At 64.7% G+C, this 115,343-nt stretch carries 98 protein-coding genes (2 of these 98 only partly in view); 38 read left to right on the top strand and 60 right to left on the bottom strand.

The features are described 5' to 3' along the window. The 6 genes in view from EN869_RS11565 to EN869_RS11590 are tightly spaced (each overlapping or abutting the next) and all read left to right on the top strand, a layout consistent with a single transcriptional unit that may run on beyond the window. Positions 1–812 carry the 3' portion of a xanthine dehydrogenase family protein subunit M gene (locus tag EN869_RS11565; RefSeq protein WP_127226649.1) on the top strand. The gene continues 46 nt to the left of window position 1, outside the view, so 812 of the gene's 858 nt are visible here — the last part of the coding sequence; the start codon falls outside the window, past its left edge; the stop codon is at positions 810–812. Continuing rightward, positions 809–3,577 (top strand): molybdopterin-dependent oxidoreductase, encoded by a 2,769-nt coding sequence (locus EN869_RS11570; RefSeq protein ID WP_127226648.1) that lies wholly within the window; start codon positions 809–811, stop codon positions 3,575–3,577. Before EN869_RS11565 ends, EN869_RS11570 begins: the two co-directional genes overlap by 4 nt. Beyond that, positions 3,574–5,115 carry a 6-hydroxynicotinate reductase gene (locus EN869_RS11575; RefSeq protein ID WP_127226647.1) on the top strand — a complete coding sequence of 514 codons (1,542 nt, stop codon included), beginning with the start codon at positions 3,574–3,576 and terminating at the stop codon, positions 5,113–5,115. The genes EN869_RS11570 and EN869_RS11575 overlap by 4 nt, the downstream gene beginning before the upstream one ends. Then, positions 5,115–5,999, top strand: a complete 885-nt coding sequence (locus EN869_RS11580) for a UPF0280 family protein (RefSeq protein WP_127226646.1) — start codon at positions 5,115–5,117, stop codon at positions 5,997–5,999. Before EN869_RS11575 ends, EN869_RS11580 begins: the two co-directional genes overlap by 1 nt. Continuing rightward, positions 5,992–6,576, top strand: a complete 585-nt coding sequence (locus tag EN869_RS11585) for an amino acid synthesis family protein (RefSeq protein ID WP_127226645.1) — start codon at positions 5,992–5,994, stop codon at positions 6,574–6,576. The genes EN869_RS11580 and EN869_RS11585 overlap by 8 nt, the downstream gene beginning before the upstream one ends. Beyond that, a complete protein-coding gene (locus EN869_RS11590) occupies positions 6,573–7,034 on the top strand; it encodes a MarR family transcriptional regulator (RefSeq protein WP_127226644.1) in 462 nt (153 codons plus the stop codon). The genes EN869_RS11585 and EN869_RS11590 overlap by 4 nt, the downstream gene beginning before the upstream one ends. 223 nt (positions 7,035–7,257) lie before the next feature. Here the strand turns inward: EN869_RS11590 and EN869_RS11595 are convergent, their stop codons facing one another. After that, complete coding sequence (locus tag EN869_RS11595; protein WP_127226643.1) at positions 7,258–8,982, bottom strand: hydantoinase B/oxoprolinase family protein; 1,725 nt, start codon at positions 8,980–8,982, stop codon at positions 7,258–7,260. A gap of 1 nt (position 8,983) precedes the next feature. Continuing rightward, positions 8,984–11,056, bottom strand: a complete 2,073-nt coding sequence (locus tag EN869_RS11600) for a hydantoinase/oxoprolinase family protein (RefSeq protein ID WP_127226642.1) — start codon at positions 11,054–11,056, stop codon at positions 8,984–8,986. A 220-nt stretch (positions 11,057–11,276) separates the two neighbouring features. On the opposite strand from EN869_RS11600, the gene EN869_RS11605 reads away from it, so the two are divergent. The 5 genes from EN869_RS11605 to EN869_RS11625 all read left to right on the top strand — a co-directional run bounded on the left by EN869_RS11605 (position 11,277) and on the right by EN869_RS11625 (position 18,040). Next, a complete protein-coding gene (locus EN869_RS11605; protein WP_127226641.1) occupies positions 11,277–12,104 on the top strand; it encodes a ferredoxin--NADP reductase in 828 nt (275 codons plus the stop codon). 192 nt (positions 12,105–12,296) lie between these two features. Further along, entirely contained in the window at positions 12,297–13,346 is a 1,050-nt protein-coding gene (gene deoC / locus EN869_RS11610; protein WP_127226640.1) for a deoxyribose-phosphate aldolase, read from the top strand. 167 nt (positions 13,347–13,513) lie between these two features. Further along, entirely contained in the window at positions 13,514–15,889 is a 2,376-nt protein-coding gene (locus tag EN869_RS11615; protein ID WP_127226639.1) for an aldehyde dehydrogenase family protein, read from the top strand. A 371-nt stretch (positions 15,890–16,260) separates the two neighbouring features. Next, positions 16,261–16,992 (top strand): SDR family oxidoreductase, encoded by a 732-nt coding sequence (locus tag EN869_RS11620; RefSeq protein WP_127226638.1) that lies wholly within the window; start codon positions 16,261–16,263, stop codon positions 16,990–16,992. Positions 16,993–17,194: 202 nt separating this feature from the next. Continuing rightward, positions 17,195–18,040, top strand: coding sequence for a fumarylacetoacetate hydrolase family protein (locus EN869_RS11625; RefSeq protein WP_127226637.1), 846 nt, complete (start codon positions 17,195–17,197; stop codon positions 18,038–18,040). A 206-nt stretch (positions 18,041–18,246) separates the two neighbouring features. Here the strand turns inward: EN869_RS11625 and EN869_RS11630 are convergent, their stop codons facing one another. From EN869_RS11630 to EN869_RS11655, 6 genes are all read right to left on the bottom strand, one after another. Then, a complete protein-coding gene (locus EN869_RS11630) occupies positions 18,247–19,245 on the bottom strand; it encodes an ABC transporter ATP-binding protein (RefSeq protein WP_127226636.1) in 999 nt (332 codons plus the stop codon). A gap of 15 nt (positions 19,246–19,260) precedes the next feature. Continuing rightward, positions 19,261–20,319 carry a Gfo/Idh/MocA family oxidoreductase gene (locus tag EN869_RS11635; RefSeq protein ID WP_127226635.1) on the bottom strand — a complete coding sequence of 353 codons (1,059 nt, stop codon included), beginning with the start codon at positions 20,317–20,319 and terminating at the stop codon, positions 19,261–19,263. Between the two features lie 240 nt (positions 20,320–20,559). After that, positions 20,560–21,399, bottom strand: coding sequence for a carbohydrate ABC transporter permease (locus EN869_RS11640; protein WP_127226634.1), 840 nt, complete (start codon positions 21,397–21,399; stop codon positions 20,560–20,562). A gap of 8 nt (positions 21,400–21,407) precedes the next feature. Continuing rightward, entirely contained in the window at positions 21,408–22,337 is a 930-nt protein-coding gene (locus EN869_RS11645) for a sugar ABC transporter permease (RefSeq protein ID WP_127226893.1), read from the bottom strand. Between the two features lie 241 nt (positions 22,338–22,578). Continuing rightward, positions 22,579–23,838 carry an ABC transporter substrate-binding protein gene (locus EN869_RS11650; RefSeq protein ID WP_127226633.1) on the bottom strand — a complete coding sequence of 420 codons (1,260 nt, stop codon included), beginning with the start codon at positions 23,836–23,838 and terminating at the stop codon, positions 22,579–22,581. A 117-nt stretch (positions 23,839–23,955) separates the two neighbouring features. Then, on the bottom strand, positions 23,956–24,906 hold the full coding sequence (locus EN869_RS11655) for an N-acetylmuramic acid 6-phosphate etherase (protein WP_127226632.1): 951 nt from the start codon (positions 24,904–24,906) through the stop codon (positions 23,956–23,958). 200 nt (positions 24,907–25,106) lie between these two features. Here EN869_RS11655 and EN869_RS11660 point away from each other — a divergent pair, with 200 nt between their 5' ends. Genes EN869_RS11660 through nagA form a run of 4 tightly spaced genes read left to right on the top strand, consistent with a single transcriptional unit; the run spans position 25,107 to position 28,949 of the window. Beyond that, entirely contained in the window at positions 25,107–25,988 is an 882-nt protein-coding gene (locus EN869_RS11660; RefSeq protein ID WP_127226631.1) for an N-acetylglucosamine kinase, read from the top strand. Next, complete coding sequence (locus EN869_RS11665; protein WP_127226630.1) at positions 25,985–26,764, top strand: GntR family transcriptional regulator; 780 nt, start codon at positions 25,985–25,987, stop codon at positions 26,762–26,764. Before EN869_RS11660 ends, EN869_RS11665 begins: the two co-directional genes overlap by 4 nt. After that, positions 26,761–27,792, top strand: coding sequence for an SIS domain-containing protein (locus EN869_RS11670; RefSeq protein ID WP_127226629.1), 1,032 nt, complete (start codon positions 26,761–26,763; stop codon positions 27,790–27,792). Before EN869_RS11665 ends, EN869_RS11670 begins: the two co-directional genes overlap by 4 nt. After that, positions 27,789–28,949 carry an N-acetylglucosamine-6-phosphate deacetylase gene (gene nagA / locus EN869_RS11675; protein WP_127226628.1) on the top strand — a complete coding sequence of 387 codons (1,161 nt, stop codon included), beginning with the start codon at positions 27,789–27,791 and terminating at the stop codon, positions 28,947–28,949. The genes EN869_RS11670 and nagA overlap by 4 nt, the downstream gene beginning before the upstream one ends. Before the next feature lie 266 nt (positions 28,950–29,215). Here nagA and EN869_RS11685 read toward each other — a convergent pair whose 3' ends face one another. The 12 genes from EN869_RS11685 to EN869_RS11740 all read right to left on the bottom strand — a co-directional run bounded on the left by EN869_RS11685 (position 29,216) and on the right by EN869_RS11740 (position 46,685). Further along, positions 29,216–30,736, bottom strand: a complete 1,521-nt coding sequence (locus tag EN869_RS11685) for a malonyl-CoA synthase (RefSeq protein WP_127226627.1) — start codon at positions 30,734–30,736, stop codon at positions 29,216–29,218. A 108-nt stretch (positions 30,737–30,844) separates the two neighbouring features. Continuing rightward, the gene (locus EN869_RS11690) at positions 30,845–31,582 is read right to left on the bottom strand and encodes a GntR family transcriptional regulator (RefSeq protein ID WP_167498604.1); all 738 of its coding nucleotides are present in this window, start codon (positions 31,580–31,582) and stop codon (positions 30,845–30,847) included. Between the two features lie 265 nt (positions 31,583–31,847). Further along, positions 31,848–32,525: a ribulose-phosphate 3-epimerase gene (rpe, locus tag EN869_RS11695; RefSeq protein ID WP_127226626.1), complete on the bottom strand. Its 678-nt coding sequence runs from the start codon at positions 32,523–32,525 to the stop codon at positions 31,848–31,850. Between the two features lie 121 nt (positions 32,526–32,646). Next, positions 32,647–36,495 (bottom strand): DUF11 domain-containing protein, encoded by a 3,849-nt coding sequence (locus tag EN869_RS11700; protein ID WP_127226625.1) that lies wholly within the window; start codon positions 36,493–36,495, stop codon positions 32,647–32,649. Further along, the gene (locus EN869_RS11705) at positions 36,492–38,468 is read right to left on the bottom strand and encodes a hypothetical protein (protein WP_127226624.1); all 1,977 of its coding nucleotides are present in this window, start codon (positions 38,466–38,468) and stop codon (positions 36,492–36,494) included. Before EN869_RS11705 ends, EN869_RS11700 begins: the two co-directional genes overlap by 4 nt. 462 nt (positions 38,469–38,930) lie before the next feature. Beyond that, positions 38,931–39,863: an alpha/beta hydrolase gene (locus EN869_RS11710; protein ID WP_127226623.1), complete on the bottom strand. Its 933-nt coding sequence runs from the start codon at positions 39,861–39,863 to the stop codon at positions 38,931–38,933. Between the two features lie 28 nt (positions 39,864–39,891). Beyond that, positions 39,892–40,674, bottom strand: coding sequence for a carnitinyl-CoA dehydratase (locus EN869_RS11715; protein ID WP_127226622.1), 783 nt, complete (start codon positions 40,672–40,674; stop codon positions 39,892–39,894). After that, positions 40,667–42,745, bottom strand: coding sequence for an acetate--CoA ligase family protein (locus EN869_RS11720; RefSeq protein ID WP_127226891.1), 2,079 nt, complete (start codon positions 42,743–42,745; stop codon positions 40,667–40,669). The genes EN869_RS11715 and EN869_RS11720 overlap by 8 nt, the downstream gene beginning before the upstream one ends. 64 nt (positions 42,746–42,809) lie before the next feature. Next, positions 42,810–43,973, bottom strand: coding sequence for an acyl-CoA dehydrogenase (locus EN869_RS11725; RefSeq protein WP_127226621.1), 1,164 nt, complete (start codon positions 43,971–43,973; stop codon positions 42,810–42,812). A 3-nt stretch (positions 43,974–43,976) separates the two neighbouring features. Further along, positions 43,977–45,122 carry a carnitine 3-dehydrogenase gene (locus EN869_RS11730; RefSeq protein ID WP_127226620.1) on the bottom strand — a complete coding sequence of 382 codons (1,146 nt, stop codon included), beginning with the start codon at positions 45,120–45,122 and terminating at the stop codon, positions 43,977–43,979. A 2-nt stretch (positions 45,123–45,124) separates the two neighbouring features. Further along, the gene (locus EN869_RS11735; RefSeq protein ID WP_127226619.1) at positions 45,125–45,748 is read right to left on the bottom strand and encodes an HD domain-containing protein; all 624 of its coding nucleotides are present in this window, start codon (positions 45,746–45,748) and stop codon (positions 45,125–45,127) included. A gap of 13 nt (positions 45,749–45,761) precedes the next feature. Then, positions 45,762–46,685 carry a 3-keto-5-aminohexanoate cleavage protein gene (locus EN869_RS11740; RefSeq protein WP_127226618.1) on the bottom strand — a complete coding sequence of 308 codons (924 nt, stop codon included), beginning with the start codon at positions 46,683–46,685 and terminating at the stop codon, positions 45,762–45,764. Positions 46,686–46,809: 124 nt separating this feature from the next. Here EN869_RS11740 and EN869_RS11745 point away from each other — a divergent pair, with 124 nt between their 5' ends. Beyond that, a complete protein-coding gene (locus EN869_RS11745; RefSeq protein ID WP_127226617.1) occupies positions 46,810–47,790 on the top strand; it encodes a GlxA family transcriptional regulator in 981 nt (326 codons plus the stop codon). A gap of 58 nt (positions 47,791–47,848) precedes the next feature. Here the strand turns inward: EN869_RS11745 and EN869_RS11750 are convergent, their stop codons facing one another. The 3 genes from EN869_RS11750 to xylA form a co-directional block, all read right to left on the bottom strand. Continuing rightward, complete coding sequence (locus EN869_RS11750; protein ID WP_348630836.1) at positions 47,849–48,634, bottom strand: TIGR01458 family HAD-type hydrolase; 786 nt, start codon at positions 48,632–48,634, stop codon at positions 47,849–47,851. Positions 48,635–48,740: 106 nt separating this feature from the next. Then, positions 48,741–48,944, bottom strand: a complete 204-nt coding sequence (locus tag EN869_RS11755) for a hypothetical protein (protein WP_127226615.1) — start codon at positions 48,942–48,944, stop codon at positions 48,741–48,743. Positions 48,945–49,174: 230 nt separating this feature from the next. Further along, positions 49,175–50,500 carry a xylose isomerase gene (xylA, locus tag EN869_RS11760; protein WP_127226614.1) on the bottom strand — a complete coding sequence of 442 codons (1,326 nt, stop codon included), beginning with the start codon at positions 50,498–50,500 and terminating at the stop codon, positions 49,175–49,177. A gap of 113 nt (positions 50,501–50,613) precedes the next feature. Here xylA and EN869_RS11765 point away from each other — a divergent pair, with 113 nt between their 5' ends. Continuing rightward, the gene (locus tag EN869_RS11765) at positions 50,614–50,982 is read left to right on the top strand and encodes a nuclear transport factor 2 family protein (RefSeq protein ID WP_127226613.1); all 369 of its coding nucleotides are present in this window, start codon (positions 50,614–50,616) and stop codon (positions 50,980–50,982) included. Positions 50,983–51,254: 272 nt separating this feature from the next. Here EN869_RS11765 and xylB read toward each other — a convergent pair whose 3' ends face one another. The 3 genes from xylB to EN869_RS11785 all read right to left on the bottom strand — a co-directional run bounded on the left by xylB (position 51,255) and on the right by EN869_RS11785 (position 54,835). After that, positions 51,255–52,709 carry a xylulokinase gene (gene xylB, locus EN869_RS11775; RefSeq protein ID WP_127226611.1) on the bottom strand — a complete coding sequence of 485 codons (1,455 nt, stop codon included), beginning with the start codon at positions 52,707–52,709 and terminating at the stop codon, positions 51,255–51,257. A gap of 82 nt (positions 52,710–52,791) precedes the next feature. Then, positions 52,792–54,117: a tetratricopeptide repeat protein gene (locus EN869_RS11780; RefSeq protein ID WP_127226890.1), complete on the bottom strand. Its 1,326-nt coding sequence runs from the start codon at positions 54,115–54,117 to the stop codon at positions 52,792–52,794. A 94-nt stretch (positions 54,118–54,211) separates the two neighbouring features. After that, complete coding sequence (locus EN869_RS11785; protein WP_127226610.1) at positions 54,212–54,835, bottom strand: LysE family translocator; 624 nt, start codon at positions 54,833–54,835, stop codon at positions 54,212–54,214. 230 nt (positions 54,836–55,065) lie between these two features. On the opposite strand from EN869_RS11785, the gene EN869_RS11790 reads away from it, so the two are divergent. The 6 genes from EN869_RS11790 (at position 55,066) to EN869_RS11815 (ending at position 61,078) form a co-directional block, all read left to right on the top strand. Continuing rightward, positions 55,066–55,836: a L,D-transpeptidase gene (locus EN869_RS11790; RefSeq protein ID WP_127226609.1), complete on the top strand. Its 771-nt coding sequence runs from the start codon at positions 55,066–55,068 to the stop codon at positions 55,834–55,836. A gap of 114 nt (positions 55,837–55,950) precedes the next feature. Beyond that, positions 55,951–57,117 carry a diphosphate--fructose-6-phosphate 1-phosphotransferase gene (locus EN869_RS11795; RefSeq protein WP_127226608.1) on the top strand — a complete coding sequence of 389 codons (1,167 nt, stop codon included), beginning with the start codon at positions 55,951–55,953 and terminating at the stop codon, positions 57,115–57,117. Continuing rightward, positions 57,117–57,863: an MBL fold metallo-hydrolase gene (locus EN869_RS11800; protein WP_127226607.1), complete on the top strand. Its 747-nt coding sequence runs from the start codon at positions 57,117–57,119 to the stop codon at positions 57,861–57,863. Before EN869_RS11795 ends, EN869_RS11800 begins: the two co-directional genes overlap by 1 nt. Before the next feature lie 187 nt (positions 57,864–58,050). Beyond that, positions 58,051–59,586, top strand: coding sequence for a DegQ family serine endoprotease (locus EN869_RS11805; RefSeq protein WP_127226606.1), 1,536 nt, complete (start codon positions 58,051–58,053; stop codon positions 59,584–59,586). A gap of 108 nt (positions 59,587–59,694) precedes the next feature. Then, positions 59,695–60,306: a sulfite oxidase-like oxidoreductase gene (locus EN869_RS11810; protein WP_127226605.1), complete on the top strand. Its 612-nt coding sequence runs from the start codon at positions 59,695–59,697 to the stop codon at positions 60,304–60,306. 25 nt (positions 60,307–60,331) lie between these two features. Then, positions 60,332–61,078 carry an FAD-binding oxidoreductase gene (locus tag EN869_RS11815; RefSeq protein WP_127226604.1) on the top strand — a complete coding sequence of 249 codons (747 nt, stop codon included), beginning with the start codon at positions 60,332–60,334 and terminating at the stop codon, positions 61,076–61,078. 25 nt (positions 61,079–61,103) lie between these two features. Here the strand turns inward: EN869_RS11815 and EN869_RS11820 are convergent, their stop codons facing one another. Genes EN869_RS11820 through EN869_RS11845 form a run of 6 tightly spaced genes read right to left on the bottom strand, consistent with a single transcriptional unit; the run spans position 61,104 to position 66,314 of the window. After that, on the bottom strand, positions 61,104–62,576 hold the full coding sequence (locus EN869_RS11820; protein WP_127226603.1) for a nucleotidyltransferase family protein: 1,473 nt from the start codon (positions 62,574–62,576) through the stop codon (positions 61,104–61,106). Continuing rightward, positions 62,576–63,253 (bottom strand): glycosyltransferase family A protein, encoded by a 678-nt coding sequence (locus tag EN869_RS11825; RefSeq protein ID WP_127226602.1) that lies wholly within the window; start codon positions 63,251–63,253, stop codon positions 62,576–62,578. Before EN869_RS11825 ends, EN869_RS11820 begins: the two co-directional genes overlap by 1 nt. Beyond that, positions 63,253–64,005: a glycosyltransferase family A protein gene (locus EN869_RS11830; protein ID WP_127226601.1), complete on the bottom strand. Its 753-nt coding sequence runs from the start codon at positions 64,003–64,005 to the stop codon at positions 63,253–63,255. The genes EN869_RS11825 and EN869_RS11830 overlap by 1 nt, the downstream gene beginning before the upstream one ends. 44 nt (positions 64,006–64,049) lie before the next feature. Continuing rightward, a complete protein-coding gene (locus EN869_RS11835) occupies positions 64,050–64,802 on the bottom strand; it encodes a glycosyltransferase family A protein (RefSeq protein ID WP_167507013.1) in 753 nt (250 codons plus the stop codon). Next, positions 64,802–65,848 carry a serine kinase gene (locus EN869_RS11840; RefSeq protein ID WP_127226600.1) on the bottom strand — a complete coding sequence of 349 codons (1,047 nt, stop codon included), beginning with the start codon at positions 65,846–65,848 and terminating at the stop codon, positions 64,802–64,804. Before EN869_RS11840 ends, EN869_RS11835 begins: the two co-directional genes overlap by 1 nt. A 37-nt stretch (positions 65,849–65,885) precedes the next feature. After that, the gene (locus EN869_RS11845) at positions 65,886–66,314 is read right to left on the bottom strand and encodes a PqqD family peptide modification chaperone (RefSeq protein WP_127226888.1); all 429 of its coding nucleotides are present in this window, start codon (positions 66,312–66,314) and stop codon (positions 65,886–65,888) included. A 594-nt stretch (positions 66,315–66,908) separates the two neighbouring features. On the opposite strand from EN869_RS11845, the gene EN869_RS11850 reads away from it, so the two are divergent. Together EN869_RS11850 and EN869_RS11855 are read left to right on the top strand one after the other, a co-directional pair. After that, positions 66,909–67,115, top strand: a complete 207-nt coding sequence (locus EN869_RS11850) for a DUF680 domain-containing protein (protein WP_127226599.1) — start codon at positions 66,909–66,911, stop codon at positions 67,113–67,115. Positions 67,116–67,185: 70 nt separating this feature from the next. Next, positions 67,186–67,416 carry a DUF680 domain-containing protein gene (locus EN869_RS11855; RefSeq protein WP_127226598.1) on the top strand — a complete coding sequence of 77 codons (231 nt, stop codon included), beginning with the start codon at positions 67,186–67,188 and terminating at the stop codon, positions 67,414–67,416. Positions 67,417–67,492: 76 nt separating this feature from the next. On the opposite strand, the gene ugpC is transcribed toward EN869_RS11855, so the two are convergent. The 5 genes from ugpC to EN869_RS11880 all read right to left on the bottom strand — a co-directional run bounded on the left by ugpC (position 67,493) and on the right by EN869_RS11880 (position 74,028). After that, a complete protein-coding gene (gene ugpC / locus EN869_RS11860; RefSeq protein WP_127226597.1) occupies positions 67,493–68,605 on the bottom strand; it encodes a sn-glycerol-3-phosphate ABC transporter ATP-binding protein UgpC in 1,113 nt (370 codons plus the stop codon). A gap of 35 nt (positions 68,606–68,640) precedes the next feature. Further along, the gene (locus EN869_RS11865; RefSeq protein ID WP_127226596.1) at positions 68,641–70,305 is read right to left on the bottom strand and encodes an alpha-glucosidase; all 1,665 of its coding nucleotides are present in this window, start codon (positions 70,303–70,305) and stop codon (positions 68,641–68,643) included. Positions 70,306–70,309: 4 nt separating this feature from the next. Next, positions 70,310–71,464 carry a carbohydrate ABC transporter permease gene (locus EN869_RS11870; RefSeq protein WP_127226595.1) on the bottom strand — a complete coding sequence of 385 codons (1,155 nt, stop codon included), beginning with the start codon at positions 71,462–71,464 and terminating at the stop codon, positions 70,310–70,312. Position 71,465: 1 nt separating this feature from the next. Beyond that, a complete protein-coding gene (locus EN869_RS11875; RefSeq protein ID WP_127226594.1) occupies positions 71,466–72,479 on the bottom strand; it encodes a sugar ABC transporter permease in 1,014 nt (337 codons plus the stop codon). Between the two features lie 193 nt (positions 72,480–72,672). Continuing rightward, a complete protein-coding gene (locus EN869_RS11880) occupies positions 72,673–74,028 on the bottom strand; it encodes an ABC transporter substrate-binding protein (protein ID WP_127226593.1) in 1,356 nt (451 codons plus the stop codon). Positions 74,029–74,387: 359 nt separating this feature from the next. Here EN869_RS11880 and EN869_RS11885 point away from each other — a divergent pair, with 359 nt between their 5' ends. The 3 genes from EN869_RS11885 (at position 74,388) to EN869_RS11895 (ending at position 77,468) form a co-directional block, all read left to right on the top strand. Beyond that, the gene (locus EN869_RS11885) at positions 74,388–75,410 is read left to right on the top strand and encodes a substrate-binding domain-containing protein (protein WP_127226592.1); all 1,023 of its coding nucleotides are present in this window, start codon (positions 74,388–74,390) and stop codon (positions 75,408–75,410) included. A gap of 240 nt (positions 75,411–75,650) precedes the next feature. After that, positions 75,651–75,938, top strand: coding sequence for a hypothetical protein (locus tag EN869_RS11890; protein ID WP_127226591.1), 288 nt, complete (start codon positions 75,651–75,653; stop codon positions 75,936–75,938). Between the two features lie 183 nt (positions 75,939–76,121). Then, positions 76,122–77,468 (top strand): FAD-binding oxidoreductase, encoded by a 1,347-nt coding sequence (locus EN869_RS11895; protein WP_127226590.1) that lies wholly within the window; start codon positions 76,122–76,124, stop codon positions 77,466–77,468. A gap of 88 nt (positions 77,469–77,556) precedes the next feature. On the opposite strand, the gene EN869_RS11900 is transcribed toward EN869_RS11895, so the two are convergent. The 13 genes from EN869_RS11900 to puuE form a co-directional block, all read right to left on the bottom strand. After that, positions 77,557–79,011 (bottom strand): S8 family serine peptidase, encoded by a 1,455-nt coding sequence (locus tag EN869_RS11900; protein WP_127226589.1) that lies wholly within the window; start codon positions 79,009–79,011, stop codon positions 77,557–77,559. Next, a complete protein-coding gene (locus tag EN869_RS11905; protein WP_127226588.1) occupies positions 79,001–79,669 on the bottom strand; it encodes an anti-sigma factor in 669 nt (222 codons plus the stop codon). The genes EN869_RS11900 and EN869_RS11905 overlap by 11 nt, the downstream gene beginning before the upstream one ends. Next, positions 79,666–80,232: a sigma-70 family RNA polymerase sigma factor gene (locus tag EN869_RS11910; protein WP_127226587.1), complete on the bottom strand. Its 567-nt coding sequence runs from the start codon at positions 80,230–80,232 to the stop codon at positions 79,666–79,668. The genes EN869_RS11905 and EN869_RS11910 overlap by 4 nt, the downstream gene beginning before the upstream one ends. Before the next feature lie 280 nt (positions 80,233–80,512). Beyond that, positions 80,513–81,352 (bottom strand): alkaline phosphatase family protein, encoded by an 840-nt coding sequence (locus tag EN869_RS11915; RefSeq protein ID WP_127226586.1) that lies wholly within the window; start codon positions 81,350–81,352, stop codon positions 80,513–80,515. A 121-nt stretch (positions 81,353–81,473) separates the two neighbouring features. Then, positions 81,474–83,129 carry an ABC transporter ATP-binding protein gene (locus EN869_RS11920; protein WP_127226585.1) on the bottom strand — a complete coding sequence of 552 codons (1,656 nt, stop codon included), beginning with the start codon at positions 83,127–83,129 and terminating at the stop codon, positions 81,474–81,476. After that, positions 83,129–83,956 (bottom strand): ABC transporter permease, encoded by an 828-nt coding sequence (locus tag EN869_RS11925; protein WP_127226584.1) that lies wholly within the window; start codon positions 83,954–83,956, stop codon positions 83,129–83,131. The genes EN869_RS11920 and EN869_RS11925 overlap by 1 nt, the downstream gene beginning before the upstream one ends. 13 nt (positions 83,957–83,969) lie before the next feature. Further along, positions 83,970–84,929 (bottom strand): ABC transporter permease, encoded by a 960-nt coding sequence (locus tag EN869_RS11930; protein WP_127226583.1) that lies wholly within the window; start codon positions 84,927–84,929, stop codon positions 83,970–83,972. A 16-nt stretch (positions 84,930–84,945) separates the two neighbouring features. Continuing rightward, positions 84,946–86,532 carry an ABC transporter substrate-binding protein gene (locus EN869_RS11935; protein WP_127226582.1) on the bottom strand — a complete coding sequence of 529 codons (1,587 nt, stop codon included), beginning with the start codon at positions 86,530–86,532 and terminating at the stop codon, positions 84,946–84,948. 150 nt (positions 86,533–86,682) lie between these two features. Then, a complete protein-coding gene (locus tag EN869_RS11940) occupies positions 86,683–88,668 on the bottom strand; it encodes a CocE/NonD family hydrolase (RefSeq protein ID WP_127226581.1) in 1,986 nt (661 codons plus the stop codon). A 70-nt stretch (positions 88,669–88,738) separates the two neighbouring features. Continuing rightward, entirely contained in the window at positions 88,739–89,332 is a 594-nt protein-coding gene (locus tag EN869_RS11945; RefSeq protein WP_127226580.1) for a nucleoside deaminase, read from the bottom strand. Between the two features lie 11 nt (positions 89,333–89,343). Then, a complete protein-coding gene (locus tag EN869_RS11950) occupies positions 89,344–89,835 on the bottom strand; it encodes an ureidoglycolate lyase (protein WP_127226579.1) in 492 nt (163 codons plus the stop codon). Further along, entirely contained in the window at positions 89,832–90,692 is an 861-nt protein-coding gene (locus EN869_RS11955) for a bifunctional allantoicase/(S)-ureidoglycine aminohydrolase (RefSeq protein ID WP_127226578.1), read from the bottom strand. Before EN869_RS11955 ends, EN869_RS11950 begins: the two co-directional genes overlap by 4 nt. A 97-nt stretch (positions 90,693–90,789) precedes the next feature. Further along, on the bottom strand, positions 90,790–92,214 hold the full coding sequence (puuE, locus tag EN869_RS11960) for an allantoinase PuuE (protein ID WP_127226577.1): 1,425 nt from the start codon (positions 92,212–92,214) through the stop codon (positions 90,790–90,792). Between the two features lie 177 nt (positions 92,215–92,391). Here puuE and uraH point away from each other — a divergent pair, with 177 nt between their 5' ends. From uraH to EN869_RS11985, 5 genes are all read left to right on the top strand, one after another. Continuing rightward, the gene (gene uraH / locus EN869_RS11965; protein ID WP_127226576.1) at positions 92,392–92,766 is read left to right on the top strand and encodes a hydroxyisourate hydrolase; all 375 of its coding nucleotides are present in this window, start codon (positions 92,392–92,394) and stop codon (positions 92,764–92,766) included. A 3-nt stretch (positions 92,767–92,769) separates the two neighbouring features. Further along, positions 92,770–94,251 carry a xanthine dehydrogenase small subunit gene (gene xdhA, locus EN869_RS11970; protein ID WP_127226575.1) on the top strand — a complete coding sequence of 494 codons (1,482 nt, stop codon included), beginning with the start codon at positions 92,770–92,772 and terminating at the stop codon, positions 94,249–94,251. Further along, positions 94,251–96,599 (top strand): xanthine dehydrogenase molybdopterin binding subunit, encoded by a 2,349-nt coding sequence (gene xdhB, locus EN869_RS11975; protein ID WP_127226574.1) that lies wholly within the window; start codon positions 94,251–94,253, stop codon positions 96,597–96,599. The genes xdhA and xdhB overlap by 1 nt, the downstream gene beginning before the upstream one ends. A 62-nt stretch (positions 96,600–96,661) precedes the next feature. Next, on the top strand, positions 96,662–97,744 hold the full coding sequence (xdhC, locus tag EN869_RS11980; protein WP_127226573.1) for a xanthine dehydrogenase accessory protein XdhC: 1,083 nt from the start codon (positions 96,662–96,664) through the stop codon (positions 97,742–97,744). Positions 97,745–97,950: 206 nt separating this feature from the next. Beyond that, positions 97,951–98,799 carry a PhzF family phenazine biosynthesis protein gene (locus EN869_RS11985; RefSeq protein WP_127226572.1) on the top strand — a complete coding sequence of 283 codons (849 nt, stop codon included), beginning with the start codon at positions 97,951–97,953 and terminating at the stop codon, positions 98,797–98,799. Here EN869_RS11985 and EN869_RS11990 read toward each other — a convergent pair. The 4 genes from EN869_RS11990 to EN869_RS12005 all read right to left on the bottom strand — a co-directional run bounded on the left by EN869_RS11990 (position 98,796) and on the right by EN869_RS12005 (position 103,454). Continuing rightward, positions 98,796–100,046 carry an LLM class flavin-dependent oxidoreductase gene (locus EN869_RS11990; RefSeq protein ID WP_127226571.1) on the bottom strand — a complete coding sequence of 417 codons (1,251 nt, stop codon included), beginning with the start codon at positions 100,044–100,046 and terminating at the stop codon, positions 98,796–98,798. The two genes, EN869_RS11985 and EN869_RS11990, sit on opposite strands and share 4 nt — an antisense overlap. Further along, positions 100,043–101,017 carry an LLM class flavin-dependent oxidoreductase gene (locus EN869_RS11995; RefSeq protein ID WP_127226570.1) on the bottom strand — a complete coding sequence of 325 codons (975 nt, stop codon included), beginning with the start codon at positions 101,015–101,017 and terminating at the stop codon, positions 100,043–100,045. Before EN869_RS11995 ends, EN869_RS11990 begins: the two co-directional genes overlap by 4 nt. 332 nt (positions 101,018–101,349) lie before the next feature. After that, a complete protein-coding gene (locus EN869_RS12000; RefSeq protein ID WP_127226569.1) occupies positions 101,350–102,369 on the bottom strand; it encodes an IS110 family transposase in 1,020 nt (339 codons plus the stop codon). A 164-nt stretch (positions 102,370–102,533) separates the two neighbouring features. Further along, on the bottom strand, positions 102,534–103,454 hold the full coding sequence (locus EN869_RS12005; RefSeq protein WP_127226568.1) for a LysR family transcriptional regulator: 921 nt from the start codon (positions 103,452–103,454) through the stop codon (positions 102,534–102,536). Positions 103,455–103,595: 141 nt separating this feature from the next. On the opposite strand from EN869_RS12005, the gene EN869_RS12010 reads away from it, so the two are divergent. The 4 genes from EN869_RS12010 to EN869_RS12025 all read left to right on the top strand — a co-directional run bounded on the left by EN869_RS12010 (position 103,596) and on the right by EN869_RS12025 (position 107,973). Next, positions 103,596–104,822, top strand: coding sequence for a urate hydroxylase PuuD (locus tag EN869_RS12010; RefSeq protein WP_127226567.1), 1,227 nt, complete (start codon positions 103,596–103,598; stop codon positions 104,820–104,822). 2 nt (positions 104,823–104,824) lie between these two features. Next, complete coding sequence (gene guaD / locus EN869_RS12015) at positions 104,825–106,138, top strand: guanine deaminase (protein ID WP_127226566.1); 1,314 nt, start codon at positions 104,825–104,827, stop codon at positions 106,136–106,138. Between the two features lie 75 nt (positions 106,139–106,213). Next, positions 106,214–106,717, top strand: coding sequence for a heme-degrading domain-containing protein (locus EN869_RS12020; protein ID WP_127226565.1), 504 nt, complete (start codon positions 106,214–106,216; stop codon positions 106,715–106,717). After that, the gene (locus EN869_RS12025; protein WP_127226564.1) at positions 106,714–107,973 is read left to right on the top strand and encodes a glycerate kinase; all 1,260 of its coding nucleotides are present in this window, start codon (positions 106,714–106,716) and stop codon (positions 107,971–107,973) included. Before EN869_RS12020 ends, EN869_RS12025 begins: the two co-directional genes overlap by 4 nt. Before the next feature lie 285 nt (positions 107,974–108,258). Here EN869_RS12025 and EN869_RS12035 read toward each other — a convergent pair whose 3' ends face one another. The 5 genes from EN869_RS12035 to EN869_RS12055 form a co-directional block, all read right to left on the bottom strand. Beyond that, a complete protein-coding gene (locus EN869_RS12035) occupies positions 108,259–108,948 on the bottom strand; it encodes a UdgX family uracil-DNA binding protein (protein ID WP_127226563.1) in 690 nt (229 codons plus the stop codon). Between the two features lie 55 nt (positions 108,949–109,003). Next, positions 109,004–110,410: a glutamine synthetase family protein gene (locus tag EN869_RS12040; protein ID WP_127226887.1), complete on the bottom strand. Its 1,407-nt coding sequence runs from the start codon at positions 110,408–110,410 to the stop codon at positions 109,004–109,006. Between the two features lie 11 nt (positions 110,411–110,421). Continuing rightward, entirely contained in the window at positions 110,422–111,804 is a 1,383-nt protein-coding gene (locus EN869_RS12045; protein WP_127226886.1) for an aspartate aminotransferase family protein, read from the bottom strand. A 223-nt stretch (positions 111,805–112,027) separates the two neighbouring features. Beyond that, positions 112,028–113,002, bottom strand: coding sequence for a WD40 repeat domain-containing protein (locus EN869_RS12050; protein ID WP_127229714.1), 975 nt, complete (start codon positions 113,000–113,002; stop codon positions 112,028–112,030). A gap of 233 nt (positions 113,003–113,235) precedes the next feature. After that, on the bottom strand, positions 113,236–114,282 hold the full coding sequence (locus tag EN869_RS12055; protein WP_127229715.1) for a GTP-binding protein: 1,047 nt from the start codon (positions 114,280–114,282) through the stop codon (positions 113,236–113,238). A gap of 370 nt (positions 114,283–114,652) precedes the next feature. Here EN869_RS12055 and EN869_RS12060 point away from each other — a divergent pair, with 370 nt between their 5' ends. Then, positions 114,653–115,126, top strand: coding sequence for a MarR family transcriptional regulator (locus EN869_RS12060; RefSeq protein ID WP_112097283.1), 474 nt, complete (start codon positions 114,653–114,655; stop codon positions 115,124–115,126). Between the two features lie 99 nt (positions 115,127–115,225). Here the strand turns inward: EN869_RS12060 and EN869_RS12065 are convergent, their stop codons facing one another. Next, on the bottom strand, positions 115,226–115,343 hold the end of the coding sequence (locus EN869_RS12065; protein WP_127229807.1) for an AraC family transcriptional regulator. It continues 767 nt past the right edge of the window; the window shows 118 of its 885 coding nt (coding positions 768–885); the start codon falls outside the window, past its right edge — the gene reads right to left on this strand; its stop codon occupies positions 115,226–115,228.

Raw genomic sequence — 115,343 nt, forward strand, 5'->3', positions numbered from 1 at the left:
TGCTTGGCGAGGACCGCTGGCGCATTCTCGCCGGCGGCACGGATTTCTATCCGGCGCAGGGCGCGAAACCTTTTCGCGACAACATCCTCGACATCAATGGTCTCGCGGCGCTGCGCGGCATCGAAGAGACGGACGAATACTGGCGCATCGGCGCCCGCACCACCTGGACTGACATTGTCCACCAAAAACTACCGGCGGCCTTCGACGCGCTGAAAGCGGCCGCGCGCGAGGTTGGCTCGGTCCAGATCCAGAACGTCGCCTCGGTCGCCGGCAACCTCTGCAACGCCTCACCCGCGGCCGATGGCGTGCCGGCGTTGCTGGCGCTCGACGCCGATGTCGAGTTGCGGTCGGTGAAAGCCGTTCGCTATCCACCGCTCGGCGCGTTCATCCTCGGCAATCGACGCACGGCGCTGGAGCCAGGCGAGTTGGTCACCGCCATCCGCGTGCCGAAGCGTTCCGCGACTGGCACGTCGGCCTTCGTCAAGCTTGGCGCGCGACGCTACCTCGTCATCTCGATCGCCATGGCGGCGGCGCGGCTCGTGATCGAGGACGGGGTGGTCGCCGATGCGGCGATTGCTGTCGGCGCGTGCTCCGCCGTCGCCCGCCGCCTTACCGGCGTTGAGGCGGCTCTGCGCGGCCAGCCGGTCAGCGCGGCGCTTGCCGATGCGGTTCTGGCTGCGCCGATCGATGAGCTGTCGCCGATTGCCGATGTGCGCGGCAGCGCCGAATACCGAGGGCATGCAGCGCGCGAGATCGTAGTGCGCGCGGTGCGTGCCGCAGTCGGCCTGGACGAAGGCAAGGTGGCGGCATGAGCATGGCCCAGTCCGGCATGGAACGCGCCGACATTGCCTTCGAGGTCAACGGTGCCGCCGTCCGAGTCTCGGTGCCGCCGGTGCGGCGGCTGTCGCAGGTGTTGCGCGACGAGTTGCGGCTGACCGGCACCAAGGTCGGCTGCGACGCCGGCGATTGTGGCGCCTGCACGGTGTTGGTCGACGGCGATCCGGTCTGCGCCTGCCTGGTGCCGGCGGCATCCGTCACCGGCGCTTCCGTCACCACCGTCGAAGGCCTTGCCAGCGGCAGGCTTTCGGCCCTCCAAGCCTCGTTCCTCGAACATGGCGCCGCGCAATGCGGCATCTGCACGCCCGGCCTGCTGGTCGCGGCCACCGCGCTTCTGGAGCGCAACCCGACACCAAGCGAGGCCGAGACGCAGGACGCACTGGGCGGCGTGCTCTGCCGCTGCACCGGCTACAGGAAAATCGTCGCGGCAGTGATGCAGGCCTCGCGGCACATGAACGGCATTGACCTTCGCCTGCCGGAAGTGGGCCACGCTGTCGGCGCCTCGCCGATCCGCCTCGACGGCCTGCCGAAGGTCAATGGCACCGAAAAGTTTGGCGGCGATTCCTTTCCGGCCGACGCGCTGGCGGTGCTGGTGGTCCGCTCGCCGTATTATCATGCCGGCTTCAACTTCGGCGATCTCGACGCCTGGACAAGCGCGCACCCCGGAATTGTCGGTGTTTTCACCGCCAGGGACATTCCCGGCAAGAACTGCTTCGGCGTCATCGGCCCGTTTGCCGACCAGCCGGCTTTGGCTGAAGGCTTTGTCCGTCTGCGCGGCGAGGCGGTGGCGCTTGTGGCGGGGGAGCGCGAGGCGATCCTCGATCTCGACCTGACGGATTTTCCGATCACCTGGACCGAGTTGCCGCATGTGTTGCAGCCGGGCGAGGCGAAGGCTGAAGGTGCCGCGCTGATCCACAGCCATCGCCCGGCCAACCTGCTCACCTCCGGCTATGTCGAGCGCGGCGATCCCGAGGGCGCGCTTGCCCGCGCAGCCGTCACAGCGTCCGGTTCCATCGAAACCTCCTTTGTCGAGCATGCCTATATCGAGCCGGAAGCCGGCTACGCCTATATGGACGGCGACACGCTGGTCGTCGTTGCCTGCACCCAGGCGCCCTATATGGACCGCGACGATACGGCCAAGGTGCTCGGCCTTCCTGTCGAGAAAGTCCGCATCGTGCCGACGGCCACGGGCGGCGGCTTCGGCTCGAAGCTTGATGTCTCACTGCAGCCGCTCATTGGCCTTGTGGCGATGAAGACGGGCCGCCCGGCAGCGCTCGCCTACACCCGCAATGAATCGATGATGTCGACCACCAAGCGCCATCCGGCCGAGATGAAGGCGACCATCGGCACCGATGCCGAAGGCCGCATCACCGGCATGGTCTTCGAGGGCGACTTCAACACCGGCGCCTATGCCAGCTGGGGGCCGACGGTGGCCAATCGCGTACCGGTGCACGCCTCCGGCCCCTATGCCACGCCGAACTACCGCGCGATCGGCTACGCCATTCACACCAACGGCCCGATCGCCGGCGCCTTCCGCGGCTTCGGCGTGCCGCAGGCGACGATCATGCAGGAGACGCTCTATGACGAGCTCGCCGGCAAGCTCGGTATGGACCGTCTGGATTTCCGCCTGAAGAACTGCCTGCGCGACGGCTGCGAAACGGTCACCGGCCAGCGCCTGGAATCGGGCGTCGGCATCGGCGAATGCCTGGAGCAGCTTCAGCCGCACTGGGCGCGCGCACTGGCCGACGCGGAAGTTTTTAACGCCACCAACACGGCTAGCAGGCGCGGCGTCGGCGTTGCCTCCTGCTGGTATGGCTGCGGCAACACCTCGCTGCCCAATCCCTCCACCATTAAGGTCGGCATCTCGGCCTCGGGCGACGTGATCCTGCATCAGGGCGCGGTCGATATCGGCCAGGGCTCCAACACGGTCATCACCCAAATCTGCGCCGACGCGCTCGGCTTGCCGCTGGACAGATTCCGGCTGAAGAGCGCCGACACCGCCATCACACCCGACGCCGGCAAAACATCCGCCTCGCGCCAGACTTTTGTAACGGGCAAGGCTGCGGAAAAGGCTGGCCGGGCTTTGCGCGAGAAAATCCTGCGCTTTGCCAACGTCTCCGATCAAGCGACGATCGTGCTCGACGGTGCGAACCTATCCATCCGCGAAGGTGACGCGGCGCGGCGCATCGATCTGTCCGAGCTGAAGGCCGATGCCGACGGCCTGGTCTTCGTCGCCGTGGAAACCTACGACCCGCCGACGCTGCCGCTCGACGCCAAGGGCCAGGGCAAGCCCTACGCCGTCTATGGCTACGGCGCGCAGATCGCCGAGCTCGAAGTCGATCTCAAGCTTGGCACCGTGAAGCTGATCAAGATCACTGCCGCGCATGATGTCGGCAAAGCGATCAACCCGGTGCTGGTCGAAGGCCAGATCGAGGGTGGCATCGCGCAGGGCATCGGCATGGCGCTGATGGAGGAATACATCCCCGGCCGCACCGAGAACCTGCACGACTATCTCATCCCGACCATCGGCGATGTGCCGCCGGTCGAGCATATTCTGGTCGAGGTTCCGGATCCGGAAGGACCCTTCGGCGCCAAGGGCCTGGGCGAGCATGTGCTGATCCCGACGGCGCCGGCGATCCTCAACGCCATACGCCACGCCACTGGCGTCCTTGTCACCAAGGTGCCGGCGACGCCGAGCCGCATCCTGGCGGCGATCCGTGAAAAGGAGGCGCGCCGATGAGCGAGCTTGCCGAACGTTTCGAAACCCATGATCCCGGCGAGAAGCAGGTGGCGGAAAAGATCCGCTGCGATGCCTGTCCGGTCATGTGCTACATCGCCGACGGCCGCACCGGCGCCTGCGACCGCTACGGCAATGTCGGCGGCCGCATCGTGCGCATGGACCCGCTGACCATCCTCGACCACGCGGCCGAGACCGGAGGCGCGGTGGTGCCTTTCGTCGCCGAGGGCGAAGCCTGGAATGGCGAGCTGGTCAACACCGGCCGCCGCTTCGTGACGGCGATCGGCGCCGGCACGACGTATCCGGATTACAAGCCGGCGCCCTTCATTGTCAGCCAGGAGGTCGAGGGTGTCGATCTCGTCACCGTCGTCACCGAGGGCATCTTCTCCTACTGCGGCGTCAAGGTGAAGATCGACACCGATCGCCATATCGGCGACGAGACGGCGACCGTGCGCTCGCAAGGCGAGGCGATCGGCCATGTGACGACCGGCGAATATGGCTCGCAGATGCTGTCGCTCGGCGGCGTCCATCACCTGACCGGCGGCTCCAAGCAGGAAGGCCGCGCCACTTGCGACGCGCTGCTCAATCTGTGCAATCGCAAGCCGGTCGAGCTCGCCATCGACGGCGGCGCGACGGTCATCGTCGAAGCCGGCAAACCGCCGGTTATCGACGGCAAGGTCGAGCATCGCATGCGCGTCGGCTGCGGCTCGGCCACCATCGGCATGTTCGCGACGCAATGGCGCGGTCTCGTCGACGAGGTGGTGGTGGTCGATGATCACATCACCGGCGTCGTCTCCGAGCACCAGGCCGGCAAGGTGCTGGGCTGGGAAGACACCGGCATAAAGATCATCGGCCGCCGCTCGACGCCGGGCCGCTACTTCAAGGTGTCGGAGCCCGGCCTCGGCTGGGGCGGCACCACGATCTCAGACCCGCTGTCGATCCTCGGTGACTGGAACGCCAAGAAGGGGGCGCGTCCCGGCCTGTCGCTGCTGATGGTTTCGACCACCGGCGAGCAGTTCGCTTATTACGAGCTCGACGACGAGCTGAAGCCGGTCCAGAAGCCATTTCCCGAGCGGCTTCAAAAGTCCGTCGGCCTGATCGAGGACAATTGCGAGCCGGCGCTCTGCACGGTTCTGTTCATCGGCGGCGCCGGCGGTTCACTGCGCGCCGGCGTTACCGAAAACCCCGTCAATCTCACCCGCTCGGTGCAGGGCCTGAAAACCTACGTGACGGTGGGAGGCGCGCCGGTCTATGTCTGGCCGGGCGGCGGCATCACGCTGATGGTCGACGTGACCCGCGTGCCGGAAGGCGCCTTCGGCTATGTGCCGACGCCGGCGCTGGTCGCGCCGATCGAATTCACCATGCGCCGCGACGACTATGTCCGGCTGGGCGGCTATGAAAACGAGATCCGCAGCGTCGCGGACATCCTCGCCAAGGGCGGCGAGTATCTCAACGCGCGCCGCGGCACCGGCGCGCCGGTCAACAACCCCTGGCCGCCGCTGGCGCAGTTGCGGCGTGCGGCGGCGAACGGGGCCGGGTGATGAACGGCCCACAGGCGCATTGGCTTGCCGACGGCAGGCGGCTCCATCTCAACCACGGGCCGATCGACCTCATCGTCGAAGCCTTTGGCTCTGACGACGAGCGTCGCGCCGCCTACGGGCAGGCGGTCACGCGCTTCCAGACGATCCTGATCGAGCTGGTCAAGGAGTTGCCCGAGTTGCGCCTGCCCGCCTTCTTCCTGGCGCCGCGCGATTTCGCCGGCCCGACGGCGCGCCGCATGGAAGCAGCCGTCATGCCGCTGGCGGAGTGCTTCATCACGCCGATGGCCGCCGTCGCCGGTTCGGTAGCCGACGAAATTCTTGCCGCGATGCTCTCCGGCCGCCGGCTCGACCGCGCCTACGTCAACAATGGCGGCGATTGCGCCCTCTATCTCGACGGGGACCAGTCGATGACGGTGGCGATTGCCGGCACCGGCAATGGCATGGCCGATCGCGTCGGCATCCGCGCCGAGGATGGCGTGCGCGGTGTTGCCACCAGCGGCTGGCGCGGCCGGTCGTTTTCGCTGGGCATCGCCGATGCCGTCACCGTTCTCGCGCCGACCGGCGCCGAGGCCGATGCGGCGGCAACGCTGATTGCCAACGCGGTCGACCTGCCCGGTCACCCTGCCATCGAGCGCGCTCCGGCGCGCGACCTGGCGCCCGACAGCGATCTCGGAGAGCAACTGGTGACGCAGAGCGTCGGCACGCTTTCGCCGGGCGAGGTTGCCCGGGCGCTGGACAAGGGCCTCGCGGTCGCCGAAGATTTTCGCCGGCGCGGCCTGATTGCCGCCTCGGCGCTGTTTCTGGCGGGCGAAGCCCGCATCAGTGGTTCCGTGGCGCTCGCCGCGCCCAATAAGCATCCCCTGGAGGACTTTGCCCATGCCTGACTTTCCGATCCGCAAGGTCGCGGTCCTGACTGAAGAGATTTTTCACGACGGCGGTCCCGTGGCGAAAGAGCCGCGCCTGCGCGCCGCCGCGCTCGCCGTGGTCAAGAACCCCTTTGCCGGCCGCTATGTCGAGGATTTGCAGGGCGCGATGGAGGATTTGAAGCCGCTGGGTCTCCTGCTCTCCGACAGGCTGATCGCGGCGCTCGGCGGCGACGTGAAGAAGATCGACGGCTACGGCAAGGGCGCCATAGTCGGCTCCGCTGGCGAGCTGGAGCACGGCGCCCTGTGGCATGTGCCCGGTGGCTATGCCATGCGCGAGCGGCTCGGCGACGCCAAGGCCATCGTGCCGTCGGCCAAGAAGGTCGGCGCTTTCGGTTCCAGGCTAGACGTGCCGCTCGGCCACATCAACGCCGCCTATGTGCGCAGCCATTTCGACGCCATGGAGGTCGGCATCAGCGACGGGCCGCGTGCCGACGAAATCCTGTTCTGCCTCGCCATGACCTGCGGCCCGCGCATTCATAACCGCATGGGCGGCCTGGCGGCAGCGGACATCAAGGCATGGGATGGCCTCAGATGAGCGGCGAGGACAATCTGCTGCGGCTGGTCGAGGCCGAGGAGGCCGACGAGAACAACTACCATCTGCAGGATCAGGTCGGCTTCATCCTGCGCAAGGCGCATCAGCGCCACGTCTCGATCTTCGCTTCCCACATCGCCGACCTGACGCCGCCGCAATTCGCCGCTTTGGCCAAGCTCTACGACATCGGCGAGACCTCCCAGAACCAGCTCGGCACGCTGATCGCCATGGACGCCGCCACCGTGAAGGGCGTCATCGACCGGCTGAAGGCGCGCGGCCTTGTCGAGGTCTCCAAGCACGAGGTGGACAAGAGGCGGCTGCTGGTCAATCTGACGCCGGAAGGCCGCGAGGCGATCGAACGGCTGATCCCGCTTGCGCGGGCCATCACCGAGGAGACGCTGGCGCCCCTGACGACCAAGGAAGCCGCGACCTTCCTGCGGCTGCTGGCGAAGCTGGCTTAGAGCGTCCTCGGTCAATAGCCAGCTCAAGCGATCCTTCGCGCCCCCCTCTGTCCTGCCGGACATCTCCCCCACGAGGGGGAGATTGGCGGTTTCGGCGCTGGCATCTTTCTCCGACGCTGGTGATTGGCGAAGGCGGCCGTGACGTCTGATCTCCCCCCTTGTGGGGGAGATGGCCGGCAGGCCAGAGGGGGCGCCGTCCCGCCGGCGTCTCTATCCCTGCTTCTCAGGCGTCGCGGCCCGGTCGATCGCCGATGCCATTCGCCGAAGGAACCCCAAACATCTCCCTGGCCTGCTCGGCCGTATAGTAGCCGAGCCGGACATCCTCGGCGACCTGCTTCGGATCGCGCTGGCTGGGATCGCCATAGCCGCCGCCGCCCGGCGTGCCGACGCGCACGCGGTCGCCGGCCTTGAGCGCGATGTCCTGCTCTTTGGAAAGATGCGGCGGCACATGCGCTTCGCCGCCCCGGAAGACGGTCACGCTGTTCGGCGCGCCGTCCTTGCCGCCGAGCGCGCCCTGCGGCCCGAAACGGCCGTGATCCATGACAAAGGACGCGCGCGCCTCGCCACGCAGGATCTCGACCTCATAGGCAAGCCCGAAGCCGCCGCGATGTTTTCCCGCGCCGCCGGAGCCTTCACGCAGCGCATAGTGCCGGTAGAGCACCGGAAAGGCTTGCTCCATGATCTCGACCGGCGGCGATTTCGAAATGCCGATGGTCGAGCAGCCATTGCTCAAGCCGTCATGGCTGGCATTGCCGCCATAGCCGCCGCCGGAGATCTGGTACATGACATAGTCGCGCCCGCGCGCCGGATCGTTGCCGCCGAGCGCGAAATTGCCGCTGGAGCCGGCGGGTGCGGCCGTCACCTTCTCGGGCAGCGCCTGCACCATCGCCGCGAACACGGCTTCCGCGATGCGCTGCGAGACCTCGGCAGCGCAACCCGAGACCGGGCGCGGGTATTTGGCGTCAAGGAACGTGCCCTCCGGTCCCTTGACCTTGAGCGGCTCGAAGGCGCCGGCGCTGATCGGCACCTCCGGGAAGATGTGACGCATGGCGAGATAGACGGACGACAAGGTGGTCGCCAGCACGCTGTTCATCGGCCCGGCGCAGGGCTTTGACGAGCCGGCAAAGTCGAAGGTCAGCGTATCGCCCTTTTTCTCGACGGCGAGATTGATGGTCAGTGGCTCGTTCACCACGCCGTCGGAATCGACGAAGGCCTGCGAGCGGTAGACCCCGTCGGGGATCACTCCGATCGAGGCGCGCATCTGCTCGGCGGCGCGGCGGCGCAGTTCCGCGATCGCTTCGACGACGGTTTGGTCACCGTAACGATCCAGGATTTCATTGAGCCTGTCCTGGCCGATCAGTAGCGCCGCGGCCTGCGCGCGGATGTCGCCGATGCGCTGGTCGGCGACGCGGATGTTCGAGCAGATGATGGCGTAGATCTCCGGATCGAGCACTCCCTTCTTGAACAGTTTCACCGGTGGCAGCCGCAGGCCTTCCTGCTCGACGGCGGTGGCCGAAGCGGAAAAACCGCCCGGCACCGAGCCGCCGATATCCGGCCAGTGGCCAGTGTTGGAAAGCCAGCAAAAGATTTTCCCATTTCGATAGACCGGCATGACGAAACGCACATCCATCAGATGCGTGCCGCCGAGATAGGGGTCGTTGACGATATAGATGTCGCCGGGCTCAGGAGCCAGGCAGCGTCCGTCGGCGATCATCTCGATGACCGTCCTGGTCGAATATTGCATGACGCCGACGAACACCGGCAGGCCCTGGCTGCCCTGCGCGATCAGCGAGCCGTCGACGGCCGAGTAGATGCCGTCCGAGCGGTCGTTGGCTTCCGCGATGACCGGCGAGAAGGCTGCGCGGGAGAAGGTCAGGTCCATCTCGTCGCAGACCTGCTGCAGCGCTGCCTGCAGCACCGAAAGCGTGATCGTGTCGAGCTTTGCCATCTCAAGCCTCGCCGATGTCGATGATGATATTGCCGTCCGCGTCCGAGCGCGCATGGTCGCCGGGCTCCAGCACGGTGGTGGCATCCATTTGTTCCAGGATCGCCGGACCCTCGATCACGGCGTCGAGCGGCAGCCTTTCACGCGCATAGACCGGTGTGTCATGCCAGGTGCCGTGATACCAGACCGGCCGGATCTCGCGCCGCGCCTCCTCGAGCGTTGCCGCGCGGCCAGCAGGGTCGATCAGCCGCGACAGGTCGATCTGCGGCCGCACGCCGGTGACCGACGTGTTGAGGTTGACGAGGTTGGCGCGGATTTCCGGCAGCTCGACTTTGAAGCGGGCGAAATAGGCCTTTTCGAACAATTGCTGCAGCGTTTCTCGTGAAACCGAGGACGACGGCAGCGGCACGTTGATGATATGCGTCTGGCCGACAAACTGCATGTCGGCCGAATGCGTCACGCGGATCGCGTCCGGTTTCACCGCTTCCTTGGCAATCAGCGCCTCGCCTTCGTTACGGTGCCGTTCCAATACCTCGCGAAGCGAAGCTTCATCGAGCGCGCCCACCGGTATGTTGATTGTGTTGACGAAGTCATGCCGCATATCGGCGACGACGCAGCCCAGCGCATTGGTGATCCCGGGTCGCGCCGGCACCAGAACACGCGGCAGGCCGAGCTCGCGGGCAAGCGCTGTCGCATGCAGCGGCCCGGCGCCGCCAAAGGCGAACAGCGCGAAATCGCGCGGATCATGGCCGCGCGACACCGAAACCATGCGGATCGCGCCAGCCATCTTCATGTTGCCGAGCCGCAGAACGGCGCCCGCGGCCTCGACGCCGGAAAGGCCGGTGCGCTTGCCGATCTTCTCCTCGAAAATCCCAGTCACGCGCTCGACGGTGACCGGATTGTCGACCGCGAGCAGCTTCTTCGGCGCCAGGCGCCCGAGCACCAGATTGGCGTCGGTGATGGTTGGTTCCGCACCGCCGCGCCCGTAGCAGATCGGGCCGGGATTGGCGCCGGCGCTTTCCGGGCCGATCTGGATCAGCCCCGCCGCGTCGACTCGTGCGATCGAGCCGCCGCCGGCGCCGACCGTATGCACCGCCACCATGGGCACATGGATCGGCATCGCATATTCGATCTCGATCTCGTTCGACACGGCGGGCTCGGCATTGCGGATCAATGCCACGTCAGTGGAGGTGCCGCCCATATCGTAGGTTACGAGGTTTCCGAAGCCGGCGCGCTTGCCCGTGTAAGCGGCCGCGATCACGCCGGAAGCCGGGCCGGACATCACCGTCTTGGCCGATTCCAGCGTGACGAAACGGGCCGAGATCATGCCGCCATTGCCGTTCATGATCAGGAAGTCGCGGGCGTAGCCTTTTGCCGCCAATTCCTTGCGCAGCCGCTCGACATAGCGCTCCAGGATCGGCTGCACCGAGGCGTTGACCGCCGCCGTCACGCCGCGCTCGAACTCGCGCGCTTCCGACAGCAGCGCATGCCCGGTAGTAATGTGCCCGTTCGGCCAGATCTCCGCCGCGATCTCGGCGCCGCGCTGCTCATGCGCCGGGTTGGCGTAGGAATGCAGGAAGTGGATGACCAGCGACTCGCAGCCGGCGTCGAGCAGCTTTTTCACCGCGTCGCGCATCTCGGCTTCGTCGAGTTGAATGCGCACCGCGCCGGAGGCCTCAACCCGTTCCGACACTTCCAGCCGAAGGTCGCGCGGAATGACCGGCACGAAAGTCCCCGTCATGCCATAGGGCTGGGGCCGCGTACGCCTTCCCAATTCGATCACGTCGCGAAAGCCGCGCGTGGTGATCATGCCGGTCCGCGCCAACCGCCGCTCCAGCACGGCGTTGGTGGTGGTCGTCGTGCCATGCACGATGAGGTCGATGGCGTCGACCGGAAAGCCGGTCGCGCCGAGCGCCGAAACCACGCCAAACGCCTGATTTTCCACCGTGGTCGGCGTCTTGGCGATGTGCACCTTGCCGCCCGCCTTGCCGTCGATCAAAAGCAGATCGGTGAAGGTTCCGCCCACATCGATGCCGGCTACAACACTTCCCGCCGACGCGGAAAATTTCTCATCCATTGTCGAAACCCGAAATGCCCGAACTAAGGATATGCCTCGGTTTGGAAAGGCGTTTTACGTCACCATCTTGACGTCGAGATCATTTGTATACTAATAAATTCCGGACACAAGAGCTTACCGCTTGGCAGTGTGCAGAAGGCGCGCCGGAACTTGATCGTTCGGGCGAGCAGGAGAAAGTTTGGCGCCAGCGCGTTCCGTCTGGGCCGGAAAGTTGGGTTTGATGAACACGACATCCGCGTTGAAGATCGCCGGCTCGAAGCCGCTGCAGTTCCCGATCCCGGCCAATGTCTATGCCGAGACCGTGGTGTCGGTAAAGCATTACACCGACCGGCTGTTCTCCTTCCGCATCACCCGGCCGCAGTCGCTGCGTTTCCGCTCGGGCGAGTTCGTCATGATCGGCCTGCCCAATGCCGAAAAGCCGATCTTCCGCGCCTATTCGGTCGCAAGCCCCGCCTGGGACGACGAGCTCGAATTCTTCTCGATCAAGGTGCCGGACGGCCCGCTGACCTCGGAGCTGCAGAAAATCCAGGTCGGCGACACCGTCATCATGCGCCAGAAGTCCACCGGCACGCTGGTGCTCGACGCGCTGACGCCTGCCAAGCGCGTGGTCATGATCTCGACCGGCACCGGCATCGCGCCCTTCGCCAGCCTGCTGCGCGACCCCGACACCTATGAGAAGTTCGACGAGGTCATCCTCACCCACACCTGCCGCGACAATGCCGAGTTGACTTACGGCCAGGAACTGGTGGCGGCACTCGAGAACGACCCGCTGATCGGCGAGCTGACCGGCGGCCGCGTTACGCTCTACAATTCGACCACCCGCGAGGAATCGGCGCGCATGGGCCGCATCACCGCGCTGATCGGCTCCGGAAAATTCTATTCCGACGTCGGCATCGACAAGCTCAACCCCGAGACCGATCGCATCATGATCTGCGGCTCGATGCACATGCTGAAAGACGTCAAGGAACTCGCCGAAAGCCTCGGCTTCCGGGAAGGCTCCTTGAGCCATCCGGCCAGCTTCGTCGTCGAGCGCGCCTTCGTCGGCTGAGGCGCGCCGCAGTCCGCCAACATCGGCGCTTTGACCATACGGTCAAAAATCGGCTGCTTTTGCCGCCTTTTTCCGCTATGACGCTTTTGAAGGACTCGTGAAGCATCGCTTCGCGGGCTATCTTTGTGCCTGTCGGCCAACGACGCGCATGAAGGTATGAAGCGCAACGGCGCTGAAACGAAAGGGCAGGAGATGAGCAGCACGATCCGCGAGGCAGGCGCTGGCGCGCCCAAAATTATGCCATTGCCGGCGCGCGCCGCCGCCAACACGCCTGTGCCGCTGGAGCATGGCATCGCCCGCAACCCCGGCATGAAGCTCGATCTCGGCTTCCTGGAATCGGTGCGCAGCGTCAACCGTTCGGCGCTGGAGCGCCGTGTCGCGACGCTGACCAAGCGACGCTCAATCAAGGCCGACAACCAGGCTGCCTGGCTGCTGCGCGCCATTGCCTGCATGGACCTCACCACGCTGAACTCCAACGACACGGACGAGCGCGTGCGCCGGCTCTGCGCCAAGGCGATCAATCCGCTCCGCCGGGATATCGTCGAGGGTCTCGGTATCTCAGGCGAGACCATCCGCCCGGCGGCGGTCTGCGTCTACCACCCCTTCGTCGCCGCGGCGGTCGATGCAGTGCGCGGCACCGGCATCCATGTCGCCGCCGTCTCCACCGCCTTCCCGCACGGCCTTGCGCCGCTGTCGACCCGCCTGCAGGAGATCGAGGCCTCGGTCAAGGACGGCGCCGACGAGATCGACGTCGTCATTCCGCGCGGGCTGGTCTACGGCGCCAAATGGCGTGAGCTGTTCAACGAGATCGTCGCCATGCGCGCCGCCTGCGGCGATGCGCATTTGAAAGTCATCCTGGGCACTGGCGATCTCGCCACTTTGCGCAACGTCATGCTCGCCTCCATGGTGGCGATGATGGCGGGCGCCGATTTCATCAAGACGTCGACCGGCAAGGAGAGCGTCAACGCCACGCTGCCCGTCGGCCTTGCCATGGTGCGGGCCATCCGCGCCTATTTCGAGGAGACCGGCTACCTGATCGGCTTCAAGCCGGCGGGCGGCATTTCGACAGCGAAAGTCTCGCTCGACTGGCTGGTGCTGATGAAGGAAGAACTCGGCCGGCCCTGGCTCGAACCGGACCTGTTCCGCTTCGGCGCGTCCAGCCTGCTCACCGACATCGAACGCCAGCTCGAACATCACTTGACCGGCCACTATTCTGCCAACCATCGCCACGCGATGGCGTGAGGCACCCACGCTCCCCCTTGTAGGGAGGGTCGCCGCGCAGCGGCGGGGTGGGGTCGTAAAGCCAGATCTGTCTGCCCAATGAACCGAACCATCAGCCACTTCCCCCCACACCGATCGGCTCTGCCGATCGACCCTCCCCACAAGGGGGAGGGTAAAGGAGGCACCCCATGAACATTCTCGAACGCTATCACGCCATGGAGTACGGCCCGGCGCCGGAAGCCCGCAACGAGGCCGACGCCTGGCTTGCAGGACGCGACTTCTCAAAGGCGCTGTTCATCGATGGCGCCTGGAAGGCGGCGGCCAGCGGCAAGACTTTCGAGACCAGCGAGCCGTCCTCCGGCAAGCTTCTGGCCAAGATCTCGGATGCCGGCGCCGCCGACATCGATGCGGCGGTCCAGGCAGCCACCAAGGCACTGCCGAAATGGTCGGCTTCCTCGGGCTATGCCCGCGCCAAAGTGCTCTACGCCATCGGACGCGCCATGCAGCGCCACCAGCGCCTGTTCGCGGTGCTGGAATCGATCGACAACGGCAAGCCGATCCGCGAAAGCCGCGACATCGATGTGCCGCTGGCGATCCGCCATTTCATCCATCATGCCGGCTGGGCGCAGACGCTGGAGAAGGACTTTCCCGACCATAAGCCGGCCGGCGTCGTCGGCCAGGTCATCCCTTGGAATTTCCCGCTGCTGATGCTGGCCTGGAAGATCGCGCCGGCATTGGCCGCCGGCTGTACGGTGGTGCTGAAGCCGGCCGAATTCACCCCGCTCACCGCCATGTTGTTCGCCGAGATCTGCGAGCGCGGCGGCGTGCCGAAAGGCGTCGTCAACATCGTCCAGGGCGGGCCTGAGGCGGGCGCAGCCATCGTCAACCACCCCGGCGTGCAGAAGATCGCCTTCACCGGCTCGTCGGAAGTCGGCAAGATCATCCGCAAGGCGACGGCCGGGTCCGGCAAGAAACTGTCGCTGGAGCTGGGCGGCAAGTCGGCCTTCATCGTCTTCGAGGATGCCGATCTCGACAGCGCCGTCGAAGGCCTGGTCGACGGCATCTGGTTCAACCAGGGCCAGGTCTGCTGCGCCGGCTCGCGCCTCCTGGTGCAGGAAGGCATTGCCGAGGCTTTCATCGCCAAGGTCAAGGTCAGGATGAGCCGGCTGCGCGTCGGCAGCCCGCTCGACAAGAACACCGATATCGGCCCGCTGGTCGATCGCACCCAGCTCGACCGCGTCAAGGGCCTGATTGCCGAAGGCGCGAAGCAGGGCGCCGTCTGCTGGCAGCCGGACGCCGCGCTGCCGTCCTCCGGCTATTATCATTTGCCGACGCTGGCGACGTCTGTTTCGCCGGCTAACATTCTGGCGCAGGAAGAGGTGTTCGGCCCGGTGCTGGCGACGATGAGCTTCCGCAACACCGAGGAAGCGATCGAGCTCGCCAACAATACGCGCTATGGCCTTGCCGCTTCGGTATGGAGCGAGAACATCAACCTCGCGCTGCATGTCGCGCCGCAATTGAAGGCCGGCGTGGTGTGGGTCAACGGCACCAACATGTTCGACGCCGCCTGCGGCTTCGGCGGCTATCGCGAGAGCGGCTTCGGCCGTGAAGGCGGCCGTGAAGGCATGTTCGAATATCTGGCGGCAAAGCTCCCCGTCGGCCCGATTGTCAAACCGGCTGCGGCCGGCTCGGCCCAGCCGGTCGAACAGGCTGACGGCACGGCGATCGACCGCACGGCAAAACTGTTCATCGGCGGCAAGCAAGTGCGGCCCGACGGCAACTATTCTCTGGCTGTAGCGACTGCCAAGGGCAAGCTGGCCGGTGAAGTCGGCCTCGGCAACCGCAAGGACATCCGCGACGCCGTCGCCGCTGCCCGCGCCTGCAAGGCTTGGCCGGAGGCGACCGCCTATAACCGCAGCCAGGTGCTCTACTATTTCGCCGAGAACCTGTCCGGCCGCGCCGACGAGTTTGCCACGCGCCTTATCCAGCTGACCGGCGTCGGCGCTAAGGCGGCGCGCGAAGAGGTCGAGCAGTCCATCGAGCGGCTGTTCCTCTATGCCGGCCTCACCGACAAGTTCGAGGGCCGTGTCCATCAGCCGCCGGCCCGTGTTGTGACATTGGCGCTGCATGAGCCGGTCGGCGTCGTCGGCATCGTCGCGCCGGACAACCAGCCCCTGCTCAATTTCGTCTCGCTGGTCGCGCCGGCGCTGGCCATGGGCAACACCGTCGTGGCCGTCCCGTCCGAGCGGCATCCGCTTTTGGCCACCGACCTCTACCAGGTGATCGAATATTCCGACTTGCCTGCCGGCGCCATCAACATCGTCACCGGCCGTAGCGCCGAGCTCGCCGGCGTGCTGGCCAAGCATGACGATGTCGATGGGCTCTGGGTGTTCGCCGATGCCGACACCTGCGCCAAGGCGGAGGCCGATTCCATAGGCAACCTCAAGCGCGTCTGGAGCGGCAACGGCCGTACGCTCGACTGGGCGTCGGACGGGGCCGCCGGCGATGCCTTCCTGCGCCGTGCCATCGAGGTCAAGAACGTCTGGGTGCCCTACGGCGATTGATCGCTTTCATTGCGCCGGCATGCCTGAATGGTCCAGGGCAGCGGAACTTGTTGCCCGGTTGTCATACAAGCCTTGCACTCCGGCAGGCTATATGTATTAAAGCGCTGTCGCGAAGGTGACCGCGTTCGGGCTTGACGCTTGCGCGCGTGTTCTTTAACGAGAAAAAACATCTTTATCTGTGAAGCCGGCCGCACGATCCCGGCCGTCTGGCATACGACTCCGCGGTCGGCCATCGATAGGATGGGCGCACTAAAAGCAATTCCGGGAAAGTGTGAGCGGTTTTCCGCCCGGAATTGCGTTAAACAAGGAGATGGAGCAGTTCGCCGTTTCCGCGAAACGGTGAAACGCTCCAGGCAGGCGAGGAGACAAGCGTGGCGGATCTGACAGGCAAGGTGGTCGTCATCACGGCTGCGGCCCAGGGCATCGGCAAAGCAAGCGCGCTGGCTTTCGCCAGAGCGGGCGCCACCGTCCATGCGACAGACATCAACGAGCCGCTGCTTGCCGAGTTAGCCAAGACCGCCGGCGTCAAAACCCGCAAGCTCGACGTGTTGAACGACGAGGCGGTGAAGACCGCTTTCACAGAGATCGGGCGCGTCGATGTTCTGTTCAACTGCGCCGGCTTCGTCCATGCCGGCTCGATTCTCGAAATGAAGGACGAGGATCTCGACTTCGCGCTCAACCTCAACGTCCGCGCCATGATCCGCACCATCCGCGCCGTGCTGCCGGGCATGCTGGAGCGCGGCGACGGCTCGATCATCAACATGGCCTCGCTGGCAAGCTCGCAGAAGGGCGTGCCGAACCGCTTTGCCTATGGCCTGACCAAGGCCGCGGTCATCGGCCTCACCAAGGCGGTCGCCGCCGATTATGTCGCCAAGGGCATCCGCTGCAACGCCATCTGCCCGGGCACGGTCGAAAGCCCGTCGCTGCAGGACCGCATGCATGCCCAGGGCGATTATGAGGCGGCCCGCGCGGCCTTCATCGCCCGCCAGCCAATGGGCAGGCTCGGCACGCCGGAGGAGATCGCCGATCTCGCCGTCTATCTGGCCGGCGCCACCTACACGTCGGGCCAAGCGTACAATATCGACGGCGGCTGGTCGATTTGACGGAGAACTGAACAGGATTGACGGCTGAACGGGAAGACAGCACCCGATCCCCGCGTTTGGTGGATCGAAGCGTCTGAAAATCCGCTCGCCTAGCCGGCTCGAAAAGATGGCGCGCTTGCCGCCGGTGGGGCCGACGACTACGGTCCGCTGGTTTTGACGGGATTTGTGAAAACGGCCGCTGGCCGCAAGGTGGAGAAGTAAGATGAAGTTGTTGCGCTATGGCGAAGTTGGCGCCGAAAAGCCCGGCCTGCTCGATGCGGATGGGACGATCCGCGACCTTTCCGCTCATGTCGCCGATATCGCCGGCACGACGCTTCATCCGGCCTCGCTGGAGATGCTCTCGAAGCTCGATCCGAAGTCGCTGCCGGCGGTTTCCGGCAAGCCGCGCCTGGGCGCCTGCGTCGCCGGCACGGGCAAATTCATCTGCATCGGCCTCAACTATTCCGACCATGCCGCCGAGACCGGCGCCACCGTGCCGCCGGAGCCGATCATCTTCATGAAGGCAAGCTCCGCCATCGTCGGGCCAGATGACGACGTGCTGATCCCGCGCGGCTCTGAAAAGACCGACTGGGAGGTCGAGCTGGCAGTCATTATCGGCAAGACGGCGAAATATGTCTCAGAAGACGACGCGCTGGATTATGTCGCCGGCTACGCCGTCGCGCATGACGTTTCCGAGCGCGCCTTCCAGGCCGAGCGTCAGGGCCAGTGGACCAAGGGCAAGTCCTGCGACACCTTCGGTCCGACCGGCCCGTGGCTGGTAACCAAGGACGAGATCGCCGATCCGCAGAACCTGAAGATGTGGCTGACCGTCAACGGCAAGACCATGCAGAACGGCTCGACCAAGACCATGGTCTTTGGCGTGAAATATCTGGTCTCCTATCTCAGCCAGTTCATGTCGCTGCATCCCGGCGACATCATCTCCACCGGCACCCCGCCCGGCGTCGGGCTGGGCATGAAGCCGCAGGTGTTTTTGAAGGCAGGCGACGTGGTGGAGCTCGGCATCGAAGGGCTCGGCCAGCAGAAGCAGACTTTTAGGGCGGACGAGTAGCGCAGACGCCTCCTTCCCCCCTTGTGGGGGAAGGTGGCCGCGAAGCGGCCGGATGAGGGGTGTTGGAAGGATCTCGGCGCAAGCAGGATTAAGCGGCTCGGGATCCTTCAGTCCTTGAGGTCGCATTCCGCTGGAGCACCCCTCATCCGTCTCGGCGCTGCGCGCCGATCCACCTTCTCCCACAGGGGGAGAAGGGAAAGCCGGTGCTATCTCAGCACCTTCCCATCCACCCCGAACCGGTACGTCTTCGCCGCATCCGGCGTGGCATAAAGCGTCGAGCCCGGCTCGGCATTGTAGACGCCGAAGATGCGCACGGTGATCAGCCCGGCCTTCTCGCAATCGAGATAGAGGTTGGTGTCGGCGCCGAGATGCTCGGCATGCACCACCGTGCCCTTCCAGGCGCCGGACTTCGTGTCCACCGTCAGATGTTCCGGCCGCACACCGATGGTCTTGGCCGTCTCGCCCAGTCTGGCGCCGTCGATGAAGTTCATCTTCGGCGAGCCGATAAAGCCGGCGACGAACTCGTTGGCCGGCGAATTGTAGAGCTCCATCGGGCTGCCGATCTGCTCGATGCGGCCGGCATTGAGCACGACGATCTTGTCGGCCAGCGTCATCGCCTCGACCTGGTCGTGGGTGACGTAGATCATTGTCGCCTTCAGCCGCCGGTGCAGCTGCGCGATCTCCAGGCGGGTGTTGACGCGCAGCGCCGCATCGAGGTTCGACAGCGGCTCGTCGAAGAGAAAAAGCTTCGGCTCGCGCACCACGGCGCGGCCGATGGCGACGCGCTGGCGCTGCCCGCCCGACAGTTCCGCCGGACGGCGTTCAAGATAGGGTTCGAGCGACAACATGGCCGAAGCGATTTTGATGCGGCGCTCGATCTCGGCGGCCGGCGTGCCGGCCTGCTTCAGGCCCAGCGCCATGTTGTTCTTCACCGTCAGATGCGGATAGAGCGCGTAGGTCTGAAACACCATGGCGATGCCGCGCTTGGCCGGAGGCGTGACCGAGACATCGGCGCCGTCGATCAGCACGTGGCCGGAGGTCGAGTCTTCCAGCCCGGCGATGACCCGCAGCAACGTCGATTTTCCGCAGCCGGACGGGCCGACGAAGACGACGAACTCGCCGTCATTGACCTGCAGGTCGATCCCCTTCAGCACCTCAACCGGCCCGAAAGCCTTCTTCACATTCTCGATCTTCAGCGAGCCCACGGCTTCGTTCCTGTTCTAGAGTTTGACGGCGTTGCCGCTGCGCACGCTCTCGTCGGCAGCGAGGCAGACGGCGAGCGACTTCACGGCATCGTCCATGTGGCGGGTGAGGTCGATATTTTCGCGGATGGCCTTGAGCAGGAAAGCCTGCTCCAGGTCGCAGAGCTCCTGGTGGCCCGGCTCGCCCTCCATCGACAGCAACTGGTCTTCCTTGGCGAACTTGCCGTCCGGCCCGGTTGCAGCACTATGCAGCCGGATGGTCGAGGTTTTGGTGTGGGTGTCGATGTCGTCGGACTTCACGCCCTCCTTCATCACGATGGACACGCAGCCCCTGGGCGACATCACGTCCTTCACGAAGAAGGCGGTCTCCGAAATCATCGGCCCCCAGCCAGCTTCGTACCAGCCGACCGAGCCGTCATCGAACAGCACCTGCAGGTGGCCGTAATTGTACATCGACGGCGCCACCTCATCGCTGAGCCGCACCCCCATGCCGCGCACCTCGACGGGCTTCGCGTCGGTGATCTGCAGCATCACGTCGAGATAATGCACACCGCAGTCGACGATCGGCGAGGTGGTCTGCATCAGCTGCTTGTGCGTCCCCCAGGTGTGGCCGGAGGACTGCTGGTTGAGGTTCATGCGGAAAACGTACGGACCGCCGAGCTTGCGCGCCTCGGCGATCAGCCGCACCCAGGACGGGTGGTGGCGCAATATATAGCCGATCACCAGCTTCTTGCCGTTGGCCTTGGCGGCATCGACGACGCGTTGCGCATCCATCACCGTCGTTGCCAGCGGCTTTTCGACGAAGACATGGCAGCCGGCCTCCAAGGCCCGCACCGCATAGTCGGCATGGCTGTCGGAATAGGTGGCGATCGCAGCCACATCCGGCTTCTCGTCACGCAGCGCATCCTCAAAGGAGCGCCTGATGCCGTAACGCCCAAGCCCGTCCGGCAGCGGCACGTCGGAACGGTTGACGAACGCGGCGATCTCGAAGCCCGGATTGGTGTGATAGGCCAGCGCATGGCTGCGGCCCATATTGCCGAGCCCGGCGACGACGACGCGAAGAGGTTTATCGCTCACAGACTGCTCCACTTTCTCTTGAGACGGTGTCACCCCACCCGGCGCTTCGCGCCGACCTCCCCATCAAGGGGAGGTAGGGCGTCGGCGCGAACGTACCCATCGCCGAGGGAGTTGCTCCGAACTCAAACCAGCGGCTGTCGAGAATAGGGCGGCGACCTCCTACCTCCCCTCGATGGTGAGGTCGGCGCGCAGCGCCGGGCGGGGTGAAGCGCAGCCCTGTGGAGAGTTGGCTACTACGGCTCACTTCACCGCTCCCGACGTGATGCCGCGGATCAGCTGCCGCGAGAAGATGACATAGAGGATGAGCACTGGCAGGATCGCCAGCGACAGCGCCGCCAGGATCGCGTTCCAGTTGGTGACGAACTGGCCAAGGAAGAGCTGCGCGCCGAGCGTCACTGTCTTGGTCTCTTCCGACGGTGCCAGGATCAGCGGGAACCACAGATCGTTCCAGATCGGGATCATGGTGAAGACGGCGACCGTCGCCATCGCCGGCCGCACCAGCGGCAGCACCAGCCGGAAGAAGATCGTGTATTCCGACAGCCCGTCGATGCGGCCGGCATTCTTCAGGTCGTCGGACACCTGTTTCATGAATTCCGACAGGATGAAGATCGCCAGCGGCAGGCCTTGCGCGGTGTAGACCAGGATCAGCGCCGTCAGCGTGTTGACCAATCCGGTCGCCACCATCAGCTGCAGGATGGCGACAGTGCCGAGCCGGATCGGGATCATGATGCCCAGCGCCAGATAAAGCCCCATCAGCGTGTTGCCGCGGAAGCGGTATTCCGACAGCGCGAAGGCAGCCATCGCGCCGAACAAAAGCACGAAGAACAGCGAGGCGACGGTGACGACCAGGCTGTTCTGGAAATAGTGGAAGAAGTCGCCCTGGCCGAACACGGTGGTGTAGCCGATCAGGTCGAAGGTCTTCGGCGTCGGCGGTGTCAGCGGCGCGCCGAAGATGCCCGCGCGCGACTTGAACGAGTTCACGATGACCAGGATCACCGGGAACAGCGCGATCACCGTGTAGGTCAAAAGGATCGCATGCGCGCCGATGGTACGGGGGAGCGAACGGGTGGCTGTGCTCATGGCGCGCCTCAGAACTGGTAGCGACGCAGGCGCGTCTGCACGAGGAACAGGTAGACGCAGACGCCGCCCAAGATGATCAAGAACATGATCGTGGCGATCGCGGCGCCCATATTGGGGTCGCCGACCTGCAGCTGGAAGCCGAAGAAGGCGCGGTAAAGGAAGGTGCCGAGGATGTCAGTCGAATAGTTCGGCCCCGCCAGCGCGCCTTGCGCGGTGTAGATCAGGTCGAAGGCGTTGAAATTGCCGACGAAGGTCAGGATCGAGATGATGCCGATCGAAGGCAGGATCAGCGGCAGCTTGATTTTCCAGAACTGTGCCATGCCGGTGACGCCGTCGCACTCGGCCGCCTCGATCACCTCGTCGGGGATCGACAGCAGCGCGGCATAGATCAGCATCATCGGGATGCCGACGAACTGCCACACCGAGACCAGGCTGAGCGCGGTCAGCGCGTATTGCTCCTTGCCGAGCCATGCCGTGAAAAAGCTCTTCAATCCGACGAAGTCCATCAGATGCGGTGCCACGCCCCAGATCGGCGACAGGATCAGCTTCCAGGCGAAGCCGACAATGACGAAGGACAGGATCGTCGGCACGAAGATCGCGGTGCGGTAGAAGGCGGCGAAGCGCAGCCTGGGGCTGGAAAGAAGTGCGGCCAGCAGGATGCCGATCGGGTTCTGCACCAGCATGTGGATGATGAAGAACCAGACATTGTTCCTCAGCGCATTCCAGAAATTCACCGACCAGTTCGGATCGCCGAACAGCGTGCCGAAATTTCCCAGCCCGACGAAGACCTGGTGCTGCTCGATGTTGCGGAAGAGGGACAGCTGGAGGGTGCCGAACAGCGGCAGGATCATGATTGCGGTGTAGACCAGCACCGCCGGCGCCAGGAAGACGCCGACATGCCAGCGGATCGGTCTTTTCGGTCGCGTTTCTTCAGCCATGGTTTCGGTGTCCATGAGTTCGGTTCCCCGCCGTCTCTGGGTTCCAGTTCGGTGATGCTAGCTGATGCCTCGATGCACGGCCTGGCTGTCCCCTCCGGGGGTTAGACAAGGCCAGCGACAGATCGGCTCCGTCTTCCCCGCGAGATCGAGGGTAAGACCGGGAGGCGGCGCCGACAATCGCTATCTGGAACTGTTTGAATGCCGGCCGGGCGCGCGCCCGGCCGGCATCCCAACAATGCTGTTACTTCGCCGGCTTGTACCAGCTGTCGAGACCGGTCTGCAGCTTCTTGGCTGCGGCCTCCGGCGTGTCGGTGCCGTTGATCACGTTGGCCGATTCAACCCAGGTCTCATTCTCGAGGTTCGGCGTGCCGCGCGACAGGATCTGGTAGGTCGAGCGGATCGTCGACTTGCACTTGCCGCGCCAGGAGACGAATTCCTGCGCCAGCGGGTCCGCCATCTTCACCGGCGTGCTGTTCAGGCTGAAGAAGCCCGGCAGCGCGTTGGCATAGATGGTGGCGAAGTCCGGCGAAGCGACCCACGACAGGAACTTCTTGGCCTCTTCAGGATGCTTCGAAGCCGCGTTCAGGCCCATGCCGATATCGGTATGGTCGGAGATGTAGCAGGTGTCGCCGGCCTTCTGCACCGGCGGCGGGAAGGCACCCATCTTGAACTGCGCCTGGGTGTTGAACAGGCCGATTTCCCACGAGCCGGCCGGGTAGATGGCGGCGCGGCCGAGCGTGAACAGGTTCTGGCTGTCCGGATAGGTCTGCGCCTCGAAGCCGTCGCCGAGATAGGGCTTCCACTTGGCCAGTTCCTTGAAAGGCGCGACCCATTGCGGATCGGTCAGCTTTTGCTCGCCCTTGATCAGCGCCTGGCGGCCTTCCTCGCCCTTCCAGTAGTTCGGGCCGATGTTCTGGTAGCCCATGGTCGCGGCTTCCCAGAGGTCCTTGGTGCCCATCGCCATCGGGATGTAGGTGCCGTCGGCCTTGATCTTGTCGAGCACAGCGTAGAACTCTTCGTTCGTGGTCGGCACTTTGAGGCCGAGCTTGTCGAAGGCGTCCTTGTTGTAGATGAAGCCGTGGATGACCGAGGCCATCGGCACGCAGAAGCTCGACTTGCCGTCGTCGGTCTGCCAGGCGGCCTTGGCGACCGGCGAGAAGTTGTCCATGCCGGGCAGCGAGCTGATGTCGGCAAGGTTGCCCTTCTTGAACAGCTCGAGCGACTTGTCGAAGGGGCGGCAGGTGATCAGGTCACCGGCCGAGCCGGCGGCGAGCTTGGCGCCAAGCGCCGCGTCATACTCGGTCGGAGCCGAAGGCGCGAACACCACCTTGATGCCGGGGTTCTTGGCTTCGAAGGCCGGGATCAGCTTGTCCTTCCAGATGGTCAGGTCGTCGCCGCGCCAGCTTTCGATGTTGAGCGTCACGTCCTCGGCCAGCGCGATTCCCGTGGTGCCGATGATGCTGGTGCCGAGCAGAAGGGCCGTCAGTAGTTTGGTCTTCATCTTCAGTCTCCCTGTTGACCTTTTTCAGGTTCGGTTTTGATGAGAACAGAGGCTCAGCGCCCCTTGCTCCCCTCGCAAGCCCGTTTCACCCCGATGGAAATCGGGATGAAATAGGCCCTACTTCCTTGTTCGGGCATGATCTTTTCCGAAAAGCGGATTCCACTTTTCGGGATCATGCCCCAGCGCGGAAAGCGCCGGCCGAAGTTTTTGGCCGGTTCCTTCCAGTATCTTCTCGGCCGCGTTGGCGCTGGCGGCGCCTGCGGCGAGCAGAATGGCTGTTTTAACAACACCGCCGCTCTCCTCGAGCAGTCGGGCGGCATCGTCGCGGTTCTTGCCGCTGATGGCGGCGACCATGCGCACGGCACGGTCGCGCAGCTTGATGTTGTCGGCAGAGAGGTTGACCATGTAGCCGTCATGGACATGGCCGAGATGGATGGCGGCAAGCGTCGACAGCATGTTGAGCGCGATCTTCTGCGCGGTGCCCGCGCCCATGCGCGTCGAGCCGGCGATCAGCTCCGGCGGCGTTTCAAGCAGGATGGCCACATCGGCTTGTTTGAACAGCGCGGCGCCCCGGTTGTTGGCAATGGCGATGGTCGCGGCGCCCCGGCTGCGCGCGTCTTCGAGCGCCCGAACGGCGTAAGGCGTGGACCCGCTGGCGGAGATGGCGATCAGGCAGTCGCCCGCGCCGATAGCGGCCGCAGCGACAGCCCCCGACGCTTCCTCGGTGTCGTCCTCCGGTCCGCCGGCCAGCGTGCGGAAGGCCTCGTCGCCGCCGGCGATCAGGATGGCGATGCGATCACGCGCAATGCCGAACGTGCCGGGCAGTTCCAGCGCATCGGCCACCGCCATCAGTCCGGAGCTGCCGGCGGCCGCGTAGGCGAGCTTGCCGCCATTCTTCAGTTGTTTGGCTATGAGTTCGGCCGCTGCGGCAATTGCCGGAATGGCGCCGTGCACGGCCTTGCTGGCCTCGATCTGGGCATTGGCCAGGAACGCCAGAATGGTTTCCGGGGCCTGGACATCCAGCCCCTCGGCATTCTGGTGGAGCGCTTCGGTGCGCGTCTCAGCCATCCATTTTCCTCCAACTGAACGAACAATACCAAAAAAATACCACTTGTCCACACGCATTAACGAATTTTGGAGGGTTGAACTCGCTTGCCGGCAAATTAGCTTGGGTTTTCAATAAAATACGCCTTAATCTTTTTGAAACCGAAATTAACTCTTGGCTATTGGTATTTTATTGGTATTATCCGGGCGGAGGAGAAAATCGCGTGGAATTTGTGCTTGGCATCGATGGCGGCGGCACCAGTTGCAGGGCGGCCCTTGCGACCGTCGACGGCGTTGTCGTCGGCCGCGCCAAGAGCGGTGCCGCCAACATCCGCACCGATCTGACCGGCGCCCGCGCCAACATCGTCGAGGCGGCCAGGCAGGCTTTCCTCGCAGCCGGCGCGGATCCGGAGCTGATCCCGAACACGCCTGCCATTCTCGGCCTCGCCGGCGCCAATGTCGGCACTTACCGGCAGCAGCTCGAGGCAATCCTGCCCTTCAGCCAAAGCCGCGTCGAAACCGATGCCGAGATCGCGCTCGAGGGCGCGGTCGGGCCTCGTGACGGCGCCATGGCCATTTTGGGCACCGGCACCGCCTATATGGCGCGCAAGGGCGGAAAATCGCGCGCCATCGGCGGCTGGGGTTTCCAGGTCGGCGACCAGGGCAGCGGCGCGCGCATCGGCCGTGACCTGCTGGAGCAGACGCTGCTCGCCTATGATGGCATCCGTCCGGGCTCGCCGCTGACCGACGCCATGCTCGCCGTCTTCCGCAACAATCCAGAAGACGTGGTCGAATTCACCACCAACGCCAAGCCCGGCGATTTTGGCGGCTTCGCGCCAAAAGTCTTCGAGCATGCTGAAAAGGGCGATCTCGTCGCCAACTGGATTCTCGCCACGGCGGTGGCCGATGTCGAGGCCTCGCTCGGCGCGCTCGATCTTTCCGATGACGCTCCGCTTTGCCTGCTCGGCGGGCTGGCGCCGCTTTACGCGCCGCGCCTGTCGGCGCGCTATCAGGCGCAGCTCAAGGCTCCGCTCGACGATGCGCTCGGCGGCGCCGTACAGATGGCCGTGCGCGTCTTCACCAAGAGTTCGGAGGCGCCGCGATGAGCGCCGCCGACCAGATCTTCGCCATGCTGAAAGAATCCTCGCAGAGCGGCGCGCCGCTTTATCTGCAGCTGCGGAAAAGCATCGAGGAAGCGGTCAATCGCGGCCTGATCGGTCCCGGCGACGCGCTGCCGTCCGAGCGCGACATCGCCAGCAAGGCCGACATCTCGCGCGTCACCGTGCGCAAGGCGGTGCAGGACCTGGTCAAGGGCGGCATCCTGGTCCAGCGTCATGGCTCCGGGACCTTCGTCGCGCAGCGCATGGAGCGCGTCGAGCAGTCGCTGTCGCGGCTCACCTCCTTCACCGAGGACATGGCGCGCCGCGGCATGAGCGTGCGCTCGGTCTGGCTCGACCGCGGGCTTTATGCGCCCTCGCCGGAGGAGATGATGGTGTTGGGCCTGTCCTCGACCGAACTGGTGGCGCGCGTCGCGCGCCTGCGCATCGCGAACGACACGCCGCTGGCGATCGAGCGCGCGGCTCTGTCGGCCAGTGTGCTGCCTGACCCCGAAGCGATAGGCTCCTCGCTTTATGCGGCGCTGGGCACGACCGGCAATCGCCCGGTACGCGCCGTGCAGCGCATCTCCGCCACCAATCTGGGCGACGCCGATGCGCGCCTCCTGGAAGTGCCCTCGGGGGTTGCCGGTCTGCAGATCGAGCGCATTTCTTATCTGGCGAGCGGCAAGGTGATCGAGTTCACCCGCTCGGTCTACAGGGGCGACGCCTATGATTTCGTCGCGGAACTCCGGCTGACCGGGCCGGGAGAGGAGATCCGGCCATGATCGCCAACACCACCCATATGCGGCGCGAGATCGATGAGATCCCGGAAGCCGCCGCCCGTCTTCTCGATGGCTCGGCTTCGGTTCTGGCCGAGGCCGGTCGTGGCCTGCGCGAGCGTGATCCGCATTTCGTCGTCACCGTGGCGCGCGGCTCGTCCGACCATGCCGCCACCTTCATGAAATATGCCGTCGAGCTGACGGCGGGGCTTGCGGTCGCCTCCGTTGGGCCCTCCATCGCGTCCATTTACGGCGCCAAGCTCAGGCTGCGCGGCTCTGCCTGCCTGGCGATCTCGCAGTCGGGCAAGAGCCCCGACATCGTCGCCATGGCCGAAACGGCGCGAGCCGGCGGCGCGCTCACCGTCGCCATCACCAACACGGCCGACTCTCCGCTGGCGAGGGCTTCCGATTACGCCATCGATATCCTCGCGGGGCCGGAACGCTCCGTCGCTGCCACCAAGACTTTCGTCAATTCGGCCGTCGCCGGCCTTGCGTTGATGGCGCACGCCACCGACGACCAGCCGTTGCTCAAGGCGCTCGCCGGCTTGCCCGGCCATTTCGAGAAGGCGATCGCCTGCGACTGGATGGCGCTCGCCGGTGCTTTGGAAAGCCCGCAATCGCTGTTCATCCTCGGCCGCGGCCCGTCCTTCGCGATCGCCAGCGAAGCGGCGCTGAAATTCAAGGAAACCTGTGCCATGCATGCCGAAGCCTATAGCGCCGCGGAGGTCATGCATGGCCCGCTGGCGCTGGTCGGCCCGGATTTCCCGGTTCTGGCGCTTGCCGCGCGCGATGCCTCCGAACCTTCGATCGCGGAGGCCGCCGACGGCCTGACGGCCAAAGGCGCCGCCGCCTTCATCACTTCCGACAAGGCGAAGGCCGCCAGGCTTCTGCCGCATGTCGCCACCGGCCATCCACTGACCGATCCCCTGCCGCTGATCGTGTCCTTCTACGGCTTCGTCGAGGCGTTCGCCCGCCATCGCGGCCTCGACCCCGATACGCCGCGCAATTTGCGCAAGGTGACGGAAACCGTATGAGCGACCGTTTCGCACTCACCGGCGCCCGTATCTTCGACGGCGCCGACTGGCACGACAACGCCGCCCTCGTCGTCAAGGACGACCTGGTCGAGGCCATCCTGCCTGCCGGGGCAATCCCGTCAGGCGTGACGGCGGTCGAGACCGGCGGCGGCCTGCTGGTACCCGGTTTCGTCGACATCCAGGTCAATGGCGGCGGCGGCGTCATGCTCAACGACCATCCCGATGTCGCCTCGATCGAAGCCATCTGCCGCGCGCACGCGCCCTTCGGCACCACGGCGCTGCTGGTGACGCTGATCACCGACACGCCGGCGATCACCGCGGCCGCCGTTGCCGCCGGCGCCGAGGCGGCCCGGGAAAAGGTGCCGGGTTTCCTCGGCCTGCATCTGGAGGGGCCGCATCTCTCGATCGCCCGCAAGGGCGCGCATGATCCGGCGTTGATCCGGCCGATGACCGATGCCGATCAGGCGGCGCTGATCGCGGCGCGCAGACAGCTCCCCGCGCTGCTCACCACCATCGCGCCGGAATCGGTCCAGCCCGGTCGCGTCACGGCGCTCGCCAAGGCCGGCGTCGTCGTCAGCCTCGGCCATTCCGATACCGATTATGCGACGGCCAGCGCCTTCGCCGGGGCCGGCGCCACGGTGGTCACGCACCTTTTCAACGCCATGAGCCAGATCGGCAACCGCGAGCCGGGTCTGGCGGGCGCTGCGATCGACACCGGCGGCTTGTACGCCGGCATCATCGCCGATGGCATCCATGTCCATCCGGCAACGATGATGCTTGCGCTGCGCGGCAAGCAGGGGCCGGGCAAGATCGTTCTCGTCACCGACGCCATGGCGACGATCGGCACCGACATGACATCCTTCACGCTGAATGGCCGCACCATCTATCGCAAGGACGGCAGCCTCAGGCTTGCCGACGGCACACTGGCCGGCGCCGACCTCGACATGATTTCGGCCGTGCGCTACGTCCATCGCGTCGTCGGGCTGGAGCTCGACGAGGCCCTGCGCATGGCTTCGCTTTATCCGGCCGAAGCGATCGGCCAGGCGCACCGCCTCGGCCGCTTCGCCAACGGGACAGCTGCCGACATCGTTGGGCTGTCGGAGGGGCTGGATGTGAAGAACGTCTGGATCGGCGGCGAGAAGGTGTTTGCCAGCTGAGATTTCAGTGCCGCAGCAGTGGAGAAGCTTTTGAGACGCTGGCGGGACAGCACCCCCCTCTGTCCTGCCGGACATCTCCCCCGCAAGAGGGGAGATTGGCAGCTTCCGCGCCTTGCTCAATCCTGCGACGTCGGTGATTGGCGAAAGCCGCGGTGACGTCGATCTCCCCCCTTGCGGGGGAGATGGCCGGCAGGCCAGAGGGGGGTGCGAAGGATCGCAACCGATCCACCGGTGCATCGCCTTCGCCGCCGAGAAGCCATCCAGCGTCAGCCGGCTCCGGCGTAGATGTCCTTATACGTCTCGCGCAGCACGTTCTTCTGCACCTTGCCCATCGTGTTGCGCGGCAGTTCCTCGACGAAGATCACCTGCTTCGGATGCTTGTATTTCGCCAGCCGTCCGGCAATGGCGGCAGCAATGTCGACCGCTTGAATCGACGACCCCGGCTTGCGCACCACCACGGCCGTGACGCCTTCGCCGAAATCCGGATGCGCGATGCCGATCACCGCGCTTTCGGCCACGCCGTCGAGCGCGTCGATCTCGCTCTCGATCTCCTTCGGATAGACATTGTAGCCGCCCGAGATGATCAGGTCCTTGCCGCGTCCGACGATGTGGACATAGCCGTCAGTGTCGACCAGCCCGAGGTCGCCGGTGATGAAGAAGCCGTCATCGCGGAATTCGGCCTTGGTCTTCTCAGGCATGCGCCAATAGCCGGCAAAGACGTTCGGGCCCTTGACCTCGATCATGCCGATCTCGCCCTGGGGCAGCGGCTTAGCCGTCTCGGGATCGGTGATGCGCAGCGAGACGCCGGGCAGGGGGAAGCCGACCGTGCCGGCGCGCCGCTCGCCGTCATAGGGGTTCGACGTGTTCATGTTGGTCTCGGTCATGCCGTAGCGCTCGAGGATGGCGTGGCCGGCGCGCTCGCGCCAGGCCTTGTGCGTCTCGGCGAGCAGCGGCGCCGAGCCTGAGATGAAGAGCCGAATGGTCTTCGCCGCCTCGCGCGTCAGGCCGTCCTGCTGCAACAGTCGGACATAGAAGGTCGGAACGCCCATCAAGGCCGTTGCGCGCGGCATCAGCGACAGGATGCGCGCGGGATAGAATTTCTGCTCGAAGAACATCTTCGCGCCGGCCATCAGGATGACGTTGGTGGCGACGAACAGGCCGTGCGTATGGAAGATCGGCAGCGCGTGGATCAGCACGTCGTCGGCGCCGAAGCGCCATTGCTCGACCAGCACGCGGGCGTTCGAGGCGAGGTTCTCGTGGCTGAGCATCGCGCCCTTGGAGCGGCCGGTCGTGCCGGAGGTGTAGAGGATGGCGGCGAGATCGTCCGGCCCACGCGCGACGTCGCTGAACTCCGTCGCCTGCCGCGAAGCCTGGCTGGCCAGCGTTCCCTGGCCGTCGCGGCCGAGCGTGAGCACAGTGGCGCCGATCGACGCTGCAAGCGGCTCGATGCCGGACAGGCGGTCCGGATCGCACACGATCAGCCTCGGCTCGGCGTCGCGGAAGAAATAGTCGAGTTCCGGCAGCGTGTAGGCGGTGTTGAGCGGCAGGAAGACCGCGCCCGCGCGCAGGGACGCTAGATAAAGCAGCGCCGCCTCCGGGCTCTTCTCGACCTGGACCGCGACGCGGTCGCCAGGTTCGACGCCGGCCTGCGCTAGCGCATGCGCCAGCTGCGCCGACCTCGCCAGCATGTCCCCATAGGTGATCGAACGGCCGTCATCCGTCTCCATCAGCAGCCGCTCAGGCGCCGGCATGCGGGAACGGAAGGCGTCGAACAGATGATTGGTCATGAAGCGTCCTCAGGGCGCGCCGAAGCCGAATGGCACATGCGTTGCGCTCGCCTGAGCGAATACCAGATTTGGCGGCCGGAGCAAAAACCGCGGCGCGGTTTTCAGTCGCTATCTGCGGCGTGCCTTGGCAAGGCCGGCCTTCGGGTCATAACCCTGGGCGAAGCGTTCCATGCACATCGCCGCGGTGAGGCGGTAATGATTGAGAAGCGCTTCGACAGCGCCGTCGGCGTCCCCGTCCAGCATGCGCTCGGCAATGATGCGGTGCTCGCCGATTTCATCGCGCCCTGTGCCCGGAGCATTTTGCGAGATCAGGCGGTAGCGCGACGCCTGGTCGGAAAGCTGATCGCAGAAGCCGATAAGCCAGTGCGACCCGCACGCCGCGATCAGCGCCCGGTGGAAGGCGCGGTGCAGCTTCTCCCATTCCGGATTGTTGGTTGTCGGGTCTTCGGGCAGGCGCCGCTCGGCGCGCGCCAGGCGGTGCAGGGCCAGCACCAGCTGTTCCTCCCATTCGGCGGTGCGATGGGCAATCGATTCGCGTAGCGCCCGCTCCTCGAGCCAGCAGCGCGTCCGTGTCAACTCCTCCAGTTCCGTGGCGCTGACCGGCATGAGGAAGAAGCCGCGCTGGTCGTGCCGCCCGAGCAGGCCTTCGGCGGCGAGGCGGTTGAGCGCCTCGCGCACCGGCGACGCGCCCGCGCCATAACGCGAGACCACCCATTCGACGCGCAGCTTGCTCTCGGCCTCCAGGGCGCCGCGCAAAAGGTCGTCGCGGAGTTGTTGGTAGACCGAGCTGGCCAGGGTGCTCTTTGCACCCTTGCCTTCGCCCGGTAAGGCGATTCCGTTTGTCAATCGAGCTCCCATTGCTTGCCTCTGCTTAGTCAGGGCCCCTCGGCGAAGCAATCTCCCGTACATGTATCATACAGCCGGGCAATGGCGCCTCAAAGCGGAAGATGACGATATTCGACTTTAAGGCAAGGCGGACGGTCTATTGATTGGATCAAGTAGAATCTCGACAAAAAAGCTGATATTTCCCGCGCCGCTTCATATATTGAACAGTCGTTCAATCGCTGCCGCGATTGTGCAACTCCCGCGAGAAGTGGGGACAGTTATGCGTTTAACTGGCGGCCCTGTCGGCGGCCGTTCGAATTGCTTCAATGTTGGCTCTATAGGCTTCGACGCTGCCGCCCTTGAAGACGGCGGCGCCCGCCACCAGCACGCTGGCGCCGGCCGCGGTCACCAGCGGCGCCGTTTCCGCCGAGACGCCGCCGTCGATCTCGATGCGGATCGGCCGGTGGCCGATGAGCGCCTTCACCCGCCTCACCTTGTCGACGATAGCCGGGATGAAGGCCTGCCCGCCGAAACCCGGATTGACGGTCATGATCAGGATCAGGTCGAGCCGGTCGAGCACATATTCGATCGCCGTTTCCGGCGTCGCCGGATTGAGCGCGACGCCGGCCTTCTTGCCGAGGCCTTTGATGGTCTGCAGCGAGCGGTCGAGATGCGGCCCGGCTTCGGCATGCACCGTCATGCCGTCGCAGCCGGCTTCGGCGAAGGCAGCCAGGTAAGGGTCGGCCGGCGAAATCATCAGGTGGCAGTCGAAGAAGGCCTTGGTGCGGTTGCGGATCGACTTGATCACCGGCGGGCCGAAAGTGATATTGGGCACGAAATGGCCATCCATCACATCGAGATGGATCCAGTCGGCGCCGGCCGCCGCGACTGCCTCGACCTCATCGCCCAGCTTCGAAAAATCAGATGCCAGCACCGATGGCGCGATCAGGGTTTTTTTCGTCATGGGTAGGCTCGCCTTTTTCTCAGACGCGAATGTCAGGACTGCCTAGAGCATTTTGCAGCCAAGTGGACAAGAAAAACCCGCCGGATCGCTCCGGCGGGTCTTCGTCTTCAGCCGCCCAGAATTACGGCTTGAAGTTCTGGATGTTGGCGCCGTTCGGATCTTGAATGATCCTTCGCGGCTGGCGCTGCGGCACAAGCTGCTGCAGCACGTTCGGGTTGAGCAGGATGCCGGGATTGATCTCGATTCCCGGCCGCCTGCGGATCGGCGTGCAGTCCGGGAACAGTCCGGTCGTGCCGACCGGGCATCGCCGCCTGATCAGCACCGGCTGGCACTGGCCGTCGATGAAGCGTGAGCCCGGCGCGCATTCCTGCGGCGGCTTGCGGCAGGCACCGTCGCGGATTTCGGTCCCGCGCGGGCATACGCAGTCGCCCCGCTTGTTGTGGACCTGGCCGCGGATGGTGCACTGCTCCTGGCTTGGCTTCGGCCGCACACAGGCCTTGCCCCGCACTTCCAGTCCGTCCGGGCAGGCGCAGTTGCCGTCGGCGTCGCGCAGCTGGCCGCGGATCGGGCACTGCCTGGACACGGTCGGCCGGCAGGCGCCGTCACGCACCTCCGTGCCGCGCGGACAGACGCAATCGCCGTCGCCGTTGCGGAACTGGCCACGGATGCGACACTGGGCAGGCGGCTCCTTGTCAGGCACGCAGGCCCTGGCCAGCCGGTCGAGATGTGTGCCATCCGGGCAGGTGCAGCCATTTCCGTCCGACGTCGGCACGGCGCCGCGCACCGTGCATTTCGGCGGGATGACCTGGCACACGCCGTTCACCAGCTCGCCGCGGCGGCAGACGCAATTGCCGTCCTGGTCGCGGTACTGGCCGGGATGCAGCGTGCACTGCGGCTCCTGCGGCTCTTCGCCCCGCACGCACTTGCCGTTCTCCAGATCGGTACCGCGCGGGCAGACGCAACGTCCGTCGGCGGTCCGGATCTGGCCCTGCAGCAGGACACAGCGCGGCGGTGGCGGTAGCGGCAGGAGTTTGGTGCCTCCCCCGCCAGTGCACTGCCCATTGCGGAAGGTGGTGCCCTCCGGGCAGACGCAGCGGCCGGCCGAGTTGAGCACCAGCCCATACGAGCACTGGTTCTTCACCTCATGCCTGATGGTGAAGGGGTGGCACGCATAGGCCTTGCCGCGATTGCCCTGGATGTTGGTCGCATCACGCGACAGCACCTCGCCACCTTCGACCGGCGTGTTCGGAGAAAGCACGCCGACGCAGTTCTGCCCGTTGACCGAACCCTGCAGGTTGGCGAGACGCCCATCCTCGGGAAGGATCACGGTGACATGATGGCTGTGGCTTTCGCCGGCGCCCAGCGTCAGATTGGCGATGCAGGATGCCGGCAGCGTCGTCGGCTCCGGCGAGCAGCCGAAAGGCGGGTCGACCGAGGTGATCTGAACGCCTTCCAGGCGGCCGAGGCCCTCGACACCGACCGCATCGCCGATGCGGACCGGACCGGAGAAAGCGTTCGGTCCATCGTTCGTGATGGTGATCTCGAACGAGCAGGGCGCACCTGGCTGGCACTCGGCGTCGCCGGTCTTCTCGACACGGATGGTGGAAGTGCCGCCGCCCTTCGCGCAGGCCTGGCCGATCGGGTAGACGATGTCGTCGCCCGGCGCCGGCCCGAAGCTGCCGCGCGCGCAGTTCTCGAATTCGCCATTGCCGCTCACCGTCACGTCGAAGTGCCTGGAGGTTCCAGGCGTGATCACGGCGCCTGGAATCTGGCACGACAGCGCGTTGGCGGGCGCCGGTCCGCAAGCCCATTCCGCGCCGTCAGGGGTGACGGTCAGGATCTGGACGGGCGCGCCGCCCGACACCAGGGTCGCGGCATCGCTGACCCGCACCGGGCCGGTGGGGGCGGCAGTGCCGGCATTGCTGACCGTGATCCGGCAGGAAACAGCAGCGGCACCGGCGAGCGACCCGTCGCACGTCTTGATGATGCGCAGGCCGGGCTGGCCGCCATTCGGATGGCGGATGCGCTCGGTCGCGCAGGCCTTGTTGTTGGCGAGGTCGACCTCGCCGGGAATGCCTTTCACCTCGGCGCAGTTCTCGACCGTGTCCGGCCGGTAGTTTGCCGGCATCACCGCCTTGACGACGATCGGCGTCGAGGCGCCCGGAGGCAGCGAGATGCCGGCATTGTTGCAGCGGAACTGTCCAGGCCCGTTCGGTCCGCAGATCCAGGGCGGGCTCGGCCCGAAGGTCGACGAGCTCGGCGCGCCACCGGGATAGCTGTCGATCACCGTCAGCGGCCCGTTATAGGTGTTGGTGCCGTTGTTGATGATGTCGATCACGAAGTAGCAGACGCCGTCCGGTGTGCAGACCGGGATGCGGGCGCGCTTCTTCAGGATCAGGTCGACCTTTTTCTCGACCGGAGGCTGGCACTGCGGATCGCGATCGCCACGGCGGCAGATCGGGATCGAGGCGCAGCCGCGGTCGTTGAGCTGGCTGCCGAACAACGGCTTGCCGCTGGCGCCGTAATTGTAGGCGGCGCAGTTGCGCAGCACGCTGCCCTGCCAGCCTCCGGCCGGCTTGAAGCCGAGCTTGAGGTTGACGGAAGCGCCGGGGTTGAGCGTCGTGACCGGATAGGTGCAGGTCATCGGCGTCGTGCCTGGCACGCAGACCCATGGCGCATTCGGCCCGGAGGTGAGCACGGAGCCGGCCGGCAGCGTCACCTCGTCGAGCACGATCTTGCCGTTATAGGGCGCGTCGCCGACATTGGTGACGGTGATGGTGAAGTCGCAGCCGCCGGCCATCGTGCAACGCGGCACGTCGGCATGCTTTTCGACCTTGAGGTCAGGTTCCTTGTTTTTCGGTGGGCATCTGAGGTCACGCGGGATGACGATGTCGATGACCTGCGTGCAGCAGAGCCCCCAGCCTTCCTTCGGCCCGGCATAGGTCTCGATGCCAGTGACGATGAGGTGGATGGCCTCGCCGGGCGAGGCGCCGATGATCTTCCAGTTCAGCACGCCGCCGCCGACCGGCACTTTCTGGGTGTCGGGAGCGATGATGACGCCGGGGGTGGTCGTCGACACCTGCACCCATTTGCCGCCCATCTCGGGTGCGACAGGCATGTGGTAGATGAAGGCGCCGCCGCCTGGCACGCAATCGACCGTGCCACGCTCGACCTTGAAGCATTCCTTGCTCGGAGGCGGAGGCGGCGGGTTGCATTTGGTCGGGTCGATCCTGATCGAGGTTTTCACCCCGGTGAGGAAATCGCCGTCGTCGGGCTTGTTCGGATCCTGCGAGGGGATGGTCGTTGCCGGCCCGGCCCGCAGCGAAACCTTGATCTCTCCCTGGTTGTCGACCATCACCGGCACGGGAAACGTCGCATTGTCTATCTTGGCGGTGATGCGGAAGGTTATGACGCGCTCGTTCGCAGCACCCGCGCCATCGAGGTTGGCAGCGCTGATGCGGAAGTTGGAAACGCTCGCCGTGTCGTTCGCGCCGGCCGACATGCTGATTGAAGCAGCCGGCAGCGGTCCGCCGGAGGCGCTGGTTCCGTCGCCGGCGACATCGACGCTGACGATCTCCAGCCCGTGGGGCACCTGGTCCCTGAAATCGAGCCTTGTCGCTTTGAGCAAGGCCGCCACGCTTGGCCGGTCGAAGTCCTGCGGGTCGCCGTGGATGCCGAAGCTCAGGACATATTCGACCGTATCGCAGCTTCTCTGGCCGCCTTTCTTGGTGAAGAAGGGTACGATCCGCGCAAGTTCCGCGTTGATGCCACGTGACGCCGGTTTGACGGCCTGATTGGTCGCGGCCGGAGCCTGGTCCTGGGCGAGCGCCGGCAGAGCCGGCATCATGGCGACCGCGATACCGGCCGCCATCAGCCAGCGCGCGCCGCGCCTGGCATATGACAGGGGTTTCATGATCGTCTCCATGACGGTTTTGCGCGAGGCGAAGCGGGAATGGGCGAGGTCGCTCATCTTTCCCTCCTTGGCGCTTCGCAGTCGACGGCTGGCGTTCTGAGCGGCAGCGTCATCTTGCAGCAAGGGTAGTAGCCACCCCTGGCCTGATCGGACTTGCGGTAGAAGCAGAGGCCGACATTGACGGTGTCGCCAGGATAGTGGCCGGTGATGTCGATCGTGTAGGGCTTGCCCGGAACGTGCGACATGGGGGTTGTCACCCCGACGCCGGGCGTCCTGGACTGCGCCTTGATCGAATCGCCGCCAAAGCCGGCATGGTCATGGAGAGTGAGTTCGGCCTGGAGTCCGCGCGGCGTGCAGTAATAGTGCACGTCCTCGACGTCCACGCAGGGTGGCAGGTTGCCGGGCGGCGGGAAGTCGGGCGGATAGAACGGGGGCAGATAGCCGCCGGGGATTTCCTCATAATAGCCGGCGCGGCCCTCGCACGGGCGCCAGACCCTGACGTCGCCGACATGGCCCTCGACTTCGGGGTCTTCGAAAAAACCGTCGAAATCGACGAACCAGGAGCTGAAAGGCGGTACGTTGGCCGGCTTGACCAGCGCGCTCGGCGTCAACTGCACGCCATGCACGGCAAATGGCCCGCCGGCGGCAAGCCGCTCGGCAAGCTCGGGGTTGTCGCGCAGCTTGTCGCCCGTGTTGACGACGGTGTCGGTGCACACAGATGTGTCCAGATTGCCGTCGGCGTCGTAGCCATATTGCAGGTCTACGCCGCCGGCCGACTGGCGGTTGCCTTGCGGGAAGCCGACCGCATATTCCTGCGGCACCTCGACCCAGACAGACTTCGTCGCCGGATCATCCGGGTCCTCACGCCAGTAGCGGATCAGCTCGCCTTTGCCGGAATCGGCGAAGCGGCTGTAATCGTGCCGGTTTTCGACCGGGCCGCGCTGGGCGAGATACATGAAGCCCTTGTTGTCGAAGGCGATGTCGGTGACGGCAGAGTCCTTGTCGGCCTTGACCGTCAGTTCCCAGCGCGGATCGCCGGCGAAGCTGCCGTCGCGCGCAATGCCGACCGACCAGATCTCGGACTTTTCGCCGACCGAATAATAGAGCCGGCCGCCATGATAGGAGACCGCCCAGACGCGGCGCTCGTCCTGCGTATAGCCCCAGGTCTCGGGGTCTTCGGTGTCGAAGGCCGCGCCCTGTATATCCATGACGGCGCCGTCGTCGGCGACCGGGGCAAGCCCGTGTGCCGGACGCCCGGCAACGCCATGGTCGAATGTATCGATCAGATGGCCATTGGCGTCGATGCGGTGGATCAGACCGGTGTCCAGATCGGAAGCGAAGAACTGGCGGTGGATCGGGTCGAAGGCGAGGTTGCCGATGCCCGGCCCGCTGTTGGTGTCGATGTCGGCGAATTTGGCGACCGCGCCCGTGATGCCGTCGATCTTCCAGATCGTGCCTGGACCGCCGCCATTTTCGGTGCCGAATTGGCCGTCCATGAAAATGGCGCCGGCGGCGCCGCGGCGCTGTCGCTCCGGACGCCCGTCGCTGTCGGCGTCCGGTGTCACGATCTCGACGCCGTGCAGCGAGGTCGCAGCCGCGTAGAGGTTGGGGATGCCCGACGGCACACCATCGCGCACGCCGTCATCATAGGTGAGGCCGAACACCTCGCCGACCTGCCCGGCGCTCACCTCGAAGGGTGGCGGCGTGTTGACGAGTTGGCCCGAGGCCGGGCCGCCGAGATGCGAGACGTCGAAGATGCGCAAGGATGCGCGCGAGGTGTCGATGAAGGTCTCGTCGACCGGATCGACGCCAGGCGGCAGGCCCTGATCGAAACCGGGAATGACCGTGCCGGGAAAGCCGGTGATCGCCATCGAGCCGGGATAGATGATCTGCGTTTCCTGCGCCTTCGCCACGCCGCCGAGCCAGAGGCCGCCGGACAACGCCAGAGCAAGGATCCCGCTGCTTGCTGTGATTGCGCGGCGCAAACGGCCACGATGAGAACGCACGAACGAGCCGTGAGCGCCAGACATTGAACTCCCCCCGAAGCCGCTGGGAGTAACGTCCGTTCCTGCCGCGCCAACCGGGGCAAGGCGCGGCGTTACGGCACGTTGTTCCCCGATCGAATTGTCTGCTTTCGTCTGCGTGACGATACGCCTGCTCCTGGGCAGGGTCAACGGAATCAGCCGGAAGCCCAGCGCGTCGACCCCTTCCCGAAGGCGGTGATCGCGCCGGACTCCCGTTGCTCCCGGAGACTGTGGAGTCTCTGGGTTTCTGGTCATTGCGGCTTTCCCTTTCCGGGCCGCATCATTGCGGCGCCTGGCCGTCAGTCGCGGGCCGGAGCGGAAAGGTTCATCGAAAGCGACGGCTGGAACTGTTCGCCATTTCACAGAAGCGGCGAACCGTCAGATTTTTCTATCTCACGCAAAAAAAAGACGAAAAACGCTGGACGTTTCTCCTGCCATGGCTGCCTCAGGCGGCGGGTTGGTGAACGATCACCGTATCCACTCGCCTCGGCCGAGCGCCGACACCGCGTCGACGATGCGGGTAAAGCTGGCGCGTGCCCGGCCGACGGCATGACGGGCTCTGAGGTAACCGTGCACGAGGCCGGGCTCTTCCAGCCAATATGCCCGCCCGCCGGCCGCGACGATGCGGTCACGATAGGCCTCGCCGTCGGAAGAGAGCGGGTCGCATTCGGCGGTGATCAGCACCGTCGGTGGCAGGTTTGCGAAATCGCCATCGGCGAGCGGGTAGAGCGTGATGTCGCCGGTCATATCGACGCCGCCGGTGCGGATATGCTTGTAGAAGTCGAGGTCGCGCACCGTCAGCATCGGCGCCTCGGCATGGGTGATGTACGAGCCGCGTGAGCGGTCGCCGCCGAGACCGGGATAGATCAGCACCTGACCGATCGGCTTCTTGGCATGGCCGCGCGTCGCATGCGCCACCGCGGCGCAGAGATTGCCGCCGGCGCTGTCGCCGCAAAGCAGGACAGGGCGGTCATAGGTCTTGGCGGCCCATTCGAAGGCGTCCATGGCGTCGTCGAAGGCGGCCGGATGCATATGCTCCGGCACAAGCCGGTAATCGAGCGAGACCACCTCGAAACCGGTGCGGGCGCACAGCTCGGCGCAGACATCATCATGGCTGTCCAGCCCGCCAAGGATGAAGCCGCCGCCGTGGATATAGAGCACCATGGCTGCATTGTCGGGCTCCGCGTTGCGGTAGATGCGGATCGGGATGCCGTCGGCGATGCTTGTCGTTTCCGCCGTCACGCCTTGCGGATAGCCGGCAAAGAACTCCCGGCACATCCGGTCATAGATCGCGCGCTGCTCTTCGATTGTGTAGTCGATCGTATCCGGCGGATAGTAGGAATTGGTCTTCTCGATGAAGGCCCAGGTCTCGGCGTCGATCAGCGTTTTGTAGTCGGTCATAGGGCCTGGCGCCGTCATCTCCGTAGGGTCACCTACCCTTCCACACCGGATCGCGCTTTTCCGCGAACGCCCGGAACCCTTCCATATTATCCTCGGACCCATAGAGCGTATCGACGGTCGGCAGCTGCCGACGCGTCACCTTGTTCATCGCGTCCTGGAAGGTCAGCGCCTCGGCAACCCGTGCCGTCTCCTTGATCGAGGCGAAGACCAGCGGCGGGCCGCTGGCCAAAAGCCTTGCGATCTCCCAGACCCGCTCTTCGAGCTTCTCCTTCGGCAGCACTTCGTTGACCAAGCCCCAGCGATGCGCCTCGGCGACGTCCATCCAGCGGCCGGTGAACAGGAGGTCCATGGCGATGTGGTAGGGAATGCGCTTCGGCAGCTTGATCGTCGCGGCGTCGGCCAGCGTACCGGCGCGGATCTCGGGCAGCGCGAAGGAGGAATGGTCCGAGGCGTAGATGAGGTCGCAGGACAGCGCCAACTCGAAGCCGCCGCCCACCGCCATGCCGTTGACGCAGGCGATCACCGGCTTGTTCAGGTCACGCAACTCCTGCAGGCCGGCGAAGCCGCCGACGCCATAGTCGCCGTCCACCGCGTCGCCGGCCGCGGCGGCCTTCAAATCCCAGCCGGCGCTGAAGAACTTGTCGCCGGCCGTCTTGACGATGGCGACGCGCAATTCCGGATCGTCGCGGAACGCCTTGAAGGTCTCGCCCATCAGCCGCGACGTCTTCAGGTCGATGGCGTTGGCCTTCGGCCGGTCGAGCGTCACCTCGAGGATCGCGCCCTCGCGGCGGGTGGTGATGACGTCAGGCATTCTTCTTTTCTCCAAGCACCAGCAGGGCATCCGCGATCCACGCGCCCTTTCCTTCGGCGCAGACGATCAGCGGGTTGATGTCGAGTTCCTCGATCTCGCCTTCGTTCTTCTGCACGAAGTCGGCAATGCCGGCGATGGCATCGATGGCGGCCGCGACATCGGCTTTCGGCCGGCCGCGATAGCCTTCGAGGAGAGGATAGAGCTTGAGCCCACGCAATGCCGCCTCGATATCGTCCCGTGTCGCCGGCAACATGAGCGTCACGCTGTCGCGCAACAGCTCGACCAGCACGCCGCCGGTGCCGAGCGTCATCACCACGCCGAACATCGGGTCGCGGGTGAAGCCGACGATCAGCTCGGCGACGCCGTCGCGCACCATGCGTTCGGCGTAAAGCCCCGTGCCGAGCGGCAGCAGGTCATGCGCCGCGGCGCTGACGGATTCGGCGTCCTTGAGGTTCAGCCTGACGGCGCCGACTTCCGACTTGTGCGTCACGCCGAGCGCCTTGAGAGCGACCGGGAAGCCGAGCGTCATGGAGGAGATCACCGCCTCGACAGCATTGGAAGCACGCTCGCCCTTCGGCACCGGCAGGCCGGCCTTGATCAGCTTTTCCTTGGCTTCGGCCTCGTCCGGCGTGACGCGCGTCGCTTCGGACGCTCCCGCCGCTGTGGTGTCGACCGGCTGCGCCTGCGGCTCGCGCCAGGCCCAGCCGATGAAGGCCGCGGCCTGGGCGGCATCCATGGCTTCCGAGATGCCGAACAACGGCACCATGCCGCGCGCCATAAGCCCGGCGGTATATTCCTCGGGCAGGTTCTCCGGCAGCGAGGACACGATCGCGCCTTGCGCCTTGTTGGTCTTCAGCGCCGCCTCGAAGGCGCGCAGCGTCGTCCACCAGTCGACGTCGGAACAGCGATCGGGGCGCGGGAAGTCGAGCACCAGCATGTTCAAGTCGAAGCCGCCCGACACCATGGCGGTGAAGGTGGCGGTCATCGCCGGCTCGTTGTTCCAGATGAAGGTGTGGTAGTCGAGCGGATTGGCGACCGCGACCAGCGGTCCGAGCGTCGATTTCACATGCGCGCGGTGCTCGGCGGTCAGCGTCGGGAAATGCACCCAGCGCCCTTCGGCGCTGTCGGCCATCACCGAAGCCTCGCCGCCCGAGCAGCTCATCGACGAGAGCCTGTAGCCGGGCAGCGGCCCGGTGACGTGCAGGAGCTTCAGCGCCTCGATGAACGCGGGTATGGAATCGACGCGCGCGATGCCCAGGCGCTTCAGGAAAGCGCCGGAGGCGGCATCCGAGCCCGCGAGCGAGGCGGTGTGCGACACCGTCGCCTGCCGCGCCTGTTCGGACCGCCCCACCTTCATGGCGATGATCGGCTTTCTCAGCTCGCGCGCCCGTGCCGCCAGCTTCTCAAAGCCGGCGACCGAGTCGAAGGCTTCGATATGCATGCCGAGCGAGGTGACGCGCTCGTCCTCGATCAGGCCGAGCGCCATTTCGGAGAGCCCGGTCTGCGCCTGGTTGCCGGCCGTCATCAGGAAGGCGATCGGCAGGCCGCGCTTCTGCATCGTCATGTTGATGGCGATGTTGGAGGATTGGGTGATGATGGCCACGCCCTTGCCGCCCTCGGGCAGCCTTATGCCGCCATGCTGGTCGGGCCACAACAGCGCGCCGTCGGCATAGTTGATCAGGCCGTAGCAGTTCGGGCCGATGATCGGCATCTCACCGGCTGCGGCGACGAGTTCGGCCTGCAGCCGCTCGCCATCCTCGTCATAGGCCTCGGTTTCAAGGAAGCCCGCGGCGAAACAGACGGCGCCGCCGGCGCCGCGCTCGGCCAGCGCCTTGATCACCTCGATGGTGAGATGCCGGTTGACACCGACGAAGGCGGCGTCCGGGGCACCGGGCAGGTCGGCGACGGAGCGGTAGGCCTTGCGGCCGGCGACCTCCTCCTTGGTCGGATGCACCGGCCAGATTTCGCCGGCAAATCCCATCTTGATCGATTGCGCCACGACAGCGGCGGCCTGCGCCCCGCCGAACACGGCGATCGATTTCGGGCGCAGGAGACGTTCGAGTTTATGCATGGTCATCTTTTCGTTTGAGCATGATCCCGTCCAAAGCCGGATCCCAGCTTTGGCGCATCATGCTCTAAGCTCCGAACGGACGCAGCAGCGCCCGCGAAATAATATGTCGCTGAATCTCCGACGTACCTTCCCAGATGCGCTCGACGCGCGCGTCCCGCCAGATGCGCTCCAGCGGCAGGTCGTCCATCAGCCCCATGCCGCCATGGATCTGGATGGCTTCGTCGGCGACATAGGCCAGCATTTCCGTGGCCTTCAGCTTGGCCATCGCCATGTCCTGGTCGGTGACGGTGCCCTGATCGTACTTCCAGCCGGCTTCGAACACCATCAAATCGGCGGCCTTCAGCTCCGTCGCCATGTCGGCGAGCTTGAAGGAAACGCCCTGGAACTTGCCGATCTGCTGGCCGAACTGCTGGCGCTGCGCGGCATATTCGATGGCATGCGAGAGCGCCCGTTCGGCCCGGCCAAGACAGGTTGCGCCGACCTGAAGCCGCGTGGCGCCAAGCCAGGAGTTGGCGACATCGAAGCCTTTATGCACTTCGCCCAGCACCTGGCTCGCCGGCAGCCGGCAGTCGTCGAATTCGAGGATCGAGTTGGTGTAGCCGCGATGTGAGACGTTGCGGTAGCCGTCGCGCACCGAAAAACCCTTTGTGCCCTTGTCGACGAAGAAGGCGGTGATCTTCTTGCGCTTGCCGCGCGGCGAATCCTCTTCGCCCGAGGCCATGAAGACGATGGCGAAATCGGCGAGATCGGCATGCGAGATGAAGTGCTTGGTGCCGTTGAGCACCCAGTCGGAGCCGTCCTGAACGGCGGTCGCCTTCATGCCGCGCAGGTCGGAGCCGGCGCCCGGCTCGGTCATCGCAAGACAATCCCATTTCTCGCCGCGGATGCAGGGAAAGAGGTATTTCTCGCGCTGCTCCGGCGTGCCGGCGAGCAGGATGTTGGAGGGACGCGCCACGCAGGTCCAGTGCAGTGCGTAATTGGCGCGGCCGAGCTCCTTCTCGTAGAGCAGCCAGCTCACCGTATCGAGGCCGGCGCCGCCGACATCGGCCGGCATGTTGGCCGCGTAGAGGCCGGCTTCGATCGCCTTCGCCTTCAGCTCGTCGATCAGATCGCGGCGCAGCTCGCCGGTGCGCTCCACCTCGCGCTCATGTGGGTAAAGCTCGTTCTCGACGAAGGCACGCGTCGTCTCGACGATGAGTTTTTGTTCCTCGGAAAGACCGAAATCCATGGCTCAGCCCTTCTTCTTGCCGCTCTTCTTCTTCGGCTTCTCGACCTTCACCGCCTTGGCCGGTTTCGCGGCCTTTTCCGGCTTCGCGGCCTTCTTCGCCGGCTTGGCCGCTTCGGCCTTGGCCGTAACCTTGCCGGAAACCTTCTTCGCCGCCAGCTTGGCGAGCTGCCGGGTATAATCCTTGTGCAGCGCGCCAGCGCCCCAGCCCTTGCCCTTGTTCTGCTTCGACAGCGCTTCCATGATCGCGACCAGATTGTCGTCGCGGATACGCTCCAATTCGCGGATCGACAGGCCGTGCGCCTGCTCGTCCGATTGGGTGGCGATCAGGTCGACCAGCTCGTCGTTGAATTCCGGCACGTCCATCAGCTTGGTCCAGGGCCATTTCAGGCAAGGCCCGAACTGCGCCATAAAGTGGCGCATGCCGGCCTCGCCGCCGGCGACCCGATAGACCTGGAACATGCCCATCTGCGCCCAGCGCAGGCCGAAGGAATAGCGCATGATGTCGTCGAGTTCCTCGACGGTGCAGATGCCGTCCTTGACCAGCCACAGCGCCTCGCGCCAGGCGGCTTCGAGCAGGCGGTCGCCGACGAAGGCCTCGATCTCCTTGCGCACCACCACCGGCTTCATGCCGATCGAGGCATAGATCTCCTTGGCGACCTCGATGGCTTCCGGGAAAGTCTGCTGGCCGCCGACGATCTCGACCAGCGGCAGAAGATAGACCGGGTTGAACGGATGGCCGACGACCAGCCGCTCCGGATGCTTCTTCATCGCCACCTGCATGTCCGTCGGCTTGATGCCGGAGGTGGAGGAACCGACGATGGCGTTGGCCGGCGCATGCGTGTCGATCTCGGCCAGCACCTTGTGCTTGAGGTCCAGCCGCTCCGGCACGCTCTCCTGGATGAAATCGGCATCGGCGACCGCCTCGGCGATGGTCTTGGCATAGGTCAGCTTGCCTTCCTTGGGCAGGCCGCCCGGCAGCATCTGCTTGTAGGCGCGACGCGCGCCCTTCATCACTTCGCCAACCTTGCGCGACGCTTCCGGATCCGGATCGAAGATCGAGACGTCGATGCCGTTCAAGAGCAGCCGCGCCACCCAGCCCGCGCCGATGACACCGCCGCCGATGGCGGCCGCCTTGTTGATGATGCTCATGGTCAGGCTCCGGTTCTGGTCTTGGCTGTTTCAGGGTTGGTGAGGGCCACGCGCTCGCCAGTGCGGATCACCGCCGGGTCGTAGGCCTTGCGGGCGAAGACTTCGAGCACGAAGGGCCGGAAGAACTCGATCGGCAAAGTCTCGTAGTCGGGATCGAAGCTCGACTGGTCCCAGCGCTCGCAGAACTGGTCGCAATCGTCGAAATAGGCATGGCCGGCGAAGCGGTCGCGTGCGTGCCGGTTGCCGCCGAGGTGATGCGCGTAATAGAGGCGCTGGAAGTCGCCGTGCTTTTCGACGACCCAGGTGCATTGCTCGCGCACGAAGGGCTTCAGGATCGTCGCGGCATATTCGTCGTGGTTGTAGGGCGCGTAGATGTCGCCGATATCGTGCAGCAGCGCGCAAACGATCCAGTCGGTATCGGCCCCGTCCTGCCAGGCGCGCGTCGCCGCCTGCAGCGAATGACCGAGCCGGGTGATCTTGTAGCCGGACAGGCCTTCGTCGAGCTGAACCAGCGCGTCGAGCAGCCGCTCGCCGGTCTTGGCGGCGTAGTCGATCTCATGGGCGGTCAGGAATTCGTAGTCTTCCTTGTCGCCGTCCTTCATCGCGGTGAATTTGACGGTAGCCATCTGGAGCTCCGCTTTACGCCGCGGCTGCGATCGGCGCCCGCTTGGTCAGGTTGAGCTTCTTGCGCACTTCCTCTGGCCCGAGGATCCGGGCGCCGAGATTGGTGACGATGCTGGCCGCGCGCTCGACCAGCTGCGCGTTGGTCGCCAGAACGCCCTTGTCGAGCCAGAGATTGTCCTCCAGGCCGACGCGGACATTGCCGCCGGCAAGCACCGCGGCCGCGGCATAGGCCATCTGGTTGCGGCCGATCGAGAAGGCCGACCAGTTCCAGGTCGACGGCACGTTGTTGACCATCGCCATGAAGGTGTTGAGGTCGTCCGGCGCGCCCCACGGCACACCCATGCAGAGCTGCACCAGCGCGTCCGCGTTGAGCACCTTCTCCTCGACCAGCTGCTTGGCGAACCACAGATGCCCGGTGTCGAAGGCCTCGATCTCCGGCTTGACGCCCAACGCCGTCATCATGCCGCCCATGGCGCGCAGCATGCCGGGCGTGTTGGTCATGACATAGTCGGCCTCAGCGAAATTCATCGTGCCGCAATCCAGCGTGCAGATCTCCGGCAGGCACTGGCGCACATGCTCCATGCGGTTGGTGGCGCCGCCCATGTCGGTGCCCTTCTCGTTCAGCGGCAGCGGCGCCTCTGGCGAGCCGAACACCATGTCGCCGCCCATGCCGGCGGTGAGGTTCAGCACCACGTCGACATTGGCCTCGCGGATGCGATCGGTCACTTCGCGGTAGAGCTGCACGTCGCGCCTGGGCTTGCCGGTCTCGGGGTCGCGCACATGGCAGTGGACGATCGCGGCGCCCGCCTTGGCCGCGTCGATCGCCGAATCGGCGATCTGCTTGGGCGAGCGCGGCACATGGGGGCTGCGGTCCTGCGTGCCGCCGGAGCCAGTCACGGCACAGGTAATGAAAACCTCACGGTTCATCGCAAGCGGCATCGTCTATCCTCCCAGGGTCGATCGGCCGTGCATGCGCCAAAAGAGGAAGCCTGTTGGGCTATGCACGGGACGGATACAGAATGACCGACTTGCCGGAAACTGTTTTGCGTTTTACGAAGCACTCATGATCAAAAGCGAAAAGCCGACCATCTTTCGGCCCGAGCGCGAAACCCTCAAGGTGACGTTCCTTGTGTTTTCCGGCTCGTCGATCATGTGCGTCGCCTCGGCGGTCGACCCGTTGCGCGCCGCCAACCGCATCTCGGGCGAGACGCTGTTCGATTTCAAGCTGGTCTCGGTCACCGGCGAGGCGCCGGTCACCACTTGCGGCCTGCCGGTTGCGGTCAGCGGCCGCTTCGACGCCGCCGAGCCGACCGACATGCTGGTCGTCGTCGCCGGCTTCGGCACGCAGAATTATGCCACCTCGGCGCTGCTCGCCGGTCTGCGTCGCGCGGCGCGCGCGGCCCGCGCCTGCGGCGGTGTCGAGGCCGGTACCTGGCTGGTGGCGCGCGCCGGCCTGCTCGAAGGCCGCAGCGCCACCACCCATTGGGAGGACATGGAGGATTTCTCCGCCGCCTTTCCCGGCGTCGATGTGCGACCGGACCGCTATGTCATCGACGGTCCGGTCTTCACGTCCGGCGGCGCCTCGCCGACCTTCGACCTGATGCTGCATCTGGTTCGCACCAGGCTCGGCATGGCAGCGGCGCTCGATGTGGCGAGCGTGTTCATCTACGACCAGGCGCGCGCCGCGACCGACGCGCAGCCGCTGGTCTCGCTCGGCCGTCTCGACGGCTACGATCCACGCCTCGCCCAGGCGATCCGGCTGATGGAAGCGCATGTCGATCAGCCGCTCACCATCGACGCCGTGGCCAAACGCGCCGGCGTGACGGCGCGGACGCTGGAAAGCATCTTCCGCAAGTCGATCGGCGAGACGCCGGGCGCCTACTATCTGAGGCTGCGCCTCGGCGCAGCCCGCCGCCTAGTGGTCGACACGCGAATTGCCATGGCGGACATCGCCGGGCGTACCGGCTTTTCGTCCGCAGCAGCGTTTTCCAGGGCGTTTTCCAGAGCTTTCGGCGAGGCGCCGGTCAGACTGCGGCGCGGCTAGTGCATGTCGCCCAAAAGTGCGCAGCGGTTTTGGGGTCACGACATGCATCAAACAAAGATTACAGCGCGTCCCTCGAGGCCGCTTCGGCGCGACGCGCTTTAAGTATCCACTCGGTTGCCGCCGTGAGATCGTCGACGATCGCGGTCGGAGCCGGATCGAAGCGCGCTTCATCGCCCGGACGGTATTTGCCGGCGCGCACCAGCAGGGCCGCGCCAAGCCCGGCGTTGAGCGCCCCGGCGACATCGCTCTCCGCATCGTCGCCGACCATAACCGCGTCGGCCGCCGGGCAGTCCAGGTCCGCAAGCGCCGAGAGAAAGAAATCCGGCGACGGCTTGCCGAGCACCACGGGGCTTCGGCCGCTGGCGAATTCAAGCGCCGCGACGAAGGCGCCGGCGTCGAGGCTGAGCAGCCCGTCGGCATCCCTGAAAGTGCGGTTGACGGCAAGCGCCACGAAATCGGCGCCGGCAACCAGTTCGCGGAAAGCGCGGTTGAGGCTGGCATGGTCGAAGCCCTCGCCCGCATCGCCGACGACGACGGCTCGGCCGCTCCCGCCTTCCAGCCCGGCAAACTCGACCTCGAGGTCGGGATGGACGAGCAGATGCGGTTGGCAGCCATGCCTGCGTAGCCATTCGACCGCGGCACGCGCCGGCGTCAGCAGTTCCTCGTCCGCGACGTCGATACCCATTCCGCCGAGCTGCGCGATGATTGCGCTGCGCGGCGAGCGGGTCGTATTGCTGACGAAGCGGAGCGGCAGGCCGGCATTGCGCAGGTGTTCAATGGCCTCAGCGGCACCTGTTATCGGGGTGTCGCCATCATAGACGACACCCAGGAGATCCAGGAGCACCGCGCGTATCATCGCTGAAAGATGGAGAAACAGTCTCCGTTCGTCAAACCAGAGAAGATTCGGGCCAGGGAAGATTCGGGCCAAGAAGGCTCAGGCCGCGGAAGAATCAGGCAGCGTCGCGGCCTTCGCCGACAAGGCGCGAGCGCATGCTCTTGGCCAGCGCCGTCTCGAGCCGCGCGGCGACCGCGCGATCCCATTCATTTGTCTTGCTGGCGCCGTCTTTCGAATGCGGCAGCGCCATCAGCCGGTCGATGATCGAGCCAGCCTCGCTGGGAGAGAGCAGGGCGTCGATTTCGCGTTCGTGCTGCATACGTTTCGCCTCCTTCTTTCCTTCCCGCCACTGAAGCCATGTTTATACGAAATCCGTGACGGCTGTTTGAAGGCAAGAACGAGGTCATTGAGGGGCAGCGCGGGCAAAGTTTTGTCAGCCGCCTGCAAATCGCGGCAACGCGATTCCCGGCGCACTTTTGCGCTGTGATAAGAGAATGCCGCGGCGGCTTGTTGACCGCACACGGCAGATTTCAGTGTTCCGATCGGATGTCAGACGTAGCGGTTGACGATGTTTTCGAGCAGCTCCTGCCGGCCGGAGCGCGGCTGCGGTTCGATCTTCTTCTTCACCACGCGTTCGGCGATTTCCTCCAGCGTGCGCTTGCCCGCAAGCATCGCCTTGCCTTCGGCGGTGTTCCAGCCGGCATAGCGTTCGGCGAGCGGACCGGACAGGGCCTTGTCCTCGATCATCTTCGCCGCCGCCTTCAGGCCGCGCGCGCAGGCATCCATGCCCCCGATATGGCCGATCAGGAGATCGTCCGGGTCGAGCGACTGCCGCCGGAGCTTGGCGTCGAAATTGGTGCCGCCGGTCTTGAAGCCGCCGCCCTGCAGCACCTGGTAATAGGCCAACGCCATTTCCGGCACATTGTTGGGGAACTGGTCGGTGTCCCAGCCCGACTGGTAGTCGTTGCGGTTCATGTCGATCGAGCCGAAGATGCCCAGCGCATTCGCCAGAGCAAGCTCGTGCTCGAAGGAATGGCCGGCAAGGATCGCATGGCCCTGCTCGATGTTGAGCTTGACCTCCTTCTCCAGCCCGAAGCGCTTAAGGAAGCCATACACAGTGGCGACGTCATAGTCGTACTGGTGTTTTGTGGGCTCCTGTGGCTTCGGCTCGATCAGGACCGTGCCCTTGAAACCAATCTTGTGCTTGTAGTCGACGACGAGATTGAGGAAGCGGCCGGCCTGCTCCTGCTCGCGGGCAAGGTCGGTGTTGAGCAAGGTCTCATAGCCCTCGCGCCCGCCCCACAGCACATAGTTCTCGCCCTTCAGCTTCTTGGTGACGTCGATGCATTTCTTCACCGTCGCCGCCGCATAGGCAAACACATCCGGATCGGGATTGGTGGCCGCGCCCGACATGAAGCGGCGATGCGAGAACAGGTTCGCCGTGCCCCAGAGCAGCTTGACCCCGGTCTCTTTCATTTTGTCGGCGAAATAGTCGGTGATCTCGTCGAGGCGCGCCGCACTCTCGGAGAAATCCTTGCCTTCCGGGCGCACATCGGCGTCGTGGAAGCAGAAATAGGGAGCGCCGAGCAGCGAGAACATCTCGAAGGCAACGTCGGCCTTGAGCTTGGCCAACTCCATCGTGTCGATGCCGCCCGGCTTGGCGAACCAAGGCCGGTCGAAGGTCTGGCCGCCGAACGGGTCGCCGCCCGGCCAGGCGAAGGAATGCCAGTAGGCGACGGCGAAGCGCAGATGGTCTTCCAGCCGCTTGCCGGCAACGACCTCGTCCGGATTGTAGAAACGGTAGGCCAGCGGATTGGTCGAATCCGGCCCCTCGTATTTGATCTTTTTGATGTCGCCGAAAAATCCGCTGCTCATAGTTTCCTTCCTCTCCGGGGGGCATTCGCCCGATTACCTCAGGCGTAATTGGTTTCGCTCTTTCGCGGGGCCAAAACGGTCAGGTCGAAACGATCCAACGAAGGAACACGACCATGACCGACCTCAACATGATCGCCCGCAACTACATTGCCGCCTGGAACGAGGCGGACGCGACCCGCCGCAAGGTGCTGCTCGAAGCGGCCTTCACCAAGGACGTCGCCTATCGCGACCCGGTCATGCAAGGCGACGGCCATGACGGCATCGCGGCACTGATCGACGGCGTGCAGCAGCGCTTCGCCGGCTTCCGGTTTTCGCTGAAGGGCGAGCCGGACGGTTTCGCCGACCGCATCCGCTTTTCGTGGAATCTTGGGCCGGAAGGCACGGAGTCGGTCATTGAAGGCACCGACATCGGCGTCATCGAGAACGGGCGGTTGAAGAGTGTTACCGGGTTTTTGGACAAGGTGCCGGCGCAACAAGGCTAGCTGGGGAGGTGGGGTGCGAGACCCCCCTCTCTGGCCTGCCTGCTCCGGCCCTTCGCTATCGCTCCGGGCGTTCGTCGTTCGGAAAGCCAAGCAGTTGGCTTTCCGTCCGCTGCGCGGGCCTCTCCTCACCCCCCTCAAGGCGGGAGATCGGCTGTCACTCCGGCCTTCGCCAATCGCCAGCGTCGTAGGAATGAGCGAGGCGCCCCAACTGCCAATCTCCCCCCTTGAGGGGGAGATGCCCGGCAGGGCAGAGAGGGGGGCCTCGCGCCCACTCACGCAGTTACAGCCCTTATCGCCGGATAGAGCGCGCGATACCTTTGATAGGCATCAGCAAAAGCCCCACCAAGCCCCGCATCCGGCTCAATCGTCGCATCTGTCGCCGGCGCGGTGCACACCGCCAGCGGATCGGTCCCAGTCGCGGCGATCAACCCAAGCCTTGCCGCGCCAAACGCCGCGCCGAAGTCGCCGTCGGCGGGAATGTCGACCGGCACCTGCAATGCCGTCGCAATCGCCTTCAGCCAGTAGCGTGAGCGCGAGCCGCCGCCGATCGCGGTCACCCGGCTCAATGTCGTGCCGGCCGTCTTCAGCGCTTCGAGGCTGTCACGGAACGCAAAGGCGACGCCTTCCAGCACCGCCTGCGTCAGCACGGCACGGCTGGATTCATGCCCGAGCCCGGTGAAGGAGCCGCGAATGGCGGAGTCGTTGTGCGGCGTGCGCTCGCCCGACAGGTAAGGCAGGAAGGAGACGCCCGCCGGCGCCTTGAGCGCGTCGCCGAGCTCGCCGGTCAGCTCGCCGGCGCCTTTGCCGGTGACCTCCGACAGCCAATTGAGCGAATCGGTGGCTGACAGAATGACGCCCATCTGGTGCCAGGTCTCGGGCAGCGCATGGCAGAACGTGTGCACCGCACTTTCGGGATTGGGCAGGTAGGAGGCGTTGGCGGCGAAGAGCACGCCTGACGTGCCGAGCGACACGAAAGCATGCCCGGCGCCGACCGTGCCCATGCCGCAAGCCGAGGCCGCATTGTCGCCGGCGCCGCCGGCAACCGGAATCCCGGCCGCGATGCCCCATTTCGATGCCAGCTCGCCGCGCAAGGCGCCTGCCTTGGCCGTGCCTTCCACCAGCGACGGCATGTGCTTTTCGTCGAGCGACGTCGCCGCCAGCAGTTCGGGCGCCCAGCGCCGCTTGCCGACATCGAGCCAGGAGGTGCCGGCCGAATCCGACATTTCCGAGATACGCTCGCCGGTCAGCCAGAGCCGCAAATAGTCCTTGGGCAGCAGGACCTTCGTCACCTTGGCAAAAATCGCAGGCTCGTTGTTCTTCACCCAGCCGAGCTTCGGGGCGGTGAAGCCCGGGAAAACGATGTTGCCTGTGAGCTTGCGGAAGCGCGGATCGGCATCGAGCGCGGCGGCCTCGGCATGGCTGCGCGTGTCGTTCCAAAGGATGCAGGGGCGCAGCACCTTGTCCGAGGCGTCGAGCAGGGTGGCGCCATGCATCTGGCCGGAAAGGCCGATGCCCTTGACCGCGGCAAGCTCCTTCGGGTGCGAAGCCTTGAGTTCGGAAATCGCCGTCTGGCAGGCCTCGATCCAATGCGCCGGGTCCTGCTCCGACCAGCCCGGATGCGGCCGCGAGATGTCAAGCGAACCATGGCCGGAACCGATGACCTTCTGGCCATCATCGATCAGCAGCGCCTTGACGCCCGAAGTGCCCAGGTCGAGGCCGAGATACATGATTTCCTCCCATTGCCATTAATTTTTTCGGATCTCGAAAAAATCTGGCTTGGCCAGTTCTTAGGACAAGATCCGCTGCGGGTCAATTCTCAGACAAATCGGATGCCCGCCGCAGGAACAACGCCGACAGCGGACTGTCGGGCCGGGCCAGCTGCCGTTCGGCGGTCAATGCCCGCGCCAGCGCCTTATCGTCGGCGCGCAGGGCGGCCTCGAGCAGCGTCAGGTCGATCACGTCGCGCTGCGCATGGCTGCCGCCGAACCGATGCGCGATCGAGCGAATCGGCCGGATCAGGCGTGCCGTCTCGTCGTAGTTGCCTTGGCCAAAGGCCTGGATGGCAAGCGTCAGCGGGTGGCCGACGTCGCGCGTGAACGCGGCATTGTCGTCAGTGCCGCGCATCGCCTCACGCTGCACCTCGATCAGCGTTTTCGCCGGCGCTTCCAGCCCGGCGCCGACAAAGGCCATCATCGCATGGGCGTCGTTGAAGGCGTAGTTGCCGGCGGCGGCCTTCGGGATCCAGTTGGCGGCGAGCGCCGCCCAGCGGTCGCCGACATCGACGCCGCCGAGATGGAGACGCCACAGGATCGCCGAGGCGTCGACCATATTGAGCGCCAATGTCGAGCGTTTTCCATAGATCGGCCCGTCATAGAGCCGGAGCACCTCGCCGGTTTCGCCAAGATCGTAGTGGAACAGCGCCAGATGCCACCAATTGTGGATCTGCAGGAAACTCTCCTTCGTCCACGCCTCCGGATTGGCGCGCATCCAGGCGATGCCCTCTCTTTGCCGGCTCTGCATTTCCATAACATGCGCCACCGCGTGCTGCGCCCAGCCGTCGCGCGGCTCGATCTCGACGGCCTGCCGCCCAAAGGACTCGGCGCGGGCATAATCGCCCATCTCCTCAAGCCCGAAGGCCTGCATGCCGAGAATGGCGTGGTAGCCCGGCATGTCCTTTTGCCAGGCCGGCAGCGCCCGGCCGATGCGGTCGCGCAACATGCGCGCGTTACCGGTGAAGAAATCGATCTGATGTCCGGTCTGCAGCGCCAGCGCATCGAGTGGGAAGTCGACGGCGATGTCCTCGAGGATGCGGGCGGCTTCATGCCATCGCCCTTCGGCGAGATGGCCAAGCGCTGCGACATGCGCCGCTTCGCGCGCGCTCGCCGCCAGCGGCAGCGCCGCTTCGTAACTGGACCGTGCAACCGCCGACGCGTCGCGCTCCGTGGCGAGGCCGAACAGGTAGCCCTTGAAGACATGCGCCATGACGAAGGCCGGGTCGTCGGCAATGGCGCGGTCGATCGATCCGACCGGATCGCCGATGAAGCACTGCAGCTCATGCACCGCCTTGACGTAGGACGAGAAGCCGACTTCGGTTGCGCCTGAATAGTTCAGCCCGAATGCATCCTTCATCATTATGTCCTCGCTGTCGGGCAATTTTGCGATCGGGATGCGATCCTAGGGCAGCCAACCGCGCAGACATAGCCTCGCAGTTGCCTCGCTTTGGCCAGTCCTAGTTCCCCGACCGCATCGCCACCGTGGCGATGCCGGCGCCGACCAGCAGCGTGCCGCCGGTGCGATTGAAGATGCGGATCGCCTTCGGGTTGCGCACGATCGCGCGGGCCCTCGATGCGACCAGCGCGTAGCCGAAAGCGTTGGCGAAGGCCAAGGTCAGGAAGGTCGTCTCGAAGATCAGCATCTGCGCCCAGAAGTCGGCGTGCCGGTCGAGGAACTGCGGCAGGAAGGCGACGAAGAAGGTAATGCTTTTCGGATTCAGCGCCGTCACCAGCCAGGCATGCGCCATCATCCGTGCCGCCGACACCGCGTCGGTACGCGGTTCGGCCTTCAGCGCGCCGCCGGCGCGGAACAGCTTGATACCGAGATAGATCAGATAGCCGGCGCCGATCACCTTCAAGATGGTGAACACCGTCGCCGAAGCCGCGAGCAACGCGCCGATGCCAAGCATCGACAGCGTCATGGCAGTGAAGTCGCCCAGCGCGACGCCCATTGCCATCGGCAGCGCGGTGCGCCAGCCCTGGCCCAACGCATAGGAGACGACCAAAAGGATCGTCGGGCCCGGAATGACGAGAAGGATCGAAGAGGCGGCGGCGAAGGCAGCCCAGTTTTCGAAGGACATTTCCCTGCTCCTTGAGCGCAAAGAACAGGATAAATCCTGGGGTCGGCGGGAATGTAAAGAGGCCGTTGGAAAAATCTTCAACGGCTCGACCGGCTGGCCCATCGGCCGCCGCAACGATCCGTTAGGGTTAAGCCGGACCAACGCCCTTTCACCCTTTTTCAACCATGACTGGCGAAAATGCGATTATCCGGCCGGACCGTGCTTCCCGCCGGCAGCGTAGGGTTTGGTGTATGCGCGAGTTGCCGCAAAGTCTGACGCCGCCTTCCAACGGCGCCGCAATCGATACCGAAATTCAGCTTTCCCGCCGCGCCGTGCTTTCGGGCGCAGGCGCCATCGCGCTGCTCGGTTTTGCCGGCTGCAGCACCACCGACACGCTCGACCTGCCGCAAATGCAGCTCGACAACACCGTCACCGGTTCCGTGCCGCCCATGCGCCCGGCGATCAGCGTCGACAAGAACATCACCGGCCCCGATGTGATGTATGCCTCGTTGACCGATGGCGGCTTCCAGGTGCCGGCCGTGCCGTGGCAGAAGGTCAAGCCGCGATTCCGCCGCCAGATCGTCGTCGATAAGACTGGCGAGGCGCCCGGAACCATCGTCGTCCACCTGCAGGAGCGCATGCTCTATCTTGTCCAGCCGGGCGGCGATGCCATCCGCTACGGCGTCGGCATCGGCAAGGACGGCTTTCGCTGGTCTGGCCGCGCCAACATCCAGTATGGCCGCGAATGGCCGGTCTGGACGCCGCCGCCGGAAATGATCCAGCGCAAGCCGGAACTGGTGAAATGGCAGGGCGGACAGCCCGGCGGCCTGACCAATCCGCTCGGCGCCCGGGCGCTCTACATCTACCAGAACGGCAGGGACACCGGCTACCGCATTCACGGCTCGCCCGAATGGTGGAGCATCGGCCAGGCGATGTCCTCGGGCTGCGTGCGTCTGATCAACCAGGACATCATCGACCTCTACAGCCGCGTCGCCAAGAAGAACCCGGTCGTCGTCGTCTGATCTTTTTCAGGCGACCTGTCCGGTCGCCATCTTCGAGATCCCGTTTCTTCCGTTGCGCGATGCCGCAAGACAGGCGAAGGTGCCCTGAATCCTTCGCTTCGGGAGAGATCAAGCATGGCTGGAACCTTCGTCATCGCGCAGGGCGGCGGCCCCACCGCCGTCATCAACCAGACCGTCGTCGGCGCGACGCTGGAAATCCGCAAGCGTCATCCCGGCGCCAAGGTGCTTGGCTCGATCCATGGCGTGCGCGGCATCCGCGACGGCAATTATGTCGATCTCTCCGCCATTCCCGAGGACCGGCTGCGGCTGATCGCCGGCACGCCGAGCGCAGCCCTGGGCTCGACCCGCGACAAGCCGGACGCCGCCTATTGCGAGATCATACTCAACGGCCTGAAAAAGGCCGGCGCCGACGCCTTCATCTATATCGGCGGCAACGACACCTCGGGCACGCAGCAGATCCTGACCGATGCCGCCGGCGGCTCGATCGCCTTCGTGCATGCGCCAAAAACCATCGACAACGACCTCGAGGAGAACGACCACACGCCGGGCTTCATCTCGGCGGCCGAATTCGTCGCCGGCGCCTTTCTCTCGGTCGATCTCGATTTCCGCGCTTTGCCCGGCATCTATGTCGGTATCGTCATGGGCCGGCACGCCGGCTTCCTCACCGCCGCCGCTGCCGCCTGGCAGCTCGATCCCGACAGCGGGCCGCATCTGATCTATGTGCCGGAGCGCGCCTTCTCGGCGAAGCGCTTCATCGATGAAGTGCGCGAAAAGCTGGATCGCCACAAGCGCTGCATCGTCGCCGTATCGGAAGGCGTCAGCACCGCCGACGGCAAGGCACTGGTCGAGAGCCTGGTGCCGCCGGAGAAGCTCGAGCGCGACCAGCACGGCAACGTCAAGCTGTCGGGCAGCGACCTGCCGGCGGCGCTCGAGCGTGCATTGGCAGAAGGCCTGCCGGGCAAGCGTGCCCGGGTCGACGCACTGGGTTACATGCCGCGCGGCTATGTCGGCGCCATTAGCGCCGTCGATGCCCAGGAAGCCTTCGATGCCGGCGCCTTCGCGGTCGCCGTCGCTGGCGAAGGCGGCGGTTCGGTGGCGATCCAGTACGACGGGTCGAAGAGCGTGCTGAAGAAGGTGCCGCTGAAGGCGGTGGCCGGCAAGACCCGCCATATGCCGGACGATTTCATGCAGCCGGACGTCAACCAGCTTTCGGAAGCCGGCATGACCTATCTGAAGCGGCTGGTGCCGGAGAAATATAAGGTCGGGAAGCCGTTCGTCTGATGGGCGAGCTTGTTGTCGGCGACTGGTTCGGCAAGGCTGTTGTCGATGCCAGGACGACGATGCTGACCGAGCCCTTCGTGCATGATTTCGTGCGCGCCAATATGTGGCATCTGAAGGGGCGCGACGCCGACCTTCTGGTCGACACCGGCATGGGCATCTGCCCGCTGGCGCCTCAGATCGACACGCCGACCGGCAAGCCGCTCATCGTCGTCGCCACGCACATCCATCTCGACCATGTCGGCTCGCTGCATGAATTTCCGCTGCGCATGGGGCCGAGGATGAGCGCGGCTCAGTTCCACGGCATGGATGATGCCGTCACCTACGCCTACATGTTCCACAATCTCGACGGCGCCGTCTCGAAACTGCCGGCGCCGGACTGGAAGGCGGCCGACTATCGGATTCCGTCCGCGCCGCTGACCCGTGCGCTCGACGAAGGCGACGTCGTCGATCTCGGCGACAGGCAATTCCGCGTGCTGCATCTGCCCGGGCATTCGCCGGATTCGATCGGGCTCTTCGACGAGGCTGATGGCCTCTTCTTCGCCGGCGACGCCATCTATGACGGCATGCTGATCGACGATCTGCCGGATTCAGACCGCAGGGCCTATTGCCGCACCATGCAGCGCCTGCTCGACCTGCCGATCCGCATCGGCCTTGGCGGCCACGGCCCGATCTTCGATGCCGCCCGCATGCGCGCAATGGCCTCGTCCTACCTGCGCCGGCGCGAGCGGTTCGTAAGCGGTCTCTGAATTAAATCTTCGTAAGGTCATCCAAAGGCCCTGATTCAGGCCATTCCGCATCCTAAATCTTGATTGTCGATCCGGCCGGCTGCCATGTGCGGCGAGGCAGGCATTCCCGGTCGCCGACACGTCGACGGGCGCTCCTCCAGAAGCGCCTGCGGCGCTGGATCAACCTCTCGCCCGGACAGAAACGACCATGTCACCATTAAGCATTCTTCGCAGACATCGCGTCGCCGCCCTGCTGGGCGCCGCGCTGATCATTTCGCCCGTCGTCGTCTCCTCTGCCGAAAGCAACGCCGGCCTCAGCACCGTGGCCGCGACGACGCAGACCCCTGTCGCTGGCATCACGGCCCCGAACGGCTCTTTCGCGCCGGTCATCGCCGTCACCAAGCCGGCTGTCGTCACCATCACCTCGATCATGAAGACGCAGCCACAGGCGGGTGATGACGGTTCGCCCCTCGGCGGCAATGTGCCATTCGACCAGTTCTTCCAACAGTTCTTCGGCGACCAGGGCATGCCGATGCCGCGGACGCCGCCGCAGCAGCAGGGGCCGCGCGCCGAGGCGCTCGGCTCCGGCTTCATTGTCGGCGCCGACGGCACCATCGTCACCAACAATCACGTCATCGATGGCGCAAGGTCGATCAAGGTGACGCTCGACGACGGCACCGAGCTTCCGGCCAAGCTCGTCGGCCATGACGCCAAAAACGATCTGGCGGTGCTCAAGATCAAGGCCGACAAGCCGCTGCCGACCGTCAAATGGGGCGATTCCAGCAAGCTGATGACCGGCGACCAGGTGCTGGCGATCGGCAATCCGTTCGGCATCGGCACCACGGTCACCGCTGGCATCGTTTCGGCGCGCGGCCGCGACCTGCATAGCGGGCCATTCGACGATTTCATCCAGATCGACGCGCCGATCAATCATGGCAATTCCGGCGGCCCGCTGGTCGACGTCAATGGCAATGTCATCGGCATCAACACCGCGATCTATTCGCCCAATGGCGGCAGCGTCGGTGTCGGCTTCGCCATCCCGTCGGACCAGGCCCAGAAGGTCATCGCCAAGCTGATGAAGGGCGGCGACATCGAGTACGGCTATCTGGGAGTTCAGATCCAGCCGGTCACGCCGGATGTTGCCGGCGCCATTGGCCTCGACCACCTTGCCGGAGCCTTGGTCTCGTCGGTCACGCCGGGCTCGCCTGCGGCCAAGGCGGGCATTGAAGTCGGGGATGTGATCACCGGCTTTGGCGGCAAAGAGATCAAGGATACGAAGGACCTGTCGCGCGCCGTGGCGGATGTCCCGCCCGGCAGCAAGGAAACGGTCGACGTCTGGCGTAAGGGCAAAGCGGTTCAGGTCTCCGCAGACGTCGGTCGCAACACCGACGATGTGAAGACCGCCTCGAATGGCGAGGGCGGCAAGCCGTCAGCGGGCCAAGGCGTGCCGTCGCTCGGCCTCGGGCTGACCGATATCACTCCCGATATCCGGCAAGAGCTCAACCTTGCCGACAACCAGCACGGTGCCGTGATCGAGCGTGTCAATCCGGATAAGGCGGCTTCGGCAGCGGGCCTCCAGCCGGGGGATGTCATCGTCGGCGTCGACCAGACGCCCGTAAAGAACGCCAGACAGGCGAACCAGGCGATCGCCGAGGCAGCCAAATCGGGCAAGAAGTCGGTGCTGTTGCTTGTCGATCGCGGCGACCAGCAGATCTTCGTCGCCGTACCCTTCGCCGCCGGCTGAGAATGACCTGAGACCTGCCGGTATCGCCGGCAGGTCTCTCTTGAGATTTCTGTTGCCCCGTGGGACGTCTTCGAGAACACTGCAGTCCGGTTGCACAGGAGCGTCTCGATGGTGACCCGTGGCTTCTTTTCCGGACGGCGTCCTCCATCCGACACTGACGCGCGCATTCCGCCCGGCCAGTATCTGGAGCAGGGTTTTCCCGTGCTTTCGGCAGGGCCGACGCCGCGCGTGCGTACCGAGGACTGGTCCTTCACCCTCAAGCAGGGGCCAAAGCCGATCAAGAAATGGAACTGGGCCGAGTTCAACGCCTTGCCGCAAAGCAAGATGACGCGAGACATCCATTGCGTGACCGCCTGGACCAAGTTCAACACGCCCTGGCAGGGCATCATGATCGACGACATCCTCGCCGACGCCGGCATCGAGCCGCCGACCGCCTACACGCTGGCGCTGTCCTTTGACGGCTATTCCACCAATGTGCCGACCAAGGACCTCGTCACAGGCAAGGCTATGGTGGCGCTGCTCTATGAGGGCAAGCCGATCACGCCGGACCATGGCGGGCCGGCGCGGCTCCTGGTGCCGCATCTCTATTTCTGGAAATCGGCCAAATGGGTGAACGGGCTGCAGTTCACCGAGCGCGACGAGCCGGGCTTCTGGGAGCTGCGCGGCTATCATATGTATGGCGACCCCTGGCGCGAGCAGCGCTATTCCAGCGACCCGTGAGGGGACGATCGGTGAGCAGCAATCGATGAGTGCCGAGCCGTCGCCGCAATCGCCGTGGCAGGCCGCCACGATCACCCGCATCGAAAAACGCACGCCGCGCGTCACCAGCTTCTGGTTCCAGCCGTCGCGGCCCTTCACCCATCTGGCGGGACAGCATGTGGATGTCAGGCTGACGGCGCCGGACGGCTATCAGGCGCGCCGCTCCTATTCCATCGCCTCGGCGCCGGAAGCAGGCGCAGCCGTCGAGCTGGCGATCGAGCGGCTGGACGACGGCGAGGTCTCGCCTTTCTTCCACGATGTGGCCGCGGTCGGCGACGAGATCGAACTGCGCGGACCGCTGGGCGGCCATTTCATCTGGGAGGAGAGCGACGGCGGGCCGATCCTTCTGATTGGCGGCGGCTCCGGCGTCGTGCCGCTGATGGCGATGGCGCGCCATCGCACGCTACGCAATGCGGCGGTGCCCGTTGCGCTGGTCTTTTCGGCGCGGGTCTGGGACGAGGTGATCTTCCGCGACGAGCTGATCGGCCTCGACGACCGGCTTGACGGGTTCAGCCTAGTACTGACGCTGACCCGCGAACAGGCCAGGCGACCTTCCGACTATTCCCGGCGCGTCGACGCCCGCATGATGGCGCAGGCCATTGAGCGCCTGCCCAAGGCGCCGAGGCTCGCCTATGTCTGCGGCTCGAATGCGTTCGTCTCGGCGGCTGCCCAGGCGCTGATAGACGCCGATGTCCCGGCAGGGATTATCCGCACCGAACGTTATGGGGTTTGAGACGAATCCTCTTTCAGCTCCTGTCTCAGCCGGTTCTGGAAAATTTGGCCGAAACGATCTGGAACGGCAGCGCGCCGTAAGTGGCGACGGCCTGCTCATTGTCCCAGACGCGGAACTGCCGTGACGGCCGCGCCTCCAGCACCAGGGCCTGTCCCGCCTGGTTCAACTTCACCTTGCCGCGAAAGCGCAGCAGCCGTTCTCCGCCGGAACGGCTAAGCGCCATCGAGCGTAGCCGGGCGACATGCCGGTCGCCCGCGTTGAGCTCCATCTCGATGCGGCGCCGGACCGGGGGAACAGCGATGCGCACGATGAGATCGAGCATCATCTCGCCGGCATCGCCTGGCAGCTCGTCCAGGCTCTGCGAGAGCACGAAGGCGGCAGGCCCGCCAGCCGCCTTTGCCGCCAGCGGCTTGCCGCGCCACACTATGTCCGGCTCGGACTGCTTCAGCCGGCCTTTCTTGCGCTGCAGGCGAAGTTGCTTGGCAAGGCCGCGCGACAGCCAGGTCAGCGCGCCGAAATCGGTACGCGGCTTGGCCTGCAGCACGGATGACAGGCGCGCCGCGCCGCGCCGGTCGGCCATATCGACAACCTGGGCGAGGACCGCTTCCGGCACCGCGATGCCGATCTCCAGCGCCAGATAAGAGAGCGCCACCGCCGCGGCGACGGCGAGGCCGCGCCTGGCGACGACGTCGAGGAATATGTCCCAGTCGACATTGCCGCCTTGGATGGCCACGGTGCAGTCGACCAGCCAGTCGCTGTGCGTATGCGCGTCGAGGCCGCCATGCGCGATGGCGAGCGCAATGCGGTCGGCTGGCGAAGGCACGACCACTTTGACGTCGCTGAATTCGGCGGCGATCGCGCGGTGCCAGATCGCGAGGTCGTCCTCGGCGCTCTGCTGCGAGCCGTCATAGGCGAGCTGATGCAGATCGATGTCGCCGTAATTGCCCTTGAAGAAATTCATCGAGCGCAGCGACGCCAACCGTGTCCGCAGATATTGCGGGGAAACGCCGGTGGCTATCTGCCAGTCGCGGTCGCGCAGCACATCGAAAGCCGGCTGCATGTCGTCGGGCCGCACCAGGATATCGATGTCGTGCGCCACGCGTCCGCGCTGCGCGGCGGCATCGAGCGCGTTGCGGCTGGCGCCCTTGATCAGCATCACCTTGCAGCCGGCATCGACCATCGCCTTCAAGGCGGGCTCTGCCTCGCGCATCGCCATGCGCGACTTGGTCCACAGCATCTTCTGCAGGCCGACCAGGCGCGGATAGGCGGCCTGGCCGGCAAGCTTGCGTCCGAACCTGTCGGAAATCGCCGCGAGCAGCCGGTGTTCCCGGAAGGAGACATGATCGATGTCGTTTTCGTCCAGCCAGCCGGCGGCGCAAAGGCGTGCCGCCTCCTCGTCGGGCAGAAGCGCGGCCTTGAGCAGCCGGTCCAGCGATCCGGTCGGCCAGGACCAGCCATAGTCGGGAAAACGCCTGCCGATGCGACGGATCTTCGCCATCAGCTGGAGCTGGCCTTGCTCTGCGCCCGTCGCAGCATGGCCAGGCGCGCCACTTCCAGGTAACCGCGGTCGCGTGTCGCGTCGCGCCCATAGGACAGGCTTCCTGGCCTGATGCGCCGCAGCGTCAGGACCTCGTCGATCATGTCGAGGACAAAGCCGGCCTCGCGAGCCCGGGCGATCCAGTCGATCATCTCGCCGCGACCACCTGGCGGATCGATCATCGGGCCGATGCTCTGGGCCACCTCCCGGCGAATCAGCATCGTCGAGCGTGACCAGCCGGGCGTTGCGGTCGGGGCCATTGCGTCGGGCTCTCCGTCGCGGAAACTGCGTATATGGGTGAAGACCCCGGAGGTGCCGGGAAGCCGTTCGAGATGGGCAAGCTGCGCCGCGATCTTCCCCGGCAGCCAGAGGTCGTCGGCATCGAGCGTGGCAATGAAGGGCGTCGACAGCTGGGCGATGCCGCGCGTGGTCGCGCTGCCCGGCCCGGCATTGTCCTGGCGCAAGAGCTTGAGCGGCAAGTCGATGCCGCTGATCGCTGCGGCGAGATCATCGGTCGAGCCGTCATCGACCACCACGACCAGTTCGGGCCGCAGCGTCTGCGCCGCCACCGAGCGCAGCGTCTCCGCGATCGTTGCGCTGGCGTTGCAGGCCGGAATGACGACGCCATATGTGCCCATCAGTTGAACTGCCAGTCCGCGAGTTTTTTCAGTTCGAAGATGCCTTCGATCGGCTTCAGCGACGGGTCGGCCCTGCGGCGCTTCATGGATTTATAGACGGCGCGCATGAATTCGCGAGACTGGACGTCCTGCTGCCTTGTCATGTTGCCGGCATGTCGCCGGTAATAAAGCGCCAGCGTGTCCGGCAGCACATAGCGCGGGCCGATCTCGAAACTGCGCAGCAGGAAGTCCGTATCCTCGGCCTGGATGAAATCCTCGTCGAAACCGCCGATCTGGTCGACCAGACCGCGCGAGAAGATCGCGGCCGAGAGATGAATGCCGCGAACGGTGATGCTGTTGCTGTCGGAGGTCGGCTCCAGCGTCTCCTCGTCGATCCTGTCGACTAGCATCATCCTGGAATAGGTGAGCTCGAGGGAGGGGTCCTTCCGGAAAAGGTTCAGATCCGCCTCGAAGCGCCCGGCCGGCGAGATGTCGTCCGAATCGAGAAAGGACACCAGTTCGGTCTCCGGCCTGAGCTGCCTGAGCCCGCTGTTGCGCGCCCGCGTCACGCCCATGTTTTCCTGCTGGAATAGCCGGATGCAGGGCGCTTCGTCCATCATCGCGCGCACGGCTTCGGCCGAGCCGTCCCTGGAGCCGTCATCGATCACGATGATGTCGAGCTCGGCCGCATTTCGTTGCCGAAGCAGCGAGCGCAGCGCTGCGCCGACATAGGACTCGCGATTGTGCACGGGCATGATGACGCTCAGCCGCATCCGTGACCCCAAATCACCCAAGCAGACCCCATTGTGCCCGGCATTCACATCATTTGCCACTCGGGCGGGCTCTTCAGCTCGAAAATACCCTGCACGCCGCGCAGCGACGGATCCGCCCGGCGACGCCGCATCGATTTGTGAATGGCCCTCAAATGATTGCGGAGCCTGCTGGCGTGTTCCTTGGTTACGTTGTCCGTGTGGCGACGGTAGTAGATGGCGACGCTGTCCAGCAGCTGATAGGTCGGACCGCTTTCGAACACACGCAGCAAATAATCCGTGTCCTCGGCCTGTTCGAACTCCTCGTCGAAATCACCGATGCGTTCGACCAGCGCACGGCTGAACAAGGCGGTCGTCAACGAGATTCCTCGAAACGTCATGACACGGCTGTCGGGTGTCGGCTCCAACCGCGCGTCATCGATCCGATCCACCATGGTCATCAGCGAATAGGCGAGCTCGAGGCCAGGCTCGGCTTCGAAGCGGGCAAGATCGGCCTTGAAGCGCCCGGCAAGTGAAATGTCGTCGGAATCGAGGAAGGACACGAAGCCGGCATCCGCGGGCAATTGCCGCAGCCCGGCGTTACGCGCCTTGGCGACGCCCAGATGGCGCTGCTGAAACAGGCGGATGCAAGGGTGCTCGCGCATCATCGAACGCACCGCTTCAGCGGAGCCGTCGCCCGAGCCGTCATCGACGACAATGATGTCGAGGTCGGCAGCGTCACTCTGCCTGACCAACGAGCGCAATGCCGCCACGACGTAGCGTTCGCGGTTGAAGACGGGCATGATCACGCTCAGTTTCATCAGGCGCCCCGTGCGAGAAAATCCCTAACAGCGCCGGCGATCTCGTTGGGACCCGTCCCGAGGGAAAGCCTGTAGCAGGGCAGGAAGCGCGTGAGATCGCTGAAGAACCGAAAGCCGCTTTCCCGCTCGCCGGGCATCTGCGCGATGCCGGACGGCGCCAGCGCGATCATGGCGTCCTTGCGAGATATCGGCACGATCGAACTCGTCTTGCTGTCGCCGACATGTGGCACCATCAACGCGAAAATGTCCAGACTTGCACGTACCGGCCTGGGCGCGATCTCGTTAATGTGAAAGACGCGCTTGCCTTGCCAGTTGAGCGGCCGTGCAGGCCCCAGCCGCCCTTCCAGGCCAAGCCGCGCGAATCCCTTGGGATCCTGCTTCAGCGTCGAAAAAAGCGGTCGCGCCCTTACACCGTCGTCGAGGTCGATCAGCACATAATCGTCGCCGACGCTGTCCAGCCCGTTCAGCAGGCCGGCAACGACGGTGCCCGATTTGCCCGCGCCCCCGGCGCCGGCCAGCAGCACGCCCTTGCCATCGAGACCCAGCGTGCCGGCATGGGTGAGTCGCATGCCCCGCGCGGCATATTCCCAGTGCAGGAAGGCACGTAGCGGCGCGCCGGGCTCCCAGGGCGGAAAGGCGTCGGCCGACCGCATCAGCTGGACGCCGACACGCCGCTCAGGATCGTAAATCTGCCAGAAATCCAGGTCGTGGAAATGATGGCCACGCAGCCCTGCCTCGGCGAGCTTTTGGGCAAAGCCGTGCTCGGTGAAATGCGCATCGCCCCAGCTTGCCGGTTCCGGCATGCCGTCGATGCCCGGATGGCCGATGAAGATGCGGCATTGACGGGAATCCCGCGGATCGCCCTTGGCTTCAATGAAAGCTTGGCCAAGGGCATCCGCGAGCGCGCCGCGATCGAGATGCGCCACCAATTCCAGCCCGGGCAGGCGGACGGTTCGTTGGACCGGAAATTGCCCGGCCGCGCCTTCGGCGGCGGTAATGAGAAAGCGGGCATAGTCCGGCAAAGTCTCGAGCGTCACACGTGGCATGGCCTGTTCCAGCCTGGCTCGGCCTGTCGCCAGCCGATCAGGAAACCTGCTTGACGGCGGGCCAACCAAGCGGTTCCTCGACCTCATGGATCGGGTCGACGATGATGAGGTCGGCAAGGTCGTCATGGACGCTGACGTTGAGCGGTTCGCTTGCCGCCGCCAGCGCCGCCGGCAAGTCGTCGGACGACGGAAGCGGCGTTGCGCTGGAAGGCGCCAACAGGCCCAACTCGACCAGCTGCGCGATGAATGCCTCGAGGGCGGCGGCGTCGATCGCGGCGGCACCCGCGGCCGATTGGATCAGCGCTTCGGTGCCGACCCCCGAGGACAGTGCCTGCCAGACCTTGCTGCCGGAATCGGAAAAGCCGAAATACTTGCCGTTGGAAAGGTCGAGCACGACGGCTTCGCCGTCGAAGGATTCAAAAACGATGTCCTTGCTCGCAACGGCGTAGACGTCGGAAAGAGGCATGTTCTTGACCCCGCTGCAATTTAAGCCGGCCGCCGCCGGTCGCATCATTGCCTGACCCCTCGACAACGCCTGTAAACACTCGGCTCCTGCTTGGCAAGGCAAAGGCGGATCCGCCTCCCGCCGACCATTTGGAGGATCGGTTCGTCGGTCAGGCCTCGATTCAAGCACCGATAATAGGGGGATCGCGCCACCTTCCTGGGCCAAAACGCGTCTGAGCCGGATCCCGGATCGACCATCCGGGCAGGGGGTAGGACGGTTAATAGTATCGAAAAGTGACTATTAGGAGATTCTAAAGTCGAACCGAACGGTTCGTTTCTGTTGACGATGCGTGCAGGACGCTGTGAACATTGGCGGCCTGATACACTTGGTGAGCTAAGCTGGCATTTCATATAACTAATTGAAATAATTATAGAAAAAAATGATCGTAGGCATGCTTATGAAAATTTCAAGACCTGGATTCATAGTCCAGACGGAAAAACTTCGTGATTGGAATCCGGCGATTGGCTCACTCACATCCGCGCTGTCCGAACGACGCGATTTCATTCCCAAGACACGCCGCTAGACGGACCGAATAAAGATACTGGAGTGACAAAAATGAAAAAGATTGTTCTCACTGCCGCCGCCCTTCTGGCCATTTCCGGCAGTGCCTTCGCAGGCAGCGACAATTACAACGCGCAGGCTGCAAATCCGCAGGCCGCCACGGTTGACTCGTCCTACACGGCCTCGGTCCGCAAGACGGAGCCGGCCGCGCAGAACCCCGTCAAGACGGGCGCCGATCACAGCCTCTTCGGCAACAACTAACTGCCGATTTCGGACCGGCGGCGGGAGAGCCCGCCGCCTCGGTCCGACAAAAGATTCAGGAGTACCTAAAATGAAGAAGATCATCCTTGCCTCCGCGGCCCTGATCGCTGTTTCCACGGCTGCTTTTGCCGGCAGCGACAACTACAACAACAGCGGCGTCAACCAGCCGGCCCCTGCCGTCGACACCACGCGCACTTCGTCGATCGGCACAGACTCTCCGGTCTACAAGCTACTGAACTCGGGCGACGCGCAGAAGTCGGCGCCGCAGGGCAGCGACCGCGACCACTTCGGCAATCGTTAACAGCCGACCGTGATTTAAAACAGGAGCGGCGGGCCGAGGCCCGCCGCTTTTTGTTTGCCGTGACGGCTTTGTCCGCTCAGGCTGCCTTCGCTTCTTCGCGATGCAGCGTGAAGGAGTGGCCGTCCGCGTCGAATATGTGCAGGTCGCCGCCGGCGGCGTTGAGCCGCAGCGTTTCGCCGCGCTTGACCTCGACATTGCCCGGCAGCTTGGCGACCAGCGGCAGGTCTGCGCGGCCGATATCGATATAGAGGAGCTGAACCTCGCCGAGCTGCTCGATATAGTCGACCTTGCCCTCGAAGAGGTAATCGGAACCGGTAGCGATCAAGAGGTCCTCCGGCCGCACGCCGAAGCTCACTGCCGCGCCATTGGCCGAGGCTGGCGTGGCGATCGGCACCGTCGCCTTGCGGCCGCCGACATGGCTGACCACGGTCGGGTTGCCGGCCTTCTCGATCTTGGCGGGGAGGATATTCATCGCCGGCGAGCCGATGAACTGGGCAACGAACAAATTGCCTGGGCGCTTGTACAGCTCCATCGGCGTGCCGACCTGCTCGATGCGGCCTTCCTTCAGCACCACGATGCGGTCCGCCAGCGTCATCGCCTCGACCTGGTCGTGGGTGACGTAGATCATCGTCGTGTTCGGCATCGATTCTTTCAGCTTGGCGATCTCGATGCGGGTGGCGACGCGAAGCGCTGCGTCAAGGTTCGACAGCGGCTCGTCGAACAGGAACACTTTCGGGTTGCGCACGATGGCGCGGCCGATGGCGACGCGCTGGCGCTGGCCGCCGGACATCGCCTTGGGCAGGCGGTCGAGATATTTGGTCAGCTGCAGGATTTCCGCCGCCTGCCGCACCCGCTTGTCGATCTCTGCCTTGCTTTCCTTGCCGATCTTCATCGAGAAGGCCATGTTGTCGTAGACCGTCATGTGCGGATAAAGCGCATAAGACTGGAACACCATGGCGATGCCGCGCTTCGATGGCGGCACGTCGTTCACCACCTCGCCATCGATCTTCAATTCGCCCCCGGTGATCTCCTCGAGCCCTGCGATCGACCGCAGCAAGGTAGACTTGCCGCAGCCCGACGGTCCGACGAAGACGATGAACTCGCCCGATTTGATGTCGAGGTCGATGCCATGGAGAATGTTGAGGTTGCCGTATGACTTCTTCACCTGGTTCAGCGTGACATCGGCCATGTTTGTCTCCTCCCGTTGATTGCTGTCTCAGAAGTTCAGTCGATGCGCCCGAACCAGGCGCCGTAACCGCCGAGGCGGACCGGCCCGCTGCCAGTCTGTCCCGAAAAACCATGCCCCGGCAAGGCTTGCAGCGCGCCCTGGCCGAGATTGATCTCGGCGGGTTTGCTGCCGAGGTTGAAGGCGCAGACGATCCGCTCATTGCCCTCGCGGCGCGTGAAGGCGACGGTGTCGCCATCGCTTGCGATGAAGTCGATATCGCCCTTGGCCAGCGCCGGGTGCTGGCGACGGAAAGCGAGGAAGCGGCGGTAGTGCTCGAGCAATGAGCTTGCGTCGCCCTGCTGCACGTTGACGGCCAGCGATAGGTGCTTGCCCGGCACCGGCAGCCAGGGTTTCGCGGCCGAGAAGCCGCCATTCTTGGCAGCCGCTTCCCACACCATCGGCGTGCGGCAGCCGTCGCGGCCCTTGAATTCCGGCCAGAAGCGGATGCCGTAGGGATCCTGCAGGTCCTCGAATTTCAGCTCCGCCTCGCCCAGTCCGAGCTCCTCGCCCTGATAGATGCAGACCGAACCGCGCAGCGACATCAACAACGCCGAGATCACCTTGAGATAGGCGGTCGGATCCGCCTCGTTGGCGGCCCAGCGCGATGCCACGCGCATCACGTCATGATTGGAGAAGGCCCAGCACGACCAGCCGTCGCTGGCGACGGTGCCGAAAGCCTCCAGCACGGCGCGCACTTTCGCCGCGCTGATTTTTTCTGGCGCCAGGAAGTCGAAGGAATAGCACATATGGACGCGCTTGCCGTCGGCGGTGTAGGCGGCGACCACTTCAAGGCCGCGCTGGGAATCGCCGACTTCGCCGACCGCCGCCTGCGCCGGATATTCGTCGAGCAGCGCGCGAAAACGCTCGAGGAAGCCGAGATTCTCCGGGCGGCTCTTGTCGTAGATATGGTCCTGATAGTTGTAGGGATTGACCGCGGGCGCGGTCTGGTCGTTGCGCTCTTCGAGTGGCAGCGGCGGGTTGTCCTCCAGCCCCTGGCTATGGAAATAGAAATTGATCGTATCGAGCCGAAAGCCGTCGACGCCGCGCTCCAGCCAGAAGCGGGTGATGTCGAGCAGCGCGTCTTGGACTTCCCGGTTGTGGAAGTTGAGGTCCGGCTGCTCGGCCAGGAAATTATGCATGTAATATTGCTGGCGGCTGGTGTCCCACTGCCAGGCCGAACCGCCGAAGATCGATAGCCAGTTGTTGGGCGGCGTGCCATCGGGCTTGGCGTCCGCCCACACATACCAGTCGGCCTTGGGATTGCTGCGGCTGGAACGGCTTTCCTTGAACCACGGGTGGATGTCGGCGGTGTGCGACAGCACCTCGTCGATCATTACCTTGAGCCCCAGCCGGTGCGCCTCCGTCACCAGCGCGTCGAAATCGGCCAGCGTGCCGAACATCGGATCGACATCGCAATAATCCGACACGTCGTAGCCAAAGTCCTTCATCGGCGATTTGAAGAAGGGCGAGATCCATATGGCGTCGACGCCGAGCGAGGCGATGTAGGGCAGGCGCCGCACAATGCCTTTCAAGTCGCCGATGCCGTCGTCGTTCGAGTCCTGGTAGGAGCGCGGATAGATCTGGTAGATCACCGCGCCCCGCCACCAGTCGCGGTCGATGGCAGGGTCTGGTCTCGAAGTCGCCTTCAAAGCCGATTGCATTGTCTCAACCTCCTTTCACCGAGCCGGCAAGCAGCCCGCGGACAAAATAGCGCTGCAGCGAGAAGAACACGGTCAGCGGCACGATGATGGTGATAAAGGCCGATGTCGTGAGGATCTCCCAATTGCCACCTCTCGAGCCGAGCAGCGCGTTGAGCTTGGCCGTCAGCACGATCTGATCGGGCGCCGTGCCGAGGAAAACCATCGCCACCAGAAGATCGTTCCATACCCACAGGAATTGGAAGATGGCGAAGGACGCCAGCACCGGGAAGGACAGCGGCAGCACGATCTTGACGAAGATCTCGAAATCGCTGGCGCCGTCGATGCGCGCCGATTCCATGATCTCGCGCGGCAGGCCGGCAATGTAGCTCCTGAGCAGGTAGATGGCGAAGGGCAGGCCGAAGCCGGTATGCGCCAGCCAGATGCCGAGATAGGTCTTCGACGGCACGCCAAAGAAAGTGCCGACGCCGTTATAGAGCTTCAGCAGCGGGATGAGCGACATCTGCAACGGTACGACAAGGAGGCCGATGATGACGGCGATCAGAAGCGCACGGCCCGGAAACCGCATCCACGCAAGCGCATAGGCCGCGAAGGCTGCGATCAGGATCGGGATCACCGTCGAGGGGATGGTCACCGTCAGCGAGTTCATGAACGAGCGGCCGATACCCTCGGCAAACAGCACCGCATCGTAATTCTCGGTGGTGAATTTCGGCGGCGCCGAGGACGCATAATAGACGCGCTGGCCACGATCGCCTTCGAAGGCCTTTGGCGAAGACAACACGAAGCTGCCGTCGCTATTGACCTGCAGCGACACCCCGTCGCCGAGATCGGCCGCTGTGCCTGCCTTGTACTGCGTCGGCGCCGCCGCCTTGGTTCCGAAGGCGCTGATCGCGCGCTTGGCGCCGTCGCCGAAGATGTTGCCCTCGATGACGTATTTGCCATCCTTCTGGGTCTGGGCGGAGGCAGCCGGCAGACGCGCGGCCTCGGTCTGGCTCGAGCTTGCGAAGGAATTCCACCAGCCCGAGGCGATGATCTGGTCCTTGTCGCGAAGCGACGAGACGAGGATGCCGAGTGTCGGGATGGTCCAGATGACGACGAAGACCAGCACGGCGATATGAACGCCGAAGCGGCTGACGAAGGACTTTCCGGTGGACGCGGCCATCTCAATGCCCTCCCGTCTCTTTGTTGGCCTGGCGGATGTTCCAGATCATGATCGGGATGACCGCGATCATGATGATGATGGCGATCGTGGCGCCGCGGCCGAAATCGCCGCCGCCGCGGAACATCCAGTCGAACATCAGATTGGCCAGCACCTGGGTGTTCCATTGGCCGTTGGTCATGGTCAGCACGATGTCGAACACTTTCAGCACCAGGATGGTGATGGTGGTCCAGACGACCGCGATGGTGCCCCAGATTTGCGGCACCATGATCTTCCAGAAGATCTGGAACGGGTTGGCGCCGTCGATAACCGCCGCTTCCAGGGTCTCTTCCGGGATGCCGCGCAGCGCCGACGACAGGATCACCATGGCAAAGCCGGTCTGGATCCAGATCAGGATGATCATCAGAAAGAAATTGTTCCAGAGCGGCAGCGAGATCCACACCTGCGGTTGGCCGCCGAAATATTGGATGATGGCATTGAGCAGGCCGATCTGCACCTGGCCCTCGCCGCGATACTCGTAGATGAATTTCCAGATCACGCTGGCGCCGACGAAGGAGATCGCCAGCGGCAAAAATATCAGGCTCTTGGCGATCGTGCCCCACCAGATCTTGTCGGTGAGCACGGCGATGATCAGGCCGAGGAAGGTGCAGGCCGCCGGCACCACCGCCAGCCACAGGATGTTGTTGAAGATCGAGTTGCGGAAATCATGGTCGCCGAAGGCCCATTGGTAATTGGCGAGGCCGACGAAGTTTTCGCCGCCGCGGTCGAGGAAGGAGAGCCGCAGCGTCTCGACCACCGGATAGATCAGGTAGATGGTCAGGATGATCATCGCCGGGCCGACGAACAGCCAGGGCCGCACCAGGCCCTGACGGCGCAAATTGTCGACGGCGGCGCTGCCGGAGACGCCGCGCGACGGGAAGACGAGATCGAGCAGTTTGTTGGCGCCCCAGAAATAGGCGACACAGCCGCCGACGCCGATGATGATGACGAAAATGGCCGAGAAAATCTGAGCCGCCATGGGTCCCTCTCCCTGCGCATGACCGGCCAGGCAATGCTGGCGGCCGCATGCACCGACTTTATGAGTTATTCGGAACAATCGAGACGCGAAGGCTTCCGGCGTGCGCCGCCGGTCGGATCCGGGCCGTAGCCCGGATCCAGGTGGAGGATGAGGAAGATTTCAGGCCGCGCGCGGCGGCCTGCGCGCCGGCTGCCTACTTGATGGCATCCCAGCTCTTCTGGATGTCGGCGGCGACGTCCTGGGCGGACTTGCCGCCGACCAGGTCGATCATGCCGGTCCAGAAGGAGCCCGCGCCGACCTTGCCGGGCATCAGGTCGGAGCCGTCGAACCGCACCGTGGTGGCTCCGACGAGGATCTCGCCCTGCTTCTTCAGCGCGTCGCTGCCATAGGCGTCCTTGTTGGCCGACTTGAACGGGGTGACGAAGCTCTTCTGCGCCATCCACAATTCATGCGCGAGCGGCATCTGCAGGAACTTGATGAACTCGCGCGAGGCCTTGGAGTCCTTGGTGATCATCACCAGCGTTCCGGCCACTTCCAGCGGCGTGCCCAGTTCCGGCTTGGAGGCATAGGGCGGATAGGGGAAGAAGTCCGCATCCTGGCCGAGCTTCACGTTCTCCGGGAAGAAGGAAGGAATGAACGACGCCTGATGGTGCATGTAGCACTTGGGCGGAACGGTAAAGAGACCTTTCGGGCTGTCGCGGAAGTCGGTCGCTGCGACGGCCTTGGCGCCGCCATCGACCATCTTGTCGTCGGTCGCGATCTTACCGAAGATGTCGAGGGCGTTGACCACGGCCGGGTCGGTGAACGGGATCTCGTTCTTCGTCCATTTGTCGTAGACCTCCGGCGGCTGCGTGCGCAGCATGATGTCCTCGACCCAGTCGGTCGCCGGCCAGCCGGTGGCGCCGCCCGAACCCAGTCCGATGCACCATGGCTTGCCGCCGTCGGCGACGATCTTCTTCTCGAGGTCGGCCAGTTCCTCCTGGGTCTTCGGAACTTTGTAACCGGCCTCCTGGAAATTATCCGGCGAGTACCAGACCAGACCCTTCACGTCGATCTTGTAGGGAAAGGCATAGAAGCCCGGCTTGCCGTCCTTGCCCGTATAGGTGCCGAGCTTGGCCCAGGAGTCGCCGGCGGCATAATTTTCCTTGATCCAGGCGGCGACGTCGTCGCCCAGTGGGGTCAGCACGCCCTTAGAAGCGAGATCCTGGATCAGGCCAGGCTGCGGCAGGACAGCGATATTGGGCGGGCTGCCGGCCTGGGTGTCGATGACGATCTGCTGCTCATAATTCTCGGACGAGGAATATTTCACCTCCGCGCCGGTGGCTTCCTGGAAATAGTCGAGGACCGAACGCACAAGCGTCTCGTCCTCGCCGCGCCACGGCCCGAAGATGGTCAGCGTCTCGCCCTTGAGATCGACCTTCTTGAGGTCGTCGTAATTCGCCCAGTGAAATTTCGAATCTTCGCCCGGCTTGAATTTCAGTTCGGCATGTGCCGGCAGGCCAAGGGTGAGCGCAGCAAACGCAGCACCCAAGAGAAGCATTTTCTTCATCGCAGTCCTCCCAGTGTTGAGACAGTTCGGACGAAACCTCCATTTCGTCCGCCGACGCCCACGGAACTGTGACTCAGCGAGAAGGCAACCGCAACCTTTCGAAGAGCGTTCCAAAGCGCTTTGGCTCGTTTGATCTCGCCATTGAATCGTCATGAAGTCAAGGGGCTTGCTCCATTAATCGATTTAAATGACAACGAAGCAGCGAAGAAAGTGCGGTGCAGCATGCTTTTTTGGCGCTGCAATAGCAGTTTTTGCTTCAAAGCGGGCTAATGCACCTCTAAGGTCATCTTGCTGGCGATAGCGTCGGCCATCATCGGATCGATTAAAATTGAAAGCGCTTTGAGGCTGGAGGGCCTCCGATGAACCTCAAGCAGCTGTCGCATATGCTGTCGCTTTCGCAGACCACGGTCAGCCGGGCGCTGAACGGCTACCCCGAAGTCAGCGAGGAAACCCGGCGGCGGGTGATGGACGCCGCCAAGCGCCACGGCTACCGGCCGAACCCATCCGCTCGGCGCCTCGCCACCGGCAAGTCGGGCATGATCGGCTATGTGTTGCCGACGGGTGCATCCGTCGACATCGATCCGCATTTCGTCGAATTCCTCTCCGGCCTCGGCGATTACGCCCGCTCGCACGAGCTCGATCTGGTGCTCTCGCCGGCCGATGCCGACGACGAGGAGACCACCTACCGGCGTATCGTCGCCAACCGGCAGGTGGATGCCGTCTACCTCTCCGCGCCGAGGCCGGCGGACAAGCGGCTGGCGCTGGTCAACAAATTGGGCATCCCCTTCATCGTCCACGGCCGCAGCGAAGGCTTCGATTTCGACTATCCCTATCTCGACATCGACAATGAGGGCGCCTTTCACGAGGCGGGGCGGCTGCTCGTCCAGCTCGGCCACAAGCGCCTCGCGCTGATCAACGGCAACGACCGCGAGACCTTCGCCATCCACCGCGAGCGTGGCATGCGCCGGGCGCTTGCCGCGAGCGGGCTGATGCTTGGCGAGCGCCACGTCTGCTCGCTCACCATGACCGAGGAGAATGGCTACCGCGCCGCCCGCCGCCTACTCGAGGACAGCGAGCCGCCGACGGCGATCGCCTGCTCCAGTCTGATCATGGCGCTCGGCGTCGTGCGCGCCGTGCGCGACCTTGGTCTCACCATCCCTGGCGACCTGTCGCTGGTCGCGCATGACGACGTTTTTCCCTGGCTGCGGCCAGAGAATTTCCCGGTGCCGCTGTCGACCACGCGCTCCTCGATCCGCCTCGCCGGCGCCCGCGTCGCCGAACGGCTGGCCGCGCGGATATCGGGGCTGGAAGAGGGGGCTCGCGGCGAGGTCTGGCCCGTCGATCTGGTGGTGCGGGGATCGGTGGCGGGGGCGCCGGTCTAAGGTCAGATTCACCAGCCGGACCGTGGGCGCGCTCAGCTGAAAAGACGAGCGCGCGATGGATCGGTCGCAGACTAAGCCAATTTTTGCCTGCCAGGCCCCACCTTATTGTAAGACGTTCAAATTTGAGCTTCCGCACTCATGCTTTGTCGAGAGTATCTCCTGTAGTCTCTAGCCCTTCTGCGCCAAAAGTTGGCCGTTCAAAGCGCCGCCGGCAACGATGACGACGAATAGGAGAACGCAATGACCCGCACTCACGTTGAACGTCTTGAAGAGTTCAGGGAAATCCTGGTCGCGACTCGACGCGAAGGCGTCCGAAATGTGCACCACACTCGCGACGCGATGCGGGCAAGTGGCTTTCAGATCGGAGACAGCGATGGCTCAAGCTACGGCGCGCAACTGAAGGCGCTTCAAGAGCAAATTGAGGCGATCGATCGCGCCATCGAAGACGAGAAGCGGTTGGCCTTGGTTCTCGAGGGTGCGGTGCAATCCCGCCGGCCGACCAAGCCGAGAATCGTGAAGGGTGGATAGAGCCAACTACGGCCGCTGGTGAAGCTGGGCTTCCAAGGGGGCAGGATCCAACAGCTTCACCGGCCGCCTCCTTCATGGGCTGCATCAACTCCCGTGGGACAACGGTCCGCCAGCACCTGCTCCTGATCCTGGACGGTGACAACCGGTAAGGCAGAACCGTCAACAGCCCTCCAGAGTAGCCGTTTGCCCACTTTCCCGTTCACCGAAGCGGATCCAATCCAACATCCAGGGCCGCCGCCGAAGACTTCGGAGGTGGTGATTGTCGGTGGCGGCATCATCGGCGTGACGACGGCGCTTTTCCTCGCCTCTCGGAACATTCCGGTGACGCTGTTGGAAAAAGGCCGGGTCGCGGCCGAGCAGTCCTCGCGAAATTGGGGCTGGATCAGAAAGCAGGGACGGGACGCGGATGAGCTGCCGATCGTCATCGAGGCCATTCGCCTGTGGCGGCAACTGGCCGAGGAATGCGGCGAAGACATTGGACTCACCCAGACAGGCGTGACCTACCTGGCGAACGCCGACAAGGACATGGCCGGCTTCGAAGCGTTCATGAAGATCGCCGCGGCCCATGACGTCGACACGCGTCTCCTGGGTGCGGACGAAACCGCGAAACTCATCACCGGCATGTCGCGAAAGTTCAAGGGCGCGATGACGACGCCCTCGGATATGCGCGCGGAGCCTTGGCTGGCGGTGCCTGCGCTGGCCAGGCTAGCCGTGCGAAAAGGCGCCAGGATCGTGGAGAACTGCGCCGCGCGCACCCTCGAAATCGCGGCCGGCAGGATCAAGGGCGTGTGGACCGAGGCGGGATATATCGAGACCTCCACAGTGCTGGTCGCCGGCGGCGCCTGGTCTTCCCTGTTCCTGGCGAGGCACGGCGTGTCCATCCCCCAGCTCAGCGTCCGGGTAACCACAGCCGCAACGGAGCCCTTGCCTGAAATCTATGCGGGCGCGGCCGCCGACAACCATATCGCTTTTAGGCGCAGGCAGGATGGTGGATACACGCTCGCCGCGGGCGGCAGCCACTTGCTTTACCTGGGGCCTGACGCTTTCCGGCACTTCACCCAATATCTTCCCGCCCTCAGGGACAACCCGTTCGGAACGCGCTATTTCCCGTTCGCTCCATCGGGCTACCCCGATGGCTGGTCGACGCCGCGCGACTGGGCGCCGGATTCCCAAAGTCCGTTCGAGAGAATGCGGGTGCTCAACCCAGCCCCTGAGCCGGCAAAGCTTCGTTCGATCGAGCGCAATTTCAAGCAGCTTTTCCCACAGTTCGAGCAAGCCCGCTTGAAGGCCGGCTGGGGTGGCATGATCGACGCCATGCCCGACGTCGTCCCGGTGGTGGATCGAGTGGGTGCGGTCGGCGGTCTTTTCGTCGCGACCGGAATGAGCGGCCACGGCTTCGGCATCGGGCCTGGCATGGGCCGCGTGGTTTCCGACATGATCCAGGGAAACGAAACCGGGCACGACCTCAGCCGCTTTCGGCTGCCGCGCTTCCATGATGGAAGCCCGGTACGGTTGGGTCCGGCGCTTTGAAGCTGCTGATCTCCCCCCTCGCCGGGGAGATGGCCGGCAGGCCAGAGTGGAGGTGCTGTGCCGCCTACACAACAGATATGAGCGGCGGCTACTTCGCCGCCTCGGCCGCCTTCGTGTCGATCAGCCCATAGCCGAAATCATTGTCCCGCCCCTTGGGCCCGAGATCCTTGGCGGTTGCCGCCAGCGCCTTCTCGATGTCGTCGGCCGAGCGGTCGGGCGCGGCATGAATCAGATTGGCGATGGCGCCGCTGACGATGGCCGCCGCGAAGGACGTGCCGGTCACCACGTCGGAGCCGGCGCCGCTTGGCGCCAGCATTTCGACGCCCGGCGCCGAGATGAAGACATAGGCGCCGCGATTGGCTTGCGGCATCAAGCCGTCCTTGGCGTCGGTGGCGGTGACGGCAATGACGCCGTCGAAGGCGGCCGGATAGCCATAGGGCGCTTTCGGGCCGTTGTTGCCGGCGGCCGCCACCAGCACCATGCCCTGCGCCCGCGCATTGCGGCAGGCGGTGCCGAGCAGGTCGTTCTTCGGGCCGACGAAGCTCATATTGATGATGCGCACGTCTTGGCTTGCCGCCCAGTCGAGCGCCGACAGGATGACGTCCATGGTCGACTTGCCGCCTTCGAAGGCGCGCGCGTGATAGATTTTCGCGCCCGGCGCCATGCCTTCCAGCGGACCAACACCGGCGATCAGCCCGTCGACCGAGGTGCCGTGGTCGCGCTTCTCGATCGGCACGTTGGGCATGGCGTCATATTGCGCGGCGATCACACCCTTGAGCGCCGGGTTGGTGTCGTCGATGCCGGTGTCGATGACGGCGACGCGCACATTCTCGCCGCTCGCCTGTTTCGAATCGAGCGCGATGCGGTCGAAGGCGTAGTTCACGATGCCGGCCGCCTGCTGCAGCGTGTAGACGTGGTTGGGCTCGCGCCGCTGCGTGCGGCCGTCTGCGGCAAGCTGCGCCAGCACCACGCCGACAGGCCGCCCGTCGGTGATGCCGAAGCGCACCAGCGTCGAGCCGAGCAGCCGCGACTGGCGCTGCGAGCGAACCTGCAGGCCGAAGGAATTGGCGATCTGCTGCACCACGCCGGCATCGCCGGCGACGGTCACCAGCACCTCGTCTGGCACGAATTCGCCGGTGATCGCGCGTAGCGGCTCGGCCAGGTTGAGGCCTTGCGGCACCGTGACGGGCCCGCTCGGGGTCGGCGGTGGTGCTGGCGTGTTGGCAGGACTGTTCGATGACGATGTTCCGCCGGAAGGCGCAGGCGTTTGCGGAGCGGCGCTTGCCGGCGGGTTCGGAAACAGGTCGACGATCAGCGCCGGCAGGAATACCGCGCCGCCCGCGGCCGTGCCGTTACCCGGCACGCCACCGTTGTTCTTTGCGCCACCGCCCGTGTCACAGCCGGCGCCCGCGGCCGTCGTGCGATTCAGGCAGTCGACCTGCTTTTGCGTCAGGTTCGGATCATTGGTTTGCGCAAACGCAGGCGCGGCGACAAACGCCGCCGCAAGGAGCGCAGTTTTGAGAATGACCGCCTTAGCCGCCATCGACCGGTTTCCTTCCCTGGATCACAGCATCCGCGAAAGGCTGGGCGGCAACGAGGCCGACTATCTTGTCGTAGTCGGCCGCGGTGCTGGCCGGGATCGTCAGGTGAAAGACGCCATCGGCGGTCGGCCCGCCCGCGATCTTCAGCCCGTTCTGGCCGAGGAAGCTGGTGATATCCGACATCTTGGCGTCAGCCTTGAACTTGACCAGGGCGAAGGGCAGCTTCGCCAGGTCGTCCTGGGTGCCGGCCACCTCGAAGTCGTTACCCTTGCCGCCTGGTTGTTCGAAGGACTGCACCAAAACGAGCGCAAGCAGCGCTGCCGCAGCCGCCCAGGCGACACCGGCCGGCATGGCCGTCACCCGGCCGAAAACCTTGGCGAGCCAGGACTGACCGGCAGGCGCGCGCGCCGGACCCGCTTGGGCGTCGAGCGCCTTGGCGAAGCGCGACAGCGCATCCGCCGGCGGGCGGATCGCCTCGTTGGCGGCGGCGGTGCCGGAGAATTCGGCTTCCGCCTCGCCAAGTGCTGCTAGAGCCGCAGGGTCGGTGGCCAGCCATTCCTCGACGGCCTCCAGCTCGGCGCCTTCCAGCGAGCCGTTCAGGTAGAACGGCAGCAGCGTTTCCATCTCGTCGCGGCGCGACATCTTTTCAGCGGCGCTCATGGCCACCCCCTGTCGTAACCGGCGGCCTTGAGGGCTTCGCCGAGTTTTTTGCGGGCGTAGAACATCCTGGTCTTGACGGTCGCGACCGGAACCTCGAGCACTTCGCCGATCTCGGTCACCGACTGGCCATGGTAATAGGCAAGGTCGATCACCGTGCGATGTTCTTCCGGCAAGGCATCGACGAAGCGGCGCAAGGCGGCGGCCTTGTCTTCCTTCATGGTGACGACTTCCGGTGTGTCGGCGCTGTCTGGAACCTGCGCCGCATCGTCGTCGTCGATCCAGTCTTCCTTCTTCTTGCGCAGCAAGGACAGCGCCTTGAAGCGGGCGATGCCGAGCAGCCACGTGGAAACTTCAGAGCGGCCCTCGAAGCTGGGCGCCTGTTTCCACAGCTCGAGAAAAACCTCGTTTGCGATATCGTCGGCCATCATTTCCGATCCCGTCTGGCGCGCCACGAAGCGGTAGATCCGCGCGTGGTGACGCATGAACAGGAGCCGAACGGCGGCCCGGTCGCCTTTCGCGACCCGGTCTACAAGCGCGCGATCGGTTTCCGTCGCCGCATTCATGGCCGGTCGAGCCGCCTGGCTCCTCGAAGCTCTGTCGCTGATCGGTCCAAAAAGGTTCACCCTCCGCCAAGGATTTCTTTGAGGCTAACCGAAGAGAGGGGAGGTTGCCAGTAGGCAGGGCGCCCCCTTCTCCCCTTGTGGGAGAAGGTGTCGCCGAAGGCGACGGATGAGGGGTGCTCCAGGGAAAGCCAGCGTCTCACTCCGCTGGAACACCCCTGATCCGTCTCGGCGCTGCGCGCCGATCCACCTTCTCCCCCAAGGGGAGAAGGAGAGGCCGCGCCTACCCCAAAAACACTTTCGCCCTCATCGTCTCGGGGATCTCAACCCCAAGCCGGCTCAACACCGTCGGCGCGAGCTGCAGCTGGTCGAGCAGCGTGTCGGCCTCGGGCCCTTTCGCCGGCCCGAAATAATAGAGCGCGAAATCCTGCATCTCGTCGTCATGGCCGCCGTGATGGCCGCGATCCGTCTGACCGTGGTCGGCGGTGACGATCACTTCATAGCCGGCTTGACGCCAGCCGGGCAGGAAGGCGGCCAACATGCCGTCCATCGCGTAGCAGGCATGGTCCATCTCGATACAGTCATGGCCGAAGCGATGGCCCATCGAATCCAGCGTGCAGGTGTGCAGGATGCCGTAGTCGATGCCATGGCGCTTGACCAGCATGGTCAGCGTCGCGAACAGGTCGACATCGCTCGGCGTCATCTGGTTCTTGAGATTGTAACCGGTCATGCTGTGGAAGCGGCCATGCGTGATCGGCCCGTTTGGATCGTCGAACTCCAAATCCTCGACAAGGTCGAACGGAAAGCTGCGGAAGAATTCCGACCAGTAGGAATGAGTGACCGCGCCTGTCTTGCCGCCGGCCCTGCTGACCTCCGAGAAGATGTCCGGCTGGGTGACGCGAAAACGGTTCTCGTTGGAAAGGATGCCGTGCACTTGCGGCGCGACTCCGGTGTGGATCGAGGCGTAGCAGCAGGCCGATGTCGACGGCAGCACCGAACGCATCTTCCACACCTGCGCCTCGCCCGACTGCGCCCAGCCCTCGAGATTGCCCATCAGCCGGCGCCAGTTCCGGTAAGGCACGCCGTCGAGGATGATGAGCAGCAATTTGGATTTGAGCGCCACGGGGCGGGCTCCATGCGGTTATGCGGTAGGGGATCTGCATCGAGGCCTGGCCGGTCCGGCCAAGCCTCAGAAGTGCGCAGAGCAGGACGCCAGCTCAACCCACGTAGTCCGGCGTGACGCGCTAGTTGCCGGCGCTCTCCATGCGCCGCCCAGCGATCGCCTTCTCCAGCCAGCCGATCTCCATTTCGGGGACCGATGACAACAGCAGGTCCGTATAGGCGTCGAAAGGTGGCGTCAGCACCTTGCTCTTGGAGCCGTAGCGCACCACCTCGCCGCGATACATCACCGCGATCGAATCGGCGATCGACTTCACCGTCGCCAGGTCGTGGGTGATGAAGAGATACGCGACCTTCTCCACCTGCTGCAGATTGAGCAGGAGCTTGAGAATACCGTTGGCGACCAGCGGATCGAGCGCCGAGGTCACCTCGTCGCAGATGATCAGCTTCGGCTTGGCGGCGAGCGAGCGGGCGATGCAGACGCGTTGCTTCTGGCCGCCCGAGAGCTCGGCCGGGTAGCGGTCGATGAAGCCCTTTCCCATCTCGATCTCGTCGAGCAACTCGTTAACGCGTTTGTCGCGCTCGCGGCCTTTCATGCCGAAATAGAACTCAAGTGGCCGGCCGATGATGGTGCCGACCGTCTGGCGCGGGTTCATCGCCACGTCGGCCATCTGGTAGATCATCTGCAGCTGGCGCAGGTCTTCCTTCGGCCGGTCGGAAAGCTTGTTGCCGAGCGTGCGGCCGTCGAAGACGACGCTGCCCTGCTCGGGCGGCAACAGGCCGGTGATGGCGCGCGCCAGCGTCGACTTGCCGGAGCCGCTTTCGCCTACCACGGCCAGCGTCTGTCCGGGAAAGATGTCGACCGAGACGTTCTTCAGCACCTTGACGTGACCGCCGCCATAGGCGGCCGTCACATTCTTCACCGACAGCATCGGCGTCGTGCCTGGCTGCTGCTCGCGATGCTCGATCTCGTGCACCGAAACCAGTGCGTTGGTGTATTCCTGGCGCGGTTCCTTGATGATCTGCCTCGTGCCGCCCCATTCGACCAGCCGGCCATGGCGCAGCACCATGATCTCGTCCGACACCTGGGCGACGACGGCAAGATCGTGGGTGATGTACAAAGCCGCCACATGCGTGTCGCGGATGGCGTCCTTGATCGCCGCCAGCACGTCGATCTGCGTCGTCACGTCGAGGGCTGTGGTCGGCTCGTCAAAGACGATCAGGTCGGGTTCCGAGCACAGCGCCATCGCCGTCATCACGCGCTGCAGCTGGCCGCCGGAGACTTGGTGCGGGAAGCGCTCGCCAATGATTTCAGGGTTGGGCAGGCTGAGCTTCTTGAACAGCGCGACCGCGCGTTTCTCGGCTTCGGCCCTGGTCGCGGTGCCGTGCAGAAGCGAGGCCTCCACCACCTGGTCCATCAGCCGGTGCGCCGGATTGAAGGCGGCGGCCGCCGACTGCGCGACATAGCAGACCTCGCGGCCGCGCAATTTGCGGAAACCTTCCTTGCCGCCCTTCAAGATGTCGCGGCCGTTGAGGATGACCTCGCCGCCGGTGATGCGCACGCCGCCGCGCCCATAGCCCATGGACGACAAGCCGATGGTCGACTTGCCGGCGCCGGACTCGCCGATCAGGCCGAGCACCTTGCCCTTTTCCAGCGTCAGCGAGACGTCGTGGACCAGCGTGATCGTCTTCGGCGCCTCGCCCGGCGGATAGACCGTCGCCTCGATGCGCAGGTTGCGGATGTCGAGGAGCAGGCCCGACTTTGCTTTGCCATCAGCCATCAGCCGCGCCCTCCCTTGAGGCTGGTCGTGCGGTTGAGCACCCAGTCGGCGACGAGATTGACCGAGATCGCAAGTGCTGCGATCGCCGCGGCCGGGATCAGCGCCGCCGGAATGCCGAACACGATGCCGTCCTTGTTTTCCTTCACCATGCCGCCCCAGTCGGCGTCCGGCGGCTGCACGCCGAGGCCGAGGAAGGACAGAGTTGACAGGAACAGCACGGCATAGATGAAGCGCAGGCCGAGTTCCGAGACCAGCGGCGACAGCGCGTTGGGCAGGATCTCGCGGAAGATGATCCAGCCGCTGCCTTCGCCGCGCAACTTCGCCGCCTCGACATAATCCATGACGTTGATGTCGACGGCCACCGCGCGTGACAGGCGATAGACGCGGGTCGAATCGAGAATGCCCATCACCAGGATCAGCGTGACCAGGTTCGACGGCAGCACCGAAAGCACCACCAGGCCCATGATCAGCGTTGGGATCGACATCAGCAGGTCGACCAGACGCGACAGGATGGTGTCGTACCAGCCGCCGAACACCGCCGCCGAGAAGCCGAGAATGGCGCCCAACGAGAAGGACAGCGCCGTTGCCAGCACCGCGATGAACAGCGTGATGCGGGCGCCGTAGATCATGCGCGACAACAGATCGCGGCCAAGATTGTCGGTGCCTAGCCAGTGGGCCGACGACATCACGTCCCACGGAGTTTCACTGACAATCTCGGCATTGCCATAAGGCGCGATCAAGGGCGCGAAGACGGCCATCAGCACGAACAGGCTCGTCAGCACAATGCCGATCAGTGATGCGATGGGGATGCGTCTGATATCGAGCATATCCGCCGCCCCCTTACTTTGGATGCCTGAGTCGCGGATTGGCGACGATCGCCGCAATGTCCGCGATGATGTTGAGGCTGATGTAGACGGCCGCGAAGATCAGGCCGACGGCCTGCACCACGGGCACGTCGCGCTTGGTGACATGGTCGACGAGATACTGCCCCATGCCCGGATAGACGAAGATCACCTCGACCACGACGACGCCGACGACGAGGTAGGCAAGGTTGAGCATGACGACGTTGATGATCGGCGCGATCGCGTTCGGGAAGGCATGCTTGCGAATGACCGCGAAGGCCGAGAGGCCCTTGAGCTCCGCCGTCTCGACATAGGCCGACTGCATGACGTTGAGGATCGCCGCGCGTGTCATGCGCATCATATGGGCGAGCACCACAAGCGTCAGGGCCGCCGCCGGCAGCGCGATTGCCTGGAGGCGTTCGCCGAGAGGCATTCCTTCGTAGACGGTGGAGATCGCGGGGAACCACTGGTTCTCGACCGCGAAGTAGAAGACCAGCAGATAGCCGATGAAGAACTCCGGGAAAGATGTCGAGGCGAGCGCGACGCCGGAGATCAGCTTGTCGACCCAGCCATTGCGGTAGCGGACCGCGATCAGGCCAAGCGTGATTGCCAGCGGGATCGCCACGATCGCTGCCCAGAAAGCCAGGAACAGTGTGTTCCACAGCCGTTCCTTGATCGATGTCGCGATGTCCTGTCCGCTCGACATGGCGGTGCCGAGATCGCCGGTCAGCACGCCGCCCAGCCAATGGAAATAACGGATATAGGCGGGCTGATTGAGCCCGAGCTGCTCGCGCAGATTGGCGAGCGACTCCGGCGTCGCCGATTGTCCGAGTATGGCTTGCGCGACGTCGCCGGGCAGGATCTGCGTACCGGCGAAGATCAGGACCGAAACGGCCAACAGCAGGAGGATGCCCAGCGCGATGCGCTGGGCCACCAGTTTCACGATGGGTGAGGACATCTCCGCAAGGCCGTGCTCAGGCTTCCAGCCAGCACTTCGCCAGGGCGTAGCCGTTGCACAGTTCCTGATGCGGATCCTCCACCCAGCCTGCCACCTTGGGGCCTGTCGCGTCGATGAACTGGTTGAACATCGGCAGGATCAGGCCGCCTTCGTCGCGCACCATGACAGCCATGTCGTGGTACATCGCCTTGCGCTTGGCCTCGTCGAGCTCGGCGCGCGCCGCCAGCACCATCTTGTCGAAGTCCGGACGCTTGAAGCGCGTGTCGTTCCAGTCGGCCGACGACAGGTAGGCGGTCGAGTACATCTGGTCCTGGGTCGAGCGGCCGCCCCAGTAGGAGGCGCAGAAGGGTTGCTTGTTCCACACCTCGTTCCAGTAGCCGTCGCCGGGCTCGCGCTTGATCTCAAGCTTGATGCCGGCCTTGGCCGCGCTCTGCTGGTAGAGCTGGGCCGCGTCCACGGCGCCGGGGAAGGCGACGTCCGAGGTCCGGAGCAGGATCGAGCCGTCGTGGCCCGACTTCTTGTAGTGGAACTTGGCCTTGTCCGGATCGTATTTGCGCTGCTCGATCTCGGTGAACAGCGGGTAGGAGGCGTTGATCGGGAAGTCGTTGCCGAGCGAGCCGTAGCCGCGCAGCACCTTGTTCAGCATCTCCTCGCGGTTGATCGCCAGCTTCAGCGCCATCCTGAGGTCGTTGTTGTCGAATGGCGCCGTGTTGCAATGCATGATGAACACGTAGTGGCCGGGACCGGAGTGGTTGCGGATGGTGACGCCCTTCACGCGCTTGATCAGGTCGACGATCTTCGGCTCGACGCGGTTGATCATGTTGACCTGGCCGCCCTGCAGGGCCGCCGTGCGCGCCGTCGCGTCGTTGATGACGACGACTTCGACCTGGTCGGCATGGCCCATCTTGTCGCCCTGCCAGTAATTGGCGAAGCGCTCGCCGACATGGCGCACGCCGGGCTCGTTGACCTTGACCTTGTAGGGGCCGGCGCCGATGCCGGCGTCAGGCTTGTCCTTACCGCCATTCGGCTGGACGATCAGGTGGTAGTCGCTCAGCAGGTAGGGCAGGTCGGCGTTCGGCTCCTTGAGCGTCAGCACCACTTCCTTGCCGCTGGCCTTGATGGTGTCGATGCCCTTCATGTAGCCCAGCGCGCCAGACTTCGACTTCTCGTCCGAATGGCGCTCGAGCGTCGCGGCAACGTCCTCGGCGGTCACCGTCTTACCGTTGTGGAATTCGACGCCGTCGCGGATCTTCAGCGTCCAGACCTTGGCGTCGTCCGAAGAGCCGATTTCCTCGGCGATGCGGTTCTCGAGCTTGCCCTCGGGCGACAGCTCGACGATCATTTCGCCCCAGCATTTGCCGAAGGCGAACGGCACCTGCGTCATCATCAGCGCCGGGTCGAGGCTGTTGGTGGATTCACCGCCGACCAGGCCGGCCTTCAGTATGCCGCCCTTGACCGGGCCGGCAGCGCGGGCCGCGCTCGAAAGCAGCGAATTGGCGAAGGGAGCGGAGATGCCGAGCGCCGCGGCGCGGCCCAGAAAATCGCGACGGCTGAGCTTTCCGGCGGCGACACGACGGCTGAGATAGTCGAGTTCGTTGGTCATTGTAGGTTCCTCACTCTGATGGTTCGACCTTATGGTCGTTTCTTGCTTCTTGAGGAGATAATGACCGCAACGGAAAGCTGTAAGCAAGACCGATTGCGACATGCCGTGGCGTAAATGGCGCGTCGCATTTGGACCAATCCTGCCAGCGCCTCAGACGAGGGCGCGAGGGATTATCTGCTCGAAATCGCGTTCAAAAACGAGATTCGCGCCCTCATAGGCTTCGATTCTGGCGCCAAGGATAAAATTTTGCGCGTCGCAGCGCATGTCGGCGACGGTTTCGGTCCGCACCGACCACTCATTGCGCGAGAAACTCTGTGTCCAGTGCGTGCTGCCTGCGGCTGACAACGGATCATCTGGATGGATCACCCATTTCTCCCTGACGATACTGCCATGGACGAGCCCGTGGTCGAGGTCGCGCACCTCGCCGAAATCGTCGGTGATGGAGAGGGTTACGGTGCCGGTCTTCTCGTCGCGGTCGATATGCCGTTCCGAACTGGTTGGCCGAACGGTCTCGGTCGCCCAGGGCGTCGCGCCTTCCGGTTGGGGGAAGGAAACCTCGTCGCCCTTTGCCAGCGGGCGCAGCGGCAGCTTCAGCGTCGCCTTTGCGACATCGAGCCGGACGGGTTCCGGCGAGGGCCAGATCATCGGCCAGTAAGCTGTCGAAACGGCGATGCGCAATTTGTGGCCGGCCGGCACCCGGTAGGCGCACTGGTCGAGCACGACGCGTGTCGAAACGGTCTCGCCGGGGATCAGTACTTGCGGGAATTCATGCGAGTAGCGGTGGGTGAGATTGAGCACGCCGTAGGAAATCAGCTCCGAGGCGCCGTCGGGGTGTACGTCGCAGAGGCGCACCGCGATGTTGGCCTGAGGCCGATCGGAGGCAAGCCGAATTTCGAGCTCCGGCGCGCCGACGATGTCGATCGCCTCGGTGAGTTCCGGTTGGTCGAAGCATACCGACAGCGCATCGTCGGGACGCTGGTCGCCCGGCAGTTCCGGTCCGAAGGTGAAGGGGAAATACTCGCCGCCGGCAAGTCCGCAGGTCTGCGGCGAGGCGACGATGGAGGGCTTGGCGCCGTCGGCAATAAGCTCGATCGCCTCAACCTTGATGTTGGAAGACGGCCATTGCTGTTCCGCCACCCAACGGCCCGGCCGCTCCGGATGCCAGCGCGCCGGCCGCACGCTGTCCATGACATAGACGCGGTAGTCCGGATCGGCCTCGACGCCGGTTTCCACGCCCTTCAGCCAGCGGTCCCACCAGCGCAGCGCTTCCTGCAGGAAGCCGATGGCCGGCTGAGGCCCGGCATAATGCGGGTATTTGTGGATCCAGGGGCCGACGATGCCCTTCACCGGCGCCTGGATGTTGGTGACGAGATTGGAGATCGTGTTGCGGTAGCCGTCATGCCAGCCGCCGATCGACAGCACGGCGGCTTTCACCGCTGAAAAATCCTCGCAAATCGAGCCTCGCTTCCAATAGGCGTCGCGATGCTGGTGGCTGAGCCACAGCGGTGCCAGGAAAGGCTGGTTCTCCAGCCGGCTGAGCCACAGGTCGCGCCAGTGGTTGCCGCCGGCAATCAACGGGTCCGGCGGCCGCGACGAATAGGAGAGCATCGTCGAGGCCCAGCCGAAATTTTCGAGCAGCAAGCAGCCGCCCTTGTAGTGGATGTCGTCGGCATAGCGGTCGACGGTCGAGCACAGGCTGATCACCGCCTTCAGCGCCGGCGGCTGTTTGGCCGCCACCTGCAGGCAGTTGAAGCCGCCCCAGGAAATGCCCATCATGCCGGCATTGCCGTTGCACCAGGGCTGCGCGGCCGCCCAGGCAATGACGTCGCAGGCGTCCTGCAACTCCTGCTCAGAATATTCGTCGTCCATCAGCCCTTCGGAATCGCCATTGCCGCGCATGTCGACGCGGATCGAAGCGTAGCCATGCCCGGCGAAATAGGGATGGGTGAGCTGGTCGCGAAAGATGGTGCCGTCACGCTTGCGGTAGGGCAGGTGCTCAAGGATCGCCGGCACCGGATTGTCGGCGGCGTCCTCCGGCATCCAGATGCGCGCCGACAGCCGGCAGCCGTCCGGCATGACGATGCCCATATCGGGAATTTCGATGACTTTTCGAGGGAATTCGGTGACGGTTTTCATGGCGAGCACATGATGGAGCCCGCGCCGGTGCGTCGTGGGCCAGCCGGCGAAATCGGCTGGTCAATCCGCGTCAGTTCAGCGGAATGTCGTTCTCGGCCTTGCTCGCCTGGTAAGCGTCGGACAGCTCGTCGTAGCGCTCCGAAATCCTGCCGATGCGCGCCTCCAGCCGCTTGCGCTCGGCGTCCGGCAATGCGCGCACCAGACGGCGGATCGAGAAGCTTTTCCAATAGGCGTTCTCGGCATTGTAGCCCCCTGGGTCTAGCGTGAAGACCTCCTTCAGGATCTTGAGGTCATGCGGTATGGCAAAGCTGTCGCGCGAATCCTCGTGGCTGAAGAGATAGTAGAAATTGTCGAAGCCGGTCCAGGTGATCGCCGACAGGCAGAGCGAGCAGGGCTCGTGCGTGGCGACGAACAGTGCGTCCCTGGTGTCGACGCGCTCGGCCTTCGGAATTTCGTAGAAACGCTTCAGGCAATGCACCTCGCCATGCCAGAGCGGGTTTTCCATCTCGTTGTTGGTTTCGGCCAGCACCAGCGACCGGTCATCTTTCCGCAGGATCGCTGCGCCGAACAGCTTGTTGCCGTGGGCGACGCCTTCAGCGGTCTTTGGCACGATGTCGTGCTCGATCACATCGAGCAGGCGGTCGATCAGCGAAACGTCGGTCATGGCAAAGGCTTTCAAGGAAGGTGGATCTCGTAAGGATGCGAGAAATAGAATTCCTCGAGATTGGAGCCGTCGCCGCCACGGTCGACGATGACGAAATCCTGTTCCTCGCCGATCGGCGTCAGCACGCCGTGCCACAGGTTGCGGCGGTAGTTGATGCCTTGTCCGGGGCCGGCGAGAAAGGCGTGCGGTTCGCCTGGACCGTCCTTGGCGTCATGGCACACGATCACGAGGAATGGCCGCGGCGACAGCGGGATGAAAGCCTGGCTGCCAAGCGGATGGCGCTCGACCATGGTGAGTTTGAGCGGCATCTCGTAGGGCGTTCCGCGCACCATCGAGATCAGCACCCGCGCATTCGGCCCCACGGCTTCCGCGGTGGCCAGGTCGTGATAGCGCATCGCCTTGCCGCCGTTGATCGGGTAGCGGTTGTCGCCGTCCATGTCGATGACGTCGCCGAACGGCGCGAAGTCTTCACGCGTCAGCGGCCGGGCGACGATACGGGTCACCGCGCCAGACCCCCAAATGCGCCGCCAAGCTTGGCGTGACGGTTGACGTCCTTGTAGAGCAGATAGCGGAAATTCTCCGGGCCGCCGGCATAGCAGGCCTGCGGGCAGAAAGCGCGCAGCCACATGAAATCGCCGGCCTCGACCTCGACCCAGTCCTGGTTGAGGCGGTAGACCGCCTTGCCTTCGAGCACATAGAGTCCGTGCTCCATGACATGGGTTTCGGCGAAGGGAATGACCGCGCCCGGTTTCAGCGTGACGATGGTGACATGCATGTCGTGGCGCATGTCGGCCGGATCGACGAAGCGGGTCGTTGCCCAGCGCCCTTCAGTGCCCGGCATCGGGCTCGGCGCCACCTCCTGGTCGCTCAAGAAGAAGGCTTCCGGCACGTCGATACCGTCGACCGCCTCATAGGCCTTACGGATCCAGTGGAAGCGGACGGCGGCGCTGCTTTCATTGCGTATCGTCCAGCCGCTCGCCGGCGGCAGGAAGGCGAAGCCGCCGGGGGCAAGCACATGCTTTTTGCCGGCTAGCGATACGGTGATCTCGCCTTCCACGACGAACAGCACGCCCTCGGCGCCGGCGTCGAGTTCGGGCCGGTCGCTGCCGCCGCCTGGCAGAACCTCGACGATGTACTGCGAAAAAGTCTCGGCGAAGCCCGAGAGCGGCCTTGCGATGATCCAGGCCCTGGTCCTGTCCCAGAACGGCAGCGGGCTGGTGACGATGTCCTGCATCACACCCTTGGGGATGACGGCATAGGCCTCGGTGAAGACGGCGCGGCCGGTCAACAGCTCGTTCTGGCCGGGATGGCCGCCCTGCGGCGCATAATAGGTTCGCTCGGCAGTCTTGATCATATCCATGGGGTCCTGGCCTCAGAGCAATTCCAGGAAAAGTGTGAAGCGGTTAGGGTCGGCGACTTCACCGTAACTTTCCGTCCGGAATTGCGTAAAACAAACATCAGAGTGGGAGCATGTCTTTCAGGCGAAGCAGCGCGATGCGCTCGACCTGTTTGCAGGCGGTTTCGAGCTCGACGCCGCGGCTGTTGCCGATGCGTGCTTCGAACTCCGCCAGAATTTCGTCCTTGGTCTTGCCCTTGACGGCGATGATGAAGGGAAAGCCGAAAGTGGTGACGTAGGCGGCGTTGAGTTTCGAGAACAGCTCGCGCTCCTTGTCGGTCAGCGCGTCCAGCCCGGCGGAAGCCTGTTCCCTGGTCGATTCCGGCGTCAGGCGCTTGGCCGCCGCCAGCTTGCCGGCGAGGTCCGGATGGGCGTTGAGCACGGAAAGTCGCTCGGCTTCGCTCGCCGCGCGGAAGATGCGGCAGAGCGCGTTGTGCAGGCCGCCGGCACTGTCATGCGCCGGGCCGAGCTCCAATTCGTAGGCTCGCTCGGCGATCCACGGCGAATGCTCGAACACGCCGCCGAAGGCATGCACGAATTCCTCGAATTCCATCCGCGACGGCCGCAACGCCGGCGCCTCGTAAGGATGCGTCTCGCGCCAGTGCCTGGCGATGTCGATGCGCCGCGTCAGCCACACCTTGTCATGCGACTTCACATAGTCGACGAAGCGCTTCAGCGCCGCCACGCGGCCCGGACGGCCGACCAACCGGCAATGCAGGCCGATATTCATCATGCGCGGCCGGCCCGCCTTGCCTTCGGCATAGAGCGTGTCGAAACTGTCCTTCAGATAGGCGAAGAACTGATCGCCCGAATTGAACCCCTGCGGCGTCGCGAAGCGCATGTCGTTGGCGTCGAGCGTATAGGGGATGACGAGCTGCGGCTTCTCCAGCCCGTCGCGGTCGAACCAGTAGGGCAGCTCGTCGTCATAGGTGTCGGAGACATAGTCGAAGCCACCTTCCTCGGCGACCAGCCGCACCGTGTTGACCGAGGTACGGCCGGTGTACCAGCCGGTCGGCCGCGCGCCGGTCACCTCGTAATGCAGCTTGATCGTCTCTTCGAGGTCGCGCCGCTCGTCCTCGGCTGCGTGGTCGCGATAGTCGATCCATTTCAGCCCGTGCGAGGCGATCTCCCAGCCTGCCTCCTGCATCGCCGTCACCTGGTCGGGCGAGCGGGCGAGCGCGGTGGCGACGCCGTAGCAGGTCACCGGCACCTCAGCTTCCGTGAACAGCCGGTAGAGCCGCCAAAAGCCGGCCCGCGCCCCATATTCATAGATCGATTCCATGTTCCAGTGGCGCTGGCCGACCCAGGGCGCCGCGCCGACGATTTCGGACAGGAAGGCCTCGGAAGCCTTGTCGCCATGCAGCACGCAATTCTCGCCGCCTTCCTCGTAGTTGACGACGAACTGCACTGCGACGTGTGCGCCGCCCGGCCATTTCGGGTCCGGCGGATTGGCCCCATAACCGCGCATGTCCCGTTCGTAACGCATTGCCGCTCCTGCCCGATTGTTGCGTTGAAGATATCGAAAGGAGTGCTGCTGCATTCCCCCGAAAATTTTTGAAAGTGCTTTTTGCCGCACTCCGCTCGACCCGGGCTTATGCATCGCCTTTAATTGGCGCACAATTGACTTGAAAACGTTGAACTGCACCGACACGGGAGGCCGCCAGTGGCAGAAACGTCGAAAGCCGATGGCGGGCGCCTGACGACCCATGTGCTCGACACCGCGACCGGCAGGCCGGCAAAGGGCCTGTCGATCGAGCTCTTCCGCATCGAAGGCCAGAGCCGCACGCATCTCAAGACCGTCGCCACCAACGCTGACGGCCGCTGCGATGCGCCGCTCTTGGCTGGCGCCGATTTCCGCATAGGCCAATATGAGCTGGTTTTTGCCGCCGGCGACTATTTGCGCGGGCAAGGCACCAGCCTGCCTGAGCCTGCCTTCATCGACATCGTGCCGATCCGCTTCGGCATGGCGGAGCAGCGGCACTATCACGTCCCGCTCTTGATTTCGCCTTATGGCTACTCGACCTATCGGGGGAGTTGAGACATGGCCGATACCAAGATCCGCAACGAGATCCGCTTTATTCTTAATGACGCCGACGTCGCGCTCGGTGACGTCGCACCCGATGCGACGCTGCTCGATTGGCTGCGGCTCAACCGTTCGCTGCGCGGCACCAAGGAAGGCTGCGCCGAAGGCGATTGCGGCGCCTGCACCGTGCTGGTCGGCAAGCTCTCCTCCGAAGGCCTGGTCTACGAAAGCGTCAACGCCTGCATCCGCTTCATGGGCTCGCTCGACGGCACCCATGTCGTGACGGTCGAACATCTGCGCGGCAATGGCGAAAAACTGCATCCGGTGCAGCAGGCGATGGTCGATTTCCATGGCTCGCAATGCGGCTTCTGCACGCCGGGCTTCATCATGTCGCTCTACGCGCTCTGGATGAGGACGCCCGATCCGTCCAACGCCGCGATCGAAAAGGCGCTGCAGGGCAATCTCTGCCGCTGCACCGGCTACGAGGCGATCATGCGCGCGGCGCACGCTATTTCGAGCTATGGCAAGGCGGCCAAGGATCCGCTGGCTCTGGAACGCAAGGATATCACCGCGCGGCTGAAAGCATTGCGCGATGGCGCCAGGATCGAGATCGGGTCCGGCAAGGCGCGGCTGATCGTGCCGGCCGGCGTCGACGATTTCGCGGCCGTGCTCGAAAAGGAGCCGGGCGCCACCATCGTCGCCGGCTCGACGGATGTCGGTCTTTGGGTCACCAAGCACATGCGCGACATCTCGCCGGCGGTCTTTATCGGCGGTCTCGACGGCTTGCGCACGATGTCGGAGAAGGACGGCGTCATCACCATCGGCGCCGGCGTCACCTACACCGAAGCCTTCGAGATGCTGTCGAAACGCATCCCGGCACTCGGACCGCTGGTCGACCGCATCGGCGGCGAGCAGGTGCGCAACATGGGAACGATCGGCGGCAACATCGCCAACGGCTCGCCGATCGGCGACACGCCGCCGCCGCTGATCGCGCTCGGCGCGCAGCTCACCCTGCGCAAGGGCAAGAAGCGCCGCACGATCCCGCTCGAAACCTTCTTCATCGCCTATGGCAAGCAGGATCGTCAGCCCGGCGAATTCGTCGAGGCAGTCCACGTGCCCGTGGCGGCGCAGGGCGCAAAGTTTGCCGTCTACAAAGTCACCAAGCGCCGCGACGAGGACATCACCGCGACGCTCGGGGCTTTCTATCTGACTCTGGCAAAAGACGGCACGGTTGCCGACATCCGCATCGCCTATGGCGGCATGGCGGCGACGCCGAAACGCGCTGTTGCCGTCGAGAAGGCTCTGATCGGCAAGGCCTGGAACGAAGCGACGGTGGAAGCCGCGATGGCCGAATACGCCAACGATTTCACGCCGCTCACCGACATGCGGGCAAGCGCCGAATACCGGGCGTTGGCGGCGAAGAACCTTCTGCTGCGCTTCTTTGTCGAGACCACCGGCACCAAGGCGCCGTTACAGGTCTCCCGCTACGAGGTTGCCTGATGACCAAGCACGTCCCCAACCTCAAGGCACAGAAGATATCGGGCGGCGTCGCCAGCGACCAGCGCCACGATTCCGCGCACAAGCATGTCTGCGGCACGGCGGTCTATATCGACGACATGCCGGAGCCGGCCGGCACGCTGCATGGCTGTCTTGGCCTGTCCGCCGCGACGCATGCGACGATCACCAAGATGGACCTCTCGGGGGTGCGCGCCGCTCCCGGCGTCGTCGACGTGCTGACGGCCAAGGACGTTCCGGGAGAAAACGACATTTCACCCACCGGCCGCCATGACGAGCCGGTGCTCGCCGACGGCAAGGTCGAGTTCTACGGCCAGCCGATCTTCTGTGTCATTGCCGAGACACGCGAACAGGCCCGCCGCGCCACCAGGCTGGCCAAGGTCGAATACAAGCAGCTGCCCTTCGTCACAGACATCGGCGCGCTCGACCCGCGCAAGGACAAGCTGGTCACGCCGCCATTGACGCTGAAGCGCGGCGATGCGGCGGCGGCGATCAAGGCGGCCCCGCGCAAGCTCAAGGGCAAGATGCGCCTCGGCGGCCAGGAGCACTTCTATCTCGAAGGCCATATCGCCATGGCCGTCCCCGGCGAGGACCAGGACGTCACCATCTATTCCTCGACCCAGCATCCGAGCGAAGTCCAGCATATGGTGAGCCATGCGCTGGGTATCCCGAGCAACGCCATCACGGTCGAAATCCGCCGCATGGGCGGCGGCTTCGGCGGCAAGGAAACGCAGGGCAACCAGTTCGCTGCGCTCGCCGCCATCGCCGCCAAGCGTCACCATCGCGCGGTCAAGATCCGGCCGGACCGCGACGACGACATGACCGCGACCGGCAAGCGGCACGATTTCCTGATCGACTACGAGGTCGGCTTCGACGACGACGGCAACATCCTTGGCGTCGACTTCATGTTTGCCGCGCGCTGCGGCTTTTCGTCGGACCTCTCCGGCCCTGTCACCGACCGCGCGCTGTTCCACTGCGACAACACCTATTTCTGGCCGGCGGTGCACGCCCAGTCGGCGCCGCTCTACACCAACACGGTCTCCAACACCGCCTTTCGCGGTTTCGGCGGCCCGCAAGGCATGATCGGCGCCGAGCGCGTCATCGACGAGGTGGCCTTTGCGCTCGGCAAGGACCCGCTCGAGATCCGCAAGAAGAATTTCTACGGCACCAGCGACCGGAACATCACGCCCTATCACCAGACGGTCGAGGACAATGTCATCCAGCGCATCATCGCCGAGCTGGAGGCGAGCTCGAACTACGCGCGGCGTCGGCGCGAGATCAGCGCCTTCAACAACAACAGCCGCTTCATCAAGCGTGGGCTGGCGCTGACCCCGGTCAAGTTCGGCATCTCCTTCACCGCCACGCACTACAACCAGGCCGGCGCGCTGGTGCATGTCTACACTGACGGCTCGGTGCATCTGAACCATGGCGGCACCGAGATGGGGCAGGGCCTCTATCTCAAGGTGGCGCAGGTGGTCGCGGAGGAGTTTCAGATCGACCTCGACCAGGTCAAGGTCACCGCGACGACCACCGGCAAGGTGCCGAACACCTCGGCCACCGCTGCATCCTCGGGCTCCGACCTCAATGGCATGGCGGCGCAGAACGCCGCCCGCCAGATCAAGGACCGGCTGACCAATTTCGCCTCGGAAAAGTACCAGGTACCGCGAGACCAGGTGCTGTTCCTGCCCAACCGGGTTCGCATCGGCAACCAGGAGATACCCTTCGGCGATCTGGTCAAGCAGGCCTATATGGCCCGCATCCAGCTTTCGGCGGCCGGCTTCTACAAGACGCCGAAGATTCACTGGAACCGCGACAAGGGCGAGGGCCGCCCCTTCTACTACTTCGCCTATGGCGCCTCCTGCTCGGAAGTCTCGGTCGACACGCTGACCGGCGAATATGTGGTCGAGCGCACCGACATCCTGCATGAGACGGGCCGCTCGCTGAACCGCGCCATCGACCTCGGCCAGGTCGAGGGCGGCTTCATCCAGGGCATGGGCTGGCTGACCACCGAGGAATTGTGGTGGGACGACAAGGGCCGGCTGCGCACCCATGCGCCGTCGACCTACAAGATCCCGCTCGCCTCCGACCGGCCGAAGATCTTCAACGTCACTCTGGCCGACTGGTCAGAAGCGAACGAGCCGACCGTGCATCGCTCCAAGGCCGTCGGCGAGCCGCCTTTCCCGCTCGGCATGTCGGTTCTGCATGCGCTCTCCGATGCTGTCGCGAGCGTCGCGGATCACAGGATCTGCCCGCGCCTCGATGCGCCGGCGACGCCGGAACGGGTGCTGATGGCGATCGAGCGATTGAAGCGGGAAGCCGTACAGCCGGCTTGAATCTGCCTAAACGTGCAAATCGAGGCGCAAAACGCTATATTTCCAGGATGGAAATGCAGACGATGAACTCGAAAGTGCAAGGTTTGAAGGCGTTCCTCGGCCAAACCGGCCGCGTTGCGCTCGTCGAGGTCGCGGCCACCAAGGGCTCGACCCCGCGTGAGGCCGGCGCCTTCATGTTTGTCTCGGCATCGGCTATTTTCGGCACGATCGGCGGCGGCCAGCTCGAATATATGGCGATCGACAAGGCACGGCAGATGCTCTCCCCCCGTGAGGGGGGTGAGAAGCGTTCGGCCGAAGGCCGAGAAAAAGCCAATGATTTGGCTTTTTCAGCGACGAACGCCCGGAGCCATAGCGAAGGGCCAGCCGCGAAGCGGCCAGAGGGGGTCGCCTCGGAAGGCACCACCAAGGCGTCGAGCACTGTCGCAGCGACCCCACCCGACGGCTTCGCCTGCACCCTCCCCTCAAGGGGGAGGGAAGCTCGCATCGAGGTCGACGAGGTCTGCGCCACGCTCGACGTTCCGCTCGGGCCGGAGATCGGCCAATGCTGCGGCGGCCGCGTCGAGGTGCTGATCCGCCTCGTCGATGGGGCGCTTGAACAGCAGCTGATTGCCAACGCTCAATCGGAAGAGGCGCGTCTGCCGCATGTCTATCTCTTCGGCGGCGGCCATGTCGGCCAGGCGCTGGCCGCGTCGCTGGCGCTGCTGCCGATCCGTGTCGTCGTCGTCGAAACGCGCGCCGAGGCGCTGGAAGGCATGCCCGAAGCGGTCGAGACGCGGCTGACGCCGATGCCCGAGGCCGTGGTGCGCGAAGCGCCGGCCGGGTCTGCCTTCGCCATCCTCACCCACGACCATGCGCTGGATTTCCTGATCGTCGCCGAGGCGCTGAAGCGCGACGACACAGCCTATGTCGGCATGATCGGCTCGAAGACCAAGAAGGCGACCTTCAGGAACTGGTTCCTGAAGTCTGCCGAGGGCAACGAGGCCGAATTCAGCCGCCTTGTCTCGCCGATCGGCGGCAGCGCCGTGAAGGACAAGCGTCCGCCGGTGATCGCAGCACTTGCGGCCGCCGAGATCATGACGGCGCTAGCGGCGCACGCCGTGGAGGCGCCATGCTCAGCCGGGGCCGAAAGGGCGATGGCTGGTTGATCCAACCAGCCCTGTTGCGAGAACCGGCAAGCTGCTTGGCTATCCCTTTTGCTGCGTGTGCGCTTCGGGGCCAAAGTTCGTTCCGTCCCGACGAGCGATATGACTGCCGCTCACAGCTGATCGTCGCTTTCTTCGTTTCCCAAACGCGATCGAACCGTGTTTTCTGCGCGCCTGACGAACACACGCAGTGAACACGGGTGAACGACATGGACGTATTGCGCATAGCGGCATTTTCAGACGGGAACAGAGGCGGCAATCCCGCCGGGGTGGTGATCGGCGAGACCTTGCCGGATGCGGCTGACATGCAGCGCGTCGCGGCCGACGTCGGCTTTTCCGAAACCGCCTTCGCGGCGCCCGCCGGCGATGGCTGGCGCGTACGCTACTTTTCACCGGAATCGGAAGTGCCTTTCTGCGGCCACGCCACCATCGCGCTGGGCGCGGCGCTGGTCAGGAAGTTCGGCAACGGGGCCTTCGCGCTGACCCTCAACCAGGCGAACATCACCGTCGAAGGTTTTTGCGACGGCGCCAACGTCGCTGCTGCCCTGCAGTCGCCGCCGACGCGCAGCGGGCCGGCTTCGTCGGAACTGGCCGGCGAGGCATTGGCGCTGCTCGGCTACCAGCCGGGCGATCTCGATCCCGCCATTCCGCCGGCGCTCATCCACGGCGGCGCCGACCATCTCTTGCTGGCGCTGAAGTCACGCGAGGCGCTGGCCGCCATGGCCTATGACCTGAAGCAGGGCCAGTCCTTCATGCGCCGCGAAGGTTTGGTTACCATCCTGCTCGCTTATGCCGAGACGCCGCGCCTGTTCCACACCCGCAATCCATTCGCCTCCGGCGGTGTTTATGAGGATCCGGCAACGGGGGCGGCAACCGCCGCCTTTGCCGGCTATCTGCGGGACCTCGGCTGGCCGCATGGCGGCGCGATCGACATCGTCCAGGGCGAGGACATGGGCATGCGCTCGAGGCTTCATGCCGATATTCCGCCGGCGCCGGGAAGCTCGATCAGGGTGTCTGGAACAGCCCGCCTGATGGATGCGCGGGCTGCGGCGGCTTAAACCGGCCGCTTCAGGCCGAGATGCTCGCGCAGCGTCCGGCCTTCATAGTCCTCGCGGAACAGGCCGCGACGCTGCAGTTCCGGCACGACCAGCATCGCGAAGGCGTCGAGCTCGCCCGGGAACCAGGAAGGCATGACGTTGAAACCGTCGGCCGCGCCGCCTTCGAAACGCGCCTGCAATTCGTCGGCAATCTGTTCGGCCGTGCCGACGACACGCCAATGGCCGCGTGCGCCGGCAAAGTAACGGGCAAGCTCGCGGATCGACAGGCCGTCGCGGCGCGCCTGCTCGATGACCAGCGCCTGCCGGCTTTTCATGCCTTCGCTCTCGGGCAGTTCGGGCAGCGGTCCGTCGATCGGGTAGCGGCCGAGATCGGAGATGCTGAGATAGCTGGAGAGCAGCGCCACGCCGACATCGTCGGGGATCAGTTCCTGCAGCGCATCGTATTTGGCCTGCGCCTCGGCTTTCGTCGCCGCCACGATCGGCGCCACGCCGGGCATGATCTTGATGTCGTCCGGCTGGCGGCCGTAGGCGGCGAGCCGTCCTTTGAGATCGTCATAAAAGGCCTTGGCCTCATCGAAGGTTTGCGCCGCCGAGAACACGACGTCCGCAGTGCGCGCGGCAAGATCCTTGCCGTCGTCCGAGGCGCCCGCCTGCACCATCACCGGCGCGCGCTGCGGCGAGGGCGGTATGTCGAGCGGATCGCGCACCGAGAAGCTCTCGCCGTCATGGCCGGCTGGCTTGCGGTGCCAGAGCCCGGTGACCACCGTGGCGAACTCGCGCGCCCGAGCATAGCGGTCGGCATGCGGCTTGAGGCCCGTCGCGCCGAAATTCGCGGCCTCGATTGGGCTCGCCGAGGTCACCAGGTTCCAGCCGGCCCGGCCGCCGCTCAGATTATCGAGCGAGGCGAACATACGCGCCAGCCCATAGGGCTCGTTGTAGCTGGTCGATGCTGTCGACACGAGGCCGATGCGCTCGGTCTGCACGGCAAGCGCCGAAAGCAGGCTGATCGGCTCGAATCCAATCGAGCGCGAGGTCTGGCTGGCAATGTTTACATTGGCTTCGCGCAGGCCGGCGGCGTCCTCGCAGAACACCATGTCGAACTTCGCCGCTTCGGCGGTCCGCGCCAGCGTGATGTAATGGTCGATGTCGATACCGGCCGTCACATGCGCGTCCGGGTGACGCCAGGCGGCGATGTGATGGCCGGTCGCCCACAGGAACAGGCCGAGCTTCATCTGGCGCGCGCTCATGGCTTGCGATCCTCACTCAACCCAAGGCGATCGCGCAGCGTCTTTCCCGGTTTTGCCTTGGCAAATCCGTGTCGCTCGAGGTCCGGCAGCAATCGCTCGACAAAATCCTCCAAGGCGGCAGCCCGAGGCTGCACATTCAGAACGATGCCGTCGCTGCCCGATGAGAGGCAAAGTTTCTCCAGATGACGGCCGTCATATTCCGGCCGCGCATCGGCCATCGCCAGCACCTTGATCGTCGTCGGGTCGCGCCCCGCTTCGTGCGCCCTTCGTTTGATTTCATCGCTGGTCGCTTTCGCGTCAGACGGTTCACGCTTGTCCAACAACACGGCATCGACGCGGCGGCTGGCAAAATCGAGTTCGGTTTCCGGGAGGCCGGACATCACCAACACTGGCACGTCTTGCGGTGAACGGGCGACATTGAGCGGCCCGCGCACCGAAAAGAATTCGCCGGTGAAGTTCATCGGATGCATCCTGTCGGGATCGTGGAAACGGCCCGATGCCTTGTCGAACAGCAGCGCGTCGTGTTCCCAACTGACCCACAAGAGCCGTACGATGTTGATGAACTCCTTGGCGCGACGGCGGAAATCGTCGTCGGAAAAACCTTCCGACCGACTGAAATTCGCTGCTTCGCGCGGGTTCTGCCGCAGCGTCGCGTTCCAGCCGACGCGGCCATGGCTGATGATGTCGAGCGAAGCAAAACGGCGTGCCAGATTGTAGGGCTGGTGCATGAGCGTGGAGGCGCTGGCGACGAGGCCGATCTTTTCGGTCACCGTCGACAGCGCGGCGATGAGCGTGGTCGCTTCGAATGGGCTGGTCGACGGTTCATCGGCGGAGTCGGAAATGATGACCATGTCAACGCCCGCCGCTTCCGCCTTCTGCACAAAGGCGCTGATTTGGCCGAAGTCCAGGATGTCGTGTCCGTTGGCGGCAGCGATGTCGAGCGAAATGGCGAGATGCATTGTGCGGTCCATTCGGCTGCCTTTAAAATCGGGCAACCGTCTGGCCACCAACCTAGGCCGCTCTTCGCGCAAGGCAACGGGATCGAGTGGGCCACGAGGCTGTCACATGCCGGCCAGCCTTCGCCTGCGTCGAGGCAGAGGTCTTGACGGTCCCAATGTCGCGTGCAACGTGCTTCGGCGATTAGCCTGAACGCCCATCGCGGTCGTCATTCTATGGCGGAGCAAGGAGCGAAGCGACGCGGCGGAGAACCATAGAATCCATTCCGTGACTTCGAAGCGCCGCCCAACGATGCAGAATTCTGCTCCGGTGCATCACGATTAAGGCCACGGAATGGCAACTGTGTTCATGCGAATGCGGTTATGTCGCGAATGATAGCGTTGAGGACGACCAGGAGCTCGACGGCGATGATGGCCAGTTTCTTGGACCCCGAGCGGGCAGCAAGCGCTGTGTAGAAGGTCTTGAAGCGCTCACAGGCTCTGATGGCGGTGAGGGCTGCCATGTAGAGGGCGCGGCGCACGCGTGATCGCCCGCCCTGGATCTGGCTCCTGCGGTTGAGCTTGCCGCTCTTGTTGTCGAACGGGGCAAGGCCGACGAGCGCGGCGATCGCCTTGGGTGAGCGCTGGCCGAGCTCGGGCAGGAGCGCCAGCAAAGAGAGCGCGCCGCCCTTGGAGGCACCGGGCACGGAGACCATCAGCGCATGGTCGCGGGCGGTGTCCTGGTTTTGACGAATGACTGCGGCAATCTGGCTCTCGAACGCCTTGATGCGCGTGTCGAGGTCGGCGATCAGGTCTTCAAGGCTGGTGATGACGATCTCCTCGAAGGCCTCGCTGAGTTGCTTCTTCAGCGTTGCCCGCATCCCGACCAGTTGATCGCGGTGGCCAGCAAGCGATTGAAGCTGCTCGACTTCTTCGCTCGGCGCCGGCTCGGCCTCAGGGTTATAGCGGCGGCCGTAGCCGCTCAGCATCCTGGCATCGAGAGGATCGGTCTTGGCGCGCCGTCGCGTCGACTTCGAATAGTGGTGGGTGTGCGCCGGGTTGTGCCGCGAGAATGGCACGCCGGCCTTGGCCAGCGCATGGCGCAGCAGCCGGTCATGCACGCCTGTCGCCTCCATGACGACGAAGTCCCGACTGGGATCAAGGCCCGCCACATAGGCCGCGATCGCATCGGCCTGGTTATCGATGCGCCGAAGACGACCGCTTGTCTCATCAAAAAAGTCGAGCCACTGCTTGGAGATGTCGCAGCCGACATAGTTCTGGGCTATCATGTCCACGCCTCTTCCTGTGGTGCGGGGTCTGCTTCGAACAGCCCCGTGCAACTGTTCAGGTTGATGGTTCACCGGTGGGAAGGGACCGGGCCATGCCACGGCCTGTCCGAAAGGACGACCAGGATCCACTCGGTCTCCTTCCCACCTCAACCATACACCGAAACCAACACACAGGATCCTCGGGTCTGCGCTCCGCTTCGCGTCGCTCCGCCCGTGGATGAAGAAGTTCGCGGGCTTCGGCCAATCCCGAGGCAAAGCCAGCGCTACTTCCCGGCCAAAATATCCCTGATCAGCCGCTGGCAGCGTTCGGCCATGAAGTCGAGCAGCAGCCGCACCTTCGGATCCTGCAGCTTCTTGTGCGGATAGACGGCCGCGAGCTGCACCGGCGTCGGCGGCGTCTTGGCCAGGATCACCTTTAGCCGCTGGTCGCGGATGAAGGGCTCGACCTCGAAGCGCGGCTTGTTGATGATGCCACGCCCCGACAGCGCCCAACCGGTCAGCACATCGCCGTCGTCGGTGTCGTAGGGACCGTGCACTTCGAATTTCTGCACGCCGTTCGGCGTCTGCAGCGCCCAGACGAATTCGCGCGTGCCGGCATAGCGCAGCATCAGGCAGTCATGCTTCTTGCCGACCAGTTCCTGCGGTTCGGCGGGCTCGCCGCGTGTTTCCAGGTATTTCGGCGCCGCCACCAGCACGCGCTCGCATTCCAAGACGCCGCGCATGCGCAGGCTGGAATCCTCGATGATTCCGAGTCGGAAGGCGACGTCGATGCCTTCCTTCATGATGTCGACATTGTGGTCGGAGAGCCTGAGCCGCACCTCGATATCGGGATATTTGTCATGGAAGTCGGGGATACCGGAGGCGATCAGCCGCCGGCCGAGACCGAGCGGCGCCATCACCCGGATCGTGCCGCGCGGCTGGCCGGAAAGTGCCGCGACCGCGGCTTCCGCCTCGGTGATCGCGTCCAGCACCTGCTTGGCGCCGGTATAGAACACCGTGCCGTGCTCGGTCGGCATCAACTGCCTTGTCGTGCGGTTGAACAATCGCACGCCAAGGTGCTTTTCCAGTTCCTTGATGCGGTTCGAGGCGACCGCCGGCGAAAGGCGCATGTCCCTGCCCGCCGCCGACAGATTGCCGAGCTCAACGACGCGGACGAAGACGGCGATGTTGTCGAGATAGGCCATGCGGCGGCTTCCGTGGCTTTCATGCGGCTGCGTGGGGCAACTCTAGTATTTTTTATTTTTTTTTGAAAGTCATCGCGCACCTCGCCTCTTTTCGTTTGCGCCGCAGCCCGTAAAGTCGCGTAATCGGCAGGGACGATCTCAATGATGGATTTCGCGATTTTCTGGGACTGGCTGAGCTTCGCCGTCCGCTGGCTGCATGTCATCACCGGCATCGCCTGGATCGGCTCGTCCTTCTATTTCGTCGCGCTCGATCTCGGCCTGCGCCAGCGTCCCGGCCTGCCTGCCGGCGCTTTCGGCGAAGAGTGGCAGGTGCATGGCGGCGGCTTCTACCACATCCAGAAATACCTGGTGGCGCCGGCCGAAATGCCGGAGCATTTGACCTGGTTCAAATGGGAATCCTACGCCACCTGGCTGTCGGGCTTCGCCATGCTGTGCGTGGTCTACTATGCCGGCGCCGATCTGTTCCTGATCGATCCCAACGTGCTCAACATCTCGGTGCCGGTCGGCATACTTTTGTCCCTGGCCACCATCGGCATCGGCTGGATCGTCTATGACCTGCTCTGCCGCTCGCCGCTCGGCAAAAGCGACACCGGGCTGATGCTGGTGCTCTATTGTGTGCTGGTGTTCATCGCCTGGGGGCTCACCCATCTCTTCACCGGCCGCGCCGCCTTTCTGCATCTGGGCGCCATCACCGCCACGATTATGTCGGCCAATGTCTTCATGGTCATCATCCCGAACCAGAAGATCGTCGTCGCCGACCTGATCGCTGGCCGCAAGCCGGACCCGAAATACGGCAAGATCGCCAAGCAGCGCTCGCTGCACAACAACTACCTGACCTTGCCGGTCCTGTTCCTGATGCTGTCGAACCACTACCCGCTGGCGTTTGGGACGCAGTTCAACTGGGTCATCGCCTCGCTGGTCTTCATCATCGGGGTGCTGATCCGGCATTACTTCAACACGGTGCACGCCAGGAAGGGCAATCCGACCTGGACCTGGCTGGGCGCGGCCGTGCTGTTCATAATCATCATCTGGCTGTCGACCGTGCCGAAAGTGCTGACCGGCGAGCCGAAAACCTCTGCCGCCTCCGTTGCCGCGCAGGTCTTTATCGCCTCGGCGCATTTCCCGGCGGTGCGCGACACCGTGCTCGGCCGCTGCTCCATGTGCCATTCCGAGGAGCCGGTGTATGAAGGCATCTACCATGCGCCTAAGGGCGTGCTGCTCGACACCGATGCTCGCATCGCCGAGCATGCCCGCGAGATTTATATTCAGGCCGGCCGGGCGCATGCCATGCCGCCCGCCAATGTCAGCCACATAACCGACCAGGAACGCGCCCTTCTCGTCGCCTGGTTCGAAGGCGCCGGAAAGTAAGCATGACCTCAAAGCTTCTACGCGGGCGCACGCTGTCCTTCCTGCGTTGGCCCGAAACGGTCGATGACCACTCCGCCTGGCGTTACGAGGAGGATGGCGCCCTGCTGATCGACGACGGCAAGATCATTGCCGCCGGTTCCTATGCCGACGTCCTGAAGAAGGCCGGCGCAGGCGTCGAGACGATCGACCATCGCCCGCATCTCATCCTGCCGGGCTTCCTCGATGCGCACGTCCATGTGCCGCAGATGCAGATCATCGCCTCCTACGGCGCCGAGCTGCTCGACTGGCTGAACAAATACACGTTTCCCGAAGAGTCGAAATTCCAGAACGCGCAGCACGGGCGCCGCATCGCGCGGCTCTTCCTCGACGAAATGCTGCGCCACGGCACGACGACAGTCGCCGCCTACTGCTCCGTGCACAGATCGTCAGCGGAAGCCTTCTTCGCCGAGTCGCACGAGCGCAACATGCTCAACATCGCCGGCAAGGTGATGATGGACCGCAACGCGCCGGACGGCGTGCTCGACACGCCGAAGACGAGTTACGATGACAGCAAGGCGCTGATCGCCGAATGGCACGGTAAGGGCCGCCAACTCTATGCCATCACCCCTCGCTTCGCGATCACGTCTACCCCCGAGCAGATGGAGATGGCCGGCGCGCTCTGCCGCGAATATCCCGACCTCCACATGCAGACGCATCTGTCGGAAAACCACGCCGAGATCGCCTTCACCCAGGAGCTCTACCCCTGGTCGCGCGACTACACCGACGTCTACGAGCATTACGGGCTGCTCAGTAAAAAGAGCCTGTTCGGCCACTGCATCCATCTGTCCGAGCGCGAGGCCGACGCGCTGTCGCAGTCGGGCTCCGTGGCGGTGTTCTGCCCGACCTCCAATCTCTTCCTCGGCTCCGGCCTGTTCGACTACCAGCGCTACCGCCGGCGCGAGGCACCGTTGCGCATCGCGGCCGCCACCGATGTCGGCGGCGGCACCAACTATTCGATGCTGCGCACCATGGACGAGGGCTACAAGGTGATCGCGCTGAACGGCGAGAAGCTGAACCCGTTCCAGTCCTTCTGGCAGCTGACACGCGGCAACGCCGAGGCGCTGTCGGTGGTGAACAAGGTCGGCACGCTGGATGAAGGCACCGACGCCGACATCGTCGTGCTCGACGCCCGTTCCACACCGGGCATGCGGCTCAGGATGGAGACGGTCGAGACGCTGGCCGAGGAACTCTTCCTGCTGCAAACGCTGGGCGACGACCGAGCAATGCGCGAGGTCTATGTGGCGGGGCGGCCGGCGAAGAGCGCGATTGTGGCATGAGCTTTGAGGCGCTCTTGGCTTGACCCGGCGTCAGTCATCGGCCAAAGCGTGCGTCGACGCTGACAGGGGAACGCCATGGCCACCGCCGACGACATCGCTCTGATCAAGAAACAGGAAGCCACGTTGGTCTTTCCGGCCTTCGATGAGGCCGTCGCCTTCAAGATCGGCTCCGCCATCAGGGACCGGGCTCTGAAGGAAGATCTCCCGATCATCGTCGACATCAGAACCTTCGACCGGCCGCTCTTCTATGCCGCCATGCCAGGCTCCAACGCCTCCAATCCCGATTGGGCGCGGCGCAAGATCAATGTCGTGAAGCGCTATTTGATTAGCACCTACCGTCTTGTCCTGGAGCAGCAGCGGCCCGACCGCACCTTCAAGGTCGGCGAGGGGCTGGATATCGCCGACTATGTGCTCGCCGGCGGTGGCTTCCCTGTCACGGTGAAGGGCGTCGGTGTCATCGCCGTCATCGCCGTTTCGGGCCTGCCCGAGCGCGAGGATCATGGCGTCGTCGTCGATGCGCTCTGCGCCCATCTCGGCATCGATGCAAGCAAGCTCGCGCTGCCGCCGGAAGAAAAATGATCGACCCGAAAACCTTTCTCATCTCGATCTTCAACGCCGCCGTCGCGGCCGCCGATCCGGAAAAGACGATCCGCAATCATTTGCCGGCGAAGCCGAAGGGCCGCACCATCGTGATCGGCGCCGGCAAGGGCTCGGCGCAGATGGCGGCGGCCTTCGAGAAAGTCTGGGACGGACCAATCAACGGCCTCGTCGTCACCCGTTACGGCTATGGCGCGAAATGCGAGCGCATCGAAATCATCGAGGCGGCGCACCCGGTGCCGGATGGCGCCGGCCTCGAAGCCTCGCGCCGGCTGCTGGAGAAGGTGCGGGCTCTGACCGCCGACGATCTGGTCGTGGCGCTGATTTCCGGCGGCGGCTCGGCCCTGCTGCCGTCACCCGCTCCCGGCCTGACGCTTGCCGACGAGATTGCCGTCAACGAGGCGTTGCTCGCCTCCGGTGCGCCGATCGCGGCGATGAACACCATCCGCAAGCATGTCTCGACCATCAAGGGCGGGCGCCTTGCCGCCGCGGCGCATCCGGCGCGCGTGGTGTCGCTGGTCGTCTCCGATATCCCCGGCGACAATCCGGCATTGGTCGCCTCGGGGCCGACCGTTCCCGACACTGGCAGCCGCGAGGACGCACTGGCTTCGATAGCCGCCTATGGCATGAAGCTGCCGGCCTCGGTGATGGCGCACATCAATTCGCCGGCCGCCGACGCGCCGCGTCCTAACGATTTGCGCTTTGCCGGCAACGAGGTGCACCTGACCGCCTCTGCCGGCGTGTCGCTGGAAGCCGCCGCCGCCGAAGCGAAGCGGCAAGGCATCGAAGCCGTGATTCTGTCGGACGCGATCGAGGGCGAGGCCCGCGAGGTCGGCGGCGTCCACGCCGCGATCGCCCGCGAAGTGGCGACACGCAACCGGCCGTTCGCCAAGCCCGTGCTGATCCTGTCCGGCGGCGAGACGACGGTGACGCTGCGGGCAAAAGGCAAGGGCGGCCGCAACTCCGAATTCCTGCTCGCCTTCGCCATCGGGATCGATGGCATCGATGGCATCCATGCTTTGGCCGCCGATACTGATGGCATCGACGGCTCCGAGAACAATGCAGGCGCCTTCGCCGACGGCTCCATAGTGTCGCGCATGCGCGCGGCAGGTATCGATGCCAAGGCAATGCTCGCCGGCAACAACGCCTGGACGGCATTCAATGCGGTTGGAGATTTGTTCGTGCCGGGTCCGACCGGGACGAATGTGAATGATCTGAGGGCCATTCTCGTCCGGTAGCGCAATAAGCGCTGACGTCGTCATTCCAGGGCGAAGCAGGAGCGAAGCTTTGAGACGCTGGCGGGACAGCGCCCCCTCTGTCCTGCCGGACATCTCCCCCACAAGGGGGGAGATCAGCCGTCGCCGCTGCTTTCGCCAATCTCCCACGTTGCGCCAATCTCCAGCGCCGCAGAAGTAAGCGAGAGTCCGAAACTGCCAATCTCCCCCCTTGTGGGGGAGATGTCCGGCAGGACAGAGGGGGGGCGTGAAGGAACGCTACAAATCTCACTTTGCGTTCCTTTCGTTTCAAGCCGCCATCAACCCCCTCACCTTCCGCATATCCCTTAAAAACCGCTCCCGCTCCGCTTCCTTGTCCGCCGGCTCGCGGATGCGGAGGATGAGGGATGGATGGATGGTGATGAACACCCGCAGGCCGTCGTCGCGTTCGATCACATTGCCACGCATCTTCAAGATCGGCACCGCCTTGCCGAGGAGCGCCTGTGCGGCGGTCGCGCCAAGCGCTACGGCAACGTGTGGCTTGATCAGGTCGAGCTCCTTGTCCAGCCACCAGCGACAGGCCTGGATCTCGCCGGCATTGGGCTTCGAATGGATGCGTCGCTTGCCCCGCGGCTCGAATTTGAAATGCTTGACCGCATTGGTCACATAGACCTTGCGGCGGTCGATCGCGGCGTCGTCCAATATGCTGTCGAACACCCTGCCCGCCGGCCCGACGAACGGCTTGCCGGCCAAGTCCTCCTGGTCGCCCGGCTGTTCGCCGACGAAGATCACCTCGGCATTCTCCGGTCCTTCACCGAACACCGTCTGCGTCGCATTGCGCCAGAGCGGGCAGCGGCGGCAGCCTTTTGCCGCCTCGCGCGCCGCGCCGATGGAGGTGGCATCGTCTCCTACGGTCGGCTCTGGCTCCAGCCCAGGGACACGCCTGGCCGGATGCTTCGCGTCACGCTGCAAGGCCGTTGTTGACGGTATTGTTGCCATCGTTCTGTCTCGCCCACTTCAAACTTGAAATGGGCGAGCATGGCGATGGTTCCGCTCACACCTCGTGCAGGTAGAGGTGATAATCCAATTCGCTGACGGTGCGCGCGACGCGCAGATACTCCGCCTGCTTGATCGCCACGAAGGTCCGGTGCAGGTCGGCGCCGAGTGCCGATTTCAGGAAATCCGAGGCGCGGGCCGCCTCGATCGCGGCGCGCCAGTCGGCCGGCATGGTCGATTTCCCGGTCGCCTGCTCGTAGCCGTTGCCGGTTGTCTCGGGACCTGGGTCCAGCTTCTCGTCGAGACCCTTGACGATGCCGGCCAGCACCGTCGCCGCCACCAGATAGGGGTTGGCGTCGACGCCCGACGGCCGATGCTCGATGCGGCGGTTCCTGGCGTCGCCCGCCGGCACGCGCAGCGCCACCGAGCGGTTGTTGACGCCCCATGTCGGCGCCACGGGCGCGTAGGATTGCGAGACGAAGCGGCGCCAGGAATTGGCGTGCGGCGCAAACACCAGCATCGATTCCGCCATGGTGTGGATCAACCCGCCAAGCGCGTTGAGCAGGATCGGCGACCATTTTTCGCCGGCGGCCTCGGTGAAGACGTTTTTGCCGGCGTCGTCCTGCAGCGAGACGTGGAAATGCATGCCCGAACCGGCATAGGCCTCGATGGGCTTGGCCATGAAACAGGCGGTGACGCCGTGCCGGCGCGCCTGGGCTCTCACCAGCCGCTTCAGCATGACGAGGTCGTCGGCTGCCCGCATCACGTCCTTGCGGTAGTTGAGCGTCAGCTCGTACTGGCCGGGAGCGTATTCGGAAATGACGGTCTCGGCCGGAATGCCTTGCGCCTTGGCCGCGGCGTAGATGTCGGAAAACAGCGGCTCCATGCCGTGCAGGTGGTCGACCGAATAGACTTCGGTCTTCGCAGAACGGCGGCCGTCGAGCACCGCGCGGGCGGGCTGCACCTTGCCGTCAGCGTCGCGGTCATTGGACAGCAGGAAAAACTCCAGCTCGAAGGCGCCGGCCGGATGCAGGCCGCGCGCCGCCAGCAGCTCCACCTGCCTTGCCAGCACCAGCCGCGGATCGGAGGTCATCGGCTGGCCGTCGAGATGGTGCATGGACATCAGAACCTGGCCGCGCGGCGGGTTGGTGCCGTGCAGCGGGACCAACGTGCCGGGGATCGGCCAGGCCCGCAGATCGCCGTCGCCGGTATCCCACACCAGCCCGGTCTCGTGCACGTCCTCGCCGGTGATGTCGAGGCCGAGGATCGAGATCGGCAGGTGCCTTCCGTTCTCGAAAATGCCCATCAGCTCGTGCCGGCGCACGATCTTGCCGCGGCCGATGCCGTTGGCGTCGGTGAGTACGATGTCGAACGCCTCGATCTCGGGATGCGCGTCGAGAAAGGCCTTTGCCTCGGCGGGCGTCGAGCCGGAAGGGGAGGTGGCAACGGCGTTCGGATTGTCCATCGCCGCTTTTCTCATGCCGTAAGCCTGGCCGCAACCGCGGCGAAGGCGGCGATCAGCCGGCTCACTTGCGCCGCTGTCGTCGCCGGCGAAATCAGCATCATGTTGTGGAACGGCGCGATCAGCACGCCGCGATTGACCAGCGCCACATGAACGGCGGCTTCCAGCTCCGGCGCATGCGCCTTCTCCGCCTCGCCACCATTCTTCAGCGGCCCGGGCGCGCAGATGAACTCCACGCGCGCGCCGACCCGCGCGACATGCCAGGGCAGCTTGTTTCGCTCAATGACGGCGGAGAGCCCCGCATCGAGCCGGCGCGCCAGCCGGTCCATATGGGCATAGGCTTCCTCGGTCATGACCCCTTCCAGCGTGGCGCGCATCGCCGCGAATTGCAGCGGATTGGCCGACAGCGTCGTGCCCATGCCGGAATAGCCTGGCTCCTTGGTGCGGTTATAAGCGCCGTAGCGGGTGGCGACCTCCTCGCTCATGCCCCAGATGCTCGCCGGGACGCCGCCCGCCACCGGCTTGCCGAGCACGAACAGGTCCGGCTCCAGACCGTGCTTGCGCGTGTAGCCGCCGGGACCGGTCGAAATCGTGTGCGTCTCATCGATCAAAAGCAGCGTGCCGGCCGATCGGGTCAAACGCCGCATCGCGTCGTGAAAGCCGGGTTGCGGCAGCACCATGCAGGAATTGGTCAGAACCGGCTCGGTGATGACGCAGGCAACGTCGCGGTCGGCCAGAGCGGCCTCGAGGGCGGCGACATCGTTGAACTCGACGATCTTGGTCGCCCGCGTGAGATCGCGAAACTCGCCGGCCAGCCCCGGCCGGTTCACCGGCCTGCCGTCGATCAGCCGCACCATCGTCTCGTCGACCGAGCCGTGGTAGCAGCCGTTGAAGACCAGGATCTTTTCGCGGCCCGTCACGGCGCGGGCGACGCGCAGCGCGAAGCGGTTGGCGTCGGTGGCGGTGGTGGCGATCTGCCAATAGGGCAGCCCAAAGCGCTGCTGCAACAGCGTGCCGATCGCCAACGCATCCTCGCTGGGCAGCATGTAGGTCAGGCCCCGCGCCGCCTGCCTGCGGATGGCGCGCGCGACGGCCGGCGGCGAATGGCCGAGCATCGAGCCGGTGTCGCCCAAGCAGAAATCGTCGAGCTTGTTGCCGTCGATGTCGGTGATGGTGGCGCCTTTGGCGCCGTCGACCAGGATCGGAAACGGTGTCGGCCAGTCGGTCATCCAGTGCATCGGCACGCCGCCGAGGAAGCCGGCAATGCCGTTGCCAAGCTTCGCCTCGGAGTTCGGCCGCGCCTTGCGGAAGGCCGCCGCCTCCGCTTCGCGCAATTCGGCGATGCGGGCGACGTCGATGCCGCCGATGGAATTCCTGGAACTGTCCGATGCCTGCATGAAAACCCCTGTGTTTCGCGCGGCACTCTGCCCATGGCTTGGCAAAACTGCAATTGGCCGGGGCGGGGCGGACGTTGGATCAGGCAGTAGGGGAGTAGGGGAGTAGGGGAGTAGGGGAGTAGGGGAGTAGGGGAGTAGGGGAGTAGGGGAGTAGGGGAGTAGGGGAGTAGGGGAGTAGGGGAGTAGGGGAGTAGGGGAGTAGGGGCCTTATTCCCCTATTCCCCTATGCAGTGATATCGATGACGCCGCAATCGCCGGCAGCGCTTCCGAACACGATGCGGCGCTCTTCCTTATCCCACATCATCGCGGTGATGGCGCCCTTGCCGGGGCGGCGCAGCAGCACTTCCTTGGCATCGGCGAAGCGGGCCGCGATCACCATGCCGTCCTCATAGCCGATGGCCACGACGTCCTGGCTGGGATGGCAGGCGACGCAGGTCACCATCGTGTTGCCGCGCGTGCCGAGCTCCAGCGGCGCCTTGCCCATGGGTCCGTCTTTACTGGCGAACGGCCACACAATCGCAGCCGGCGCGCCCGAGCTCGCCAGCCATTTGCCCTTCACGCTCCAGGACAGGCTCTTCACCTTGCTGGGATAGCCGCTCATGCGCATGTGCTTGCCGTCGGCCAGCTTCCAGCCATGCAGCGCGTTTTCCTGCATGGTGGTGACCAGGAACGCCCCATCCGGCGAGAAAGTGATGCCGGTATGGGCGCCGGCCCATTCGAGCTCGACGGGCTTGCCCTCGGCGGCAGGGAAATGCAGCGTCGCGCCATTGTAACGGGCGACGCCGAACCGAATGCCCTTGGGCGAGAAGGCGAGCCCCTCCACCGAGCGCGGATGGGCGAATTCCTTGATCTTGCCGTCGGCGAACCGCACGAAGGCGGTTTTGCCGGAGGCATAGGCGATCGCCCCCTGCGGTCCGGCAGTGACGCTGGTCACCCATTTCCTCCCGGCGCTGGCCAACTCGCTCACCGCGCCGCCGGCCTTGACGGCAAACACCTTGCCGTCCTCACCACCGGTGATCAGCCGGCCGTTGGCCGCGTCATGAAAGGCGGCAAGCAGGCCGTCATTGGCCTGCACCGTCTTTTGCCCGTTGTCCAGGCGATGGACCGCGCCATCGGCCAAAGCGAAATGCGGCACGTCGTCGAGGAAGACGGCGGCGACGCAATGGCCTTCGAGATCAAGTGGGGCGACTGTAGGCATTGTAGAAGGTCCATCCGGAATAACGTCGGCACCGCTGGGTGCGACCTTGCCTTCTCCCCTTGTGGGAGAAGGTGGATCGGCGCGCAGCGCCGAGACGGTTGAGGGGTGGGTGACGGATTGCCGTCCTTGCCAAGCTGGAGCACCCCTCATCCGACCTCGCTTCGCGAGGCCACCTTCTCCCACAAGGGGAGAAGGAAAGAAGGGGGCAGCGCTAGCGTCTGAAGGTCAGGAAATCAAGCCGCCTGGCAGGCTTCAAAACTCTTGCGCAGTCGCTCGGCGTCGAGATCCCGGCCGATGAAGACCAGGCGGCTCTCGTGCTTTTCGCCGTCCTTCCAGGCGCGCTGGTGATCACCTTCGAGGATCATATGCACGCCCTGCAGCACATAGCGGTCCTCGTCGCCCCTGAGCGCGATGATGCCCTTCAGCCGCAGGATGTTCGGCCCTTCCATCTGGGTCACCTTCTCGATCCAGGGGAAGAACTTCTTCGGGTCCATCTCGCCGCCGCGCAGCGACACCGACTTCACCGTCACGTCGTGGATGTCGGAAGCATGGTGGTGATGATGGTCGTGCCCGTCATGATCATGATGGTGGTCGTGATCATGGTCATGGTCATGATCGAGGTCGTGCGCCTCGAGGAAATGCGGATCGTTCTCCAGCGCCCGCGACAGGTCGAAGGCGCCGCGGTCGAGCACTTCCTCGAGCGCCACGCCGGACCGCTGCGTGCGATGGATTTTTGCCGCCGGGTTGATGGCGCGAACCGTCGCCTCGACCTTTTCGAGCTCTTCCGGTGTGACGAGATCGGTCTTGTTCAGCACCACGACGTCGGCGAAGGCGATCTGGTCCTCGGCTTCCTTGGAATCCTTGAGCCGCAGCGGCAAATGCTTGGCGTCGACCAGCGCCACCACCGCGTCGAGCTTGGTCTTGGTGCGCACGTCGTCATCCATGAAGAAGGTCTGCGCCACCGGCACTGGGTCCGCGAGACCCGTGGTCTCGACGACGATGGCGTCGAAGCGGCCCGGACGGCGCATCAGGCCCTCGACGACACGGATCAGGTCGCCGCGCACCGTGCAGCACACGCAGCCATTGTTCATCTCGTAGATTTCCTCGTCGGATTCGACGATCAGGTCGTTGTCGATGCCGATCTCGCCGAACTCGTTGACGATGACGGCGTAACGCTTGCCGTGGTTCTCCGACAGGATGCGGTTGAGCAGCGTCGTCTTGCCCGCGCCGAGATAGCCGGTGAGAACGGTTACGGGGATTTGCGTCTGTGCATCGCTCATGGCTTGCCTCGAAAATCTTGGATTTGTCGGCCTCATATAGGATGGCGCGGCGGCTTTTGCACGTCGCAAACCGCTGGGCCAGCTGACAGCCCTTTTTGGTGTCCGCCGAGGCGGAAAATTCTCGCCAAAGCGCGGCGCCGACGGAGCTGCTTGTCAGGTTCCGGTTGGCTCGATGCCGCGCTGCTGTGAATCTCGCCGGTCCAAAAGTCGTTTGTCATCTAACTGAAATAAACATCTGGCATCACCTGCGCGGGCACCGCAATGCTTGCCGGCAAAGCTTTCTGCAAGCCGGACTCTTTAAATCGTCATTTGCCAGCCGCCGCGCAGCCTCTATGCTGTCCGGGCCGGTTCGGCCGAAGAGGGAATGACCATGGCCAAGGCGGACAAGACAGCGACAATGAGCCGGCTGCATTCGGCGGCGCGGCTGGCGCGAACGGCGCTCGCGGCGCGGCTTCTGGCGCACGGCTTCTACGCGGGCCAGGATCAGATCATGCTGGCGCTCGATCGCGAGGACGGCCAGACCCCCGGCAACCTCGCCGGCCGGCTGGGCGTGCGCCCGCCGACTATCACCAAAACCATCAACCGGCTGCAGGCGCAGGGTTTCCTGGAAAAGCGCGCCTCCTCGGCCGATGCCCGCCAGGCGCATATCTTCCTCACCGAGTCCGGCCGCGAAACCATCCGCGCCATCGAAAAGTCGGTCAAGAAGACCGAAAAGCAGGCGCTGAAGGGCCTCGACAAAAAGGACCAGAAGGCGCTGTTCAAGCTGCTGGCCCGCATCGAGGCCAATCTGTCGAACGAAGACCTGGTCCTCATCGACGACGACGCGGAATTGGACGAAGCGTGACAAAGCGCGACGCGCAGCGTCGTCGCTCCACGCACCGGCTTAGCATTGTAGGCGCGACGCGCAGCGTCGTGGCCTAAAGCGCACTCAAAACTCGGCGGCTTAGCGGAAAGGGCGACGCGGCGCGTCGCGCTTACCCCGCACCAGCGTCGCCCAGCGCCCCGGCGTAACCCCGAACGCCTTCTTGAAATGCCGGTTGAAATGGCTCTGATCGCTGAAC

Source organism: Mesorhizobium sp. M2D.F.Ca.ET.226.01.1.1 (assembly GCF_004022705.2).
In the GTDB taxonomy this organism is placed as follows: Bacteria; Pseudomonadota; Alphaproteobacteria; order Rhizobiales; family Rhizobiaceae; genus Mesorhizobium.

Coding starts and splice junctions, on each gene's coding strand:
- EN869_RS11720 (WP_127226891.1), bottom strand. CDS start 42,745: ATGCATAAACTCGAACGTCTCCTGCGCCCGAAATCGATCGCCGTGTTC.
- EN869_RS11875 (WP_127226594.1), bottom strand. CDS start 72,479: ATGGCGGCTCAGATTTTCTCGGCCATTTTCGTCATCATCATCGGCGTC.
- EN869_RS11815 (WP_127226604.1), top strand. CDS start 60,332: ATGAGTGCCGAGCCGTCGCCGCAATCGCCGTGGCAGGCCGCCACGATC.
- nagA (WP_127226628.1), top strand. CDS start 27,789: ATGAGCGACCGTTTCGCACTCACCGGCGCCCGTATCTTCGACGGCGCC.
- EN869_RS11700 (WP_127226625.1), bottom strand. CDS start 36,495: ATGAGCGACCTCGCCCATTCCCGCTTCGCCTCGCGCAAAACCGTCATG.
- EN869_RS11600 (WP_127226642.1), bottom strand. CDS start 11,056: ATGGATGAGAAATTTTCCGCGTCGGCGGGAAGTGTTGTAGCCGGCATC.
- puuE (WP_127226577.1), bottom strand. CDS start 92,214: ATGCGTTACGAACGGGACATGCGCGGTTATGGGGCCAATCCGCCGGAC.
- EN869_RS11575 (WP_127226647.1), top strand. CDS start 3,574: ATGAGCGAGCTTGCCGAACGTTTCGAAACCCATGATCCCGGCGAGAAG.
- EN869_RS11755 (WP_127226615.1), bottom strand. CDS start 48,944: ATGCAGCACGAACGCGAAATCGACGCCCTGCTCTCTCCCAGCGAGGCT.
- xdhC (WP_127226573.1), top strand. CDS start 96,662: ATGAACTCGAAAGTGCAAGGTTTGAAGGCGTTCCTCGGCCAAACCGGC.
- xylB (WP_127226611.1), bottom strand. CDS start 52,709: ATGTATCTCGGCCTCGACCTGGGCACTTCGGGCGTCAAGGCGCTGCTG.
- EN869_RS11935 (WP_127226582.1), bottom strand. CDS start 86,532: ATGACCAACGAACTCGACTATCTCAGCCGTCGTGTCGCCGCCGGAAAG.
- EN869_RS11625 (WP_127226637.1), top strand. CDS start 17,195: ATGAAGTTGTTGCGCTATGGCGAAGTTGGCGCCGAAAAGCCCGGCCTG.
- EN869_RS11685 (WP_127226627.1), bottom strand. CDS start 30,736: ATGACCAATCATCTGTTCGACGCCTTCCGTTCCCGCATGCCGGCGCCT.
- EN869_RS12025 (WP_127226564.1), top strand. CDS start 106,714: ATGATCGACCCGAAAACCTTTCTCATCTCGATCTTCAACGCCGCCGTC.
- EN869_RS11580 (WP_127226646.1), top strand. CDS start 5,115: ATGAACGGCCCACAGGCGCATTGGCTTGCCGACGGCAGGCGGCTCCAT.
- EN869_RS11855 (WP_127226598.1), top strand. CDS start 67,186: ATGAAGAAGATCATCCTTGCCTCCGCGGCCCTGATCGCTGTTTCCACG.
- EN869_RS11820 (WP_127226603.1), bottom strand. CDS start 62,576: ATGGCGAAGATCCGTCGCATCGGCAGGCGTTTTCCCGACTATGGCTGG.
- EN869_RS11605 (WP_127226641.1), top strand. CDS start 11,277: ATGAACACGACATCCGCGTTGAAGATCGCCGGCTCGAAGCCGCTGCAG.
- rpe (WP_127226626.1), bottom strand. CDS start 32,525: ATGACGAAAAAAACCCTGATCGCGCCATCGGTGCTGGCATCTGATTTT.
- EN869_RS11715 (WP_127226622.1), bottom strand. CDS start 40,674: ATGCCTGACGTCATCACCACCCGCCGCGAGGGCGCGATCCTCGAGGTG.
- EN869_RS12055 (WP_127229715.1), bottom strand. CDS start 114,282: ATGAGCGATGCACAGACGCAAATCCCCGTAACCGTTCTCACCGGCTAT.
- EN869_RS11805 (WP_127226606.1), top strand. CDS start 58,051: ATGTCACCATTAAGCATTCTTCGCAGACATCGCGTCGCCGCCCTGCTG.
- EN869_RS11945 (WP_127226580.1), bottom strand. CDS start 89,332: ATGACCGACGTTTCGCTGATCGACCGCCTGCTCGATGTGATCGAGCAC.
- EN869_RS12020 (WP_127226565.1), top strand. CDS start 106,214: ATGGCCACCGCCGACGACATCGCTCTGATCAAGAAACAGGAAGCCACG.
- EN869_RS11850 (WP_127226599.1), top strand. CDS start 66,909: ATGAAAAAGATTGTTCTCACTGCCGCCGCCCTTCTGGCCATTTCCGGC.
- xdhB (WP_127226574.1), top strand. CDS start 94,251: ATGACCAAGCACGTCCCCAACCTCAAGGCACAGAAGATATCGGGCGGC.
- EN869_RS11725 (WP_127226621.1), bottom strand. CDS start 43,973: ATGGATTTCGGTCTTTCCGAGGAACAAAAACTCATCGTCGAGACGACG.
- EN869_RS11765 (WP_127226613.1), top strand. CDS start 50,614: ATGACCGACCTCAACATGATCGCCCGCAACTACATTGCCGCCTGGAAC.
- EN869_RS11710 (WP_127226623.1), bottom strand. CDS start 39,863: ATGACCGACTACAAAACGCTGATCGACGCCGAGACCTGGGCCTTCATC.
- EN869_RS11645 (WP_127226893.1), bottom strand. CDS start 22,337: ATGGCTGAAGAAACGCGACCGAAAAGACCGATCCGCTGGCATGTCGGC.
- EN869_RS12050 (WP_127229714.1), bottom strand. CDS start 113,002: ATGCCTACAGTCGCCCCACTTGATCTCGAAGGCCATTGCGTCGCCGCC.
- EN869_RS11995 (WP_127226570.1), bottom strand. CDS start 101,017: ATGGACCGCACAATGCATCTCGCCATTTCGCTCGACATCGCTGCCGCC.
- EN869_RS12045 (WP_127226886.1), bottom strand. CDS start 111,804: ATGCAGGCATCGGACAGTTCCAGGAATTCCATCGGCGGCATCGACGTC.
- EN869_RS11830 (WP_127226601.1), bottom strand. CDS start 64,005: ATGCGGCTGAGCGTCATCATGCCCGTGCACAATCGCGAGTCCTATGTC.
- EN869_RS11905 (WP_127226588.1), bottom strand. CDS start 79,669: ATGAGCGCCGCTGAAAAGATGTCGCGCCGCGACGAGATGGAAACGCTG.
- EN869_RS11590 (WP_127226644.1), top strand. CDS start 6,573: ATGAGCGGCGAGGACAATCTGCTGCGGCTGGTCGAGGCCGAGGAGGCC.
- EN869_RS11845 (WP_127226888.1), bottom strand. CDS start 66,314: ATGCCTCTTTCCGACGTCTACGCCGTTGCGAGCAAGGACATCGTTTTT.
- EN869_RS11795 (WP_127226608.1), top strand. CDS start 55,951: ATGGCTGGAACCTTCGTCATCGCGCAGGGCGGCGGCCCCACCGCCGTC.
- EN869_RS11615 (WP_127226639.1), top strand. CDS start 13,514: ATGAACATTCTCGAACGCTATCACGCCATGGAGTACGGCCCGGCGCCG.
- EN869_RS11735 (WP_127226619.1), bottom strand. CDS start 45,748: ATGGCTACCGTCAAATTCACCGCGATGAAGGACGGCGACAAGGAAGAC.
- EN869_RS11655 (WP_127226632.1), bottom strand. CDS start 24,906: ATGGCTGAGACGCGCACCGAAGCGCTCCACCAGAATGCCGAGGGGCTG.
- EN869_RS11745 (WP_127226617.1), top strand. CDS start 46,810: ATGATCAAAAGCGAAAAGCCGACCATCTTTCGGCCCGAGCGCGAAACC.
- EN869_RS11570 (WP_127226648.1), top strand. CDS start 809: ATGAGCATGGCCCAGTCCGGCATGGAACGCGCCGACATTGCCTTCGAG.
- EN869_RS11730 (WP_127226620.1), bottom strand. CDS start 45,122: ATGAGCATCATCAACAAGGCGGCCGCCATCGGCGGCGGTGTCATCGGC.
- EN869_RS11585 (WP_127226645.1), top strand. CDS start 5,992: ATGCCTGACTTTCCGATCCGCAAGGTCGCGGTCCTGACTGAAGAGATT.
- EN869_RS12010 (WP_127226567.1), top strand. CDS start 103,596: ATGATGGATTTCGCGATTTTCTGGGACTGGCTGAGCTTCGCCGTCCGC.
- EN869_RS12060 (WP_112097283.1), top strand. CDS start 114,653: ATGGCCAAGGCGGACAAGACAGCGACAATGAGCCGGCTGCATTCGGCG.
- EN869_RS11665 (WP_127226630.1), top strand. CDS start 25,985: ATGAGCGCCGCCGACCAGATCTTCGCCATGCTGAAAGAATCCTCGCAG.
- guaD (WP_127226566.1), top strand. CDS start 104,825: ATGACCTCAAAGCTTCTACGCGGGCGCACGCTGTCCTTCCTGCGTTGG.
- EN869_RS11790 (WP_127226609.1), top strand. CDS start 55,066: ATGCGCGAGTTGCCGCAAAGTCTGACGCCGCCTTCCAACGGCGCCGCA.
- EN869_RS12005 (WP_127226568.1), bottom strand. CDS start 103,454: ATGGCCTATCTCGACAACATCGCCGTCTTCGTCCGCGTCGTTGAGCTC.
- EN869_RS11785 (WP_127226610.1), bottom strand. CDS start 54,835: ATGTCCTTCGAAAACTGGGCTGCCTTCGCCGCCGCCTCTTCGATCCTT.
- EN869_RS11925 (WP_127226584.1), bottom strand. CDS start 83,956: ATGCTCGATATCAGACGCATCCCCATCGCATCACTGATCGGCATTGTG.
- EN869_RS11835 (WP_167507013.1), bottom strand. CDS start 64,802: ATGAAACTGAGCGTGATCATGCCCGTCTTCAACCGCGAACGCTACGTC.
- EN869_RS11880 (WP_127226593.1), bottom strand. CDS start 74,028: ATGAAGAAAATGCTTCTCTTGGGTGCTGCGTTTGCTGCGCTCACCCTT.
- EN869_RS11670 (WP_127226629.1), top strand. CDS start 26,761: ATGATCGCCAACACCACCCATATGCGGCGCGAGATCGATGAGATCCCG.
- ugpC (WP_127226597.1), bottom strand. CDS start 68,605: ATGGCCGATGTCACGCTGAACCAGGTGAAGAAGTCATACGGCAACCTC.
- EN869_RS11640 (WP_127226634.1), bottom strand. CDS start 21,399: ATGAGCACAGCCACCCGTTCGCTCCCCCGTACCATCGGCGCGCATGCG.
- EN869_RS11955 (WP_127226578.1), bottom strand. CDS start 90,692: ATGGATATGATCAAGACTGCCGAGCGAACCTATTATGCGCCGCAGGGC.
- EN869_RS11990 (WP_127226571.1), bottom strand. CDS start 100,046: ATGAGCGCGCGCCAGATGAAGCTCGGCCTGTTCCTGTGGGCGACCGGC.
- EN869_RS11740 (WP_127226618.1), bottom strand. CDS start 46,685: ATGCCGCTTGCGATGAACCGTGAGGTTTTCATTACCTGTGCCGTGACT.
- EN869_RS11825 (WP_127226602.1), bottom strand. CDS start 63,253: ATGGGCACATATGGCGTCGTCATTCCGGCCTGCAACGCCAGCGCAACG.
- EN869_RS12035 (WP_127226563.1), bottom strand. CDS start 108,948: ATGGCAACAATACCGTCAACAACGGCCTTGCAGCGTGACGCGAAGCAT.
- xylA (WP_127226614.1), bottom strand. CDS start 50,500: ATGAGCAGCGGATTTTTCGGCGACATCAAAAAGATCAAATACGAGGGG.
- deoC (WP_127226640.1), top strand. CDS start 12,297: ATGAGCAGCACGATCCGCGAGGCAGGCGCTGGCGCGCCCAAAATTATG.
- EN869_RS11705 (WP_127226624.1), bottom strand. CDS start 38,468: ATGTCTGGCGCTCACGGCTCGTTCGTGCGTTCTCATCGTGGCCGTTTG.
- xdhA (WP_127226575.1), top strand. CDS start 92,770: ATGGCCGATACCAAGATCCGCAACGAGATCCGCTTTATTCTTAATGAC.
- EN869_RS11890 (WP_127226591.1), top strand. CDS start 75,651: ATGACCCGCACTCACGTTGAACGTCTTGAAGAGTTCAGGGAAATCCTG.
- EN869_RS11865 (WP_127226596.1), bottom strand. CDS start 70,305: ATGCAATCGGCTTTGAAGGCGACTTCGAGACCAGACCCTGCCATCGAC.
- EN869_RS11650 (WP_127226633.1), bottom strand. CDS start 23,838: ATGAAGACCAAACTACTGACGGCCCTTCTGCTCGGCACCAGCATCATC.
- EN869_RS11810 (WP_127226605.1), top strand. CDS start 59,695: ATGGTGACCCGTGGCTTCTTTTCCGGACGGCGTCCTCCATCCGACACT.
- EN869_RS11885 (WP_127226592.1), top strand. CDS start 74,388: ATGAACCTCAAGCAGCTGTCGCATATGCTGTCGCTTTCGCAGACCACG.
- EN869_RS11870 (WP_127226595.1), bottom strand. CDS start 71,464: ATGGCCGCGTCCACCGGAAAGTCCTTCGTCAGCCGCTTCGGCGTTCAT.
- EN869_RS11985 (WP_127226572.1), top strand. CDS start 97,951: ATGGACGTATTGCGCATAGCGGCATTTTCAGACGGGAACAGAGGCGGC.
- EN869_RS11930 (WP_127226583.1), bottom strand. CDS start 84,929: ATGTCCTCACCCATCGTGAAACTGGTGGCCCAGCGCATCGCGCTGGGC.
- EN869_RS11940 (WP_127226581.1), bottom strand. CDS start 88,668: ATGAAAACCGTCACCGAATTCCCTCGAAAAGTCATCGAAATTCCCGAT.
- EN869_RS11595 (WP_127226643.1), bottom strand. CDS start 8,982: ATGGCAAAGCTCGACACGATCACGCTTTCGGTGCTGCAGGCAGCGCTG.
- EN869_RS11910 (WP_127226587.1), bottom strand. CDS start 80,232: ATGAATGCGGCGACGGAAACCGATCGCGCGCTTGTAGACCGGGTCGCG.
- EN869_RS11840 (WP_127226600.1), bottom strand. CDS start 65,848: ATGCCACGTGTGACGCTCGAGACTTTGCCGGACTATGCCCGCTTTCTC.
- EN869_RS11920 (WP_127226585.1), bottom strand. CDS start 83,129: ATGGCTGATGGCAAAGCAAAGTCGGGCCTGCTCCTCGACATCCGCAAC.
- EN869_RS11900 (WP_127226589.1), bottom strand. CDS start 79,011: ATGGCGGCTAAGGCGGTCATTCTCAAAACTGCGCTCCTTGCGGCGGCG.
- EN869_RS11800 (WP_127226607.1), top strand. CDS start 57,117: ATGGGCGAGCTTGTTGTCGGCGACTGGTTCGGCAAGGCTGTTGTCGAT.
- EN869_RS12040 (WP_127226887.1), bottom strand. CDS start 110,410: ATGGACAATCCGAACGCCGTTGCCACCTCCCCTTCCGGCTCGACGCCC.